The sequence below is a fragment of the Mesorhizobium sp. M0772 genome (assembly GCF_040320135.1).
Taxonomy (GTDB): Bacteria; Pseudomonadota; Alphaproteobacteria; order Rhizobiales; family Rhizobiaceae; genus Mesorhizobium.
Window position 1 is genome coordinate 1 of record NZ_JAMYPB010000019.1, and the last position, 107,776, is coordinate 107,776.

Here is a 107,776-nt window from a genome sequence, read left to right on the forward strand (position 1 = left end):
CCCCCCCCCCCCCCCCCCCCCCCGCCCCTCCCCCCCCCCCTCCGCCCGCCGCCCCCCCCCCCCCCCCCCCCCCCCACACCCCCCCCCGCCCCCACCCCCCCCCCCCCCGCGCGCGGGCGCGCCGCGGGGGTTGGGGGGGGGGGGGCCGCGGGTCCCCGCGCCCCCCCCTTCGTGTATCGGAACTCGGCATCGCGCCAGCGGCGGCGCCCGCGCGAGGGCGGCCTGCCCAGGCTGCCACACGCAACAATGACGAGGTCCAGATGACGGCAAAGCCCCTCTATCGACGTGTCCTGCTGAAAGCGTCGGGCGAAGCGTTGATGGGCGAGCAGCATTTCGGCATCGATGTCTCGGTGGTCGACCGAATCGCCGCCGACATCGCCGAAGCCCGCGCACTTGGCATCGAGGTCGGCGTCGTCATTGGCGGCGGCAATATCTTTCGCGGCGTGGCGGTGGCATCCAAGGGCGGCGACCGCGTCACCGGCGACCACATGGGCATGCTGGCCACCGTCATCAACTCGCTGGCGCTGCGCACCTCGCTGAACAAGATCGGCGTCGATGCCGTCGTGCTGTCGGCCATCGCCATGCCCGAACTTTGCGAGAGTTTTTCCCAGCGCCAGGCCACCGCCTATATGAACCAGGGCAAGGTCGTCATTTTCGCCGGCGGCACCGGCAATCCGTTCTTCACCACCGATTCGGCCGCGGCCTTGCGCGCCGCCGAGATCGGCGCCGACGCGTTGTTCAAGGGCACCCAGGTCGACGGCGTCTATTCGGCCGATCCCAAGAAGGATCCGAATGCGACCCGCTTCGAGCGCATCAGCCATGCCGAAGTCATCAACAAGGGCCTTTCGATCATGGATACCGCCGCAATTGCACTTGCGCGCGAAAACAACATCCCGATAATCGTCTATTCGATCCACGAAAAAGGTGGTTTCGGCGATATTCTGCGGGGCGGCGGCCGTTGCACGATCGTCGCCGACGAATAATCCGGAGTATACTCTCCTAAAAAGGGATCAGTTTTCGAAAGAGGGTCCGGATATAGGCCCTAAGCAGTGAACCCGGATCAAACGGGTCGAGGAGACTAAGATGAGTGGTGAGTTCGACGACCTCAAGCGGCGCATGGATGGCGCGATCGCCGCCTTCAAGCACGATCTGGCTTCGCTGCGCACCGGCCGTGCCTCCAGCAATCTGCTCGACGCCATCCAGGTCCAGGCCTACGGCACCACCATGCCCATCAACCAGGTGGCGAACGTGTCGGTGCCGGAGCCGCGCATGATCTCGGTTTCGGTATGGGACAAGTCGATGGTCGGCGCGGTCGACCGTGCCATCAGAGAATCCAATCTCGGCTTCAATCCGATCGTCGACGGCACCAATCTCAGAATTCCGCTGCCCGAGCTCAACGAGCAGCGCCGCAAGGAACTGGTCAAGATTTCGCATGGCTACGCCGAGAACGCCCGCGTTGCGGTGCGCCATGTCCGTCGCGACGGCATGGACTTCTTGAAGAAGGCGGAAAAGGACGGCGACATCAGCGAGGACGACCAGCGCAAGCGCTCCGACCAGGTCCAGAAGCTGACCGACGAAACGATCAGCACCATCGATCACCTGCTTTCCGATAAGGAAGCTGAAATCATGCAGGTCTAGGGTCGGCCCGCACCGGCCCGAAAGCGAGACAATGGCAACGCCCGCGCATGTCGCGATCATCATGGATGGAAACGGACGCTGGGCCAAGGCGCGCGGCATGCCGCGGCTTGCCGGCCATCGCGCCGGCGTCGAAGCGCTGCGCAAGACGGTGCGCGCCGCGCCCGGTCTCGGCATTTCCTTCTTGACCGTCTACGCCTTTTCGTCGGAAAACTGGTCGCGGCCCAAGGCCGAAGTCAGCGACCTGATGGGGCTTTTGAAACTGTTCATCCGCCGCGATCTGGCCGAACTGCACCAGAACGGCGTGCGCGTCAGGATCATCGGTGACAGGGCGGGGCTGCAGCCGGACATCAGGGGCCTGCTGGAAGAGGCCGAATCGCTGACTGCGCGCAATGAATCGCTGACCTTGGTCATCGCCTTCAACTATGGCGGGCGCGACGAGATCGTGCGCACGTCACGCAAGCTCGCAGCCGCAGTGGCGCGCGGCGAGATCGACGCAGAGGCGATCACGGCAGACACTTTTGCCGGCGCCCTCGACACCGCAGGCATTCCCGATCCGGAGCTGGTCATCCGCACCAGCGGCGAGCTTCGGCTGTCGAACTTCCTTCTGTGGCAGGCAGCCTACAGCGAACTGGTTTTTCTGCCTTGCTACTGGCCTGACTTCAGCCGCGAACACCTGGCCGACGCATTGCGCGATTTTGCTGGCCGCGAGCGCCGTTTTGGCGGGCTTGCCGCTCAAGATGTCGCTGCCTCGTGATCGGCGGCGGGATGAACAATCTTCAGCTTCGCATCGTCTCGGCGCTGGTGCTGGCCGCAATAGCGCTTGGCCTGACCTGGTTGGGAGGGCTGTGGTTCCGCCTGCTTTGCGCCGGGATATCGGCGGTCATCTTCTATGAATGGGCGCGCATGTCGCGCCCCTTGGCCGGTGCGACCCTCGGCTTCATTCCCGAAGCGCTGCTTCTGGTTTTCGTCGTCGCCCTGGTTGCAGGCGTGCCGGCATCGTGGCTTCTGTCTCTTGTCCTGGCCATGGTTGTGGTCGCTGCTATCGGCGCCCGTATGCGTGGAGCGGCGCAATGGGATGCAGCCGGTCTTGCCTACGCGGCTTTGTCCGGCTTATCGCTGGCGCTGCTGCGCGGCGGCGACCATCCCGGCCTGGTCGCAATCCTGTTTCTGTTCGCCGTGGTCTGGGCGACCGACATCTTTGCCTATTTCGTCGGCCGCTCCGTCGGTGGGCCCAAGCTCGCGCCATCGATATCCCCCGGCAAGACGCAGAGCGGCGCGCTTGGCGGCGCTGTCGGCGGCGTGGCCGCCGGCGTGCTTCTGGCTGCCGCCACCGGGGCCGGCAATCTTGGCGTCCTCGCCTTGGTTGCGCTGGTGCTGTCGATTGTTGCCCAGGCTGGTGATCTCTTCGAATCCTGGGTCAAGCGCCGCCACGGCCGCAAGGATTCAAGCGCGTTGATACCCGGTCATGGCGGTGTCATGGACAGGGTGGACGGGCTTGTCGCGGCGGCTTTTGCCCTATACGTGATCGGCTGGATTTCGGCGGGCGCCGATCATCCGGCGCACGGGCTGTTTCCGGCTTGAGTGATATTTCACGGCGAAGAAATGGCGCACGCCACGGATTCGCCTGGATTGATGTCACAGTCGCGGCGACACCTTTCGCCGCGGGTGAATTTGAGGGCATGACTTGAACGAAATTCTTCACGCGTTTTTCAGCACGGAAGGCTTTGTCCTCGGCACGCTGGTGCCGTTTCTGTTCGTGCTGACCGTGGTCGTCTTCATTCACGAAATGGGCCATTACCTGGTCGGCCGCTGGTGCGGCATTGGCGTGAAGGCCTTTTCGATCGGCTTCGGCCCCGAACTTCTCGGCTTCAACGACAGCCACGGCACGCGCTGGAAGCTCTGCGCCATACCGCTCGGCGGTTATGTCAAATTCGTCGGCGACATGAGCGCCACGTCGAGCCAGCCGAGTTCGGAAGATCTGGAAACGCTGACTGACGCTGAACGCAAGGTCGCCTTCCACACGCAACCCATCTGGAAACGCGCCGCCACGGTGGTGGCCGGACCGCTGTTCAACTTCCTTTTGACCATTGCCGTCTTTGCCGTGCTGTTTTCCCTCTACGGCCGCCCTGTGTTTGAGCCGATGGTGGCGGCGGTCACCGCCGGCAGTCCAGCCGAAAGGGCCGGCATTTTGCCAGGCGACCGATTCGTCGCCGTCGACGGCAGCAAGGTTGAGACCTTTGCCGACGTCCAACGCCTGGTCTCAGGCCGCGGCGGCGACGCCATCACCTTCACCATGTTGCGCGACGGCAAGGAGGTCACCGTCGTCGCGACGCCGGAGCCGATGGAGCAGCTGGACGCACTGGGCAACAAGGTCAAGGTGGCCGTCATCGGCGTCGTCAACAACAAGGATGTCGGCCAGCCCAGGCTGATCACCTACAGCCCTGTCGGAGCAGTCGGCGCCGCGGTCGAGGAGACGGGGCACGTCATTCAGCGCACCGGCCAGTTCCTGCAGCGATTCGTTGTCGGCCGCGAAGACAAATGCCAGCTGGGCGGCCCCATCAAGATCGCCAAGATGTCGGGGCAGGCGGCAAAGCTTGGCTTCCTGTGGCTGGTGCAACTCGTCGCCGGACTGTCGGTCGGGATCGGAATTCTGAACCTTTTGCCGATTCCCCCCCTCGACGGCGGCCACCTCCTGTTCTACGCACTCGAAGCCGTTTTCCGGCGTCCGGTATCGGAGCGGATGATGGAAATGGGATACCGGGCCGGCCTCTTTCTGGTGCTGGGATTTATGGGCTTCGTCTTCTGGAACGATCTGTTTGGGTGCTGAAATCATGAAGAAATTTGGCTTCAGCACCGGCAATGTTGAGACGCCGTTTACCATGCACGGGGGTATGCGTGACGCGAAAGCCACGCATCAGGGTTAAGTAATTACAAATTAACCTGAAGCCTTGCGTGTAGGGAAAATCCGGTTAATACGGTAGGAGAAATTACCGCACGTCCGGTTTTCTCGCCGTGGGGACTTCGAGAAAAGGTACAAAAGCCCGATGAAGGCAGCATCCAAATTTTTGAGCGCCGCGTCCGCGGTGGCTATGTCCGCCGCTCTGGTTGTACCAGGTGCGCTCGCCGTGCAGTTCGTTGCCACATCTGCGGCGCAAGCAGCCGTTGTCTCGAGAGTCGAGGTCAACGGCAACCAGCGCGTAGACGCCGACACCATCCGCAACTACATCACGATCAAGCCGGGCAAGGCGTTTTCCAGCGCCGATATCGACGATGCGGTCAAGGCACTGTTTGGTACCGGGCTGTTCTCGGACGTTCAGATCAATCAGGTCGGTTCGACGCTGGTGGTCAAGGTTGCCGAATATCAGGTCGTGAACCAGGTTCTGTTCCAGGGCAACAAGAAGCTCAAGGACAATGCGCTGGCAATCGCCGTGCAGTTGAAGCCGCGCGGAACGTTCTCGCAGGCAACGCTGGACTCCGATGTCGAGGCGGTGAAAGCTGCCTACAAGCGAATTGGCCGCGACGATGCCGCCGTGACGACGCAGATCATGGACCTCGGCGACAACCGCGTGAACGTGGTCTTCAACATCAACGAAGGCGGCCGCACCAAGATCGCCGCAGTCAATTTCGTCGGCAACAGCGCCTATTCGAGTCGCCGCCTGTCCGACGTCATCGCCACCAAGCGCTCAAGCTTCCTGTCCTTCGTGCTGCGTGACGACGTCTATGACGAGGACAAGCTTCGCGCCGACCAGGAATCGCTTCGCCGCTTCTATTACAATCACGGCTATGCCGACTTCCAGGTGGTCTCAGCCGTCGGCGAGCTCGATGACACGACCAACCAGTACACCGTTACCATCACCGTCCAGGAAGGCGACCGCTATACGTTCGGCGACGTCAGCGTCGAGAGCACCATTCCCGAAGTCGATTCGAAGGCGCTGGAATCGGTGGTTCAGACCCACAAGGGCGACGTCTACAACGCCAAGGATGTCGAGGACACCATCATCGCGCTGACCGAAAAGGTCGCGGGTTCGGGCTATGCCTTCGCCCAGGTGACGCCGCGCGGCGATCGCAACTTCGAGAACCACACCATTTCGGTCGTCTATACGATCGACCAGGGCACCAAGGCCTATATCGAGCGCATCGAAATCCGCGGCAACGACCGCACGCGCGACTATGTCATTCGTCGTGAGTTCGATGTCAGTGAAGGCGACGCCTTCAACCAGGTACTCATCCAGCGCGCGAAGAAGCGGCTGGAAAAGCTGGATTACTTTGAGAAAGTCGACGTTTCGACTGTCCCGGGTTCTGAGCCAGACCAGGTCGTGCTCGTGGTCGACGTGGTCGAGAAATCGACCGGCGAGTTCTCGGTCGGCGCAGGATATTCGACCGGTGGTGACACTGCCGGTCCGTCCGTCGAAGGTTCGGTCGCGGAGCGCAACTTCCTCGGTCGCGGCCAGTACATCAAGGTTTCGGCGGGTGGCGGCAAGAATTCGCGCGACTACAGCCTGTCTTTCACCGAACCCTATTTCCTCGGGCGCCGTATCGCCGCCGGCTTCGACATCTTCCAGCAGACCCGGAATTACAGCAAATATGACAGCGAGACGCTGGGCGCGACAGTTCGGTTCGGTCTGCCGATCACCGACAACATCTCGACCCAGCTGGCGTACAATATCGCCCAGGAGAAATACAAGCTCGACGACGGTTGCGATGACAATCCTACCGACCCGGGCGATCCGAACAACCTGCCTGGCGACGGGACCCCGGACGCCGACTGCAAGATATCTCCGGCGATCGTCGAGGGAATTAATGAAAGCCCGTGGATCAAGTCGTCGGTCAGCCTTGGGCTGGTCTACAACACCATCGACGACATGAAGAGCCCGCATGAAGGCATCTACGCCACCACGACTGTGGAAGTGGCCGGCCTTGGTGGCGATGCCAAATTCGTCAAGGTTACCGGTCGTGGGACTGTCTACCAGACCCTGTCGGAACAGTTGGATCTGGTCGGCCTGATCTCCGGCGGTGCTGGCCATATTGCGGGCTATGGCGATAATGGCCTGCGTATCTTCGATCAGTTCCAGAGCAGCGACCGCATGATCCGCGGCTTCGAGTATGGCGGCATTGGCCCTGCGGATCCTTTAACGGGTGACCACCTCGGCGGCACCACCTATTTCAATGCTTCGGCGGAAGCTCAGTTCCCGATACCAGTCATTCCGGAAAGCTTTGGTGTGCGTGGGGCCGTGTTTGCTGATGCCGCAACGCTGTATGGCAGCAAGATTGACTCCGTCGCTCAAGTTTCAACTGATCTAGAGTTGCGCGCGTCGGTTGGTGTCGGCTTGCTGTGGTCATCGCCCTTCGGCCCGATCCGCATCGACTACGCGATGCCCGTCAAGAAGGAAAAGACCGACGACGTGCAGGAATTCAACTTCGGCATGTCGAGCCGCTTCTGATCTTGCGGTAACGATGCTTCCGGGCCGTTGGGGTCCGGAAGAGAATTGATCCGACCTAGCTGGATATTGCTTCTGGAATGACCGATCCGGTGTTCTTCGCGCCATCACGCCGGTATACGGCCGGCGAAGTCGCGAATCTGACCGGCGCATCGCTTGTCGATTCCGATCTTGCCCACATATCGATCGATGCGTTGGCGCCAGCCAACGAAGGCGGCGAGGGTGCGCTCGTCTTCGTCGACGGCAAGCGCAATTTCGCGCTGATGCAGTCGCTGAAAGCGGCGGCCGTGTTTTGTCCCGCCGAGTTCGCCGGCAAGGCGCCGGCCGGCATTGCGGTTCTGGTGCATCCGCGCCCGCAGCAGGCCTTCGCCATGATCGGCCGGCTGCTGTTCCCGACAGCGGCTACGCCGGGACCGATGACCAGCGAAACCGGGGTCTCGCCGCAAGCTCATGTCGATACCACGGCGCATATCGAGGCAGGCGCGATCATCGAGGCCGGAGCCGTCGTCGGCCCGCGTGCTTCCATCGGCAGCGGAACGGTCATTGCCCCCCACGCCGTTATCGGTCCGTCATGCCAGATCGGCCGCGACGGCTATATCGGACCAGGTGTCAGCGTCCAGTACGCGCTGATCGGCAACCGCGTCATCATTCATGGCGGCGCCAGGATCGGCCAGGACGGCTTCGGCTTTGTCGGCGGCGCCAAAGGCCCTGAGCGTGTGCCGCAGGTCGGCCGCGTCATCATTCAGGACGATGTCGAAATCGGCTCGAACACGACCGTCGATCGCGGCGCCATGTCGGATACGGTCATCGGTCAGGGGACCAAGATCGACAATCTGGTGCAGATCGCCCATAACGTTCGCATCGGCCGCAATTGCATTATTGCCGGGCTCTCTGGTATTTCCGGCTCCGTCACCGTCGGCGACGGTGTCACCATGGGCGGCGGCGTTGGCCTTGCCGATCATTTGACCATCGGATCAGGGGCCAAGCTTGCTGCAAGAAGCGGGTTCATGAGCAACGTGCCGGCGGGCGAGATCTGGGGAGGCTATCCGGCGCAGCCGATGGCGGAAGCCATGCGCGAGATCGCCATGCTGAGGAAGCTCGCCAGGACGCGCAAGCAGGGCGAAGGGGGAAGTAGCTGAGATGGTGCCGGCGACGCTCGAAGCGGTCGATATATTGGGGTTGATGAAGCTTTTGCCGCATCGCTATCCCTTCCTGATGATCGACCGCATCATCGAAATCGACGGCAATGATTCTGCCATCGGCATCAAGAACGTGACCATCAATGAGCCGCATTTTCAGGGCCATTTCCCGGACCAGCCGGTGATGCCGGGCGTGCTCATCGTCGAGGCCATGGCGCAGACCGCCGGCGCGATCTGCATCCGTAACCTCAACACGGAAAAGCCGTCGCTGGTCTATTTCCTGACCATCGACAACGCGAAATTCCGCAAACCGGTCGTCCCAGGCGACCAGTTGAAGATCCACGTCAAGAAAATCAAGATGCGCGGCAACCTGCTCAAATTCGCCTGCGAGGCCATGGTGGAGGGCACAAAGGCCGCCGAAGCCGAGATCTCGGCAATGATGGTTACCGGCTGACGGTTCGAAATGCTCATGAAAATACAGACTTCAATCCACCCCTCGGCCGTCATCGAGGCCGGCGCGCAGATCGGCGAAGGCGCCTTCATAGGACCTTTCTGCTATGTCGGCGCTGACGCCGTGATCGGTGACCGCGTCGAACTGGTCAGCCATGTCTCGGTGCTGGGCGCGACAACCATTGGCGCCGCGACCAAGGTCTATCCAATGGCGACACTGGGCGGACCGCCGCAGAACACCAAGCACAAGGGCGGCCGCACCACTTTGGTCATCGGCCAGAACTGCACGATCCGCGAAGGCGTGACCATGCATCTCGGCACCGATTCCAGCCGCGGCGAGACGACCGTCGGCGACAACGGCAATTTCCTTGCCTATGCCCACATCGCTCACGATTGCGTCGTGGGCAAAAACGCCACCTTCGCCAATGGCGCGACCCTGGGCGGCCATTGCGAGGTCGGTGACAGCGTTTATATCGGCGGCCTCAGCGCCGTTCATCAGTTCGTGCGTGTTGGTGACAACGCCTTTCTCGGCGGCTGCTCGGCTTTTGTCGGCGATGTCATTCCCTACGCCATTGCGGTGGGCAATCGCGCCAGCCTGCGTGGACTCAACATCATCGGCCTGAAGCGCGCCGGGTTGCCGCGCGCCGAAATCTACCTGCTGCGCAAGGCTTACAAGACCATCTTCGACCGCTCCCGCACTGTCGGCGAGAACATCGAATTCGCCAAGGCCGAGTTTGCGTCGTCGCCGACGGCCATGAAAATCATCGATTTCATCACCAGTCGCGGCAAGCGGCATTTTGCCGTCCCGTCGCTTAAGGGTGGCGGCGACGATGCCGATGACGAAGGCTGAGGCCACTTCAACGGGCCTCGATCTTGCGCCGGACGCCAGGGTCGGCATCATTGCCGGCGGCGGTAGCTTGCCGGTCGAAGTTGCCGCCGGCCTGGCGGAGGCCGGACATCCGCCCGTCATCATCCTGGTCGAAGGTCAGGCCGACCGTCAGTCCGACCTCACAATCTATGAGCATGAAAGCCTTGCGCTGGAAGACATCGGCTCGCTGGTTGCGTTGCTGAGGCGCCGGCGGATCACCCATCTTGTGCTTGCCGGCGAGATCAGGCGCAGGCCGCGGTTGGTCGACATGCGTCCGAACCTTGGGCTACTGGCACTTATACCCTCGCTCGCCATGGCGCTTGCCCGCGGCGATGACGGGCTGTTGAAGATATTGACCCGCGGCCTGGAGGCACGGGGCGTCAAGGTTGTCGGTGCGCATGAAGTCGTGCCCCGGCTCGTCGCGGCCGAAGGGCCGCTGACCAAAGCAGTGCCGCGAAAGTCCGACTGGCGCGATATCGAGGCGGCACACGCGGCGGCAAAGGCCATCGGCGCGCTCGACATTGGTCAGGCGGCAATTGCCATCGGTGGCCGCACTGTTGCCCTGGAAGGCGTCGAGGGCACCCACGGACTGCTCGAGCGGACGCAGCAGTTGCGCGGCCATGGCAGGCTGGCCGGCAAGACGCGCGGTGTCCTGGTCAAATGCGCCAAGCCTGGCCAGGAATTGCGTGCCGATCTGCCATCTATTGGCCCCCAGACCGTCGAGGCGGCGCATGCCGCGGGGCTCGCCGGCATTGCCGTCGAAGCCGGCCGTTCGCTCATCCTCGAAGGCCCCGCCGTTCTCGCGCGCGCCAATGCGCTCGGCCTGTTCGTGTTCGGCCTGCCGGCTGCGGAGTCTGTCCATGGCAACTGAGAAGCCGCTGAAGATTGCCATCGTCGCCGGCGAAGAATCCGGCGACCTGCTGGGCGCCGACATCGTGCAGGCGCTGAAGCGCATGACCGGGCGCGAGGTGCAACTCGTCGGCACTGGCGGGCGGCATCTGCAGGCGCTCGGACTGGCGCCGCTGTTCGACGGCGCCGAGATCGCGCTGATGGGGCTCAGCGCCATCCTGCGTGACCTGCCGCGCCTGATGCGGCGGATCAGCCAGACGGCAAGTGCTGTCGCCGCCGAAAAACCCGACTGTCTGATCACCATCGACAGCCCCGATTTCTCGCTGCGCGTCGCCAAAAAGGTCCGCGCCGCCGATCCGTCGATCCCGATCGTCCATTATGTCTGCCCGAGCGTCTGGGCGTGGCGGCCGGGTAGGGCGGCCGCGATGAAGCCCTATGTCGACCACATACTGTGCATCCTGCCTTTCGAGGTAAAGGAGCTCAGCCGTCTCGGCGGCCCGCCCGGCACTTACGTCGGACATCGCCTCACGCATGATCCAGGCGTGCTGGGCGCGGCCAGGGCGCAAGCCCAGCCACGCGATCTCTCGGCCGATCACGTCAAGACGCTGCTCGTCCTGCCAGGGTCGCGGCGCGGCGAGGTGAGCCGGCTCATCGGTCCGTTCGGCGAGACGGTGTCGGCGCTGCGCGCGCGCGGCCACCGGCTGCGGCTGTTGCTGCCGACGGTGCCGCATGTCGCCGAACTGGTCAAAACGTCGGTGGCGCGCTGGGATCAGGAGCCGGAAGTCATCCTCGATCCCGAGCGCAAGTGGCAGGCCTTCGGCAAGGCCGATGCGGCGCTGATCGCGTCAGGAACGGTGTCGCTGGAACTGGCGTTGTCGGGTGTACCGATGATCTCTTGCTACAAGTTCGATCCGATCATGCTGATGGCGCAGAGCCTGATCACGGTGTGGAGCGCTGCTTTGCCCAACCTTATTGCCGACCGGCCGGTCGTGCCGGAAAGCTACAACCAGTATGTGCGGCCGCACTATCTGGCGCGGCAGCTCGAGGCACTGTTTTCAGACACCGCCTACCGCGCCTGGCAAAAGGACGGCTTTGGCGAGGTTGCCAGACGCATGGCCACCGACAGGCCCTCCGGCCACATCGCCGCCGATGTCGTTCTTCGCCACATCGGGAGAGCGAATAGGCCTTAGTGAATAGTGAATAGTGAATAGTGAATAGGATTAACGCGCTCTCGCCTATAATCAAGCTGCTACTTACTACCTGCTATTCACTACTTACCATTCACCATTCACTCTCTTTCACCTTTTCGCAATCGGCACGTAGTCGCGTTCCGGCGCGCCGGTGTAGAGCTGGCGCGGACGGCCGATCTTCTGGTGCGGGTCCTCGATCATTTCCTTCCACTGCGCGATCCAGCCGACGGTGCGCGCGACCGCGAACAGCACGGTGAACATGGTGGTGGGGAAGCCCAGCGCCTTCAGCGTGATGCCGGAATAGAAATCGACGTTCGGATAGAGCTTCTTTTCGATGAAGTAGGAATCGGTCAGCGCGATCTTTTCCAGCTCCATGGCGATGTCGAGCAGCGGATCGTCCTTGATGCCGAGTTCGCCCAGCACTTCATGCGCCGTCTTCTGCATGATTTTCGCACGAGGATCGTAGTTCTTGTAGACGCGATGGCCAAAGCCCATCAGCCGGAACGGATCGTTCTTGTCCTTGGCGCGGGCGATGAATTCCGGGATGTGGTCGACATGGCCGATCTCGCCCAGCATGTTGAGCGCCGCCTCATTGGCGCCGCCATGCGCCGGGCCCCACAGGCAGGCGATGCCGGCGGCGATGCAGGCGAACGGATTGGCGCCCGACGAGCCTGCAAGCCGCACGGTCGAGGTCGAGGCGTTCTGTTCGTGGTCGGCATGCAGGATGAAGATGCGCTCCATGGCGCGCGCCAGCACCGGATTGATCTTGTATTCCTCGCACGGCACCGCAAAGCACATATGCAGGAAGTTGGCGGCGAAGTTCAGCTCGTTCTTCGGGTAAATGAAGGGCTGGCCGATATGGTATTTGTAGGCCATGGCCGCAATCGTCGGCATCTTGGCGATCAGCCGCATCGAGGCGACCATGCGCTGATACGGATCCGAAATATCGGTGGAGTCGTGATAGAAGGCCGACAGCGCGCCGACCACGCCGCACATCACAGCCATCGGATGCGCGTCGCGGCGGAAGCCGGTGAAGAAGCGCGACATCTGCTCGTGCACCATGGTGTGGCGCGTCACCCGGTAGTCGAAATCGTCCTTCTGTGCCTTGGTCGGCAGTTCGCCGTAGAGCAGGAGGTAGCAGACTTCGAGGAAGTCGCCATGCTCGGCCAGCTGGTCGATGGGATAGCCGCGGTGAAGCAGGATGCCGGCATCGCCGTCGATGAAGGTTATCGCCGACTCGCAGCTCGCCGTCGAAGTGAAGCCAGGATCGTAGGTGAAGGCGCCGGTGGTGTTGTAAAGCGCACCGATGTCGATGACGTCGGGCCCGACCGACCCGCTTCGCACCTTGAATTCATGCGTCTTGCCGGCCAGTTCGAGCGTGGCAGTCGACGGGTGCGTCGTCTTGCTGCCGGTTTCCAGTCTTGTCGCAGCTTCGCTCATTCTCAAACTCCTTCATGTTCCTCATGCCGGCAAGGCAAGTCCTGCAAACGACACGTCGAAATCACCGGAATGCGCGAACTCGCCACCGCATTTTGGGAGGTGCGTGCCTGATTGGGCCAAGGCCTAATGTTGCACTGCGAAACCCGCCTTTCAATGCCAATCTTTTTGGGCCAGCTCGCTCCTAATCGATTTGATCCGCAATCCGCGCCAGGCTTTCCTCGCGGCCAAGCACGGCAAGCACGTCGAACACGCCGGGCGAGGTGCTACGGCCGGTAAGGGCCGCCCGGAGCGGTTGGGCCACGGCGCCGAGCTTGTGGCCGCCGGCCGCTGCGAACTCGCGCACCGCGGCCTCAGCCGCGGCAGCCGACCAATCGCCCGAAACAGTCTGCAAAGCGGCATGTGCGCCGCGCAGGATCGCGCGCGCGTCGGCACTGAGCAGTGCTGCCGCCTTCTCGTCGATCGGCAGCGGCCGCTCGACGAACAGAAAGGCCGCGCCATCGGCCAGTTCCACCAGCGTCTTGGCGCGCTCTTTCAGGCCCGGCAAGGCAGCCAGCAGCTGCGCCTTCCTGGCGTCGTCGAGACGGGCGGCGATAGCCGGTCCGCTTTCCAGGTATGGCAGAGTGGCGACGAAAATGTCGAACAGCTCGGCATCGGCCATCTTGCGCATATGCGCGCCGTTGATCGACTCGAGCTTGGCGAAGTCGAAGCGCGCCGCACCCTTGTTGACATCGCCGATGTCGAACCACGAAATCATGTCCTTGATCGACATGATCTCGTCGTCGCCATGGCTCCAGCCGAGCCTTGCCAGATAGTTGAGCAGTGCCTCGGGCAGATAGCCCATGGCGCGATAAGCCGCGACACCGAGTGCGCCGTGCCGCTTCGACAGCTTGGCGCCGTCGGCGCCGTGGATCAGCGGGATATGCGACATCGACGGGACGTCCCAGCGCATGGCGTTGTAGATCACCGTCTGGCGCGCGGCGTTGGTCAGATGGTCGTCGCCACGGATGATGTGGGTGACGCCCATGTCATGGTCGTCGACGACGACGGCATGCATGTAGGTCGGATTGCCGTCCGAGCGCAGAATGATGAAATCGTCGAGGTCCTTGTTGGGGAAGCGCACCTCGCCCTGCACACGGTCGTGCACCACGGTTTCGCCCTCGGTCGGCGCCTTGATGCGGATGGCGCCCTTGACGCCGGGAGGCGCCTCCGAGGGGGCACGATCGCGCCACTGGCCGTTGTAGCGCGGCGGCAGACCCTTGGCGCGTGCGGCCTCGCGCATCGCCTCGAGCTCGGCAGGCGTCTCGTAGCTGTAATAGGCCTTGCCCAGGCGCACCAGCTCCTCGGCCACCTCACGGTGGCGCGGCGCGCGCTCGAACTGCGATATGGCCTCACCGTCCCAGGAAAGGCCGAGCCAGGTCAGCCCATCCAGAATGGCCTGTGTCGCCGCCTCGTTGAAGCGTTCGCGGTCGGTGTCCTCGATGCGCAGCACCATCGTGCCGCCGGTGTGCTTGGCGTACAGCCAGTTGAACAGCGCCGTGCGCGCGCCGCCGATATGCAGATAGCCGGTGGGCGAGGGGGCAAAACGGGTGACGACCGTGTCGGACATGGAACTCTCGGAACCTTGGAAAGCGGAGCGTGATCGCGCGGACTTTCGCGCTTTGCGCGTTCATGTAGCATAGGGGGTCTGGGGCGCAAGGGGCAGACCCGATGGCTGGACGTGGCCGGGGCACGTCGGCAATTATCGGTTGCGTCAACTGGCGCTGGAGCCTTGTAGCACAAAATCTGTTCGCACCCTCCGCGCAACCTCGTTTGGCAGCAGCGTCATGTCTGGGTTTCATTCGGCTGCAGCGTCCGTCACAGTGCCTGGAACATCGCTGCGACGGTGGTAGCCCCTCTGACGAGCGGACATTTCTTCACGGATGCGGCACTGCCCGACTACAACGCCGCCGTGACAGCGTTGGCTTGGTCACGCATATTGACCTTTCTGCAATCATTATCGTGAACACCGCAACTGTGTGCAGGCCGGTCTCGCCACGAAGGAGGCATGATTGAAAGAAGGACTACCGATGACCGAAAACGCCGACCATACCGAGGGTGATCCGTTCTACCATGGTACCCGGGCGGATTTGAAACCCGGGGATCTGCTGAGCGTCGGCCACCCTTCCAATTTCAGAGGTAAACCACTGTCATGGATCTATTTCACCCAGACACTGGAAGCCGCCATCTGGGGAGCAGAGCTTGCAACGGGTGACGGTCGTCAAAGGATTTACATCGTAAAGCCGACGGGGTTTTTTATGGATGACCCTAACCTGACCGACAAAAAATTTCCCGGTAATCCGACGAAATCCTACCGCTCCCGTGATCCGTTGCTCATCCTGGGGGAGCTCGCTGAATGGCAGGGTCATACACCCGAACAATTGAAGGCAATGCACGATGGGCTTGCTCGCCTGAGGGCGGAGGGCCGGGATATGATTGAGGATTGAGCGTCCTTGGCGAGTGATGGTCAATTCCGGCGCGGTGGACGCGACCGCACGGACTTTCGCGCTTTGCGCGTTCATGTAGCATAGGAGGTCTGGGGCGCAAGGGGCAGACCCGATGGCTGGACGTGGCCGGGGCACGAAGGAAGGCGAAGGCGCCGAGGCAAGCGTCAGCGAACGCTCGCTGTTTGCCGATAGTCCCTATGCCGAGCCGCTGCCCCTCGCGCTGCCTGAGCCGCATCCCGGCGTCGCGCCTGCGCTGCCCGGTCACGCGTTGCCGGCGCAAGTCACAGCGCCCGGATCTATCGCCCGTCTGCGCAGACGGCTTCGCCGTCCGTCATGGCCCGCGCTCCGCCGCAGCCTTGCCGTGGCCGCCAACACGGAGCTCGACCGGGGCGTCGCCTTCCTGCTGGTGCCGGTTTTCCTGGCGGCCGGCGTCATCATTTATTTCTCGCTGGCCGGCGAGCCCGGCTTTGCGCAGCCAATCGCCATTGTGGTGCTGGCGACATGTTGCGCTGTCGCCACGCGACCTCGGCCGAGGACGCATCTGTTCTGCATGGCCGCGATGCTGTGCGCGCTCGGCGTCGTCGCCGCCAAAGTCGAGACCTGGCGCGCCGGAACGCAGATGCTCGGCTCCGAGATCCAGACACGGCTGACCGGCCGCGTCGTCAGTCTCGAACAGATGGAAAGCGGCCGCATCAGGCTGACGCTCGATGTGGTTTCGACCGCTTACCCCGAGCTGCGCTACGCCCCGGAGCGGGTCAGGCTCTCGGCGCGGACCGTTCCCGCCGATATGACCGCCGGCTCCCTGATCACCGGCTATGCCAGGCTGTTGCCGCCGACCGGTCCGGTGCGGCCGGAGAGCTACGATTTCTCCTTCGACAGCTATTTCACCGGTATCGGCGGCAGCGGCTTCTTTCTCGGCAATCCGAAAACCATTGCTACGCAGGGACCGCCGCCGCTGACCGCGCGGCTCTCCTCGGCAATCGAGAACGCGCGCGAAAACATTGCCGACCATATCAGGGGCAAAATCGGCGGCGCCGAAGGCGAGATTGCCGCGGCGTTGATTGTCGGGGTGCGCGCCGGCATCCCGGACGAGGTCAACGAAGCGATGCGGCGCACCGGCATCTACCACATCATCTCCATCTCCGGCCTGCACATGGCGCTGGTTGCCGGCACCATCATGGCGTTGCTGCGTGGCGCCTTTGCGCTGTTTCCCGATTTCTCTTCGCGCCGCCCAGTCAAGAAATATGCAGCAGTGGCAGCACTCGTCTCCATCGCCGCCTATCTCGTCATTTCAGGCGTCGTGGTTGCCGCCGAGCGCAGCTTCATCATGCTGGCGGTCATGCTTGTCGCCGTGCTGTTTGATCGCGCCGCACTCACCATGCGCAATCTGGCGATCTCCGCCATTGCCGTCATCCTGGTGTCGCCGCACGAGGTGGTCGGTCCCAGCTTCCAGATGTCGTTTGCCGCCACCGCCGCCCTTGTCGGCGCCTATGCCGGCTGGGCCGATTACCGCGCCGACAAGGTGAGAACGCCGCCGGCAAAGCGCTCCTTCGTCGGCTTCCTGTCGCGAAAATTCGCGCTGGCCATGGGCGGCCTCGCCATGACCTCGATCATTGCCGGCAGTGCAACCTTGCTGTTCGCCATCTGGCATTTTCAGCGTGTGTCGCCGCTCAGCCTGATCGCCAATCTGGCCGTGATGCCGATTGTTTCGTTGATCGTCATGCCTTTTGCCGTGCTCAGCGCACTGGCGATGCCGTTCGGCGCCGACGGGCCGTTCCTCTATGTGATGGGCAAGGGTCTGATGGCGATGATCGCTATATCGGCCTGGATTTCCGAGCGCTCGCCGGTCGACGCCGTCGGGCTGATCTCCATCCGCTCGGTGCTGCTGGTGACGGTCGCCCTCGTCATCGCCACCATGGCCACCACCTGGCTCAGGTTGGCGGCCGTGCCTTTCGCGCTGGCCGGCCTGTTGACGGTGCCGCAGGTGCTTACGCCCGACGTGCTCATATCCGAGGATGCGCATCTGGTGGCCATGCCGATCGGTGGCGGCGAACTCGCCCTCAACCGCGAACGCTCCAACGAATTCACCACGGACAATTGGAAACGGGCGCTGCGGGCCGAAACCATTATCCCACCTGAGATTTTCGAGTCAACAGATACGCGGTTCGATCTCGATCCGCTCGATCTGCCGCCCGGCTCGCCCTTCTATTGCACCGGCGATCTCTGTATCGCCCGGCACCCTTCCGGAGCCATTGTAGCGCTTGCGAAAGACCGCAAGACGGCGCGGCCGGCCTGTGCCTTCGCGAGCCTGATCGTCATCGATGACGCCACCGCCTACAATCCGTGCCGCGACCCGCTGGTGCTGGTCGTGACGAAGAAACAGCTGGCCCGCGACGGCAGCGCCGCCGTCTTCTTCGATCCGCAATCGGCAGCTGCAGCGCCAACCATCCGCTTCGCCGTCGACAAGCCGTATCGCCCCTGGCACGAGCAACGCCGCTTCTCCCGCGAAGCGCGCGGCCTGCCGCCTTACAACCAGCGTGAAAAGTACAAACCCAAGCCGGCTCAGTAGCGCCGGATCAATCCGACAAGCTTGCCCTGCACCTTCACCCTGTCCGGTCCAAAAATGCGGGTCTCGTAGGCCGGGTTGGCGGCTTCCAGGGCGATCGAGGCGCCCTTGCGGCGGAAGCGTTTCAGGGTCGCTTCCTCATCGTCGACCAACGCCACCACGATCTCGCCGGGGCTGGCTGTGTCGGCATTGCGGATGATGACCGTGTCGCCATCGAAAATGCCGGCCTCGATCATCGAATCGCCCTTGACCTCGAGCGCGTAGTGTTCGCCGCCCATGATCATATCGGGCGGCACCGAGATCGAATGGGTCTGATGCTGGATGGCGTCGATCGGCACGCCGGCGGCGATGCGTCCCATAACCGGGATTGAAATCGCGGAAACGGCATCGTCATTGCCGGCCGACATCGAACGCGACGGCGAGCCCGGCTTGATCTGGCGGCCGAGACCGCCTTGGCCCAACGCGCCTTGTCCTTGGCCGCCTTGCCCTTGGCCGGTTTGACCAAGACTGCCCTGAATGACGCTCGGCGAAAACTTCCTCGCCGCATTGAGGCCTGGTGCGATCGAGTCGGGCAGCCGCAGCACTTCCAGCGCGCGCGCCCGGTTCGGCAGCCGGCGAATGAAACCGCGCTCCTCAAGCGCCGTGATCAGGCGGTGGATGCCGGACTTGGAGGCGAGGTCGAGCGCTTCCTTCATCTCGTCGAAGGACGGCGGGATTCCGCTCTCCTTCAGGCGTTCATGGATGAACATCAGAAGCTCATGTTGTTTGCGCGTCAGCATCGCGGCCCCCAAGGGTTCTGAAACCAGAATCAGAAAAAACAAACCCAGAACAAACACTATCTGTTCCAGTTGTGTTCCGCAACCTTTTAAAGTTTAATGAATGTGTTGACGTTTTGTTCAGCGTAACGTTCGGCGCTGCGAGCGCCGCCTGCGCCCAGTTGCCAGCAACGGGGTGAAACGAAGACCAAGTGCCCTGCGTCGTCGGCTACGATCGCCGCTTCCTTTTCGGACGGGGCTGCGCAGCATCCGCGCGGGGTTCTCTCTGGGCATAGACCCGCAGCGTGTAGCCGATGTGAGCGGTCATCAGAGTTTTCGCACGGTCGACGTCGCGATCGAGGGCCGCTTCCATCAGGGCGGTATGGTGTTCGATCGCCACGGCGTCGCGCAGGGCCGCCACGGCCTTCCGGTGTCCGTCCGTGCGGCCGGCGGCGGCGCGCAGCGTCGGGGCCAGACCCAGAAAGCGGTGATGGCGATGCAATTGGTCGGAAATCGTTGCATTGAAGCGCAGCAGCCAGCTGGATGTCGCGGCACTGAGCAGCGCCGCATGGAAGGCATCGTGTTTTTCGTACCACGCGTCGACCGCATCATCCGATGGATCGTCGAGAACAGACCCGCACCGTGAGAGACGATAGTGGGCGGCAACGACCGCGTCTTCCCACTCACGGTCGCCCTTCTCGATCGATTCCACCAGCAGGGGCAGTTCGACCACCAGCCGCGCACGCGCCAAATCCTCGAGCTCCGCCCGAGAGACGGGAGCGACCGCAAACCCGCGGTTGCTGATGGCGGTCACAAGCCGTTCCGCCTCCAGCCGCGACAGCGCCTCGCGCAACGGCGTCCAGCCGATGCCGTAGGTGTTGCGCAGCGTGCTCAGCTTCAACGGCGCGGCAGGCGCCAGCCGGGTCGCAAGAATATCGCGCCTGAGCAGGCGATAGGCCACTTCCGTCTTCGAGGTCTGCTCGTCATCCAGCATCGTGATCCATCAGACATAAACGCTCGGGCGGATCATTATATATCAAAGCCTTTCAATGGGTGAATTATATATAATGTTTGACAGTTCAAGGGCGACCACTCAAGATCGCCGGCATGTTTGGGCGGCAGGCTCCGCCGCGCGCGTTTGTCCATGGAGGGGCGCCGGATCATGAGCACGACACCCGATCTCGCTACAATCGAAGCAATGGATGCCGCCGATCCGCTGCGCTCCATGCGTGAACGCTTTGTCTTGCCGCAAGGCGTGATTTATCTCGACGGCAATTCCCTGGGCGCCGCGTCAGCGGTCGTCTTCAGCGAACTGCAGCAGGCCGCCACGCAGGAATGGGCGCACGACCTCATTCGCGCCTGGAACACCGCCGGCTGGTTCAACATGCCGGTGGAACTCGGAGATCAGCTCGGGCGACTGATCGGCGCGGCTGATGGGCAGACGGTGGTCTGCGACACAACCTCGATCAACATCTACAAGCTGCTGCACGCAGCGCTCGGCATGCGGCCGGATCGGTCGGTCATCGTTGCCGAGGGCGACAGTTTCCCGACCGACCTCTACATGGCCGAAGGCGTCGCCTCGACCCGGCCGGGAACGCGGCTGCGGCTGGAGGGCGTCGACGCGGCCGCAGTCGAGGAGCTGATCGACGACAGCGTTGCCGTCATCCTGGTCAACCACGTCAACTACAAATCCGGCCAGTTGCGCGACATGGCGGCGCTGACGCGCAAGGCACATGACGCCGGCGCGCTGATCATCTGGGATCTCTGCCACACGGCCGGCGCCTTGCCGGTCGAACTTGACCGTGCCAATGCCGATTTCGCCGTCGGCTGCACCTACAAATACCTCAATGGCGGCCCGGGCTCGCCAGCCTTCATCTACGCGGCCGAGCGCCACCATGACGATGCCCACCAGCCGCTCAGCGGCTGGTGGGGCCATGCGCGGCCCTTTGCCTTCGAGCAGGGCTTTGCCGTCGGCAGCGGCATTCGCCGCTTCCTGTGCGGAACGCAGCCGGTGCTGTCGATGCGGGCGCTCAAGGGCGCGCTCGATATCTGGAACGACGTCGATATGGCGGCGGTGCGCAGAAAAAGCATCGCGCTGACCGACCTGTTTATCCAGCTCGTCGAAGCCAGATGCGGCGCCTACCGGCTTGAACTGGAAAGTCCTCGCGACGGCAGCCAGCGCGGCAGCCAGGTGTCGTTCCTCCATCCGCATGGCTATCAGGTGATGCGCGCGCTGATCGAGCGCGGCGTGATCGGCGATTTCCGGGCGCCGTCGACCATCCGTTTCGGCTTCACGCCGCTCTATGTCGGATATGGCGATGTCTGGCAAGCGGTCGAAGTCCTGGAGGATATTCTGCGCACCGGCGCCTGGCAGGACGCCCGCTTCGCGGTGAAGACCGCGGTTACGTGAGAAACCAGAGCAATTTCAGGAAAAGTGTGAAGCGGTTTTCCGTCCGAAATTGCGTCAATCAAAGAGCTAGAGCATTTCGCCGTTTCCGTTAAACGGTGAAATGCTCTAGAGCCGGGTGCGGACCGTCCAGAGCTCCGGAAACAGCACGACCTCCAGCATCTTCTTCAGATAGGAGGCGCCTGAGGTGCCGCCGGTGCCGCGCTTCAAGCCGATGATGCGCTCGACCGTTGTGACGTGGTTGAAGCGCCAGCGGCGGAAGTAATCCTCGAAGTCGACCAGCTTCTCGGCCAGTTCGTAGAGCATCCAGTAGCGCTGCGGGTCGCGGTAGACGGTTTGCCAGGCAGCCAGCACGTCTTCGTTCTCACCGCGCGTCTCGCGCCAGTCCGTGCGCCCGGCATCGGCGCCGATGTCGAAGCCATTGCGCGCCAAAAGCAGAAGCGCCTCGTCGTACAGCGACGGCGTGGCCAGGATCGCTTCCAGCCTGTCCGTAAGATCGCGCCGGTGCTTGTGCGGCCCGAGCATGGCTAGGTTGCGGTTGCCGGCCATGAACTCGATGGCGCGGTACTGCCAGGACTGGAAGCCCGAGGATTGGCCGAGCGCGTCGCGAAACTCGGTGTATTCGCTGGGCGTCATCGTGCGCAGCACGTCCCAGGCATTGTTGAGCTGCTCGAAGATGCGCGCGACACGCGACAGCATCTTGAAGCTCGGTTCGAGGCGGTCGGCGCGGATCGAGCTGATCGCGGCGCGGATCTCGTGGAGGGCCAGTTTCATCCACAATTCGGATGTCTGATGCTGGATGATGAACAGCATCTCGTCATGGGCAGAAGACAGCGGCGCCTGCGCATCGAGCACCTTGTCCAGCTGCAGATAGTCGCTGTAGGACATCCGCTCCTTGAACGACATCTGCGCGCCATCGGACGCCGGATCGTGCGGCTTAATCAATTGATCTTCTCCGCGCGCAACCGGAAGCGCTGGATCTTGCCGGTCTGGGTTTTGGGCAAGGCGTCGATGAACTTCACCGAACGCGGATATTTGTAGGGCGCGATCGTTGCCTTGACGTGGTCCTGCAGGCGTTTGACGGTCAATGCGTCCGGCGAAACACCTTGCACAAGCACGATATGCGCCTCGACGATCTGGCCGCGTTCACCGTCCTCGGCGCCGGTCACCGCGCATTCGGCGACGTCGGGATGCGAGAGCAGCGCCGCTTCGACCTCGGGGCCGGCGATGTTGTAGCCGGCGCTGACGATCATGTCGTCGGAACGCGCGGCGAAGTGGAAGAAGCCATCCTCGTCCTGCGTGAACGTATCGCCGGTGAGATTCCAGCCGTCGCGGACATAGTCCTTTTGCCTGGCATCGGCCATGTAGCGGCAGCCGGTCGGGCCGCGCACCGCCAGCCGGCCAGTAGAGCCGCGCGGCAACTCCCGCATCTCGTCATCGACGATGCGTGCCTGATAGCCGCCGACGGGTTTGCCGGTGGAGGCCGGCTTCATGTCGTCGAAGCGGTTGGAGATGAAGATATGCAGCATCTCGGTGGCGCCGATCCCATCGAGGATCGGCTTGCCGGTCTTCCGCGTCCATTCCTCGAAGACAGGCGCCGGCAGCGTCTCGCCCGCCGAAACCGCGACGCGCAGCGAGGACAGGTCAGCGCCTTCATCCATCGCCTTGAGCATGGCGCGATAGGCTGTCGGCGCGGTGAAGGAAATGGTCGCTTTGTAAGTCTCGATGATGTGGATCATGTTGGGCGGCGTCGCCTGTTCCAGCAGCGTCGCCGCGGCGCCGAAACGCAGCGGGAAGATGGCGAGCCCGCCAAGACCGAAGGTAAAGGCAAGGGGCGGGGAACCGACGAAGATGTCGTCGGGCGTCACCTCCAGGATTTCGCGGGCATAGGCGTCGGCGATGATCAGCAGGTCGCGGTGGAAATGCATCGTCGCCTTCGGCACGCCGGTGGTGCCGGAGGTGAAGCCGAGCAGGGCGACATCGTCGCGGCCGGTGTTGACGGCAGTGAAGGTGACCGGCTTGTCGAGGGCGGCGCGGTCGAGTTCCGCGTCATGGTTGGCCGTGCCGTCGAAGCCAATGACCTGCTTGAGATACGCACTGCCCTTGGCGCAGGCGGTCATCTCGTCCATCAGCCTCGTATCGCAAAGTGCGACCGTGATTTCCGCCTTGTCGACGATCTTGGCGAGTTCGCCGGCACGCAACATCGGCATGGTGTTGACGACCACCGCGCCCACCTTGGTGGCGGCCAGCCAGCAGGCGACCATGGCCGGATTGTTGGACGAGCGGATCAGCACCCGGTTGCCCGGCTTGACACCGTAATTCTCGACCAACGCATGGGCGAGCCTGTTGGTCCAGTCGGACAGTTCCTTGTAGGTGCGGCGGCGGCCATTGCCGATCAGCGCGGTGTGGTCGCCGAAGCCTTTTTCGACCAGCCTGTCGGTCAATTCGACGCCGGCATTTATGTGGTCGGGATAGTCGAAGCCGTCGAGCAAAAACTCCGGCCATTGCTCCGGCGGCGGCAGGTTGTCACGCGTGAATGTGTCGATATGCGCTGATGGCCCAAGCATTTTCGGCTGCCCCTGTCTGCCTCGCGCCCATGGCTGAACAAGGCGCAGGATCGCACCAGTCGAAATTTGTTTCAAGCCTAAAATGTTTTTAGGTCGCAGCATTGACGCCGCCCTGTTCGGCGGCCATTCCTGTCGACTGAACTGAAGCCATCCGGGAGGGATGCAGATGCTCGAACATCGTGTTGCCGATTGGGACAATGCCTACGCCAACGGCGACAACATTGCCGGCAGCAATCGCTGGCCGGCCGCGTGGGACACACCGGCACAGGCTTTTCGCGACACAATGTCGGCGTCCGGTCGGGCCAAGCTCGACATCTCCTATGGCGACAGTCCACGCAACAGGCTCGATCTGTTCCTTCCCGATGTCATGCCCAAAGGGCTCGTCGTCTTCATCCATGGCGGTTACTGGAAGGCGTTCGACAACAAGCCATGGTCGCATCTGGCCAACGGCGCGGTTGCCAATGGCTTTGCCGTGGCAATGCCGACTTACACGCTTTGTCCCGACATACGCATTTCCGGCATCGTCAGGGAAATCGCGGCGGCGATCGGCAAAGCGGCGACGATGGTCGGCGGGCCGGTGATCCTGACCGGGCATTCCGCCGGCGGCCATCTCGCCTCCAGGATGGTGACGACAACGACGCCTCTGGCCGCCGATGTGGCCGGCCGCATACGCAATGTCGTCTCGATCTCCGGGGTTCATGATCTGCGGCCGATCATGCGCACGGGGATGAACGCGACACTGGCCATCGATGAAGCGGAAGCACTGGCCGAAAGCCCGGTTCTGCTGCGCCCCATGCAGGGCGCGCGCATCACCTGCTGGGCCGGCGGCGGCGAGCGGGCGGAGTTCCTGCGCCAGAATGCGCTGCTTGCCAACATCTGGATCGGCCTCGGCGCCACGACCAGCACAGTGGTCGAGCCGGACCGGCATCATTTCAGCATCGTCGACGGGCTTGCCGATCCGACACATCCGCTGACGCGGACATTGCTGGCGTAGTAACAAACAGTTTATCTGTTAGATTTAAAGGCTTAAATGCGCGACCTCAGCGCAACATCAGAACGCTGCAAGCAGCGCCTGCTTCTGCCGCCGGAGCGAAGGGCTCGCGCACGATCAGGCCGTTGGCGTCGGCCAGCATTCTCAGCATCGAGGAATCCTGGATGCCAAACGGCGTCGCCACCAATGCGCCGGCTTCTTCCCGGACCACGGCGCGCACATAGTCTTGCCTTAGATCATTGGCCGGCATCGCGGCGCCAAGCTGAGCCTGGCGGATGTCCTGCCGGTGGGGACGGCCGCCGAGCTGCGCCAATAACGGCTTCAGGAACAATTGCGAGCAGACCAGGCTCGCCACCGGATTGCCGGGCAGGCCGATGCACCTGATATCGCCCAGCCGCCCGAACATCAGCGGCTTGCCCGGGCGCATGGCGAGCTTCCAGAAGTCGAGGTTCATGCCTTCGCCAGTCAGCACGTCATGGACGAGATCATGGTCGCCGACCGAGGCGCCGCCGAGCGTGACGATGACGTCGGCTTTCGCATCGACCGCCTTTTTCACCAGCGCCGCGATCACTTCCTTGCGATCGGCCGCTATACCGAGATCGAGCGCGCGAGCGCCGACCGACTGCGCCACAGCAGCGACGCCATAGGCGTTGGACGAGATGATCTGGTCGGGGCCAGGTTCGCTACCCGGTGGCAGCAATTCGTCGCCGGTGGCGATGATGGCGACCAGCGGCCGTTGCACCACGTTCAACCGGGGATGATTGGCCGACGCCGCCAGCGACAATGCAGCCGGATCGAGCACGCGGCCTTTCTCCAGCAGCACGTCGCCTTGGGCAAAATCCAGTCCAAGGCGGCGGATGTTACGGTTCTTCGCCGTCGGTTCGGTGACCTCGATCCGGCCACCGCCGAGATCGCGGACATTCTCCTGGATGACGATGGTGTCTGCGCCTTCCGGCAGCGGCGCGCCGGTGAAGATGCGCACAGCTTCCGCCTTACCTACAGCGCCGTCAAAGCCTCGCCCTGCAGGCGCCTTGCCGATCACCGAAAGCCTCGCCGGGAGGGTCGCCACATCCCGCGCCCGTGCGGCATAGCCGTCCATGGCAGATGCATTGAAAGGCGGCTGGGTACGCAGCGCCACGACCGGCTCCGCCAGCACCCGGCCGGCCGAATCCGCCAGCGCGACGCTTTCACCGGGCAACGCCACAGCGCCGTCGAGTAGGCGTTGAAGCGCCTCGGCGACCGGAACCAGCGCCATTTACGAACCCGCCTTGTAGTCGCCGGACTTGCCGCCGGTCTTTTCCACCAGCTTTATACCGGAAATCACCATGGCGCGGTCGACCGCCTTGGCCATGTCGTAAATGGTCAGGCACGCGACAGATGCCGCGGTCAGCGCCTCCATCTCGACCCCGGTCTTGCCGGTGACGCGGGCGAGCGCGGTGACCCTGAGGCCGGGCAGCGTGGTGTCCGGTTCGATGTCGACCGACACCTTGGTCAAAAGCAGCGGATGGCAGAGTGGGATCAGCTCATGCGTTTTCTTGGCAGCCATGATGCCGGCAATGCGCGCGGTACCCAGCACATCGCCCTTCTTGGCGTCGCCGTCGAGGATCATCTTCAGGGTTTCGGCCCGCATCGAGACAAAGCCCTCGGCGACCGCCGTGCGCGTCGTCTCCGCCTTCTCGCCGACATCGACCATGTTGGCCTCGCCCTTGGCGCCGAGATGGGTGAGGGCGGCTGCCATCCTCAGATGGCCTCTGCTTTCGCCTTGCCTGTCAAAAGCAGCCGCGTTGCCGCAGCGACATCCTCTTGCCGCATCAGGCTCTCGCCGACGAGGAAGGTGCTGATGCCGGTCTTTTGCATCCTGAAGCAATCGTCGTGGGTGAAAATTCCGCTCTCGCTGACCAGCAATCGGCCGCCCGGCACCATCGATGCCAGCCGTTCCGAGGTCTCGAGGCTGGTCTCGAATGTTCTGAGATTGCGGTTGTTGATGCCGATCAGCTGCGACGAGAGTTTTACCGCGCGCTGCGTCTCGGCCTCGTCATGCACCTCGATCAGCGCGTCCATGCCGAGTTCGAACGCGGTCGCTTCCAATTCGCTCGCCAAGGCATCATCGACGCTGGCCATGATGATCAGGATGGCATCGGCGCCCCATGCGCGAGCCTCGTAGACCTGGTAAGGGTCGAACAGGAAATCCTTGCGCAGCGCGGGCAGGGACACTGCCTTCCGTGCATTGGTGAGAAATTCCGGCGCGCCCTGGAAGGATGGCGCATCGGTCAGCACCGAAAGACAGGCGGCACCGCCTTTCTCATAGGCCTGCGCCAGTGCGGGCGGGTCGAAATCGGCACGGATCAAGCCTTTGGATGGGCTTGCCTTTTTGATCTCGGCGATCAGGCCGAAGCTGCCCGATCTGCGCTTCGCCTCAAGCGCCCTCAGAAAGCCACGCGGTGCGTCGGCATCCCTGGCTCGCGCCTTGATCTCGGCCAACGGTATCCGCGCCTTCGCCGCCGCGATCTCGTCGCGTTTGTAGGCCTCGATCTTGCGCAGAATGTCAGCCACGGCTCATCCGTTCGAAATCTCGACCAGCCTGTCGAGCACGCCCAGCGCCCGGCCGCTGTCGATGGCCTGTGTGGCCGCGGCCATGCCGTCGGCAAGCGTCGTCGCCTTGCCGGCCACCACCATGCCGGCGCCGGCGTTCATCAGCACCGTATCGCGATAGGCCCCGGCAGCACCTCTCAGCATGTCGCGCAACGCCGTGGCATTGTAGGCGGCGTCGCCGCCGCGCAACTCGTCCTTGGTGTGGCGCTGCAGGCCGACGGCTTCCGGGGTGAGCGTGAAATGGCGGATCTCGCCGCCGGCCAGTTCCGCCACCTGCGTTTCGCCGGTGGTGGTGATTTCGTCATAGCCGTCGCCATGGACCACCCAGGCATGCTCGGTGCCCAACGCCTTCAATGTCTCGGCCACCGGCACGATCCATTCCGGCAGGAACACGCCGACCATCTGCCTGCTGACGCCGGCCGGATTGGACAGCGGTCCGAGCAGGTTGAAGATGGTACGCGTGCCGAGCTCGACGCGGGTCGGGCCGACATGCTTCATCGCCGGGTGGTGCGCAGGTGCGAACATGAAGCCGACGCCGGCCTCCTGGATGCAGCGGCCGATTACCTCTGGCGGGATATCGATCTTGACGCCGAGCGCGACCAGCACATCGGCAGCGCCCGTCAGCGACGACAGGCCGCGATTGCCGTGCTTGGCGACCGGCACGCCGCAGCCGGCAATGACGAAGGCCGAAGCGGTCGAGATGTTGACTGAATGCGAATTGTCGCCGCCGGTGCCGACGATGTCGATGGCGCCCTCAGGAGCTTCGACGCGCAGCATCTTGGCACGCATGGTGGCGACGGCGCCGGAAATCTCGCTCACGGTCTCCCCGCGCACGCGCAACGCCATCAGGAAGCCGCCGATCTGGCCCGGCGTCGCGTCGCCAGACATGATGATGTCGAAAGCTTCGCGCGCTTCCTCGAAGGTAAGCCCGGTTCCCGTGGCGACCTTGGCGATATGGGTCTTCAGGGCGCTCATTGGGCCAAGACGTTCATTGGGCTAAGGCCATTCATTGGGCGAGGGCTTGGGCAACGGCGGCCTGGTCGACGCTGACGGCGTACTGCGTCTGCAACTGCGCCACCAGCTGGTCGAGCAGATCGTCGGACATGCCTTGCGTGAAGGATTTTTGCGCATCGTCGGGTACCGAGCTGGCGTCGGCTCCGGCCGGCTCGAACACTTCGGCGACCTTGAACAGGATCTGGCCGTCGCCGGTGGGCGAGGGGATCAGCCCGGTGCCGCCTTCGCCGACGCCGAACATCGCAGCAGCACCCTCCTTGCCGAAATCGACATCGTCGGCCTCGCGCTTCACGCCGCGCTTGGTCTGCTTTTCAAGCTTCAGTTCGCCGGCGATGACGTCGAGTGTGGTGCCAGCCTTGAGGCGCTTGTCGAGTTCGTCTGCTTTCGCGGTCAGCCGCTTGGTCGTTTCCTCTGTCGTCCAGTCCGCCACCACGCGCTGGCGGACTTCGTCCAGCGTGCGGTCGCGAGCCGGCGTGATCGATGTCAGTTCATAGAACACGAAGCCGTTGTTAGGCGTGGTCAGGGCTTGATTCTCGGTGTTGGGCTCGGCCTCGAACACCGCCTTGATGAGGTCCGGCGATGCCGGCAGGTCCTTGATGATGGTGCCGTCCGGCTTGAGGCCGGTGCGGTCTATGGCCTCGACGGTAACGTCCTTGAGCTTGAGTTTGGCGGCGGCTTCGGCCAGCGTGCTGCCGGCGGCGCGGGTGTCTTCGTAATTGTCGTGCACGTCGAGCAGGATGCGGCTTGCTTCGCCAAGCGCCAGATCCTTGCGGATCTGGTCTGACACTTCCGCCAGCGGCTTCACCGTTTCCGGTTTGATCTCGGTAACGCGCAAAAGCACCGGACCGAACGCGCCCTGGACGACCGGGCTGACTTCGTTGACGGCAAGCGCGAATGCGGCATCGGCGACCGCCTTGTCGGTGATCTTATCCTTGGAGAGCGTGCCGAGCAGCGTGTCGGCCGGGGTCTTGCCCTGCGCGGTGACGATCTTGTCGAAAGTGGCGCCCGTCTTCAGCGAATCGGATGCCGCCTTGGCGGCGTCCGCGGAAGGAAACACCAGCTGTTCGATGGTGCGCATTTCCGGCGTGGTGTAGCGGCCCTTGTTCTTGTTGTAGTCGTCGCTGACCTGCTGGTCCGTTACGGCGCTGACATCCATGAGGTCTTCGGGCTCGAGCCGGACATAGGAGAATTTGCGGTATTCTGGCGCCGCGTAGGTTTTCTTGTTGGCCTCGAAATAAGCCTGAAGCACGCTGTCGGATGGCGCCTCGATGGGCTCCACCAACGCCTTTGGCAAGATCAGATAGTCGATGGTGCGGTCTTCGCCGCGATAGAGCGCAACTGCCTTGAAGAAGGTATCCGGAGCCTTGAGCCCGTCCGAAACCGCTTCGACGATCTGCTGGCGCACCGCCACCTGAGCCCGGTTCTTCAGATAATCCTCCGGCCGCATTCCCAGTTCGCGCAGGCGGGATTCGAACAGCCGGCGGTCGAACTGGCCATTCGGGCCCTGGAAGGCGGGTTCCTGCCGCGTCAGTTCGGCCAGCCTGTCCTTGGAGAAGCCAAGCCCGAGCTTGCGCGCCTGTTCGTCGAGGACGGCGCCGGACACCAACTGAGCCAGCACCTGGTTGTCGATGCCATAGGCCTTGGCCTGGTCGCGGCTGATGCGCTGGCCGATCTGCTGTTGCAGCATGGCGATCTGGCGATCGTAGGCTAGGCGGTACTCGGTGATCGACACGGTGGTGCTGCCGGCGGTGATCACCGCATGATGGCCGGCCAGGAAGCCGCCCGTCATCCGCGTGGTGACGCCCCAGGCAAGGAAACTCAACACCAGCAGCGACAGCAGGGCTTTCGCGACCCAGGTCCCTGCCGCGCTTCTTAATATACCAAGCATTGTTACTTCCGATTTTTGCGCAGTTTTGCGTGCGCCCGAGTCTGAAACAAGCGCAATAGCGCCCTTCCGGCTCACTGTCGATTGCTTTGTGGCCTGATTTTGATAGGGAGGGCGAGACCCCAATGTCGCCCGGAGAACCAGATCCCCATGACGCCAGGAATTCGACCGCTCGTTGCCGGCAACTGGAAAATGAACGGCACCAGCGCTTCGCTGAACGAGCTCAGGATGATCGGCAACGGCTTCATGAGCGGGCTCGACGCCGAGACCGAAGCATTGGTCTGCGTACCGGCGACCTTGCTGTCGCGCGCCGTCGAAATCCTGTCGCGCACGCCGGTGCGGGCTGGTGGCGAGGACTGCCACATCAAGGAAAGCGGCGCCTTCACCGGCTGTGTCTCAGCCGAGATGCTGAAGGATGCGGGCGCCAGCCACGTCATTGTCGGCCATTCCGAGTGCCGCGAACAGCGCAGCGAGGACGATGCCATCGTCCTCGCCAAGGCCTCGGCGGCGTGGCGGGCAGGGCTCGTCGCCATTATCTGCATCGGCGAGACCAAGGCGGAGCGCGAAGCGGGCACAGCACTCGACGTGTTGTCGCGGCAGGTCGCCGGCTCGGTGCCACCGAGCGCAACGCCCGCCAACACCGTTATCGCCTACGAGCCGGTATGGGCTATCGGCACCGGCCTGACGCCGACCGCCGAAGACGTGGCGGAGGCGCACGCACATATCCGCCAAAAACTGGCGGAAGCGCTCGGCGCAGTCGTGGCCGGCAAGATGCGCATTCTCTATGGCGGCTCGGTCAAGGCGTCCAACGCAGTCGAACTGCTGGGCGTCAAAAACGTCGATGGCGCGCTGGTTGGCGGCGCCAGCCTGAAGGCGTCCGACTTTCTCGCCATCGCCGAGGCATACCAGAATATCGCATAGGCCCCGGAATTTCGTTGCCGACTAGTTCGGTCATAGACTTATGAACGCAGCAGTTCGGCGGAAATCGTTGCAAAGGGCGCATTGCTTCCCATATTCCGGCCACGGGCTTGGAAATGCCGTTAAAGCATTGTATGGAGCCGCCTCCAAATCACCGGCCCTGATCGCCAGGGAGCGGCAGGGCTTGCCAGGATAAAATATGGAAACCGTACTGATCGTCATCCATCTCATGGTCGTGCTCGCCCTTGTCGGCGTGGTGCTGCTGCAACGCTCCGAAGGCGGTGGTCTCGGCATTGGCGGCGGTTCCGGTTTCATGACCGCGCGTGGCGCCGCCAATGCGCTGACGCGGGCGACGGCGATCCTGGCCGCCGCCTTCTTCGTGACGTCGCTGACACTCTCGATCGTTGCCCGCTATGGCGAAAAACCGATCGACATTCTCGACCGCGTGCCGGCCGACAGCGGCAACGGCGTGCTCAATCAGTTGCCCGGCACGACGGCGCCGACGCCGCCTTCGGGCAACACCGCACCGGCCGCGCCCGCGGCCAACGGCGCCGCCACGCCGCCCGCCACCACGGCCCCGGCGACGGCTCCATCTCCGGCGACGCCACCTGCAACCGATTCGGCTGCGCCGCCGGCTACCAATGGCGTTACCTTGCCGGTCACGCCGCAGGTTCCGAACCAGTAGTCGGTAGGGTCGGATGCCGCGATCTGTTGTTGTTTCAACACAGTCGCGGCAAATGGCACACGATCACGAAGATTCGACCGCACCCCGTGCTTGAGGCCCGTACGCCACTTCGATTATAGATTGCCGGCGGCACTTTCTGCGCCCTTGGGGGGCGCCGGGCGACGCCGTGGGCAACAAGCATTGAACGATCGGATCTTCGCCATGCAGCTTCGCAGCTTCATTTTCATGGGGTTTTGTGCCGTATTCGGCATGAGCTCCGCGGCCTTCGCCGGCACTCCGGCAATGACCTCACCGCAGGCGGTTGGCAAAACCGCTGTCATCAACGTCGCCGCCAAGAGCGATGCGACGCAGCTGAAGCTTCTCAAGAAGAAGAAAAACCCGAGCCCGGATGATCTGGCTCAGATCAGCAAGCTCGAAGACAAGATCGCCGCCGACAGGGATCTCGCCCGCGTCAAGGCGCTCGAGGCCCGCAAGCTGGCGATGCGCGATGCGGCGAAAGCCAGGGCCGATGCCCAGCGCCAGGCGTTCCTGGCAAGCAAGGGCAAGCCGGTCGTGGTTGCCGACGCCAAGCCAGGCAAGAAGACCACCAAGATCATCGCTCCGGTTGACCCGATCGCGCCGATCGAGCCGATCGAATCGGCTGAACCGCTTCCGGCCGAAGCGATGAATATCGCGCTGACCGGCAACAATGGCGAATTGCGCAGCGAGGCCCCGGGCCAGAAGCCGACGAGTGGCGGACTGTTCGCCGGCCTGTTCGGCGGCACGTCCTCTGCCTCGTCGATTGCCTATCTCCCCGAAACGCGCGCGCTCGACCAGGCTCTCGCCAAGCGGCAAGCCAAGAAGCAGTTCAAGGTGAAGCCGGAATTCGTGCCGCAGGACGTCGAATTCAGCGGCTATGAGCCGGGTACGATCGTCATCGATACCAGCGCGCGCCGCCTCTACCTCGTCGAATCGGCTTTCACCGCCCGCCGCTATGCGATCGCGGTCGGCCGCGAAGGCCTGCAGTTCAAGGGCAAGGTTGCCGTTGGCGACAAGCAGGAATGGCCGCGCTGGATCCCGACGCTCGACATGCAGAAGCGCGAACCCAAGCATTACGGCCAGTACAAGGACGGCATGCCCGGCGGCGGCCAGAACCCGCTCGGCGCCCGCGCCATCTATCTCTACGACGGCAAGAAGGACACGCATCTGCGCATCCACGGCACCATCGCGCCGCAGTCGATCGGAACCAGCGCTTCCAATGGCTGCTTCCGCATGATCAACGAGCACGTCATGGACCTCTACAGCCGCGTCAGGGTCGGCACCAAGGTCGTCATCATCTGACGCTTTCACAAACCTGCCGAAAGGGCCGGCTTTTGCCGGCCCTTTTGTTTTGACCAAAACACCAGTCTCGAACCTCGGGACTATCGCGCCTTCTCTGGAAAAAGCCTCAGCGGCGGTTTTTTCTCTGGCGGAATCAATTCGGCCGCGTTAAGCGATGACTCCCATGGCGCGATATGTATTCATCACAGGCGGCGTGGTTTCCTCACTTGGAAAAGGCATCGCTGCAGCGGCCCTTGGGGCTCTCTTGCAGGCGCGAGGCTATCGCGCACGCATCAAAAAGCTCGATCCCTATCTCAATGTCGATCCCGGAACGATGTCGCCTTACCAGCATGGCGAGGTTTTCGTCACCGATGACGGCGCCGAGACCGATCTCGATCTTGGCCATTACGAGCGCTTCACCGGCCGCTCGGCCAACCAGCAGGACAACATCACCACCGGCCGCATCTACAAGAACATCATCGAGCGCGAACGGCGCGGCGACTATCTCGGTGCCACCGTGCAGGTCATTCCGCATGTCACCGATGAGATCAAGAATTTCGTGCTCGACGGCAATGACGACTATGATTTCGTGCTGTGCGAAATCGGCGGCACGGTTGGCGATATCGAGGCGATGCCGTTTCTCGAGGCGATCCGCCAGCTCGGCAACGATCTGCCGCGCAACAACGCCGTCTATGTCCACCTGACCTTGATGCCTTACATCCCCACGGCCGGCGAGCTGAAGACCAAGCCGACCCAGCATTCGGTCAAGGAACTGCGCGGCATCGGCATCGCGCCCGATATCCTGCTGGTCCGCGCCGACCGCGCCATCCCCAAGGAAGAGCGCAGAAAACTGTCGCTGTTCTGCAATGTGCGCGAAAGTGCCGTCATCCAGGCGCTCGACGTGCCCCACATCTATGACGTGCCGATGGCTTACCACAAGGAAGGGCTCGATTCGGAAGTGCTGGCCGCCTTCGGTATCGATCCGGCGCCGAAGCCGCGCATGGAGCCCTGGCAGGCCGTGTCCAACCGCATCCACAATCCGGAAGGCGAGGTAACGATCGCCATTGTCGGCAAATACACCGGCCTCAAGGATGCCTACAAATCGCTGATCGAGGCTTTGTCGCATGGCGGCATGGCCAACCGCGTCAAGGTCAAGCTCGACTGGATCGAGAGCGAGATTTTCGAGAAGGAAGACCCGACGCCGTGGCTGGAAAAGGTGCATGGCATCCTGGTGCCCGGCGGCTTCGGCGAGCGCGGCTCGGAAGGCAAGATCCTGGCGGCGAAATTCGCCCGCGAGCGCAAGGTGCCGTATTTCGGCATCTGCTTCGGTATGCAGATGGCCTGCATCGAGGCAGCGCGCTCGCTGGCCGGCGTCGAACACGCCTCGTCGACCGAATTCGGTCCGACCGACGAGCCGGTCGTCGGCCTGATGACCGAATGGCTGAAAGGCAACATGCTGGAGAAGCGCCGCGAAACGGGCGATCTCGGCGGCACCATGCGGCTTGGCGCCTATCAGGCTGAACTCGCCAAGGGTTCGAAGATCGCCGACATCTATGGCGACACCCAGATTTCCGAGCGCCATCGCCACCGCTACGAGGTCAATATCGACTACAAGGAGCGGCTGGAAGATTGCGGCCTGGTGTTTGCCGGCATGTCGCCCGACGGCGTGCTGCCGGAAACGGTCGAATACCCCGACCATCCCTGGTTCATCGGCGTCCAGTACCATCCGGAGCTGAAGAGCCGGCCGCTTGAGCCGCATCCCCTGTTCGCCAGCTTCATCTCGGCCGCGGTGGACCAGTCGCGACTGGTCTAGGGCCACGGTGAGGTTTCGCAGCTGATGCAGACCTATGTTGCGCTGCTCTACAGCATTATCCTCGGCGAAGGCCGCCGGGTCGTCATGGCCGACCTCAAGGCGATGGCTGAACAGCTTGGGCTGAAGAACCCGCGCACCCTGGTGGCGACCGGCAATCTGGTCTTCGAGACACGGGCGACTGGCATCGCCAAGCTGGAACAGCGGCTGGAAACGGCCTTCGAAAAAACCTTCGGCCGCAATGTCGTCATCATCGTGCGCACTGCCGAGGATTGGCTGAAACTTGCCGCCGGCAACCCATTCCCGGCCGACTCTGCCGAGGCAGGCGATCAGGTGGCTGTGCGGGTGATGCGCAAGCCAGCGCCAGCGGATGGTGTGGCCGCGCTCCAGGCCTATGCCGCCGAGGACGAGAAGGTGGCTTCGGTCGACGGCGACATCTGGGTCGTCTTTTCGCGCGAGCGGCCAAGCTCGCGGCTGCTCGCTGCCATGAACCACAAGCGCATGGGCATCGGCACCGCACGCAACTGGAACACGGTGCGGAGGTTGGCTGAGATGGTAGGGAGTAGGGAGTAGGGAGTAGGGAATAGGGAGTAGGGAGTAGGGAGTAGGGAGTAGGGAGTAGGGAGTAGGGGTTATACTATCCCCTACTGACTACTGACTACTGACTACTGACTACTCCCTACTCCCTATCTCTCATTTCACGCCTTCGCCGTCCTGGCCCCTGCGCCAAGGGCGGCGGTGCGAAGGACGTAGTAGATGACCCCTGCAATGCCGACGCCGAAAAACCAGCCATAAACGCCCCACCATGCCGGCAGCAGGTTCGTGAAGTTCGGCAGGACCGAGGAGAAGATGGCGCCGATGCCGGCGGCTATGAAGGCGTTGACGTGCCAGCCGCCCTGGAAGCGGAACTCGCCATCTTCGCGGTACAGTGCCTCGACGTCGACCTCGCCCTTCCGGATCAGATAGTAGTCGACCATCATCACCCCGAAGATCGGCCCCATCGTCGCGCCGATGACGTTGACGAAAGACGCGGCACTGCCTTCCCACGGCGCGAAGGGATAAAGCACCAGCGCGATCACGGCCGCGATATAGCCGCCCTTCTTGAAGTCGATCTGCCGGGGAAAGACATTGGAGAAGTCGAAGGCCGGCGAGACGAAGTTTGCCACCACATTGATGCCGAGCGTTGCCACGGCAAAAGTCAGGGCTGCAAGCGCTGCCAGGAACCAGCTGTCGAATTTCGCCGAGATCTGGTCGGGATGCAGAAGTACTTCGCCATAGACGTCGAAGGCAGCGATGGTGGTCACGCCGGCGACCAGCGAGAACAGGATGAGATTGATCGGCAGGCCCCAGATGTTGCCCTTGCGCAGCGATTCCTTGTCTGGGGCATAGCGGGCGAAATCGCAGAAATTGAGATAGAGCGCCGAGAAATAGGTGACCCAGATCGCGGCCACCGCAAACAGCGACGTCCAGGAGCCAGGGGTTCCGGGTACGCCGGCATCCTTTGTCTTGTCGAGCAGCACATCCATCGGGATGTCGCTGGTAAAGGCAAATCTCCCGGATTTTACACAGAGATAGATCGCCAGGATCAACATCATCACCCACACCGCCGGTCCGGCCCAATCCTGGAAGCGGCGCACCGTTTCCATGCCGTTCTGGATGATCAGCAATTGCAGTGCCCAGATGACCACAAAACAGATCACTTCCAGACCCGTATGGCCGAGGAAATGCGTGTTGGCGTTGAAATCGGCGAACCATTGCGAGCGGATCAGCAACGCCACGATCGCGCCCGATGCCGCTGCCGTCTGCGCGCCGTACCAGAAGCAGGCGACGATGGCGCGCACCAGGGCCGGAATGTTGGCGCCCCAGATGCCGAAGGACGCGCGCGCCAGCACGGGGTAGGGCACGCCGGTCTTCACGCCGGCATAGCCGACCATGTTCATCAGCGCGTAGATGATCAGCGAACCGATGCCGATGGCGATGATGAAATTGACGAAGCCGCCGCAAAACAGGAACAGGCTTGCGGCGAGATAATAGCCCCAGAGGCTGTGGACGTCCGACGTCCAGACGTTGAAGATCGAGAACGGCCCCCAGTTTCGGACTTTGGCCGGAGCCAGATCCTCATTGTATAGATCAGGTGATGCGCCTTGTATGGTCACTGCGATGTCCTCCCCTTGATGCCGCACGCGCCCTCACGCGTCGACTGCGCAGGTTATGCCTGACGCAGGGGAACCGGCAAGCAATCCATTTGCCGGCTTTGGCCTTAAAGATATTCAATGAGAACAGCGCTTATCGATCGGCTTTTGGCGAAGGTCGGCGCAATCGCGGCGATCTTGATTCGACCCGCAGACGGCAGGGATCAGGACGCTTTGCGGTTGAGGGCCGGTGATGCGTCGAAATTGGCGGCAAGCCAAGCTATCGCGCAGGTGACATCATCGAGCCTGTAGTGGGCCACGGTCGGCCCACGCGGCTTGACCCGGATCGAGATGCCGCCGGCCTCGTTGATCGCCTCGAAACCGTTTTCGTCGGCGGTGTCGTCGCCGAGAAAGACCGGCCGGCGTCCGGCAAAGGGCGGGATTGCCATGAAACGCCGCACGGCAGCGCCCTTGGCCGCTTCGAGCGGCATGAGTTCGACGCCGGCATTGCCCGGGATAACCCGATAGCCCTGGGGAAGCTCGGTCAAAGCCTGTTCGACAAGATGCGTTGCCCTGGCCAGCAGATGCGGCGCCGCACGCGTATGGATGGCGAGGATCGGACCCTTGCGCTCGATATGAACAAGGCCGTCATCCAGTTCGGCCTCGATGGCGTCGGCAAGGGCAGCTATATCGGCGGGAGCATCCGCGGTAACGACCGGGCCGTCCGGCGTCAGCCGGTGTTCCAGCCCATAGAGACCGGCAACACGCAGCTTCAACGGATGAAACAGGCGGTCGGCGCCTTCGACCGAGCGGCCGGTGATAAAGGCGACAGCGCCGTCCAGCCGTTTGTCGACGACGCCGAGGAGGTTGCGCAGTTCGTCGCTTACGGACACGGCGTCGGGGTGCGCCGCGTGCTCCAGCAACGTGCCGTCGATATCGAGGAAAAGCGCCCATTGTCCTTCCGGCAGGTCGGGTGCGGTTGGCAGGCCCGGTGCTTTTGACAGGCTATTCATGACGCCACCTTCCGCATGCGGTCGAACAGCGAGACGATGTTGGTGTCGGTGTTTGCGGGCCGCTCGGCGACACTTGTCGCTCTTTCGAGGTCGCCGCGTTTGCGCAGGCGCGCCGCATCGAGCAGCATGCTGCCGGCCCAGCGAAAGACATTGTTGTCGCGCACTATTTCGCGCATCGGGCGCATGCGCTCGCGTTGTTCGTCCGGTGACATGGTTAGCGCCTGCAGCAGCACCTGGCTCATCATCGCCGCGTCGTAAGGATTGACGATCAGTGCTTCCAGCAGTTCGCGCGACGCGCCGGCAAACGTGCTGAGCAACAGCACGCCCTGTTCGTCGTCCCGCGCGGCGACGAATTCCTTGGCTACGAGGTTCATGCCGTCATGCAGGCTGGTGACCATGCAGATGTCGGCGGCGCGATAGATCTCATAGACCTGTTGCTGCGAATGGTGCTCAGCCACCATGACCACGGGCTTGTAGCCGTCATGACCGTAGCGCTGGTTGAGCTCGTTGGCATAACGCAGGCATTCATCGTGCAATTGCTGGTACGCCGGCAGCGTGCCGCGGCTTGGGGCAGCAATCTGCAGGAACACTACCTTGCCGATCCACTCGGGGTGGCGCGTAAACAATTCGTCCAGCGCATGGAAGCGGTCGAGGATGCCCTTGGTGTAGTCCAGGCGCTCGACGCCGACGCACAGCTTGACGTCCGCCGACAGGCCGAACCGCTCACGCAGGCGGGCGCGGCTTTCCTCGACCGGTGGCAGTTTGGCCAGGAGTTCGGCCGGCCATTCGATGGAGATGGGATAGGCGTGCACCAGTGTCGTCCGCCCGCCATACGAGATCGCGGCGTCGGCGCGCTCGATGCGGCTTTCCAGGAACCGGTCTACGCTTTCAGTGAAATTATTGGCATGAAACTGGGTGTGAAAGCCGATGATCGAGCTCCCGAGCAGTCCATCAAGAACGCGTTCGCGCCATGGGCAGATGCTGAACACTTCGGAGTTCGGCCACGGGATGTGCCAGAAGGTGATGATGATCGCCTCCGGCAGGCGCTCGCGGATCATGCGCGGCAGGAGCGCGAAATGGTAATCCTGAACCAGCACGATCGGCCGCTCATTGCGCGCCTCGGCAACCACCATATCGGCGAATTTGCGGTTGACGGCCTCATAGGCCTCCCAGTCCGAGGCACGGAAGACCGGCCGGGTGAAGGCGATATGGCAGAGCGGCCAAAGCCCTTCATTGGCAAAGCCGAGATAGTAGCCCTGATATTCGTCGTCGCTCAGCCACACGCGGCGCAGCGTATAGGACGGATTGTCCGGCGGCACCTGAACCCGATCGTTGCTATCGACCGTCAGACGATCCGCCGTTCCGCCGCCATAGGCGATCCAGGTGCCGCTGCAGGCGCGGGTGATAGGCTCAAGCGCCGACACCAGGCCGCTGGCCGGCACCAGAAGCTCGACGCCGTCGTCCTTGATGTTGTGGATATAGGGTTCCCGGTTCGAGACGACGATGACCTGCGCGTCCGGCAGGTCGTCGGCAAGTATCTTGCGCAAGGTGTCGGGCGACCAGTTCACCAGCGCCGCGTCGGGAGATTGTCCGTTCTTCTCGAACTCCCGCAAGACCTTGCGCGTCGCTTCCGATGCGACGTCCTCGCCGGCAGTCGGTGCAACCGTCAAGCTATGGCTACGACGTTGCCTGGAGATCGATAACAGAACGGCTAGAATCGAAAGGCCAAGGCTTGCAAGGATCAAGACCCAGAGCAGGGCCATGCCATAATCAGTCATTCCAATTCCAACTCAATTTTGGCCGTCAGGGCCTTTTTCTTCATGGTTCGATTTTGAGTGTTCGCAGCCGACGATCGCCCGTGAGAACCTGTGTTTTTTGCAACGCACAAACCCTGGGATCGGTTCCCGTTGAAAGCCGTTCCGATCATGTCCGCACGATCAGCGGAACCAGCCCCTCATGGCGGTCGGCGAGAAAGGCGACGACGCGGTCGCCGACGCGCTGAAAGGTAAGATCGACCCTCTTTTCGGCGACACCCAGATGCCTGAGCGTCAGCGTATCGATGCCGATCGGCAAACGGGGTCGAGTGACGTGGATTTCGCCGTTCCAGCCGTCGATTTCCAGACCGAGGCACGCCTGCATCAGCATGAAGGCCGAGCCTGCCGACCAGGCTTGCGGCAGGCAGGCGACGGGGTAGGCGATCGGTGCTTCACCCGGCGAGCGGGTAAAGCCGCAGAACAGTTCCGGCAGCCGCATGTTGAAATGCACGGCGGATTCGAACGTGCCGCTCATCAGCCGCACCACGCTGTCACGCTCGCCGAACCGCGCCAGGCCGGCGCCGCACATCGCCGTGTCATGCGGCCAGATGGAACCATTGTGGTACGACATCGGGTTGAACAGCACAGCATCGTCGGAAAGCGTTCGCACCCCCCAGCCGGAGTGGAAGGAAGCCGAAAGCAACTGGTCGGCGACCATCTTAGCCCGCGCCGGTTCGGGCAGGCCGACATAGAGCAGGTGTCCGGCATTCGACGTGCGCACCTTGCACGGCTCTCCGGCGCCGTCGATCGCCAGCGCATAGAAGCCGAGATCGTCCAGCCAGAAATCACGCTCGACGGCGATCCGCATCTCTTCGGCGCGATTTTCCCAGTGCTCGGCCTGCGCGAACTCGCCCCGGCGGCGGGCGAGAGCGGCAAGGCCCCTGAAGGCGGCGAAGACATAACCCTGCACTTCGACCAGCGCGATCGGCCCCTTGGGAATGCGGCCGTCGGCGTGGAAGACCGAGTCGAAGCTGTCCTTCCAGCCCTGGTTCGCAAGGCCGGATTCGGCAGCGCGCTGATAGGTGACGAAGCCGGTTGCGCGGCTCGCCTCTTCCGTCCACTTGGCGGCGGCGCAGAGAGACGGCCACAGGCTGGCGATGAAGTCCATGTCGCCGGTGCGCTCGGCATAGGCGCAAGCGAGGTGGATGTAGAGCGGCGTGGTATCGACGCCGCCATAGTAGCGGCCGAAGGGTAGCTCCTGCAGCGCCACCATCTCGCCCTTGCGTGTCTCGTGCATGATCTTGCCGGGCTGCGAGTCGCTGAAAGGCGATGTCTCGGTCGCCTGGTGCTGGGCGAGGAAGGCAAGCACGCCGCGCGCCAGGCCGGGGTTGAGCCATAGCATCTGCAGCGCCGAGATGACGCCGTCACGGCCGAAGGCCGTCGAAAACCAGGGGATGCCGGCATAGGGGTAAGGCCCGGTCGACAGCTCGGTGGTCAGCAAGGCGACATCGGCGCGAGCGCGTTCGACCCAATCGTTGAAGACGCGGCCCGAACTGTGCACCGTCGCGCCATGGCGGCGCTTGGCCCGCATGCCGAAACGGGCGCGCGCCGCGGCCGCCCGGAAGCGGTCGCGGTCGGGCGTTTCGGTCAGTTCCGCGCCGACCTCGACGTAAAGCATCTTGCTGCTGCGCTTGGTCACTGCGATGAGGAAATCCGCGCGCTCGGCGCTCAGCTGGTCCGGCGGCTGCGAGAACGAGATCGCAGACACCCGCGCCAGCCCGTCCAGTCCGTCATAGCGCAGCAGCACCGAGGCAGGCTCGATCTCCGCTGCATGCGCCATTCCGCGCTTCGGCCGGGTCGAACCGCGGACCTCGAACATGTCCCGGAAATCGGCGGCAAAATGCAGCGAGACGCGGATTGCCGAATGCTCCTGGCTGTAGTTGGAAAGGGTGATGCGCTCGAACAGCCGGTCCTGCCACAACAGCCTGACGCGCTCGATATGGATGGCGCCCTGCGGGATGTCGCGGCCACCGACGCTTTGCATCGGCAAATTGGTCATATTGCTGGTGAACAGCACATTGTCCTGGCTGAGCGAGGCGCCGAGCAGCGATGTCTGCCGGCCGCCGACGGTGAGCCTGAACTCCGACAGCACCCGGGTGTCGTCACGGAAGAAACCGTCGCCCGCGCCCCTGATATCGCCGTAGGCATCGGCCACGGCAAAACAGTCGCCTTGCTTCAGGGCAAACAGCCGGTGCGGCTCGCGCGGCGCGGTTTCGTCCAGGGAGGCAAGGGCCACGGCAGGGTCGAGCTTGCGCTCGTCAAGTTCGGTCATCAGTCACAAATCTCTGTTTCGGGCTCGGAACGTCCGCCGTCGTTCACGACGCTTTCGATTCAGCCGGGGCGCCGATGAGACGCGCATAGGCAGTGAGATAGTCGCGCGCCATCCTGTTGGCGGAGAACCGACTTTCGAAGACGGCGCGCACCTTTCGCCGGTCGAGCTGCAGCAAGGCCGGCACTGCGGCGACCGCGGCATGGAGAGAATCGACGACAAATCCGGTGACGCCATGGTCGATGACTTCCGGCAACGCACCGCAGTTCCAGCCGATGGTTGGCGTACCGCACGCCATCGCCTCGATCGCGGCAAGGCCGAACGGCTCGGGCCAGTCTATCGGAAACAGGAGACCAGCGGCATTGCCGAGGAATTCAGTCTTCTCACCCTCGGCGATCTCGCCGACATAGTCGATGCGGTTGCCATCGATCAAGGGCTCGATCGTCTCATGGAAATAGGCGCGATCATCGTCGCCGATCTTGGCCGCCAGCTTGAGCTTCATGCCCGACCGCAAGGCGATGTCGATGGCCCGGTCCGGCCGCTTGTCGCGCGAAAGCCGGCCGAGAAAGGCAAGGTATGGTTCGCCCGCCGCCGTCTCGAAGGTCGGCTGATAGAGACCCGTCGGCAGCCCGTGATGGATGGTGGCCAGCCAATTGGCATTCGCAAGCCCGGTCTTCTGGCTGTGTGAGATCGAGACCAGCGGAAAGCGCGGAAAGCGCTCATAGGCTGGCGCCAGATCGACATAATCGAGCCGGCCATGAGGCGTCGTCACCGTCTTGTCCGGCATGGTCTCGAAGAACGAGAAATGCAGGAAATGGCTGAGATGAAAATGAATGATATCAAAGTCGTGGGCTCGGTTCCTCACATCGGCAAGCATCGCAAGATGCGCCGCCGTGTCCGATTTCAGCGGACGCGGATCGAGGCGCAGCGCGCGTTCGCGTCCTGGTATCAGTCTGGCCGACGTCCGGCTGTCGCCGCTGGCGAACAGCGTCACCTCATGGCCGAGTTCGACCAGCCCTTCGGTCAGATAGGAAACGATGCGCTCGGTGCCGCCATAGAGAAGGGGCGGCACCGATTCGTGCAAAGGGGCGACATGGGCTATCCGCATGGTTTGAACGTGTCCCTCAAGGCAATCACGAGAGCGAAATGCATCAGCCGGCCTAACGTTCCGGACAAAAGCGGGCGTCGGCAACCCAAGCCCACCGGCGCAGATTTTTTTGCAATAAGCGGAACAAACGCGCCATCCGCGAATTTAGTAGGGTTGGTTCGCGCTGCGGCCGACCAGGGAGAGAACAAAATGGACCGCTTGCATTTCTTTACGCCCGTGCGCATTGCGCGCGGGCAGGGACACCCCGTCGAGGAAGTCGATAGCGTTGCCGAAGCGATGGTCTTTTTGCAGAAATGGCCATTGGGACGGCGTGGGCCTGTGTATCAGTGCGCCGTGAATTGCTGCTCCGCGGCCCTGTCGGGCAGAATGTCGGCCGAAGCAGCCAGGAAGGCGTTTACGGGCTTTGCCCGCATCACCCGGCTGCTCGATGATGACATGGCCCTGCCGATGGGCGGCGAAAGCATGGCGGAAGTCCACGCGCTGAGGCGCTAGGCGCCGGTCCAGCCATTTGGCTATTGAACACCCGGGCTTTGGCGGCGCGGGCATCATCTTTTCCGCACCGGAGTATTCCGGCGCGGCCCTTCACCTCATGGGCCACACTGTGCTTTCATGCGGCGTTTCGCATGACCGGTGGGTGACGACCATCCACAGGCGGCCCGAACGTGGAGGGGTAGACAATGCCGAGACTGATCCTGGGAACACTCGGCGCTATCGTCATCGCCCTCATCTGGGCGGTCCTTGCCAGTTTGATGGGCGCGCCATCGATCGTGATCACGGTCGGCGCGGTCGCCATTGGGGCCGGCGTCTACACCTACGTCGACCGACGCTCGACTTGACGCGTCCCCGGTCTGCCGCGCGCTCGACCAATTGCACGCCGGTGTTTGACGCGCGCGGCAGTCGCGGCGGGCATTCTTCAAGGATGGGTTGCTGGCCGCATTGAGAGCAAAGGCGCAGACCGGGCGCCACACGTCGGACTGGGCTCACCCAGAACTTGGGAGAGATCGTCAAAGATCTTTCAATCCGGCCAATGTAGATCGAAACGGCGAATCTGTGGATTTCCGGTGGAACATCGTCGCCTCGAAACACTTCGGGCGTTGCACTGCCCCATCAGTGCACGTTCCCTTGTTCTGTTGGAACTGGCCGGCTGCCGAAAGGTGGCCGGCTTTTTTGTATATAAGCGGAACCTGAAATTACGGGGCTTGTTCTGGATGCGGCAGCGAGCCCCTCGCTGCTGGTCGAGGGCCGTAACCCTTGGCCGGGCCCGCATCGCTCCGCCAGTGGTGCGGGCCCACGGCCTCCGGTTTTTCCGGGCGTCTCGACTCGCCGATCCTTACCCTGGTCCGGCTAATGCATGTCACTCAAAAAATGGCTCGGTTGTGAGACAACGACATGCACACGCGGCGCGCTTTAGCACAATCATTCACAAAGCCGTGGGTTCAACTGTTGCTACCCTTCTTGGCTGGATTGTGCGAATGATGACTGTCCTTTTCGCCGCCACCCCCTGAAACTCGGCTTTTGGATCGACGGTCTTCATCCGCCGGGGGTTTGTTGACCTGCAGGGGTTTTCTGGCGTTCTCGTGCGATGCGCCTGGCCCGCCCTGCCGGATCGTGTTCGGGTGTTTCTTCGATGTGGACATGATCACCGATCCTGCTGACGGCCCTGATGAGTGGTGTTGACCTTGGTGTTGGCTTGCTGCCCTTGGCGCTCCGGATCCGGCGCTCCGTGAGTGCCGTGCTGGGCATCATCGTGGCTAATCTGTCGCCCTTCTCCTCGACCCTTCTGGCTCTGGTTCTCAGGCGGCACGGGCGGCATTTTGCTCGACATCTGCATCTCCTTGGGTTGGTCTCGTGACTCCAAACCGTGATCGTGGGGGGAAGTTCCGTCTGCTTCATCAGCACCTGTGCTTTTCGGTGCCGACGGTGACTCCCAACAGCGGCCCGCGTTGCTGGTCGAGGACAGGCAATCTCTGGGCGGGCCGCGTCGCCCGCCAGTGGTGCGGGCCTGCAATATAAATCCTAAGCTAGTTTATTGCGAGCTTCCGGCGACTTGCGTAGCCGGCCACAGTGGCTTTCAGGAGAGCAGCGTGTTGTATCCGGTCGATTTGGAGCGACCGAAATACAGTGCTTGACCACGTTGCTGACATGATCGGTGACGAGCGCGGTGTCGCGCCTGGATCGCGGCAGCAGCCTCTGGTCCGATCTGCCCGCAGCTGGTGGCAGCTAAAACGACGTCAAAAGACCTAAGTCTCTTTGATCGCCCTCGCTGCTCGCACGAGCGATGACCAGTCAGCTCCCATGGCTGCGACAAGGTCTCGAGCATCTTCGTCTGATATTCCGGTACGGTCTACGAGCTTCCGTGCCAGCAATTCGAATGCCAATTCTATGATCGTCATAGCTCAGCCCTTACGAGAGTGCCCGTGATGATAGCTTGCAAATGGGTCTTCCGCATTTGCACATGTTAAGCGACCATCACGAATGTCTCATGTACCGCAGAATGTCTGCAGGACGCGCTCATCCGGGCGTGGCGGCTCAGCATAGCGTTCCATTCCCGGCTGCTCATCGAAGGGACGGCTGACGACCGCCAGGATCTCCTCGAACGGTGTGAAGTCGCCCCCCAACGCCGCCTGGATCATCGCCTCGATGCGATGATTGCGGGGGATGAATTTGGGATTGACCGATTGCATGGCTGCCCGGCGCGTGGCCGTGTCGGCGGCCTCGCTTGCGATGCGCTGGCGCCACCGCGCCGACCAGGCATCGAATGCACCTGGATCCTTAAACAACTGCCGCGCCGTGCCTTGGCCGTCCGCAGCGTCGAGGTCATCGCCCAGGCGCCGGAAGCCGAGCGTAAAGTCCGCTTCGCCGCGAGCCAGCACATCCAGAAAGTCGGCAGCGAGCTGCAAGTCGCCTTCCGCTTCGGTCAGCAGTCCGAGTTTTGTGCGGAAGCCGCGCTGCAACACAGCCTCATAGGAGGCCTGGAACGACCTCAGCACCTCTTCCGCTTCAGAGACTGCTTCATTCTCGTCCGTGCTCATGAGCGGCAGCAGGGTCTCGGCAAAGCGCGCAAGGTTCCATGTGGCGACACGAGGCTGGTTGGCATAGGCATAGCGGCCGGCGCGGTCTATCGAACTGAACACCGCGCTGGGGTCATAGGCGTCCATAAAGGCGCATGGGCCATAGTCGATCGTCTCGCCCGAGATCGACATATTGTCGGTGTTCATGACGCCATGGATGAAGCCGACCAGCATCCAGCGCGCCACCAGGTCCGCCTGTGCGGCGACAACGGCCTCCAGCAAAGCCCGGTACGGCCGTGCTTCCCCCGCCAGCTGTGGGAAGTGACGCTGAATGGCATAGTCGGCCAGTATCTTGAGCGCCTCGGTGTCGTGGCGCGCGGCGAAATATTGGAACGTGCCGATCCTGATATGGCTTGCCGCCACCCGTGTCAGGACGGCGCCGGGCAGCCGGACCTCGCGATAGACCGGGTCGCCGGTGAGCACCGCCGCAAGGCTTCGCGTCGTCGGAATGCCGAGCGCCGCCATCGCTTCGCTGACGACATATTCGCGCAGGACAGGGCCGAGTGCGGCGCGGCCGTCACCGTTGCGCGAGAACCGCGTTGGTCCCGATCCCTTCAGCTGGATGTCACGGCGAATGCCGTTGACGTCCACCACTTCGCCAAGAAGCAGAGCGCGCCCGTCGCCAAGCTGAGGCACGAAGTTTCCGAACTGGTGGCCCGCATAAGCCAGGGCGATTGCCTGCAAGCCTTCCGGAAATCTGTTGCCGGCAAGCATCGCCACTCCATCCGGGCTGGTAAGCTGGTCGGCATCGAGCCCGAGTTCCTCCGCGAGGGGCCGGTTGAACCGGATCAGCCGCGGTTCGGATACCGGCTTCGGATCTGTTTGCGAGAAGAAGCGCTCCGGCAATTGCCCATAGCTGTTGCTCAGGGCGGGAAGCCCCGTCTGAATGACCGGGGGTTGTTCAGCAGTCGCAGGTGACGTCATGACAAGCTGTCTCTGAAGAGGAGGGTTCAACAGCTCCCGTTTCGAGGAGCCTGTGTTCATTTGAGCATATAGGGACGCAACGCCGCTGGTGCCATCCGGATCCCATCAGGCCGGCACCGGATACAAGCTGGGAACCACCCGCCTCGATTTTCGAGGTTCAGGCTGCCGTGGGACGACGGGCCGTGGCGGAATCCAGAGATGACCCCCGCATCGCCACTGTCTCCGAACTGAGCACCCGGCAATCTAGTCAGTGCGGGCGGGCAATGCCGGGGCGGCGTCTGCCTTGGGTGGCAGCGGCTCTCTCGGGGCCGCTCCCGGCGACGATGTTAAACCCGGTTCGACTCGTTCCTCGGCGATGAGTCGGGCGCCACGCTCATAGGTCAGGTAGCGCCAGAGCCACTGGATCGAGACCTGAACGCGGTGCTGAAAACCGACGAGCAGATAAACATGGATGAGCGCCCAGGCAGACCAGGCGAACCAGCCTTTCAGTTTCAGCCTGCCCGATTCGAACACGGCAGCGTGGCGGCCGACAATGGCCGTGTTGCCTCGATTGCTGAAGACAAAAGCGGGCAGCGTGTCGCCAGCATCTATCCGGCGTGCCAGTGCCTTGCCGAGGTACTCGCCCTGCTGCTTGGCGACTTGGGCAAGACCCGGCAATGGCTGGCCGTTCCCATCGAGGACCAGTGCGACGTCGCCAAGCGCGAAGACATCGGGATGGCCGACGACCTGCAGGTCGGATTCGACCTTCACCCGACCGCCGCGGTCGAGCCCGACACCAAGCTGGGCGACCAGCGGAGAAGCCGCCACCCCGGCGGCCCAGAGCGTCAAGGCCACCGGGATCACCTGGCCGCCGACGGTGATCTGATGCGCTTCGATCGCCTCGACCCGGTTGCCGAGCGCGACCTCGACGCCCAGGCTTTCAAGGCGCAGACGTGCATATCTGGAAAGCTCCGGGGCGAATCCGGCGAGCAGACGCTCGCCGGCTTCTACCAGTATGATCCTTGTCTTCTCGGGCCGGATGTTGCGGAAGTCGCGCGCCAGTGTGTGCCGGCTGAGTTCGGCGATCGAGCCCGCCAGTTCGACACCGGTCGGGCCGCCGCCGATAATGGCGATCGTCATCAGCCGGGATTGCTCGACTGGATCGGTGGTCCGTTCCGCGTGCTCGAACGATAGCAGCAGCCGTGACCGGATCGTGCGCGCGTCCTCGATGGTCTTCAAACCGGGACAAACCCGAGCCCAGCTCTCCTGGCCGAAATAGAATGGCTGCGAACCAGTGGCCAAGACCAGGATGTCGTAGGGGACCGTGGTCCCATCGGCCAGCACCAGTATCCTGGCCTCGGTGCCGATCTCGGTGACATCGCCGAAGAGGACCTGAACCGAGGGATAGCGGCCCAGGATCTTGCGGATGGGCTCGGCGATATCAGGCGCCGACAAGGCGGCGGTTGCAACCTGATAGAGCAAGGGCTGGAACAGGTGGTGATTGTGGCGGTCGATGATCGTCACCCCGATTTCCGCCTTGCCGAGCGCCTTGGCAACCTCCAGACCGGCAAAGCCTCCGCCGACCACGACGATGCGCGGTGTCAGGCTCCGGCCGTGGCTGCTCTCGCTGGCGAATCGCATGCTTGATACTCCCCTATCCCTGTCCGGAAGTCATAGCCTGGCAGGAGTGCCTCGCTGCTGGCTGGAGCTACTGCTCATTCCGGCGGCATCGGTCCAGGCGAGGCATCCGGCAATGACAGGCGTCGTGCTGACCACAAGGGCGCCGCGCGCGTGAAGGGCTACCAACCCGCGCCATGAGACGCGGTCGACCGTCCAGATGGTGCCGCTGGCGTCGACCCATTTGAGATGGGCGTCGGCGACTTCAACGGCCCGCATCATCGCCGCCGGTTCCATCCCGGCCCGAAAGACGATGATGGAATTGGCGGCGCCGTTGAAGAACGGGCCGGCGCCGGCTGCCATTCCCGCAAGCAGGACGATGCTGGTAAGCGCTGCCGAAGCACCGCGTGCCGGTCCGCCGCGGTTGGGCAGCACCAGCACCAACACAAGCGGCACGATGCCGAAGATGACCAGCCACGCAATATCCCAGGCGAGCGGCAAGTCGCTGTTCATCTTGATCCGGTGCAGACCCAGCAGCCAGTGAAACACGACGGCATCGACGACATGCCAGACGCCGAACCCGGCGAAGGCGAGCCGCAGGATCCCCGTGGTGGTCCCGGGCCGCGCGCCGGCCGCCCTCGCGGCCACCAGCAGCACCGTGCCGGCGACGGCGAGCACATACATGAAAAGATGGAAGAGGCCGTCGGCCATGATCTGGAAGCGCAGGTCGGAACCCGCCGGATCGGCGACGCCCGAGAGAAGATGATGCCATTGCAGGATCTGATGCAGGACGATGCCGTCGAAGAAACCGCCGAGCGCGAAGCCGAGCAGCAGCCAGCCGGCTCGCGTTCTCGGGTCGAGTGTCGCGGTGATCGCGTCCATGTCAGGACCACCGGCTCCAGGCCGGGGCGTTCAGTTGCCTGGGCACCGACATGTCCGGCGGCGTGGGGTCATGGAGACCATGACGCGCCTCGAGCCAGAAGGCGGATATCAGCCCACCAACCACCGTCGTCAGAACCAGGGTCGCAGCAATTATCGCCAGCATGGACGTCGATCCTCAGCCGCGCAGGGTCGGCCGCGCGGAACCTAACAGCGGCTTCCGTGGAATGTTCCTGGCTGTCGGTTCGGTGGAGGGAACAATCAAGTTCCAGCACGGTTCGATGCTGGCGACGGACGGCTCAAGCGGAGAAGGTCATGAACGAATATACGGCGGCAGATCCGGGCGGTCTCGACAGCCATCAGCCGAGCGGCATCACCCGATGGCTGTTTTCGACCAACCACAAGGACATCGGCACACTCTATCTGGTCTTCGCTTTCATCGCGGGGGTGATCGGCATGCTCTTGTCGGTGAGCATGCGAATCGAGCTGCAGCAACCCGGGATCCAGTTTTTCCCCGGACTGGCGTCGATGATCTACGGTTACCAGGGCGACGCGGCGATCGACGCCGGCAAGCAGCTATACAACGTCTTCACGACGGCCCACGCGCTGATCATGATCTTCTACACTGTGATGCCCGCCCTGATCGGCGGCTTCGCCAACTGGATGGTTCCGATCATGATCGGCGCCCCCGACATGGCCTTCCCGCGCATGAACAACATATCGTTCTGGCTGCTGCCGCCGGCATTGATGTTGCTTTTATTGTCGATCTTCATGCCCAGCGTCCCCGGCGGCTATGGCCCTGGGACCGGCTGGTTCCTGTACCCGCCGCTGTCGACCTCCGGCCACCCCGGTCCCGCCGTGGATCTGGTCATCCTGTCTCTGCACATTGCGGGCGCCTCCTCGATCCTGGGAGCCATCAACTTCATCACCACCATCTTCAACATGCGCGCGCCGGGGATGACCCTGCACAAGATGCCCCTGTTCGTGTGGTCGATCCTCATCACCGCCTTCCTGCTGCTGCTGGCTCTGCCGGTGCTGGCCGGCGCCATCACCATGCTCCTGACCGATCGCAATTTCGGAACCACGTTCTTCGCGCCGGACGGCGGAGGCGACCCGCTGCTGTACCAGCATCTCTTCTGGTTCTTCGGCCACCCGGAAGTCTACATCATGATCCTGCCGGCGTTCGGCATCGTCAGCCAGGTGATCTCGACCTTCTCGCGAAAGCCGATCTTCGGGTATCTCGGGATGGTGTACGCAATCGTGGCGATCGGGGTGATCGGCTTCGTCGTCTGGGCCCACCATATGTACACCAGCGGGATAGGCCTCGACACGCAGCGCTACTTCACCTTCGCCACGATGGTGATAGCAGTGCCGACCGGGATTAAAGTGTTCTCGTGGATTGCAACCATGTGGGGCGGTTCGGTCAGCCTGCGGACGCCGATGCTCTGGGCCCTCGGCTTCATATTCCTGTTCACCGTAGGCGGGGTGACGGGCGTTCAACTCGCAAATGCCGGCCTCGACCGTGAACTGCACGACACATACTTCGTCGTCGCGCATTTCCACTACATACTTTCACTGGGAGCGATCTTCGGCATCTTCGCGGGCTGGTATTACTGGTTTCCGAAAATGACGGGATATCTCTACAATCCGCTTCTGGCTGGGGTCCATTTCTGGACGACCTTCGTCGGCGTGAACCTCGTCTTCTTCCCCCATCACTTCCTTGGATTGGCTGGCATGCCGCGTCGCTATGTCGACTATCCCGACGCATTCGCCGGCTGGAACATGGTGTCCTCTTATGGATCGTACCTGTCGGCCGCGAGTGTCGTGATTTTCCTCTTCGGCATCTTGGAAGCTTTCTACCGGCGAAGAGCCGCCGGCATGAACCCGTGGGGGCCAGGAGCTACCACATTGGAGTGGGAGCTGACCTCTCCACCCCCTTTCCATCAATGGGACAGGCTGCCGCAAATCAGATGAGGCCGGGTTGTCGAACTCCTTTGCGCAAGCCCAGCCCGGTTCCCCGCTGAGGCGAACTTCAGCCTGCCGGTGGCAGACGCTGGCTGCAGCAGGGAACCGGATCGCTATCTGAAGCTGATTAACAGCACAGCGAACAAGCTTGCGAGCGCGACTGACCAGCAGAACAACCAATTGGCGATCAGAAGAAGCGATTTGAGCACCGTGGCATGGCAGTAATCTTCGATGATCGATTGCATTCCAAGCCGCATGTGAACGCAGCTTACGAGAATGAAGCCAATAAGGGCTGGCGCGACATAGATCGATCCTACGACGCTGAGGACGGCGTCTCGAGGCTCACCGACCAGCATTATAACGACCGCGACGATGTAAATGACAAGGATCAACAGGGCAGCAGATGTCAGCCGCTCCAGCATGAACGTTTCGGTTCCGTGTTTCGCCGATCCAAGGCCCCGCACTCGAGCTAGCGGAGTTCTGATTGAGGGTCTGTCAGCCATGGCGTTCCCCAAAATTACTTGGTTGCCTTGCGCGCAACTCAAGCTGTTGCTGTTTCGATGCCCGGGCTGCCGGTGCCGACGGATAGTGGGCAAGCACGGTCTCCAGTCGAGCAAGGCGGGCTTTGTGGGCGTCCAGTTCGTATCCTGAACGCCATCCAATTTGCCTGGGTCTGCCATCTCTGCATAGCTCGCTTTCAAGCAGCGAGATACGAAGGCGGACCGCGTCGATCTCCTTGACGAGCGCGGCCTTCACCGATTTTCGACTCTGCATGGCTGTAGCTCCGGTGCAAGGATGGTTCCAAACCTGACGCGTCTGGAAATGTTCCCGGGTGCCGAAGGCGTGCTGAAGATTAATGCCTCAGTGCTGGACCCGCACAATGGGTCGCCATGAGCAAAGCCGGGCACTAGCTCAACGGCCGCGATGTGCCCGGCGAATGCTTGTGAAAACGAGCGAATGCCTGGCCCGCCTCGTCCCGAGAGATAAGTAGCCCTCAGAACAGCGACCGCACTTGGCCGAGATGACCAGAGGGTGTTCTTGGCGCAACATATGTTAACGGCCACTTTTGTTTCTCTCTCCTGCAAAAATATTTGGGCTGAAAGGCCGGGAACTAACCGATCCTCCGGATGTTGCGGAGTTAGTCAGGAGAAACGGACTATGTCGGACAAAGAAATTCATCGGGGCGCCTCGCGTTTTCGCCCTATCCGCGTCGTGGACGCCCGCGTGTTTCGCGGGCCGCACCTCTATAGTATGACGCCAATGGTCCAGATTCGGATCGACCTCGGAGCCCTTGAGGCGTTCCCGACAGACAAACTGCCCGGGTTTTCCGAACAAATCGTCCGACTGTTGCCCGGCCTTGCGGGCCATGGCTGCAGCTATGGCGCCGCCGGCGGCTTCGTCCGCCGCATGCAGGAAGGAACCTGGCTCGGCCACGTCGTCGAGCATGTCGCCCTGGAACTGCAGAGCATGCTCGGTCACCGGGTGACACGAGGAAAGACACGGTCGGTCAAAGGCAGTCCCGGCACTTATAACGTCATGTTCGCCTACAAGGATGAGCTTGTCGGGCTGCTCGCCGGACGCGTCGCGCTCGAACTGGTGGACAGCCTGCTGCCGGCCAATCTGCATGGTGTCGAGGGGCTCGGCGACATTGCGGAAACGCAGGGGCCATTCGAGTTCGCAGCCAGGCTGCAGCAGCTCAAGCGTCTGGCCGCCGAGCGTGCCTTGGGGCCTACGACTGCTTCCTTGGTGCGCGAGGCCGAGAGGCGGGGCATACCCGCCGCGCGGATCGACGACAGCAGCCTCGTGCTGTTTGGTCACGGAAAGCATCAGAAGCGGATCCGCGCCAGTTGCAGCGACCTCACTTCCGAGATTGCGACCGAGATCGCCTCGGACAAGGACCTGACCAAATTCCTGCTGCAACAGGCCGGCCTGCCGGTGCCACGCGGGGAGCTGGTGCGATCGGCGCAGGACGCAGTCGCGGCGGCAGCACGGCTGGGCTACCCCGTGGTCACCAAACCACTCGATGGCAATCATGGAAGCGGCGTCAACATCGGTCTGGCAACAGAAGACGAGGTCCGCTGGGGCTTCGAACAGGCGCGAGAACACAGCCGTAGCGTTATAGTCGAGCAGCATTTCGTCGGCTCGGACCACAGGATCCTGGTGATCGGCGGAAAGGTGGTGGCGCTCGCCGAGAGGGTTCCGGCCCATGTGGTCGGCGATGGCCGGAGTTCTGTCGCCGAGCTCGTCGAGGAGACGAACCGCGACCCACGAAGGGGAGAGGGCCATTCCTCGGTATTGACCCGCATCGAGATCGACGAATGTGTCGAGCATTTCCTGTCAAAATCGCAGCTCACCCTGGCGAGCGTTCCAGCGCCGGGTCAAATGGTGCTCTTGCGGCCCACCGCCAATCTCTCCACCGGTGGGACCGCGATCGACCGAACGGAAGAAATCCATCCCGAAAACGCGCTGATCGCCAGGCGGGCGGCACAGATCGTCGGCCTCGACATTGCCGGGATCGACTTCGTCTGTCCCGACATCTCACGGCCGGTGAGCGAAACCGGCGGCGGCATCATAGAGGTGAATGCCGGTCCTGGCTTTCGCATGCATCTCGAACCCTCGTCGGGGCGCGCCCGCAACGTCGCACGGCCCGTGCTCGATCTTCTCTTCAAAGGCGGCAAGGACGGCCGGATTCCGATCTTCGCGATCACGGGAACCAACGGCAAGTCGACCACTGCCCGGATGCTGGCGCACATCCTGCAGGCGAATGGGGCAACCGTCGGGCTCACCTCCACCACCGGCGTCTACTTGAACGGCGAGCGGATCATGACAGGGGACTGCTCCGGTCCGCAGAGCGCCAGGATCGTGCTGCGCGAGCCGGGTGTCGATGTCGCGGTGCTGGAATGTGCGCGCGGCGGCATCCTGCGCGAAGGGCTTGCCTTCGATGCATGCGATGTTGGCGCGGTTCTGAACGTCCACGGCGATCATCTCGGGCTGAGGGGCATCGACACGATCGAGGACCTGGCGGAGGTGAAATCGGTCGTGGTCGAGTCCGTCCGCCGCGGGGGATGGAGCATTCTCAATGCCGACGACGTCCATACGTCCGCAATGTCGCGAGATGCCGGCGGCAGGATCTGCTACTTCTCGCTGGCGAGCAGGAGCGAGTGGCCCGATTTCTTGCGCAGCCACCTGGCGGAAGGCGGCCGCGCCGTGACGCGGGAGCCCAGCAGCGACGGCTGGGACATTTTCATCCACGAGGATGGGGAATCGATGTTCCTGATGAGCGTCGACGAAATTCCCGCGACCTTCGAGGGTTCTGCCGAATTCAACGTTGCCAACAGCCTGGCAGCCGTCGCCATGGCGCATTGCCACGACGTTCCGGCGGCAACGATCCGGGCGGCGCTGGCCGAGTTTGGCACCTCGTTCGAGCAATCTCCCGGTCGCCTCAACGTCTTCGACGGGCATGGTTTCCGCACCATCGTCGACTATGCGCACAATCCGGAGGGGCTGAAGGCGCTCGGAAAGCTCGTTTCCCACATGAGGCGCGGCTATCAGCGCACGATCGGCCTGGTCGCCATACCGGGCGACCGCCGCGATTGCGACATCCGCGAGATGGGCGCGATCGCTTCGCGGATATTCGACGTCATCGTCTTCAAGGAGGATGAGCAGGAGCTGCGCGGCCGAGCCCCCGGAGCGATCGCCGGCTTGCTGCGGGAAGGTGCCTTGAACGCCGGCTGCGCCCCAGGCCGCATACACGCCGTCTGTCCCGAGAAGGAGGCCGTCGACGTGTGTCTCCGGCTTGCTCGGGAGAACGACCTTGTCGTGCTCACCGTCGACGACGTTGAAGTCGTGTGGCGGCAGGTAACCGGCTTCGGAGGCGCGACGCCTTCGAGGGGAGGGCCCGATCAGACCCATATTCGCCATCTGAGGGCTGGCTGATGTGGTCGCTGATCCTGCACGGCGGCGCCAAGGAGATCGATCCGCAAGAGGAGGAGGCGCATCGCAACGGATGCATCGAGGCACTCGAGGCAGGTCGGGCCGTCCTGGCCGGCGGCGGAACGGCGGTCGATGCCGTGGAAGCGGCCGGTCGCATCCTCGAGGCGGACCCGACGTTCAATGCGGGATATGGAAGTGCCCTCAATTCGGACGGCGAGGTCGAGATGTGCGCTGGCCTGATGGAGGGCAGGGACTTCAATGTAGGTGCCGTCGCAGTGATCAAGGGCGTGCGCCATCCAATCAGTGTCGCGAAGGCCATGCTGCATGAGGAGCCGATCCTGCTGGCGTCGGAGGGGGCCCGGCGTTTCGCCGCCGACAAGCAGCTGGAGCTTTGCGATCCGGCGGATTTGATCACGCCGCAGCAGCGCGACGCCTCCAGCAAGTCGGAGGCGAAGGATACGATCGGTGTGGTTGCCCTGGATCAGTACGGGGACATCGCCGTCGGCACTTCGACCGGCGGACTGGACGGCAGTGCTCCGGGTCGTGTGGGGGATTCTCCGCAACCCGGTTGCGGCTACTATGCCGACAACCAATTGGGAGCCGTCGCCTTCTCGGGAGACGGTGAGCATATTGCGCGAAAGGCTCTCGCGGCCCGTGTCATGCAGGCACTCTCGGCGCGGCAGGCATTGTCCTCGGGGCAGGCTGAAGGCGGCCTGGAGCAGGTGCTGTATCCCGCGCTCAAGGAAGTCGAGGCGATCGGCGGCGAAGCCGGAGCCATCGTGCTTACCGCGACCGGCGTGTCTGGATGGGCGCATAACAGCAGGGAGTTCGCAGTCGCATTCATGACCAGCGAGGACAACCACCCACACGTTTTCCTGCGCAAGAAAGACGTGGACAAATGACCGACAAGAAGAAAAAACGATCCTCGAACGGTAAAGCCGGAACGCTCGTCATCATCGGCGGCCACGAGGACCATGATGGCGATCGTGTCATCTTGAAGGAGGTGGCGAGCCTGGTTCCGAACGGCCGCCTGGTGCTTGCCACCATCGCGTCTCATGAGCCGGATGGCTATCTCGAGAAGTATCAGAGGTCCTTCGGTGAGCTGGGCATCAAGGATGTCATCGAGCTCTACGTCAACGACCGCCTCGAGGCAGCTCATGAAAAGAAAATAAGTGCGCTCGCAGACGTGAGTGCGGTGTTCTTCTCCGGGGGCGACCAGCTCCGGATCACCAGCCAGATCGGCGACACGCCCATCGACGAGCGGGTGCACGAAATCTATGAAGCCGGAGGCGTCATTGCCGGCACCTCCGCGGGCGCGTCGGTCATGAGCGACACAATGATGGTGAAGGGGCCGAACGCAGCGTCCTTTCGGATCGGCCACATTCGCATGGCGCCGGGACTGGGCCTGCTGCCGAACGTCATTATCGACCAGCACTTTGCGGAACGTGGCCGCATTGGGCGGCTCATCGGGGCGGTGTCGCAGAACCCGCGCGTCCTCGGCATCGGCATTGATGAAGACACCGCGATCGTGGTGAAGGGCGAGATGTTCAAGGTCATTGGCAGCGGCGCTGTCTATCTGGTCGACGCAGCCGGCGTGACCCATTCCAACATCGCGGAAGGTGAGCCTGATGCCGCCCTTTCGATTCATGATCTGAGGGTTCACGTGCTGAGCTCAGGCGATGCGTTCGATCTCGCGCTGCGACGGCCGGTGGGGCTTCCGTAAGACTTCGCCGCACTCAAGTTGATGGTGTGGCGCGGTCCGCGTGCCGGGCCCTCGAGCAGTGCCGATCCACGCGCGAAAACCGCTATCCGTGAGGCTGTTCTCCCATTTGAAGCCGCCACCAGGATGGTCGCATTGTTGCGAACACGGCAGGATTACAGACGGCCTCTCGTCGGCTCGAATCCCGCAAAGCTGAAGACCTTCGCTCACCCGGCGTTCTGCCGAGCTAGCCCCGGCGGCGACTTGCCTGAATGGCAGCAAAGGTTACCGGACGAAACCCCCATGCGTCGACGCCGACATCATGCTGGCGCGTCATCGGCTTCAGACGACCGTGCGAATGACCGTGCAGGTTTACCGATCTCTTGCCGATCTGGTTCCAGGTGCGAAAAGGATAGTGACACAGAACCAGCAAGCGGCCCTCGACAAGAAGCTCCATGTAGTGGTGCACGCTCGCCCAGGCCGGGTCGCCAATGGTGGCAGCGCCATCATTGTTGCCAATTATCAGGTGCTTGGACCCGTTAAGAGACGACAGCAGTGAAGAGACGGTCTCGGCTGGACCCTTGGCGAAATCGCCGAGGTGCCAGACCTCGTCGTTCGGGCCAACCGTTTCGTTCCAAAACGCAACCAGCGCCTGGTCATGCTCGACCAACGAGGCGAAGGGACGCCGGTCGAGGCGCAGAATGCGCGGATCGTTGAAATGCGTATCGGAAGTGAAGAAGATCATGCGCCGCGGCCGGCTGCGATGCGCGATTGGCGGTCACCTCTAACGGCCGGAGCGCTCTTCGGCTTCATCGTCGATCCCGATCGGGGCTTCCCTGAGCATCTTGAGTGCCTCTTCCTTCGTAAGGCCGCACTTGCGCGCGAAGTAGAGCGCCTCGATCGCCTTTTCGCGATCCGCCGTAGATTTTGCGTGCTGTTTGGGCTTTTTGCCCATCGTTCTCTGCCACCTTCCGAGGCCACCAAACCATCACAGTGCCGCGTTGTTCCCGTGCATGGGCTGACCTGCCGGACTGCGCGAATGCCGATGTCGCCGACACCGCGCGAGCCCCCGGACAGCGCGTATATCAGCCGGCTCGCGACAACGGTGGAGCGACTCCAACCCCGACAGCGTGAATTCAAACGAAAGCCCGCGCCGTGGGAGGGGCCGGCGCGGGCGATCGGGCTACCGATCTTGCAGCGCGGGGGTCGACCGCTGCATGGCTCGAACTGTGCAAGCGAGCATTTGTTCCGGGCCGCATGCAAAGCATCGGCGTTTCATTGCAATTCTGGGGGACACAACCAGCATTTCGCTTCAGTCCGCCGCCGATGTGGGAGGATGAATACCGCCTTGCGCTAATTCGTCCGCCCTGGACACGAAACCAACCGCGCATTGAGCGCGTAGCTTCGGCGATTTAAAAACACCTGCACTGGAATATTTCCGGGCGCATGGAACATCTCCGGCCGCTGATGTTTAGGCCGGAATGACGATGATCTCTGTTCTTACAATGATTTACTCTCTCGCCATCTTTATCGGCGCGAAGCGGCGCAACCTCTTGGTGAATGCGAAACTCGATAGAGTTTTGCGCAATATGGCTGGCGCAGAACTGAATCAACGTGGCCAGTAAACCGCAACACCGCCGGTTCCAGTTCACAGCCAGTGTCCTCGCGGCCGCTACCTCGGTTCGGGTGGCAAGCGGCTCGGCAGGACTGCAAGGGCCGCCCCCTCTGGGCTGGCTGGTGCGTGGTCGATCCGATTTCGTCGATGAGGGCGGAGCACGATGCTCCCGCAGTGCGCCGTGCTGGCTCGAATTGCGGGGCCGCGTCCACGATCCGCTCACGGGGCACGCACCTTTAGGTCCGGCCCACGCGAGTGGCTTCGGAGGACCTATCCATGAACGATGATGATCCTATAAATTCGCTCGCCAATGCAATTCGTCATCGCAGCGCAATTTTGTTTGTGGGGGCGGGGGTATCGATCAGCGTCGGACTTCCGTCTTGGGAGAAGCTCATCGAGCGAATGGCAAAGGAGCTCGGCGTCGACGATGAATTTTCCACGCGACGCGATCGTTTTCAGACCTTGGCCGAATACTATCGGATCAAGCATGGCAGCATCGGACCACTTCGCAGTTGGATGGACAGAAACTGGTCTGTCGCCAAGGAACGGATCGAGAAATCGGAATTGCACCGTCTCATCGTGACGCTCGATTTTCCCGTCATCTATACGACGAACTATGACCGGAACCTGGAACTCGCTTTTGAAATCCACGGTCGAGAGTACGTGAAAGTGGCCAACGCACGGCACGTTGCGCAGGCCCGTCGAGGCATAACGCACATCGTGAAATTTCACGGCGACTTTGACGAGGACTCTTCCCTTGTCCTCACCGAAACCGACTATCTTGACCGCCTGTCCTTCAATTCTCCCCTTGATGTCCGCTTTCGCTCCGACGCTCTCGGCAGCACGATCCTGTTCATTGGCTATAGCCTCTCCGATCCAAACATCCGGCTGCTGTTGCACCGGCTTTGGCAAACCTGGCACCGGTCTGGATATGAGAAAGATCGTCCCCCTTCGTTCATCTTCATGCCCAGCCGCAACCCTGTGGAGGAGGCCGTGCTTGGGCGCTGGGGTATTTCGGTGCTCGTTGGCGCAGGTGATGATCCTGAAGCCGGTCTGACGGATTTCCTCAGGCGTTTGGTGGAAGCGGTCGCGGTGACCTGAGGCGCGCTCCCCAGTGGACCGTGGTTGGGTTTTCGCAGGTGCGCGGTGACCGACGAACCGGGCGGTGGCCGACAGGCGCCAGATCGGCGACTGTTGGAGCCACGACTTCCACAATCAATCCCGCAGCGATCATCTTGGCGTGAAGTCGATCTCCGGCGTCAATTGCCGGCAATATGCACAAACCAGGTCAATCGTCGTTTGCACATCATCCAAGCAAACAACTTCGGACGGGGTATGCATGTAACGCAAAGGCACGGAGAGCACCCCACTTGCGACGCCGCCGCGGTTCTGCTGCATGACACGCGCGTCGGTAGGGCTTGAGCTGCCCACCGCCTGAAACTGATAAGGCAGGCCCTCTTTCTCGGCCACCGACTTCAGCAGATTGAACACCACCGGGTTGGTGTTCGCGCCTTGAGTGATTGCCGGCCCTTTCCCAAGGTCCAGTTTGCCCTGATCCTCGGCGCGAGCGCGCGGATAGTCCATCGCCACGCCCATATCGATTGCGAGGCCGGTTCGAGGCGCGATATTGAACGCCGAGGTCATCGCGCCTCGGGAACCGATTTCCTCTTGAACCGTACCCAGGATATAGAGCCCCACGCCGGGGTGAACGCCTCCCTCCTCAGAGAGGCAGCGCAGCACCTCGGCGCCGATGAGGAGGCCGACCTTGTTGTCGAACGCTCGTCCGACAGCAAGGTTGCCCTGGAGCGCTGCAAACTCGCCATGGATAGTCACCGCGCTGCCGACCTCTACGACCTTCAACGCTTCCTCTCGCGAACTCGCGCCGATATCGATCCACAGTTCCATCAGCGAGGGTGTTTGAGACGTGTCAGAGGCTTTGAAGGTCTGGATTGCTTTGCGACCCACGACCCCCAGGATCGGCTCTTTGCCGTGCACCCAGACACGCTGGCCGATTTCAGTGGCAACGTCCGTTCCACCTATGGTGCTGAAGAACAGAAAACCGTCATCGTCGATGTAGTGGACGATGAAGCCGACCTCATCCATGTGCCCGGCATACATGAAGCGCATAGACGCCTCAGGATTGATGATCGCTGTGACATTGCCCATGACGTCCGTCGTCAACCTGTGGGCATACGGACGAACATACTCGCGGAAAAGCTCCGCTACAGGTTGCTCAAAGCCGCTCGGCGACGGGGTCGCCACAATTTTCTTCAAGAACTTGAGTGATTCATCGCGCATGAAGCTGACTTTCACAGTTCATGGGTGGAGGGCCATTCGAGCATGGTCATACTCGTCGGGCTTCGCGCCAATTTTGGCCTTCTTCGGTGCGATCGCCCGCGAATTGGTCAGCCCAAGGCAGGTTGTGGAGCCAGGCTTCGCGCCGGGGGGTCCAAAGCTCGTATGCCGGGAGAAGGTCGTTTGGCGCATCATCGAGAGTGCCGATCATGATCTCGGCTTCGTCGTCGCGGAGGTTCACCACGCGCGACCCGCATGCCGGACAAAAACCTCTGCCGTTGAATGCAACAAGCTCGCCCTTGCACTGGTAAGCCGACCGCGGCCACACGGCAAAGGCACTGTAGGTGCTGCCGCTGGTTCTCTTGCAATCCTGGCAATGACACAAGCCAACGCGCAACGGCGCGCCGGTGACAACATACCTCACAGACCCGCAAAGACAGCCGCCGGTCCGCTCTATCTTTTCAACCTTGCCGTTCATGGTCGCCGGAGCCATGAGTGAGGGAAGCGTGTTGGACTCGGCTCTGCCGTTTGCATCCGAGGCGTCAAGTTAATCGGCAATGTCTTCAACAAGGCCCAACTCCAAAGCTCTGGCTGCCATCAGGTAGCAGTTGGTCAAGGCATGGTCGCGCAGCTCTTCCAGCGATGTTCGAGAACCTTGGACGAGATCGGCGAACCCTTCATTCTCGAGTCGCTCTGCCGTTTCCAACAGCGCAAGTTGTTCGCGAACGATCTGAAGACAGCTTCGAATTGGTCCATTCAGAACCAAGTCTTTCTCAAGCCTTCTTTCATGAATCAGCAGGACTGCTTGCGGGCAAAGGAACCTGCAGGCTTTCGGGAAAGCGGCAAGGACCGTTACCCCGGCAGAGTAAACCGTATTCTTGCCAATGATGTAGCCGTTGCGGCCCGAGTGTTTCAGAAAAAGCTTGAACTCTAGAGCTAGACGTCGCGCGCCGTCGGCGTCGCCTCCGGGCGTGTCGATTTCAACGTAGAGATCGTCTTCCCCGGAACGCACGGCTTTCAAATCGTCCAAGGCTTTGGTGACGACAGTGTCATCAATCAAGCCGTGTATACGCAAGTTTGGATCGAACAAAAGCCGGTGAAGGTCTGGAGCGGGCGGCGGGGAGACGGTGTGTTCGGCTGACTGGGGCAACAGATCCATATAGACATCCTCACTATGGGGGCCGAACTTAGTTGGTACCCTTTTGTTCCCTTGAGGGAGTTCGAGCGGCGGTGATCACGACCGCGTCTCTCTGCGGCTGTTGAGCTCCCTCTTGCATTGCAGATCGTTTTCGCACCAGGCCCGGTAGAGGCACCTCAGCCGCTGGGTTGGCTCCATGGGCATATCGGGCATTTGCCGGAGCTGACGCAGTCGCTTTGCTGACTTCTGCCACGTCCGGGACCAGTCCTGTGGACGGTTGAACTCGACGGCCTCAATGGTTCCCGGCTGCTGCCTTCCGGACCCCCGCGGTCGGGCTGTTTTTCCTGGCCGTGCCATTTTTCCGGGGGGCTGAAACAAACAGCTTTGTTGGCAGTTCTAGCGTCCGGAGCACCGGCTCCGCGCGGCGCGGCCGAGCGGCCGGGGCTGTCCGGCAGGAGGTCCAGCAATGTCTCACGATATGCAAAGACGATTTGCAACGCGCTTGATCGCGGTTGCGCTGATGCTCTCGGCCAGTGGCGTGGCGCCTGTCCTGGCCCAGGATACCCCGACCGACTTCACGGCGATCATTCAGCAGAAATTGCCGGCCGTGGTCGCGATCACGACCCGGGAGGTTGTCCAGGAACAGACGACGGCGGGCGACTTTACAAGTCCGTTCGACGGCCAGGGCCTCGGACCCGTTCAGCCACAGGTGAGGGAGGCGCTTGGCTCCGGATTTGTGATCAGTCCCGACGGCTACATCGTCACCAACAACCATGTCGTTGCCGATGCGACAGAGATCCATGTCGTATTTTCCGACAAGGAAACGGCGCCGGCGCAATTGGTCGGCCGTGACCCCGCCACCGATATAGCGGTGCTGAAGGTCGACCCGCGGCCCAACATGACCACGACCAAATGGGGTGACTCGGATGCAATGCAGCCGGGCGCATGGACAATCGCGATCGGCAGTCCCTTCGGACTCGGAGGGACAGTCACTGTCGGCGTTCTGTCGGCCCGCTCGCGAGACATTCAAGCCGGGCCGTACGACGATTTTCTCCAGACGGACGCGTCGATCAATCGAGGCAACTCGGGCGGTCCGCTGTTCAACGCACGTGGCGAGGTGATCGGCGTCAACACCGCCATTGTCTCGCCGTCGGGCGGCAGCATCGGGATCGGATTTGCGGTGCCATCGCGCACCGCCCAGAGCATCGCCGACCAGTTGATTAGAACCGGCCGGATCGAGCGTGGCTTCATCGGGGTCCGCCTGCAGGACATCACGCCGTCGCTGGCTGAGGCCCTCGGGATGAAGGATGACAAGGGCGCGCTGGTTGCTTCGGTCGAGCCCGGCAGCCCGGCGGAGAAAGCCGGCTTGAAGCCGGGTGACGTGATCACCCGGTTCAACGGCAAGGGCATTGAGGGTGTCCATGACCTCACGCTTGCGACGGCTAGCCAGAAGCCTGGCAGCAAGGCCACTCTGACACGGAGTAACGGCGGCAAGGACCAGGAGATCGCGCTTGTCATCGGTGAGCGCAAGGATGCGGAGGTGAAGACCGGCGCTGTTCCCGACAAGAGGTCGGCGGCCGAAGGCCTCGGCCTATCGCTCAGCCAGATTCCGGATCAGGCGCGTCAGCAGCTCGGCATCAAATCAGGAACGACCGGCGTCTTCGTCGTGGAAGTGGTTCCCGATGGCCTTGCCGCCCGGAGCGGATTGCAGCCGGGCGATGTCATCATATCGGCCAACAATCGCCGCGTGACGGAGCCTTCGGACATCGTCGAGGAGTGGGCGAACTCTCGCCGGCAGAGCAAGCCCATCCTGTTTCGGCTGGAAAGGCAGGGGCAGTCCGTGTTCGTGGCGGTCGCCGGGAAATGACCGTCTCCAGGACGACCATGTGACTGCACCACGATCCGCTTGCGGATCCCGCTCCAAGGGTGTCGGACCCCAGGTGCACCGGGGAAGCATCGCCGCAGAAAGTCTGCGGGATGCGCTCATTGGGCCGGGTGCGCAACGCGCACTGATTCTGCAGCGCCAGAGCTCTTTTGAGCTCATCGTGCTCGAAGGCGCTCGCCATCCTCAGGCAGTTTCGCGCCTTGCCGTAAGCCGTGCCTGGAGAAGGACGACGACGAGCAAAAACAGCCCGCGGATCACCGACTGCCAGTAGGCTGACAGCGAAATCCAACCCATGCCGTTTTCGAAGTTCAGGACGTTGAAAAGGATCCCGAGCAACAGCACGCCGGCCAGCGTGGTCAACACCGAGCCCGAGCCGCCGGTCAGCAGCGTCCCGCCCACGACCACGGCTGCGATGGCAAACAGCTCCCAGCCGACGCCCTCGATCGGCTGGCCTGCGCCGAACTGAGAAGCGAGGACGACGCCGGCGAGCCCGGCCAGGCACCCGCTTGCGACATAGACGAGAAATTTGACGCGGTCAGTGCGCAGCCCCATCAGCCGCGAGGCATCCTCGCCACCGCCGATGGCCAGCACCGTCCGTCCCGTGCTGGTGTAGTTCAGGACCACTGAGCCGACGGCATAGGCAACCAGGGCGATGACTGCCGGAATCGGGAAAATCCAGAAATTCCCTTGGCCGATGGCGGTGAAGCCCGAATCATAAGACACCGAAACGGTCTGGTTGCCGGCCAGAAGCAGCGCCGAGCCGCTTGCGGCCAGCATGGTGGCAAGCGTGGCGATGAATGGCATCAGGTTTCCGCGCGTAACCAGGAGCGCGTTGATCAGCCCGGCTGCCAGGCCCGCGCCAACGCCCGCTGCAAGGCCTGCTACGATGCCGTGCGGGCTCGCCAGGGCGGAAGCGACGCTGCCCAAGGCGGCGACGGAGCCGACGGACAGGTCTATGCCGCCGGTCATGATCACGAAGCACATGCCGAGCGCGACGAGCGCGAACATCGAGTTGTAGCGCAGAACGCTCATCACGTTGAAGAGGCCGAGGAAGCGGTCGTAGCGCAGGAATCCGAACAGGACGAGGGCTGCAAGCGCGATGACGACACCGTAGGTGCCGATGATGCGAACCAGTCTGGCGCTGTTCATGAATTACACCCGGTGTTGCTGCTGCAGCCAGACGGCGAATGCGATGATGCCGGCCTTGACGACGAGCGCAGCGGCGTCGGGCACGCCATTGGCAAGCAGCGTGTAGCGCACCAACTGGATGGTCAGTGCGCCCAGCAGGGTGCCGATGATTGTGGCCTTTCCACCACTCAACAACGTGCCGCCCACCGCGACCGCCGCGATGGCGTCGAGTTCCATGCCCAGCCCCACGAGATTGGCGTCGCTGGAGGAGTTGATCGCAATGACGACGAGACCGGCTAGCCCCGCGCACAGGCCGCTGATCGCATAGACGGCGAGCTTGATCCTCGATACGGCGATGCCGGCCAGTTCAGAGGCCTTTTCATTGCCGCCGACAGCCAGGATGCTTCGCCCGAACACCGTGCGGTGAAGGGCCCAAGCGGCCGCCGCAACCAGCACGGCCATGATGATGACCTGCGCGGGAATGCCGAGCGGGCGGGCAAGTCCGATCCACTGGAATTGCGGCACGCGGAAGGTCTGCAGATTGCCGTTGGTCATAACCTGCGCGATCCCGCGCCCGGCGATGAACAGCACGAGCGTTGCGACGATCGGTTGGATGCGGAAGCGCGAGACCAACCAGCCGTTGAACAACCCGAACAGGCCGGCGACGAGGATCGAGGCAACCATCGCGACGGCTACCGCCAGATAGATGTTTCCGACCGGGAAGATCGTGCCCATGAAGATCATCGGCGCCAATGCGCCGGAGATCGCCATCAGCGAACCAACCGACAGGTCGATGCCGCCGGTGGCGATCACCAGGGTCATCCCCACCGCGACGATCACAATCGTGCAGACCTGGGTCAGGTTGACGTTGAGTGTCTGCAGCGTCGCGAAATTGCGCGTATAGGCAAGGTTGAAGACGACCAGCAGCACAAGCGCGATCACCGTGCCGTAGCGCGCCAGGAAACCGAACACATCAAAGCGGCGGTTTCCAGCGTCGTTGGCTGCGGATGGTGTGGCCAGATCGCTCACGCTGCCTCCTTCGCCGCGCCGCCATGCGCCATCGCCGCGAGCACGTCCTCCTCGTTGGCTGCCTGGCCTTCCAGTTCGGCCACCCTCACTCCTTCGCGCAGCACGAATATGCGGTCGGCTCCTTCCATCACTTCCTCGAGTTCCGAGGAGATCATCAGCACGCCGAGCCCGCCATCGGCAAGCTTGCGGATGAGGCGCTGGATCTCGGCCTTGGCCCCGACATCGATGCCGCGCGTCGGCTCATCGAGAATGAGCAGCTTCGGGTTCATTGCCAGCCAGCGGGCAAGCAGCACCTTTTGCTGGTTCCCGCCCGACAACTCGCGGACCTTCTGGTTAGGCCCCGAGCATTTGATGTCGAGTTCACGAATGAAGCGCTCGACGATCTCCTTCTGCCGGGCCTCGTTCAGGATGCCATTGCGGCTGATTTTCGGCAGCAGTGCCAGTGTTATGTTCTCCGCGACGGTCATTTCCGGCACGATGCCCTCGGCCTTGCGGTCCTCGGTGCAGAAGCCCATCCCTGCGGCGATGGCATCAGCGGCACGTGCGGGATGGTAGGACGCGCCTTCCATCGTCATCTCGCCTGCGCTCCGGCGGTCGGCGCCGAATACGAGGCGGGCTGTTTCGGTGCGGCCGGCGCCGAGCAAGCCGGCAAAGCCGGCGATCTCGCCGCGGCGCAGGTCGAAGCTCACGTCACGCACCAACTGGCCGGCCGCCAGCCCTTGCGCGGTAAACAGCACATCACCGATCCTCGACCGATCGCGTTCGCCGAACGCGGTCGCATGGCCTTCGACGGCTGCGACGTCGCGGCCGAGCATGGCCGCGACCAGCTCCAGCTTGCCGATGTCGCTCATCGCCGCGCTTCGCACCGTGCGGCCGTCACGCATGATCGTGACCCGGTCGCAGACCTCGTACAACTCGTCGAGCTTGTGGCTGACGAACAGAACGGAGACGCCGTCGGCCTTGAGCTGACGGATAACGCTGAACAAGACCGAGACTTCACGCTCGTCCAGCGAGGAGGTCGGCTCATCCATGATCACGAGGCGGGCGGAAAAGCCGATGGCGCGGGCGATCGCCACCATCTGCTGCGTGGCGGTGTTGAAATCGCTGAGCGGGCGGCGCACGTCGATGCCGATCGAGAAGCGGCTGAGCAGGCGCTCGGCTTCCGCATGCATCGCGCTCCAGTCGAGCAGGCCGCGGCGGCGCTTCTCGCGTCCAAGGCAGATGTTCTCGGTCACCGAGCGCAGCGGTACGAGATTGATCTCCTGGTAGATGGTGCTGATGCCGCTGACCTGCGCCTGATGCGGAGACCCAACTTCGAACGGCTTCCGTTCGAACAGCACCTGCCCCGCATCCCGGCGGTAATAGCCGGTGAGCACCTTGATAAGTGTCGATTTGCCCGCACCGTTCTGGCCGATGAGTGCGTGGATCTCGCCCGGAAGAACCTGGAGCGAGGCATCGGCCAGGGCAGGGATGCCGGCAAAACGCTTCTGGATGTCACGCATGTCCAGGAGCAGCGCGGCTTGGTCCGGCTGAGCGGTCATCGTCAAACTCCCAAACCCTACCCGCCGAAGCGGGTAGGGCAACTGGAAAGAAAGTGGATATCAGAACGCAATATCGAAGTCTTTCTTCGCGTTCGTGGCGTCGAAGAAGGCATCCTCGTTCTTGATGAACGGCGGGATCTTCTTGCCGGCCGCATAGTCGGCCATCGTAGCGAAGGCCTTCGGCCCGAACAGCGGGCTGCAAGCGCAGATAGCGCCGATCTTGCCGTCAATGATCGCCTGGACGCCTTCCTTCTCGCCGTCGATCGACAAGATCAGCACATCCTTGCCCGGGGTCTTGCCGGCTGCTTCCAGAGCGGCGATGGCGCCCAGCGCCATCTCATCATTATGCGCGTAGATGATATCCGCATCAGGGTGCGCCTGAAGCAGCGTCTCGGCGACCTGCCGGCCCTTGTCACGGGCGAAGTCGCCGGACTGCGACGCCAGGATGGTGAACTGCGAGTGCTTGGCGATGAAATCGTCGAAGCCTTTCTTGCGGTCGGTAGCGGCCGAGGCTCCGGTCGTGCCTTCCAGCTCGATGATCTTCGACTTGCCATTGGCGTTCTTGACCAGCCATTCGCCGACGCGGGTCGCCTCCTCGATGAAATCCGAACCGATGAAGCAGACATAATCCTCGCCCGGCTTGGCCATGGTGTGATCAACGTCGCGGTCGACCAGAAACACCGGTATGCCGGCATCGCGCGCGGCAAGAATGACCGGCACCAGGGGCTTGTCTTCGCGGGGCGGCAGGAAGATTGCGTCGACGCCCTGCGCGATCATCGAGTTCACGTCGGAGGCCTGCTTGGCCGACGAACCCGCGGCATCCGTGTAGACCAGCTGATGGCCAAGCTTGGCGGCTTCGTCCTGCATGCTCTTGGTCTCGGCAAGACGCCACGGATTGTTGCTTTCCGTCTGGGCGAAACCGACCTTGTACTTGTCCTTCTTGGCGAGCGGCGGGAGCGCCGCGAAGGCGCGTGAGCCGAGTGTCAGCGCGACCGCGCCGGCGGCGGAGCCAACCAGTAGTTTTCGACGGGTAATGATCATGCTCTTTCCTCCTTTATTGTCGCTTTCAGCGACTGTGTAATTTCCTCACGATATCGGCCCAGACGGCGTCGGCGATGACGCCGTCGGGAAGCTGGATGAGGCGCTATGCCGCCTCCAAAATAAAGTCGGCGCAGCGGTCGCCCAGCATCATGGCGGGCGCCGCCGTATTGCCGGCATTGATGTTGGGGCAGGCCGACATGTCGGCAACCCGCAGATTGTCTATTCCGCGCACGCGCAGCGCCGCGTCCAGCACCGCCATCCGGTCGCTGTCCGAGCCCATCCGGCATGTCCCGGCCGGATGGTAGTTGGTCTTCACAAAGCGCTTGCAATGCTTTGTCATGGCTTCGTCGCTGAGATCATCCTGGCCTGGCACGGCAATGGCCTTGACCCGATCGGCGAGCGGCTTGGTCTGAAAAGCCTGCAGGAAATAACGCTGGCCGCAGATCATTTCCCTCATGTCGTCGGGATGTTTAAGGAGGTTCGGCGAAACGATCGGCATGTCCTTCGGATCCGCCGAACGCAGCCTTACGAAACCGCGCGACTTTGGCTTCACCACCACTGTCGTCACGGTAAGCCCATAGGTGTTCTCGACCAAGGTCAGGATATCGCGGTCCAGATAGACGTGCGGCACGCAGAAGGCCTGGATCGTCGGTTCGCCCTCGGGATCGGCCGGATTGACGAAGGCTCCGGCCTCCACCCCCGCTGACAGGATCGTGCCGGTGCCGAAGAGCTTGAAATGCAGGCCGTTCCTGATCATCCTCCAGCCTTGGCCCTGCCTGAAATAGCCGTATGGGCCGTTTGCGGTGGCGATGATCGGCACCTCCGGATGGTCGATCAGGTTTTCGCCGACCCCGGGCAGGTCGGCGACGCAGGAAATGCCGTGCCCGGCAAGCGCCTCGGCGGGGCCGATGCCGGACAGCATGAGCAGTTTCGGCGAGACGAGGGCACCGGACGAGACGATCACGTCGGCATCTGCATGGACGGTATGCTCGGCGCCCGACGCATCCGAATAGACGACGCCGGTGACCCGACCGTTTTCGATCAGCAGCCGGCTGACTGTGCAATTGAGTTTCAGCGTCAGCTTGGGATCATTCGTCAGCGGCTCGATGAAGGCATAGGCGGCGCTGCTTCGCTTTCCCTGCCGGTTCATGAACTGGTAGAAGCCGACCCCGCGCTGCGACGGTCCGTTGAAGTCATGGTTGTACGGCAATCCAAGGCCTTGGACGGCCTGGACGAACCAACGGGAAACATCATCGATGTGGCCTGGATCCGAGACCAGCAGCGGACCTTCGCTTCCATGCAGTTCGCCGCCGAGGCGGTTGTTTCCCTCCATGCCGGTGAAATGCGGCAGCACCGCCTGCCAGTTCCAGCGTACGCCGGCATTGTTGCCGCGCAGCAGCTCGTCCCACTCCTCATAATCGGCCGAGCGGCCTCGCATGTAGACCTGGGCGTTGACCGAGGTGCCGCCGCCCAGCACGTTGCCTTGCGAGATTTCATGGACGCGCCCGTCGAGATGGGCCTGCGGCTCGGTGCGGTGATAGCGCATGAATTTCGAGCCGTTGATCATCTTGAAGATGCCGGGCGGCATGTCGAGCAAGGGGTGATGATGGGAATGGCCGGCCTCCAGCAGCAGGGTTCGCCGTCCGGCTTTGACAAGCCTTGCCGCCGCGACGCAGCCGGCTGCTCCGCCGCCCACCACGATATGGTCGTAGGACTGCGTCATGCTTCCGGCGCCTCACGGCTTTCGAATGTACCGCGGACATACTCCCAGGCCGCCGAGAGGTGGTTGAGCAGCGCCCGCTCGGCGCCGTCAGGATCTCGCTCAATGATGGCCGTGCAGATTTCACGATGGCTGAGGAAATTCACGCGGTTGCGCTCGGGCGACCGTGGCATGCGCATCCAATGCGGCGACAGCCAGGCGGTAAATGCCTTGTGCACGACAGGCAGCACCGGGTTGCGCGCGATATCATAGAGCGCTGCGTGGAACGCCACGTCCGTCGCATAGAATTTCTCGGAATCCGGGATCGCCGCCTCGTTCATCGCCAGCGCCGCCCTCAGGGCTGCGATGTCATCCTTGCGGGCATGGATGGCGGCGTTGCGCGCCAGCGACGCCTCGAGGAAGACGCGCATGTCGTAGAGGTTCTTCACGCCCGCCTGGTCGCTCAGCAGATGTCCTACGATGCCGTCGAGGGCGCCGAGCGCGGCATCCAGGCCAGGCCGGCGCGCCACGGGCCGGAACCGCGGACGCGCTTCCACCAGGCCGCGGCTGGCCAGGCGCGCAATCGCCTCACGCACAACGCCCCGGCCTACACCATACTCGATCATCAGTTCGCGCTCGGCCGGCAGGTAGCTGCCGTCGCCAAGCCTTCCGGACGTGATGTCGGCCTCTATGCCGGCCACCATCGCGTCGGCCGCGCGGGCGGCGAGAATAGCCGCGGGCATCTCAGGACGCTCTTCCGTATCCAGCAAGCCTTTTTCCTCCCAGATGGTCCTGTTATTAGAAGGTAAATCGGACCAAAGCACAAGCGGATTGATGCTTTTGTAGGACCAAAAATGACTGATTGGCTTCAGAATCGCTGAAAGATGAGCCACATTGTTGCCAGTCAGCGCTGCCGGTGCAATTATGGTCCGATGAAAAAGCCTGAATGGAGCGCAGCATGAGCCGCACCGAAATCAAGGAAGCCGAGACCCGGCTGTTCCGGGTCCCACTGCGTGAGGTGATGACCGATGCCAAGCACGGCGCGCACACGCATTTCGAGCTGGTCACCGTCACGCTGAGGCTTGCCGACGGCACCGAGGGCACAGGCTACACCTACACCGGCGGCAGGGGCGGCTATGCGATCAAGGCAATGATCGATCACGACCTCGCGCCGTTCCTCAAGGCACGCGACGCAACGCAAATCGACACGATCTACGACGGCATGCTCTGGCACATCCACTATGTCGGGCGCGGCGGCATCGCTTCTTTCGCGATCTCGGCGATCGACATCGCATTATGGGACCTCAAGGGCCGGCGTAGCGGCCTGCCGCTTTGGCAGATGGCGGGCGGGGCCGGGAAGAGCGCCAAGGCCTATCGCGGCGGCATCGACCTAAACTTTACCCTCGATCAGCTTTTGGCCAGCATCGATTCCTATCTCAATGCCGGCTTCACCGGGGTGAAGATCAAGGTCGGCAAGGACGACCTGGCCGAGGATGTGGCCCGGGTGAAGGCAGTCCGCGAGCGCATCGGCCCTCATGTCACCTTTATGGTTGACGCCAACTACGCGCTCGACGTCCCGCGAGCGATCGAGGCAGCGAGAGCATTCGCCGCCTACGATCTGCTGTGGTTTGAGGAGCCCATCATACCCGACGACTATGAGGGTTACGCCAGCATTGCCAAGGCGACCGGAATGCCCCTGGCAATGGGAGAAAACCTGCATGTCATCGAGGAGTTCGAGCATGCCTTCGCTTGGTCGAATCTCGCCTACATCCAACCCGACGCCTCCAACTGCGGCGGGGTCACCGGCTGGCTGCGCGTGGCAGCGCTCTCACGCAAGGCTGGCATTCCGGTCTGCAGTCACGGGATGCAGGAACTTCATGTCAGTCTCGTTGCAGGTCAGACAAATGCCGGCTGGGTGGAGGCGCATAGTTTCGATATTGACCTTTACACCACCGAGCCGCTTAGGCTTCAGGATGGTTTGGCGATAGCACCCGACGAGCCTGGAGTGGGCGTTGTCTTCGATTGGCGCAAATTGGCGGATTTTCGCCAATAGCGCCCCCTGAACGGCGGCACGGCCGCATGCATTTTGTCCAGATCCTGCTTCCTCGTTCCGGCAACGCGGAGAGCGCTTCGCCGAGGAAGACTTCGACCGTCTGAAGAACGAACTCGCCGCCGCCGCAGCCAGCGGGCATACCACTTATCGGATGCCACACTTACATTTGTAATTGCAGCGACGCTTCACCGGCTTTAACTCACGCGATCATAGCAGCGACACGACAAATGCAGGCGGCCGCCCGAAAACGGGCAGAAGCTGCAAGCATTGGGTGCGCCTGCAGGGAGGCGGCGATGGTTGCAACGCGTACGGACACTGCACATCCGGTTATGGAGGACTTCATTCTATCACGGCACCGCTCACCGGTCCGCGAAGTTGGATTTTACGAGGCTATGAGTCAAACCCGACAAGCGATCGCCACATCGCGCGAGGTGCTGAGGCGCTTTCGCGAACGTCAGGGCGACGACACTCCTCGAGCAAAGAATACAGACCGTGGTCCTGTCGCCGTGTCAGCCTTCGATGCCGACATCATACGCGCTGCATGCCGAGATCTGATCGCGGAGATGAACGTGCCCGAGTGTCAATGGCGCGAGCTGGCGCGAAGTCTGGTGCGCGAATTCGTGGCCTGCGAGCAGACCGAAGCCGGTTTGGTGGATTGGATCGTCCGCCGGCCAGCGATGACGGAGACGGACGAGGCCGGCTGACCGGAGCCAACTGGCGGGGCGGCGAATGAGCCAGGAGTCAGTCGACCGCAATTAGCGCGAGCAAACAGGTCTCCCGGCGGACTTGTTGCGCGGGAACTGCGGTGATCCGAGGATCGGAAATTTTGGCGAGCGGCTTGGACACATCTGATCCTCCTCGTCTGTAGCGTCGCGCTCGTGTTCGCATTTGAAGCATGTAGCGAGGACTGGCCGATGGCGTGACCTTTGGTTGAGTGGAGACGAATGCGTCCAGCCTACTGTCCAAGGCACGGCGACGGCCATGTCGCGTTGCTCCCGGCCTTCGCACACAAGGGCCAGGCCGGATGCCAACCAGGCTGCATTAGGCCAGTGGGAACAATTTGCGCGGGCCGAGCTTGGGCTAGCGTCGTACAGAGGTGCAAGTATGCAAGATAATTTTGACCGAGCTTCATCCGTCGCGGAGGTTGCGGAATCCTTCGTGAGATCCCGGAGGCCGTTCTCTGTCGTATCGACTCGGGATGCGGTCACGATTGTCAGGAAACAGGCAGCTTTTTGCGAGCATACGGATGGCGAGCTTGCGGAGTTGGTGGCGGCAATTGCGGTCAGGCATGGTCGATTGGTCGCGTTCGATCTTGATCTCGACGACACAGGCTTGGAGATCGGTCGCGCAGCATAGCCAACGCCTCCGCAATGAGATAGCCACCGTCAACCGGCAGAATTGCCCCAGTGATGAACCCCGCGAGCGGAGAACACAAGAACAAGGCGGGGCCGGTCAGGTCGCCCGGCGTACCCCAGCGACCCATCGGAGTGCGTTTCATCAATTCCGCGTTGCGAACTGGATCGGCCCGTGGCGCGGCGGTCATGGCGGTCTCGATCCAGCCAGGCGCCAATGCGTTTACGCGGATGCCATCCCCGGCATAGGCGATGGCGAGCGACTTGGTAAGTTGCACGATGGCGCCCTTGGATGCGGCGTAAGCCGGGGCATGAGCCGCGCCGAAAAACGCGAACATCGAGGCGATGTTGACGATGGCGCCCCCGTTCGAGAGTGCCCCTCGGAACGCGCTCGCACTCCGCATGGAGCCGGTGAGATTGATATCGACCACCGTTTCGAAACCCTGGACAGTGAATTCGGCGGCGCGCAGGTTTACCCCTGCGCAATTTACGAGCGCTGCAACGGATGTGAACTGACTGGAATATCCTTCGACCGCAGTCATGTCCCGGACGTCGAGTACTGAATACGAGACGGCGGTGCCGTAGGCACGAGCGGCCGCTACCTCGGCGGCCGTGGCCCCAGTCGCGTGGACGATTGCTCCGGCCTCGGCGAACGCCATGGCGATGCCGTTTCCGATGCCTGTCGTGCCTCCGGTAATGACGACGGTCTTGCCCGCGAAGAAGGGCATCGCCCATATGGAACCGGTCACCAAAATCTCCTCGTTTCGCCTCTGTGGCGGAGCGCGAACTTACCGCAGCGGAAGACAAACGGGCGGATGTCTACCGCACGAATTGATCGACGAAATCGTCCCCGAGACCCACGCTCGCATAGTGGCTTCTGCACATGTCGATCTTGGTGAAAACGTCCTCGAAACCAATCTGCTTGTTATCCTTGTCCAGGTAAACCATGCAGCCGGAGATGTTGAAGAAGGTGATCATCTCGGGCACGTCGCTTGGGACCGTGAGCGTGTGGATTTCACCGGGCGGCTCGAAAACGTAAGATCCGGTCTCTGCCACCCAGTCGTGTTCAAGGTAGTGCCAACGCCCCTTGATCACATAGCCATGCACGGGGGCCGGATGCAGATGACGGCTTAATATCCCGGCCCGGCGTACGCGGAGCAGATTGCACCACTGGCCTTGCATTGTGTTGAGCATAAGTGGTCGGAACCACACGCCCTTAGCCTGTGGGACCCAGACACGCTCGTCTTCGGGGACGGCAGCGATCGCGATCTCTTTCGGTGCCAGGGGATGGGCGGAGCCGTTGAAGGATTGATACATAGGAACCTCTGTCGCCAATTCATTGGAGCGTCCATATCAGCGCGATCCTAACAACTGTGCCGAGTTCTGCCGAGGCGCAATCGGGCGCACACGCATTGGGAAAGTTGTCGGCGCGCGCCCCGCCCGCTGCCGCGACCGCAAGCGGGAAGGGTTTCGGGATGGTCCGTTGGGCGTCGAAGACGATCAGTGGGTTCCTTCTTGCCTCATCACGCGGCTATCCGGGAGTGCACCGGGCTGGTCCTGGTCTGGAAGCCCCGGTTTCGGACTTCCAAGGCCAGCAAGGCGAGTTCGACCTCGTCCAATCGCGACGGGCGTGCATTTTCCGGCATGCCTTCGGCGGTGGCCAGGTCGATCAGGTACTCGTTCCAGGCCCAGTTCTTGAGCACAGCGCGTTTCTCGTCGGGTGAAAGGACGGGATCATCCACCACCTGCATCGGAGAGGCGTAGAATGTCTCGGGCTCCGAAAGCGCCGTCTGTATGTGCGCTGCCTGTGCACCGGCGCCATAGCCGTGACTTGCCTGGAGCCAAGCCAACTGCAGCCGCTGCCAAACCAGGTCGGAAAAGGCCTGTTTCTCCTCCGATACATGTTGTCTCCTGATCTTGGCCGGGGAAGCAGGAGGTGCCGCCTGCACCACGTAATTGAGGCCTTGACGCTCGGCATAACGGATCGCCGCTTCCAGCGTCGGAAAGTTCAGTTCAACCTGGGTCAGGGTGTCTCGGCCACCGGTATAGCCCATCAGCGGCTCGATGAACGGGGCTGTGCGGCGTTCGAAGACCAATCGCCAGTCCTTGCGGGGCTTTGCCGAGGTCATAGCCGAGCGGCAGGGCTGGTAGATCCGCGCCGTTGCGCCGTCCGGAAACACTGACCGTCCCATTGACAAAGCCGGCCCGTCTAGACGAGGCCGATTGTCATTGTCCGGCCGGACGGACGTCTTGGTTAGGTTTCTGTTGTCGCTGCTTTGAACTGTCTCCATTGCCTGTCCCTCCCGTTATGAAGGGTCGCACGGGCAGCGGCCGTAAGGGCCGCTACCCATACTGCATCCGTCAGTTCTTCCCGTTGATTGCGATCCGCTTGGCCTTCGCCTGCGCCCGCTCGGTCTTGGGCAACGTCACGGTCAGCACCCCGTTGTTGAAGGCGGCGTTGACCTTGTCTTCTTCAACCTCGTAGCCGAGCGGAATGAGGCGCTCGAAGCGACCGTAGAAGCGCTCGGAGAACTGCCGGTCTTTGTCCTCGGTCTCGGAACGCTTCTCGCCTTTAAGCTTGAGCGCCCCATTTTCCAGCAGGACTTCTATGTCGCTCTCGTCCAGGCCAGGTATTTCCGCCGTGACGCGGACTTCCTTGTCCGTGTCGGAGATTTCGACATTCGGCCAACTGGCGGCGAAAGAGGGACCGAACGCCGGCAGTCTGGCGCCAAAGCTGCGGAAGGCGTCATCGAACAGCCGGTTTACCTCCCGGTGGAGGGAGACGAAGGGGCCTCGATCTCCATCAGGGAAGAGACTGGGCGCCGAGTTTCCGTTGCCCCGGCCCCATGGGATCAAGTCACGTACGCTCATTGTCTTTCTCCTTTCGTAGGTCTCTGAGCCGGGCGGGACGCCCGGCTCAAGCGAAAGCCTTCATGGTGGATTGCTCAGGCGGCCAGCTTGTCGGTCTCGACCTTGGGAGCCTCGATCTTCGGCATGGGAGCCCCGCTGGAGATTTCGATCTTGCGCGGTTTCATCTCCTCGGGAACCTCGCGCTTGAGATCGATGCTCAGCAGCCCGTTCTCAAGGCTGGCGCCCTCGACTTTGACATGATCGGCCAGTTCGAACCGACGCTCGAAAGCGCGCCCGTTGATGCCGCGGTAGAGATACGGGCCGTTCTCATCGCCGGATTGCGACCCGCTCACAACCAGCATGTTGGGCTGGTAGGTGACGGTCAGCTGGTCCTGCGGGAAACCGGCGACCGCCATCGTGATGCGATACTGATCATCATCAACCTTGGCGATATCGTAGGGCGGCCAGTTGTCGAACGAGGCCACACGACTCGCACTTTCAAGCATGTCGACCATGCGGTCGAAGCCGATGCTGGACCGGTATAGAGGGGTAAAATCGAGGTTTGTCTCCATAGCCACATCCTCCTTTGAGCAACATGGACAACAGAAGGCGCCAAGAGCCTTGCCGCCTCCTGGTGTTGCCGGCCCCATTAGGCTGCCGGCGACCATCAATTTAGAATCGCGACTTACACCTTCAAGAGCAAGAATAGGAAAATTTTCATCGGCAATCTGGGCGAACGCACCAATGCCACCCCTTCCGCCGGCGGGGTCACTCGCCGACGGGTCCATGGTGCAAGAACAACTACGTCGCCCTTAAATCCGATCGACGAATGGTACGAACGCGGCCACTGCCGCGCTGTCACTGCAGTCAGGACCGGCACGCTCATCCGATTGATCCAACTGTTGCAACGCATCCATGATCGTGTCGAAGCTGACCGGTTCACCCGCTCCCGGCAGCATGCGAAGCGCTGGCACGGATTCTACGGCGCAGGCATCCGACGCCCATGACGAAAGAATGGCGCGCTTCTCCTGAGCGTCCAGGGCAACGTCGGCCAAAACGTCGTGGGGCTGTTTGAAATGCCGCGCCGGATGCAGCAAGCGGTCCAGAAAAACGTCGGGGGCCACGGGTTCAATCGATGCAAAATAGGTCGAAATGGGTCCTTCCATGGATGGTCCTCGGCTTCAGACAATCTCATGCGTTTTTGAGTCTGGCGGCTCTCGCCATTCCCGCCGGCGAAATTTTGGAACGTCTCAAGCAAGTTTCAATGGCTCGGCACGGGTCACATTGCCGTCGTCAACGCCTTGGAACCATTTTATCGGGCCGGTCAAACAATCGGCGAGAATCTCAATTCTGGCGTCGGGCGAACTCGAAGGCCGAATCCGGCAGGAGAAACAGTCATGTCTTACCCTCTCCAGGACCTTGTGCATTGGCTTGATCACTGAGCCCTGATGCTCTCGACCGGCCGCCTTGTTCCGGCCATCGCACAGGAAATTCCGAACGACTTCAGCGCAATCGTGTGTCAGAGACTGCCAGCGGCTGTCGCGATCACGACCAGGCAGATCATCCAGGATCAAACGACGCTCAACGACTTCCCCAGGTGATGTTGATACCGAGAGTCATCGTCCGGCACCCTGGGCGGCTCGACCACGACCGGAGCGAACGAGCCGTTCGCGATCGAGGGTGGCGGAGCATAGCGAGGGCTGCGGCCTTGGAGCGGCGAGGGGACTTGCCTACATCGCACATGTCGTCGATATGAAGGTCGATGAGTTCGCCGAAGGCTTCAGGCGCGCTAACAGGGCTTCGGCGTCTCACTGCGATCGACTTGGCGTCGGTGCCCTGGCGCCGCGCAACGTCGCGTTGCAGGAAGGTCTCGCTGACGCAGCGTGTGCGGTAGGTTCTAAGGTTCTGATGTTAAACAGATGCTGAAAAATCAAGAGCATAGAGTGGCCGTGGCCCCGATGATGATGGGGAAGATAGATTAATAAAATGAGATATTTATGAGGGTTCGTGTGCAAATACCGCACACGCAAGTTCCGCTTCTCTTCTTTTTTCGTTCCTACGAGGGAGCTGCCGAAAGGCGTTTTCGGACCCTCTTTTGCCGACGATACTATCCGCTCCAATGCGAATGCTCAGCAGGATGTCCGTCAACCTGATTGTTGTCTGCGGCGTCCAGTTTGCGTCGTTTGCGTCGTCCAGTTTGCCTGGGGTTCCTGGAAGCTTTTCGAACTTTCTGCGTCGCGGGTCAGCCCGAATTGCGCTTGCTTATGGACTCGTTAAGCCTGTGGTCGGGAGGCTCGGACCGCACCGGCCCATGATATCGCGTCGGCGGCGCCGCACCTATTAGATCGCTTATGGCTGGCTGCTGCTCAACAGGGCGAACGTCTACGACGTCCGCCTTCCGCATGAGCCAGGCAGGACACAGTTCCTTCAGTACCGATTGAGATAGTCGACCATGCAAAGGCAACGCGCGTTGCCGCCTGCCGGTTCCGCCGCCGACTTCGCGCTCACATACCGAGCGTTTGAGTGCTTCCGACAGGTCGAGCCGCCTCAGCGAACAACTCAGCCGCTGCTTGCACCTTATCGGCAGCCTCTTCGACCCGATCGAAGCGCGTCAACACACGACATTGGAGCATCGACAACCGCGCCGCATGGTAAAGCTCCCTGCGCTTGTGACCGTCCAAGTCCAATGGTTGAAACCGCATCGTCATGGCGAATCCCTCCGGTGCCCGGCTCTCGTCGAAGGCCGGGCCGTTAGGCTGCGATCAATAGTCGGTGTCATAATCGCCGTTGTCGTCCTGCTGAATGACGACGTGACGGCGGTGATGCATCGGACGGTTGATCGATCCGGTGACCACAAAGTCGCTGGACCGGTGATGATGCCGGCGCCAGGCGCGCTCGCCATTGTCGTAAAATGCCTGCTCGCCATGATGGCGGCGATGGAGACGGTGTCCGTTCCGATAGATGACCACACGGTCGTTATTGTTGTCGTCCCAATAATGGCGGTGGTGATGTCGCTGGGTCTAGACGACGATGCCTTCTTCTGCGGACGCGACCGCAGGCGCAGCCAAGCAAAGCGCCAATGCGCCAAGGATGATGGTCTTCATTTCGAGTTCTCCAAAAACCTAAAACGCCCTTCGGTAAGGAAACTTTGCTCAACGACTTTGGTTCCGGCATCGATCGAGACGTGCCCATGAGCACCGTGCGCAAACTCGCTGCGATCAGACGCCAACTCGAGCAAATAGCGGCGCTCGTCGCTGAGATCGAAACGGAGTTCGAGGATCGGAGTTCTGGAGATTGGGTCGAGACGGCGGTTGCCGCCGAGGCTCTCGGCCAGAAGATCGGAAAGGTTTCGGCCGGTCCGTCGGCGGCAAATGGAAAGCCGACGTAGCGGCTATGCGGGAATGTTTTCGGCAAACGTGACAAACGCGACGGGACGCATCGCATTTCCGATGGACATAATGGCAACGAACATCGCTGCCAAGATATCTCGCCCTCGAAAACGGCCAGCGCCGCTTACTTCAGATCAGCACTGAAGCTCCCGAGACCGACCTCGGAATTCGTCGCCACGAAGGCGGGAACCTCTATGTCTCCGTCAATGGCGGCGGCACCGAGGCGTCCGTGGCGTCGGGTAATACCATCAACGATTTGACGACGCGCAAGATGTGCCTCGGCAAATCGGTTGGCGGCTATCTCGACGGCAACATTTTTTGAGGTTGCAACGTTCTCGACGGTGCCGAGCGCACCCGATAGGGCCACCGTCATTGCCGATTTCATGGCCCACATCGGTGCAGTCTGTGGCTGCGGCAACCTTCTGGCCTTGATGTGCAACCAATCGCGCCGCGCGAGTTTATGAGTTTGAAGCCTGCGACTAGACCCACGCTGCGTTCAATCTAGGCAGTGTACAGCCCTTGTGTGCCACGTTGTCCCAGATGTAGAACACGGCGACAGCGGCAAGGATCAACAGAACCAATCGCATGATCTGCGCCTCGGTAACGTGGTTTGCCCACGGCGCCTTAAGCTAGTTGAAGGTTTCGGCCCGAGTCCGCGCGCATCCTCAACACCAGCAGGCGCGTCGCTGCGAATGGCGTCAAAACAATAAGCGCCATGGTGGTATTGACTAAGAGCGACAGCAAACAGATCGAGCTTTGGGCGTAGCAAACGGATTCCATGACGTTCCCCTTTTCCATCGTTACTGGTGGCCTCCGTGCGGCAAGAATGATCCTGGTTCACGAGAAATACAAGCAGTTGCTAATACGTTGATATTTCCCCTAGGGTTGGGGCAACGATGCGAAATCGACGCCGGTCAGTTGTTTGGATAGCGATTGCCCTTGTCCTGGCGGCGTTGGCGATCACGGCGGCGATCATTGGCTTTCAGAATGTACGGCGCGCGTCACCGATCATGGTCTCGGCTGTCTCGTCCTTTAATACTGGGGGGCTCGTCCCTGGCCCCACGGTTAAGGCGCCCTCGAAAAACCTTGGTGCTGTTGCTAGCGGTCAGGATATCTGGCTCGAAATCTCATGAAGCTTTTCGGGGAGTTGCGGACGCTGGATACCGTAACTGTCGGCGACCTTCGGGCAAGGCGCCTGGCGCGCAGTCATGATGTGCCCTCAAGCGCCAATTCCGAGATCTGGTTCATATCAGCCGGCAGCGGCGACATATTGGAAAACACAACGTCGACCAACATTGGGTTCACTCTTGGTGGCGGCAACCCGTCTGTCACGGCGCAGACTTACAGAGTGGTTGGAGCTTCTGAGATACCTGCCGCGACAGCTGCAAAAAGGCGACAGGCTTCCATCACCATTCCAGCCGATGGCATCGCTTTTATCTCGCTCATCGCTTCCGGCACCACCTCCGGCTCCCTGAGCAATGTCACCGAAGATTTTAGTGCCCTTTGTGAAAGGATTTCCTTGGCATCCATGCATCAACAAGTTCGACCTCCGCTGAATCAGAGACTGCTACGTTTTCGGGAAACTCAACGGCAGATTTTGCTGCTGTCGCACTTCAGCCGGCCGCAGCGAGATAGCTAACCAGCCGCGCCATTCCAAAGCCAACGCCTAGGCCGACAGCGAGGCCAAGGAACAGCTTGGCGGGAAGATCGAGGGCAAAGCGCGGACTGGGCGCCACACGTCTGAGCGGGGCTCTCTGAGGGCGTTGGCGATATCATCAAACACCGTTTCCATGGAATGATTCTAGATCGGAACTCCGGAAATGTGAATCCCCTGTTTGTTCCACTGTCGCCCCATTGGGCAACCTGCACGGTTCGCCCGAAACGTGCAGGCAGCAAAGGTGGCTTCGCACCACTCTGAAGCCACTCGACTTCAGCGACGCTAGTGCCGTCTCTGCAAAGGTCGCGCAATTGTCCGAAGGATCATTGTTTTCATAGAGCGTGGCTTGATAGGCTGCTGCTATGCCTTCAAAAATGGCGGTTAGAACTTGGTCGCGGCCTCTGGCGGCGTCAGCGGCCGGTTCAACAGTCATCTTTGGTGTTTCTGGGTGTTTGCCTTCCATGGGGAACTCGAGGAGCGCCGACACCAGCCATTCGGCGCTGTCCCTGTCCAGGGTCCCGCAAGACTCGGCCGGGCTCGCATCACCTCGCCGGGCGGTGCGAGCCCACAATCGCGGGCCATCTGGTCCGCTGCTTCAGCTTGGGCTTCATCAGAATGAAGGGCGACATGGTTCATCCGAATGTAGAAATTTGCGTTGGGGGGAGGTGAGAATGAGGCTACCAGGAAATGTGTTGGCTGGGAGAACGCCCAGGTGCAGTGCGGTCCGCGAAAGCGATCAATGAGGTTGAATGCACAGAACGTGCCGCCAAGACAGCCAGGTTGAAATCGCTACGCTTGGCTCAGATCTTGCCAGAGGCCGACCCGCACTTTTCGTTCAACGAGGAACTCGACTGCTCGGTACTTGTCGCCGTGCTGGCTCGGGAACCGCATAATGATCCAAAGCGGCCCGAATCCCATTCTTTCCGGCGGCTGCCCCTGCGACGAGGCCTTTGATCTCCTCAAGCAGTCGCCGTTAGGCTTTGTCAACAATCGGCTTTTTTCGCAGTGGCGACCTCCACATGGCTCTCAACAACGCGCACGTGCTCGGCGTCGACAGTCACCAGTGGCCGGAGGCTGACGGTTACCTTGTCGCCGTCGATGCGCGTGACCGGGCCGACTGATTCCATATGCTGGCCGATCACGGCCTTCGAAGTCGAATCGACAACCGAATGCGGAAGTCATAGGAGGGAATCGTCACGCTTATGCGATCGGGTGTCACCCGGCCGCGGGCGGGTGCAGTGTCAAGGATGAGAGGTTGCTAACAAATGAGCGTCCGTGGCCTGAGGTTTCTCGATAAGTGGGTAGCCAAACAACTGCCCATTGTGGCGCGGGGAGACCCCATCTCGGTTGGCGACTTGAAAGACCAGTTGATGACAGCTGCCGAGAAGGCCGGGATTCCTGCCGACGAGATCAACGGCGAGCTTGAAAGCGTCTTCGAATTGATTATCGAAGTGAATCGTCGTGTCGCCGAAAGGGTGGACTTAGCCTGAGGCTTCCCCGACGTGCCGGTCATGTCCTACATGCCGGACTGCCTGACAAGGGGCTCGCTTACCTAACCGGCCAGCGCCACGCCAATGCCATCTCAGAGCAAATGTAGATCGACACCGCGAATCCTTGAATCCCGGTTTGTTCTGGTCATGGCTTCTGCGCCGGTCCGGTCACACAGCGCTGGTGCGTTCACCCCTCCGGCTGGGCAGGGTCCGGTTCTTGGTGCCGCTCTCGTTGATTTTCGAGGAACAGCTTGGCGAGTTCGCCCCACTCAGGATGATCCGTGGTTTTATGCTCTTCTACGAACTCGAGGAAAGCCTTGCGCAAAGCGTCAAGGTCGAAAACCCCAAGATGCTCGCCCATACCGTCGTCCATGCCCGCGCCTCTCAACGGTATTAGCTTGTCCTCTCGTTTGAGCCTTCAAGAGGGATTCCCTGAGTTTCGGCTTGGGAGCGCCTACATGGTTAATTGCGTGATCGCTAATATGATTATATCTTAGGCAGAGCGGGGGCTGTATCTTCCCGCGCGGTGGCCGGTGCGGCCCCCACACCAAAGACTGCAGCGGCCATTTCTATGGATGGGTAGCGCTAACCGATGCGACATCATGCTGCAGCGATATTTTAGAATCAGCTAATTGCGCAATCGCTAAATTAATGAAATGCGTTAGGAATGTATTTTCCACAGTTTCTGGTCGGCATGTCTGCCACTGCGATCATTGTGGCGATCTGGACCTACATCGAAGCCGGTTCAATTTGGACCGCGCTCGGCTGTGCGGTCCTTGCGCTGATCGTTCTGCAAGTCGGGTACGCCGGGCTGGTCGTTTGCTTGATATACTGGCGCTCATCGGAAGCGGCTGACTCGACTAGTCGAATTTCGGTCGCGGCTCAAGAGAACGTCGACGGCATCTCATAGCCCGCGACCGTCTCGGCACGGTCACGTGGCCCTGGGGCAGCAGTTTTGCCTCGCAGTGCCGCCAGCAAGTGGGCCTACAACGTGTTTGCGGTGACAGACACCTACCCCGAGCTTAGGGTTGAAAAGCCTTATCATTGATCCAGACGCGGAACTGGAGGACGGGTGCGTTGTGGTCGCCATGTTTGGAGGCGGTCATCCGCAAACCATGACCTGGCGCAACAATCACGGGCGAGGCTGTGGGGGCCGCTTTGCCGCCAAGGGAAGTCTGCACGAGACGTTCCTTCTCGATTGCCTGGTGTGCGGACGAGGGCCATCTTCTTGCATTCGCATCCTCGGCCGGGTGTTCGGCGACCGGCGGCGCTTCCCGCGATACAGAACCTGGAAAGATCCAAGTTTAATTCTCGATTAATTTGGCTCGCTGCCTCACGGTGGCGGGCTTTTTTGTTGCTCAGCTCCAACGTCTCGACGCCAGGCTGCGGAACGCAAACGTCGTGATGTCGTCACGGGAAATCCCAATGTCGCTGAGCATGTCGTCTGGTGACTTGCTCAACTCGTCCGTTGCCTTCAACAGCGCCTTCTATCGGCTCGATGACGGACCCAATCGGCAAGGGGACCAACTGCGACAAGAGGAAGATTCACAAGCATAGGAAGGTTCACAAGCATCGTACCACTCCCTTTACCGCTGCAGGAAACTGTACGTAGCCTACGCCGATACGTCGATGCGTCTGTGACAAACCTCACAGATCGATCCGAACGGGCAAAAACTGCCCGGATGCCTGACGGTGGCGGGCTTTTTATATATTAGCAATGCATAAAATTCGAGAAGGTTCATGGCATGGTTGTTAGCAAACTCGCTGCTATCGTGCGACGCAGGGCTCGGTGGATGGTGTGCTGGAATGCGCGGGGCTGGATGGATCAGGGGTCTGATGGAAGCTGACGCTCGCGATCTGCGGAGCGAGATCAGTCGGCTCCAAATAGACTTGATCGCTGCCGCCAACTCTCAGGGCAAATCCAGGCTGCATGACGTCGCGCACACACTGCGATGCCAGAAGGCGCGGCTGGAACGTCTGGAGGAGTGCCTCGCTTCAATGACGTCGAATGTCCGGCCAGAGGCATCCGCAACCCCGCCCCATGAAGGCCGGCCGTAAAAGGCAGCTCATCATTTCCAAAAGAGAACCCGCTGCCTCACGGTGGCGGGCTTTTTATTGCTCAGCCCCTTGCCGGCGTGGAATAGCTAGCCCGTTGCGCATCAGAGGAAATTCTCAATACCGCCATAGCCCGTTACTCGGCTGACGATGTGGAATACGATCGAGCAGATCGCCGCGATTGAGATCGGCACGCCGAACGGCACAACACCCTTGCGATCGAGATGCTCGGCGTAAAGGCGAAAGGCACCGGCAGGCAGCATGAAGGGGTTCTTCACGATCAAGGCCGTGCCCAGGGCGAAAACCAGCAGCAGCAGGGAAAACACGACGAGATCGGTTCCGCCGATAACGAACGGAATGACTGCCATCAGCTTGACATCGCCGGCGCCGACCTTGCGCAAGGCCCAGAACGGGAAGAGCGCAAGAAATAGCACGAGGCCGGCTAGCGCGCTCAGGCCCATGTCCCACCACGATCCCAAGAGAATCGACAGGAACTGCAGCGATCCCAGCCCGATGCACAAAAGCAGCACCACATCACGATTGGAAATTTTCTGGGTCGTGAAGTCCAGCCATGCAATCCTCGCGAGAAGCGGGAGGGCGAGCGCCTTTAGCAGCAGCGACGCGGCAAGCAGCATGTTGGGGCTCTACCGCTCGATGTTCTGCACGCTGGACGACAGGAGCTTCAGATTGTTGACCACGGTCGGGTCGTTGGGCGCCAGTTCGTAGGCCTTGAGGAAATTCGCGCGTGCGTCCTGCAGCTTGCCGCGCAGCAAATAGGAATAGCCGACATTGTTGTAATATTCAGGCGTCGCCCCAACCAGCCTGAAGGCGCGGCCATAGGCCCGGTCGGCGAGGTCGAAACGATGAATTCGGTCGCAGGAGGCGGCCAGTCCCATCCAGGCGCCACCATCATTGGGGGCCAGTTGCGTCGCCTTGAAGAACAAGGCACCGGCATTGCCGTAATTTTCCGCGCGGAACTGGTTCTTGGCCTCGGCGACGGCCTGGTCCGAAGCGTAATATTCGACATCACCGACCGTCTTCAGTCCGTCGAACGCATCGCCGAAGGACGTGACATCACCTTTCGATGGTTCGTTGGTGCGAACGACACCATCGGTGCCGTCAGCCCCGTTCGTCTGGCAGCCAGCAAGCATGACGGCCAGCAAACTGGCGGCCGTTGCAAGGCGCATTGGCCTTCTCATCTTCTCTCCCGAGAGTCTCAGACTCTATTTAGAACCAAAGCATATACGACTTTAGAAGAAAACGCCCCTCATGCGAATGATCACAGGCAATAGGATGACCATGAGCACAACGGGAAAGACACAGAGTCCCAACGGGACCATCATTTTGACCGGCAAGGAATTGGCGCGTTCCTCGGCGCGAAAGATCCGCGCGCTTCGCATCTCGTCGCTATAAACTCGCAAAGCTTCGGTCAGGCTGGTGCCAAGTTCCTCTGACTGCCTGAAAAGCACAGCCAAAGTCCGCGCCTCATCAAGTCCCAGGCGGTCGGCGAGTTCACGCAGCGCATCCCGCATCGGCTTGCCGGCGCGCATTTGCAAATTCATGATCGAAAGCTGAATACCCAGCCATTTATGGGTACCGGCCAGTTCTTGGCTGACGCGCTCGACAGCCGCCTCCAAACTCATGCCGGCGTCGGCGCAGGTGATCATCATGTCCATGAAGTCGGGAAAGCCGCGTTGGTAAACCTGCTTTTGCCCCCTCTCGAAGCGATCCAGCATAACGCTTGGAATCACCAGGCAGGCGAGACCGAACAGAGCGGATCCGATGAAAGCTAGGAAACTCGGCAAGGTGGGCGGCAGGACCCGAGACAAAATCGCGTAGCAAGCCAGGAAGCCAAAACACACCACGCCAAGTCGCGACAACGTATAGAGCAGCGGCGAACTGGCTTTATAGAAACCAGCACGGAAAAGCTTGGCTTCCAATGCATTCGGCTCTCCGCGCGCTTTCTCGACAGAGCGGAAATAGGCTTCGATCGGACGCTGGGCAGCGATCCTCGCGAGCTTCTCCTGTCCCAGCAAAGACCGGCGGTCAGCAATGCCTTCGGCAATAAGGCTCTGCGCCACCAGCTTTCGCGTCTGCAGCGCCGGAAGAAAGATGAGCGCTCCAAAAAGGAACAGGGCCACCGCGGTCAAAAACACCGCAATGGAGATCAAAAAACTCAGGTCCTGCATGTTCGCGAACAAATCTGTGCTTCGCCCCGTTAGATATCGAAGTTGACCATTCGATACATCATGTAGTCGCCCAACAGCGCCCAGCCCGCTGAAATTGTCATCGCCGGCAACATAAGCGGATTGTTCCAGACGGTGCCATAGTAGGAGGGCGCGGTGACCTGAAGCGCCAGGAACATCACCACGGGAAACAAGGATATGATCCAGGCCGACATTCGGCCTTCCGCCGTAAGCGCTTTGATCTTCAAGCGCAGTTTTTGCCGTTCACGCAGGACCGACGCAAGATTTCCCAGAATTTCGGTGAGATTGCCGCCGGTCTTGGATTGGATAGAGAGTGAGACCGACAGCAAATGCAAACCTTCGAAGCCGACCCGCTCCGACAACTTCCGTACCGCCTGCTCAAGGCTGAGACCGAAAGTGATCTCGTCGGACACGATGCCGAATTCGGTTCCGAGCGGGTCGGGCATCTCACGTGCAACCAAGCTGATTGCCACCGATGCCGGATGACCGGCCCTCAGCGACCGTACGATCATGTCAAGAGCGTCAGGAAGTTGCTGGGCGAATTTGCGGATTCGCCTGTTGCGCGCTCGCCGTAGAACCAGCAAGGGCAGCACGAAGCCGATGACGAAAAAGGCCACAATCCCCAGAACCACCGGCAGGGCGGTCAGTAACCAGAGGAGAAGCCCTGCAACCGCTCCCGCTAACAGAAAGATTGTTGCGAAGAGGATTGGATTCCCCGTGGTACCCGACTGCGTATAAAGCCTGTTTAAGCCTACTGCTCCGAAAAGGTAGTCGCCGGTGTTGGTCAGGCCTCGCTCGAGCAAAAGACCTTGCAGTGTCTGTTCTGCCGGCCCCTCCTCTTCGAGCCGCTTTAGTCGGCGATTGATAACTCCGACCCTTGCATACCGCGCGGAATACGACACGTAGAGAGACTCGACCGCTAGGATCACCGAGGCGGCTGCCAATACGTAGACGAAATAAAGCAGGGTCTGTCCGGTCAGCATCACAGCGCAACCTGCGGATTGAATGCATCCTTAGCGAAATGATGTCCCAGCGTAGCCGCTTCCGTGGCAAAGCGCGGTCGGACACCCGTTGCCCGAAAATCTCCGATGATGGTGCCGTCGGCTGCGACGTCACGCCGGACAAAATGATAGATTTCCTGGAGCTGGACGACATTGCCTTCCATGCCGGTCAGTTCGGATACGGAGACAACCCGCCTGCCGCCATCGGAAAGACGCTGCGTCTGCACGATGATGTCGATGGCGGATGCGATCTGCGCCCGGATGGCATCATGGGTCATCGGCATTCCGGCCATGCCGACCATCTGTTCCAGGCGCGATATCGCATCACGCGGCGTGTTTGCATGGATGGTGGTCATCGACCCCTCATGGCCGGTGTTCATGGCCTGCAGCATGTCAAAGGCTTCTTCGCCACGCACCTCGCCGACGATGATGCGGTCGGGTCGCATGCGCAGTGCATTCTTGAGCAGCTCGCGCTGGCGAACCTCACCCTTGCCCTCGGTATTGGGTGGGCGCGTCTCCAGCCGGCCGACATGCGGCTGCTGCAATTGCAGTTCAGCTGCATCCTCAATGGTGATCAAGCGCTCCTTCGAAGGGATGTAGCTGGACAACGCGTTGAGCAAGGTCGTCTTGCCGCTGCCGGTGCCGCCCGAAACCAGGATGGATTTGCGCGACTGCACGGCGATCCGGAGCAAGTCGATCATGGGGGGACGGATCGAGTTGAATGCCATCAGGCGTTCGAGCGAGTAGGGATTTTTTGAGAACTTTCGAATCGAGACCAGCGGGCCATCCACCGAGATCGGCCGCACCGCGATGTTGACGCGCGACCCGTCTGCCAGGCGGGCGTCGACCATCGGCGCGGATTCATCGACACGGCGGCCGATCGCCGAAACGATCTTGTTGATGATGCGCAGCAGATGCGCCTCGTCACGAAAACGAATCGGAGTTTCCTCGATCACGCCGCGCCGCTCAATGAAGACTCGGTTGTGCGTGTTGATCAGGATATCAGCGATGGAGTCGTCCTTGAGCAGCGGTTCGATTGGCCCCAGGCCAAGCATCTCGTCGGCGGTGTCGCTGGTCAATTGATCAAGTTCACGTGCATTCAGCGGCACGTTTCGAATGCGGACAAATTCCCGCACGATCGGCCTGATTTCGTTGAGGATCTCGTCCTTGGTTGCCGTTTCGAGCGCGGCCAGATTGAAGCGGTCGATCAGATGGCGGTGGATCTCGACCTTGAGCGTCAGGAAATCGTCGCCATGTTGTTCAAAGTCTGGCGCCGGGATCGGTGTCGCATTTGACACCGCCACAGCGATCAGTGGCGGCGCTTCTGCCCGCGGCTCATTTGGTCCTTTGATAAAGCGGCCCAACATCGCTCAAGCCCCCCCTGAAATTCCCCAGGATCAGAAACTAAGCGTTAACCAAGAGAGGCACAAGCGTCGAGCGAGGCGGTGGACGCTTATTACTTACAACATAGTTAAAGCCGGTGCGCAAAAAAATCGATTTTGTTGCAACGCTGCGCTCGGCCGCCATCACGAACCACCCCCGACTATTCGACATCACGGAATATTTCACATCGCAACGAACGCATACAAGTGGGAGATGGTCGTAAGCCACTAGATATAAATGAATATGCTGATTCGCTAAATTGACTCGCTTTTCGCCGTAGATGCGGTCACATGGTGAATGAAAGGTTCACGGTGCTTGGAAAAAAGCCAAATCAAGCTCTCGCTAGAGTTAAATTGGCCCCGGAACTCAATATTCAGGTATTTGAAGGCCAACAAACAGTTAATCGGTTTGACTTTGCTTTTTCGTACGACCTAGGCTCCGGGTGATGCCGGGATGCATGAGTATGGATTTCATCCTTGGCCCGTCTCTTGGCAACAATGTAGCGGACGCCGAAACCGCCATCAGTCCGCGGGAAAACAGCCGGCGCAGATGTGATTGTACGCCGCCGCCTCAGAGATCGACGCCACATATCATTAACCGGGGACCGCTAATGTATCCGCGAACGGGGGCGTCCAATGTTCGATAGGCAGATAGTCCTGATAGTCCTTGCAGGCGCGATTATCGGATCGTCGGCGGTCGGCATTGAACGCTATGTGACAACACCGGCCAAGTCGCAGGCTGTCACCTATGACCCACCACCGCTTCCAATGATCAAGAAGAAGCCAGTCCGAAAATGGAAATGGCGCCTGACTTAGCGGAACACTCCGCAATCCGTCCCCGCCTCGCCCCATCTGCCAAACTGGCATGCATTGCCCTGCTGTATGCCGCAGTCGCGGCATGCCTCTTCCCGCGATCGTACCTTTCGGCTTTCGGCGACACTCGCCTGGTACTCTACTACTTGCTTCTGCCGCCGATGATGCTTGTTGGGCTAGCTGTCGCCGGAATGATCAACAGGCCCAAATCTCCTCTCAGCTTCGTACGCGAGAAGCTGGTTTCGCGCGGCATCGGGGCCATCTCGACCATCGCTATCTTCATGGTATGCGTCGCGGCCTTCACGGCCTACAAGCACGACCTGTCCGGCATGGTCACTTTCTTTGCCGATCCATGGCTTGCCGGGGTCGACGCGGCCATTCATTTTGGCGATTCCTGGCGATGGACTCGATCGGTGCCGGTCCCCGCTCCGATCGATAGGGTGCTCTACATACTCTATTCCCAGTTCTGGATCATACAGGTTGCAATGGTTGTCCTGCTTGCGGCCTGGCTGGAGCGGCCCGACGCACGTCAAAGATATTTCGTCGCGTTGATGACCATGGCCATCGTGCTGGGTCTCTGCCTCCGAGTTTTAGGTTCGTCGGCTGGGCCTATCTTCTATGACCGGATTTTTGCTGGATCGCGCTTCGTCGATCTGATGTCAGCGTTGAAAGACAGCAACGCCGGCCCAGATACCCTGAAAATCAGCGACTATCTCTACGCTTCCTACACGACCAATCGAGCCGTGGTCGGCAGCGGCATATCGGCAATGCCGAGCTTTCATGTGGCAATCGTCACCTTGAATGCCCTGTTCCTTTGGAGCCTCAACCGTTGGGTTGGCGCCGCGGCGTGGGCATACGCCGCCGTGATCATGTTCGGGTCCGTCTATTTCGGCTGGCACTACGCCGTCGACGGCTATGTCTCGATTTTGGCCACCTTGCTGATATGGCGCCTGGCAGGCCATGTTCGTTCAGCTGGTCCCGACGCGCGACGTCTCAAAGCCGAGCCAGCAAGCCCATATCGATAGAACTAAGGGGGTAGGCCGCAGGACACAATGGCGCATCCCGTTACTTTGCCGAAATTAAAGAGCCAGACCAAAAAAAATCGTTTTATTTTGAAACTCTGCATGTGCAAGCAGACGCCGGCCTCAACTCACGAAACATTTCCCATCGTGACAAGCGCTGTGGCGCCGAATGAGTGCCATAAGCCCTTAGATATAAAGGATTATGCATCTTAGCTAATATAAGGGCCCGTTTACCCGGGGTGTGGCATAATTGTGAACGAATGGTTAAAGCGGCTTGAAAAATTAATCGAATCAAGCTCTTGTCCGAATTGAAGCCGCTCAGATTCAGATATTGGAAGGTAAACGAATTGTTAATCTGTTTGACTCTGCTTTTTCGCGGGACCTACGATTGAGGTGACGGGGGATGCTTGGGTATGGGGTTCATCCTTGGCTCTGTCTCGTCGGGTTCAACTCCAAAGGGGAGAAATTGACATGAAGAAGCTCATGACGATGGCCCGGCAGTTCCGCGACGACGACAACGGCGCTGCTATGGTCGAATATTCCATCCTGGTCGGCATTATCGCCACCGCGTCTATTCTGATCATCGTCGGCATCGGTTTGTGGGTGACCGGACGTTTCACCGCTCTCTGCGTTGGTCTGAATGCTGGACCTGGCAGTTGCGCCGTGGGTGGCTCGGGTAGCTGATCACTCGCGCTATCCTCAGGCCCGGACAGGGGGTCCGGGCCTGAGATTTAGCCGCCGGACAAGGCGGCTGAGCAACAAGCCTTCCTGGGGTTGGGGTCATGCGCGCAAATACAATCATAATGATCATTCTCGCCGGCGTGTTCGGCGTGCTGGCGGTTGTGCTCGCCAACATCTGGCTGGCCAACCAGCGCAGTGCCATTGCAAAGACAGGCGATGTCCCTCGCGATACGGTCGTCGTGGCGTCAGTGGCGCTGAAGTTTGGTGACACACTGTCCGCCGACAAATTGCGCGAGGTCGCGTGGCCGACGGGCGCGGTTCCGACTGGCGCCTTCAAGACAACAAAGGACCTGCTGGACGGAGAAGGTTCGAAGCAGGCGCTGCAGGCGATCGGCGTCAACGAACCAATTCTCGCCACCAAGATCACCGGCCCCGGCCAGCGCGCCACGCTTTCGGCAGTGCTCGGCGAAGGCATGAAAGCCGTTTCCATCAGGGTCAACGACGTGCTTGGCGTTGCCGGATTCGTCTTCCCCGGCGACCGTGTCGATGTCTTGCTGACACGCACGGTGCGCAATGCCGACGGTGTGGACCAGAGTTTTGTCGACGTATTGTTGCAGAGCATGAAGGTGCTCGCCGTCGACCAGGTCGCCGATGAGAGCAAGGACAGCCCCACGGTCGTCAAAGCCGTAACGCTTGAAGTCAGCACCAAGGATGCACAGAAGCTTACCTTGGCCGCCGGCGCCGGGCAATTGTCACTGGCGTTGCGCCAAGCAGCCGCGAGCAAGGGCGAGACGACCGAACGCGTCACGGTATCGGACCTGACTGCCGAAACGCCGGCAGACGTCGCAGCCAGGCAGGCCGAACTCGACAGGAAGGCCGCAGCCGATGCCGCGGCCGCCGCGGACCGTAAGCGCGCGGACGACAAGATTGCCGGGTTGGCACAGGCCGTGGAGAGAGTCGGAAGCCAGCTCGACCAGTTGAGCAAGGTCAAGCCGGTCGTCGCGGCGGCCCCGCAGGAGGTCGCCAAGGAAGTGGTCAAGTATGTTCAGCCGGAGCCGCCAAAGCTGGCGACGGTCGGGGTCTTTCGGGGTGTGAAGCTCGAATCCTATGAAGTGCCGCGACAGAGATAACAATGCGCGGCGCATTGGAGCTGCTATCGGCAGCAGTGGGGAGATACGGATGCAAGGGTTTCGGGTAAGGATAGTGGCGGCCGCGCTGTCCTGTTTGGCTGCGCTGCTGACCTCCAGCCTTGGGGCTGAAGCAGCCGACCGTTACATCGACGTATCGAACCCCAGCGTCCATCGCATCTTCCTGCCGATGTCACAGTCGGTGACGCTCCAGGTGAGCGCCAATCTGGGCGATATCGTCGTCGGCGACGAGAAGATCGCCGATGCTCAGCCGATGACCGATCGCACGCTCTATGTCATCGGCAAGGGCGCCGGCACCACCACGGTCAATCTCTTCTCCCCTGAGAAGCGCTCACTCGGCGTCATCCAGATCGAAGTCGGCGTTGACGTCAGCGACATGGCGCAAGCGATCCGGCAGGTGGCGCCTCGGGCGCGCATCGAGATCGGTTCGATCAACGGCAAGGTCAGGCTCGGCGGCCATGTCAAGGACGGCGCCACGCTGGCATCCATCATGGAAGTGGCGCAGCAATATGGTCCCGACGCCATCATCAATTCCGTCATTGTGGATGATAGCCAGCAGGTCAATCTCGAGGTCCGCGTGCTGGAAGCCAAGCGCAATGCCGGAAGGGATCTTGGCGTGTCGATCAAAAGCACGAATGGCAGCGGCACAACCCGTACAGGAACGGGCATCGCCGCCGCCGACAAAGATAACGTAGTGCTTGGCCCGGGCGGTCTGCTCAGCGGTCTACTGTCGACCAGCAATCCCTTCGCAGCGTTGATCACCCGCGTCATTGACAGCAACATCAAGGTCGACCTGATCATTGAAGCGCTTGAGGCCAAGGGGGTTGTGCGCACGCTGGCTGAACCCAATCTCACCACCTTGTCCGGTGAGCCAGCCAGCTTCAACGCCGGCGGCGAAGTGCCTATCCGTGTCGTCGGGAATGATGGCCAGATAACCATCACGTACAAGCAATTCGGCGTTAATTTACTGTTCACGCCGGTCGTACTCGACGACGGCAAGATCCATATGAAGCTGGCGCCGGAAGTGAGTGACCTCACGGGTTTCACCACCGCCGGCGACCCGATCTTCACCAACCGCAAGCTCGATACCGTCGTCGAACTGCGCGATGGCCAGAGCTTCGCGGTCGGCGGGCTGCTGTCGAGCAAGACCATCAAGCTGCAAAACCAGGTGCCGTGGCTCGGCCAGGTTCCGGTCATCGGGACGCTGTTCCGCAATTCGAGCAACCAGAAGGAAGAGACCGAACTGGTCGTCATCGTCACGCCGCATGTCGTGCGGCCGGTGAAGCCCGGCGAACAGCTGGCGACGCCGTTCGACAAGACACGGCCGGCCAACGATCCGGAGTTCTTCGTGCTCGGCCAGCTTGAGGTGAACAAGGATATGATCCGAAAATACGAAACGGGCGACGGAGTGACCGGCCCCTATGGCCACATGCTGGACTTCAAATCGAAGGACAAGATGCTCTATGTCAAGAAATAGCGTCGTGATCCTCATTCTGTGCGCCGGTGCACTATCGGGCTGCGCCGCCGACTATCTGAACCACTACGACTCGGTGACCCTGGCCGCCGGCGATACGCAGAAATACAATTCGCTGCTGCAGACGGTCGATCCGTTCAATCCGAACGCGAAGAACACACATATCGAAGGTGACGGCACGCGGGGTGCGCTTGTTGCGCGCAACTACAAATTTCCGCCGCCACCGCCGCCACCGCCAGCGATTACGGTGAATGTCGGCACGCCGACCACGAACTAAACAGAAGGATGCGGTTTTATACGCGCCAGACGAACGAGGGGTTCTGGGGCCAGGGGAGCTAAGAGTAACGCCATGTTGCGAATTGTTCGCGCGTTCTGGCACGATCAGAGGGGTATAGCACTCATCCTGGTCAGCATCATGTTGCCGGCGATCGTCGGCTTCTCGCTGTTGGTGATCGACGCGAGCCGGGTCAACAATCTCCACAATGATCTGCAGAAGGCGGCTGACGCCTTTTCGTTGGCTGGGGCCGCAGAGCTCGATGGCCTGCCTGGTTCCTGGGCAAGAGCCGAGCGCGCCATGGCGACGCTGGTCGACAATGAAAGCAATTTCTCGAATTCGGGCCGGTTCACCCTGACCTCCGGGCAACCGGGAGGAGCGCTCAGATGCAACAATTCAGGGAACATCTCCTGGTGTTTCCTGAAGGCAATCCCCGCCGCCGACGGTACGAAGATAACGACGGTCAACCAGGCAACTTATCTTGCCAATTCCGATCCTGCCATTGGCGAAGATGAGACCAAATTCATTCAAGTCACGGTCGCACCGACCGGCTTCAGCGCCTTTTTCCCGGTCTCGTTCCTGTCGAGTTCGGCGAGCGGTTCATTCAGTGTCGGTGCAGTTTCCGTCGCGGGCTTCACGTCGGGTGTTTGCGAGTACACGCCCGTTTTCATGTGCAATCCGTATGAGGATACAAGCATCACCGGCGGCGTCACGCTGGAGCAGGCAGCGCAAACCAGGCAATACCGTCGTCGCCAGATCAAGCTGCGCGGAGACGGGTCTTACTTTCCAGGCAATTTCGCTTTCCTGGCTTCGCCTTTCGGCAACGGCGCCAGTCAGCTCGAAAGGATGCTAGCCGACTCCAAGCCACAGAATTGTTATTCGCGCGATGGCGTCGACACGGAACCGGGACAGAATTCCGGTCCGGTGAAAGATGGCATCAACTCGCGCTTCGGCATCGACGCGTCATCGTTCTCGGACGGGCCTGGGGTCAATGTGCGCAAGGGTGCCATAAACTGGGATCAATTTGTCAAGGACAACAAGGTCGACTACCAAACAGACCCGACCAAAGGCATCGGGCTGGAGCGCGACTCGTGTCAGATCGCCGGCAACTGCACCTTGATGGGTGGCCGCATGGGCGCCGGCGACTGGAACTTCGCGCGCTACTGGGCCGCCAATCATCCGACACGCACCGTGCCGGCGGCTTTGTCCGGCACTGGCGCCGATCTCCCGACGCGGTATGAAGTGTATCGCTACGAGATCGACAACAACGTCGTTTCGGACGCGTCCGTTGGCGGCGAAAAAGGCACGCCTCCTGCCGGGGCCGGCACCCCGATCTCAATCCCCGACCGCCGGTTGCTTTATGGCGCAATCCTGGACTGCAATGCGCTCAAGGCGTCGGGCATGAATTTCAGCGGCCGCCAGACGGGCATTCCGGCCAGGAGATTTGCCAGCTTCTTTATCACAGAGCCGATCATCGACGGTAAGGATATCATGGTGGAACTCGTCGACATCACAGGCAGGGGCGGTAGCGGTACGCTCGACAACTACCTGCGCGACGAAGCCCAGCTTTACCGGTGATGGCGATGATCAGCCTCCTGTTCCGTCACCTCGACAGATTTCGACGCGACCGGCGTGGTACCGCACTTGTCGAAATGGCATTGATCGCGCCGGTGCTGCTGCTTCTGTCGGCGGGCGTGTTCGAATTCGGCAACCTGATCCATGACAAACTGCTGATGGAGGCAGGACTTTCGGACGCAGCCCGCTTCGGCGCGCGCTGCAACAGCAAGATGTACACCGATGCTGGGCTTGCGGCGATCAACTGCGCCGACATCGCTGCCAACATAGCGGTCTTCGGCAATGCGGGAGGCACAGGCAACCCGCGCATCAGTGGCTGGCAGAAATCTGGGGGCGCATCCAACAACGCGACGGTGACAATTGCTGCTATCGCTGACTGTCATGACGCCGTCGTTGCCGGCGTCACCGAATACCGCTCCACTGTTGCGCAGGTCTGCATCGTCAGGGCTACAGCATCCTATCCCTATAGCGACATCGGTATGCTGTCGCTGTTTGGCCTCGGCCCGATCACTTTGGGAGGATTTCACGAGGAGCGGTTGATCCGGTTCTGAAGATGATCAGGCGTTTTGCAAAATCGGAGGACGGCGCGGCGGCGGTGGAAATGGCCATCGTTTCGACGCTGTTGTTTACGCTGACGCTGGGCTTCGTGGATTTCGGCTATGCGCTCTACCAATGGAATGCTGCAACCAAAGCGGTCCAAATTGGTGCACGACTGGCATCGATCTCCGATCCCGTCGTAACCAATCTGACCGCTGCCGCACCCACCACGACGCCAGGCGCGCCGGTTATCGCCGGCGCGTATGGCCCCTTCGTCTGCAAATACACCGGAACCACGGGCGCTTGCAGCAACGGCGGCACGTTCAACGCCACCGATTTCAGCCGCATATTCCGGGGCGACACGGCTGTCACCAACAACGACGACTGTCCGGACATCACGGCAGCCCAGCGGGCCACCATGCGGCTAGGCATGTGCCATTTCTTCCCCGGCCTGCTGCGCAGCAATGTCGTCATCACATATGCCGCCACTGGCCTCGGCTACCAGACACGGCTGGGCGGCCCGGTCCCGACGATCACCGTCAGCCTGCAGAACATGACCTACCAGTTCTTCTTCCTGGGCGGGCTGATGACACGGTTCACCTCCCTCACCATGCCCTCCATGCTGAGCACGGTCACGGGCGAAGACATGAAGGTCTCGTATCCATGAACGCCATCAACACCAAGGTTACACCGACCAAGCGAAAGCAGGTGGCGCTGTTCTCGTCGGATCCGAATTTCAAGCGCGATGTGGCGACGCGACTCGATGCGCTGGCGATCTACGACGTCAGGGTTTCCGAGACGAGCGACTTCCTTAGGGGGCCGCCCGCGGATACGCGCCCCGGCATCGTCATCCTCGACCTCGGCAATGGCGAGTTGCTCGGCAGGCCGGGCATCGTCGAGGCGCGCGCCCTTTGGGCAACCGTGCCGCTGATCGCGGTCTCAGACGAGCTGTCGTCGGAGCAGACGCGTGTGCTGGTGCGCATGAACGCTTCGGACTGGCTGCACAAGCCGCTCGACGGCAAGGAACTGCTGAACGCGGTGACCTTCCACGACACCGGCAACCAGGGAACCAAAAGCCGCATCATCACCTTCATCAGCGCCAGCGGCGGCGCCGGCGCGACGACGCTCGCTCTCTCGGCGGCCGAGTTCCTGTCATCGAAGTCGAAAGAGCGGGCGGCTTCCACTTGTCTGGTCGACCTAGATTTCCAGAGCGCCAATTGCGGCGCCTATCTCAACCAGTTCAACCAGTTCGACCTCGGCGGCATCATCGGCCAGCCGGAGAGGCTCGACGTCGAGCTGATGGATGTCATCAAGCTCTCGCGCCCGTCCGGGCTGACGCTCTATTCCTTCGAGAGGCCGCAATTGCCTTTCGAACCGCAGGGCAGTGATTTTGTCTTCCGGCTGCTGGACCTCGTCGCCTACCGGTTTGACGACATCGTCATCGACCTGCCGAACATCGAGACGCCTTGGCACAATTCCGTGCTGTCGACGAGCGATGAGATCTTCATCGTCTTCGAACTCAACGTCGCCTCGCTGCGGCAAGGCAAACGGCTCTACAAGAAGATCCGTGAGTTGCGTGGTAATGCTGTCAGCATCACGCTGGTGGCCAACAAGCACAAGCGCAAATGGTTCGGCAACCACTTTTCGCGCAGCGAGCTGGAAAAGATCTTCAAGGCGCCGCACATCAAGTCGGTCGCGCTGGACAATGCGCTCCTCACCGATGCGTTGAACCGTGCTATCCTGCCTGCCGAGGTGGATGGGCGTGCGCGCTTCAACAAGGACCTGAAGCGGATGTTCAAAGAGCGGCTCGATGACGCTGCTGCCAAATAGGTATCGGATCGTCCTTGGGTTGGTCTGCGCCATCGGCATGGCGCTGGCGATGTCGGTCCAGGACTCCGCCAGCGCGCGATCGGCACTTTCGGATCGGCCGCCGCTGCCGGCAATGGGCCCCAGCCTGCGCAAGACCGTCGCCTTTGAAACCACGGAACAACCCGGAACGATCATTATCCGCAAGGGCGAGAAAGCGCTTTACCTGGTGACCCGACAGGGCCAGGCGCTTCGCTATCAGATCAGCGTCGGACGCGACGGATTTGGCTGGACCGGGGTCGTCAAGGTGGGGGCGAAGACCGAATGGCCGGAATGGCGCCCACCCCGCGAAATGCGCGCCCGCCAGCCGGACCTGCCGCAAATGGTGCCTGCCGGTCCCTACAACCCACTCGGCGCCAGGGCGCTCTATCTGCTTCGGGACGGGCGTGACACGCTCTATCGGATACACGGAACCAACGATCCCAAGGGTGTTGGCTTCGACGGAACATCGGGGTGTTTTCGCCTTACCAACACCGATGTGATCGATCTCTTCAAGCGCGTCGCGATCGGCGCAAAGGTGGTGGTTCAATGACGATGATCAGCGAACCGGACATGCCGGCAATCGAGATTGGGACAGCAACCCACATTGGAGAGCAAGCTGCCGTTGTGAAACCGAGCGACAGAAGCATTGTCAGCGCTGTCATCATCGGCACGTCCCTGCTCACCTTCGTGAACATAATAGCCGCAGTCTATCTCTACCGCGGCATCAGCGATGTGCGCTTTCTGGAAGGGCGCCTGGAACAACTCGGGACGTTCGAACAACGAATCGGCAGCCGGTTGGATACGGTCAACAACGGTTTTCAGAGCCGATTTGAAAAACTGGACACTCAACTGCAGAGCAGCTTTGGCGAAATCAACCGGAGCATAGCCCGGCTGGAACGGAACCAGCCTATTGTCCATGACGAAATCACGTCGAGCGCAGCGGAACCTTCCGTCGACACGACCAGCAGCATGGCGGAGGCGCCTGCTGTTCTCGATGGTGAAGACGCGACCGAGCCCAGCGTCGTCGATACACCGCGTCCGCCCAAAAGGAGGATTGCAGCTGCAGCCCCCGCCCCAAGCTCCAACTACCAGCGCATAGAGCAGGCCGACGGCAAGGTTTACTACCGAAAGATCAACTAGCGCTGGAAAAAGGTGGGCTATCCTAGAGATCTCGCTGCAGAGCAACGAGCCTAGCGGCCAGCGCTTCGGCCCGCTGTCGGGTTTCGCTGAGGAAGATGACATGGCAGTAGGCGCATGCCGTCACGCCCAGAAACAGCACAAGGCTGTTCTTCAAGGTGAAATCGACCGTTAGTTGGAACGGAAGGCCGCCGGGTACCGTGAAAGAGGCGATCGTGCTGGCTGTTTCGGAATGGCTGGTGACAGCGATCATCAACCCGGCGAAAAGCAGGGCGACGTGGTTGGCAAGGAAGAAGAACGCGGCCGACCTTCTTGTGCGGCACGCCATCCAGCAAACCATCGACGCGGCGGCCAGCATCAAGGCATCAAGGACCATCGACGACCCGAGATAAAGATCGACCTGTTGCCAGAACATCGTCGACAGCGGCCTTAGTTCAAGCCAGATCCGCCACATTGCGGGACTGGCCGGATGTGCTCCCAGCAAGAAAGTCGCCATGCGCTCCCCTGCCAAGATCAGCAGGATCAGAGCTGGGAAGGCAAAGAGCATTATCGACTTGCGCTTCATGTCACCCTCGACAAACTGGCAACAAGATAGCTTGCAGAGATTGAGCGAGGCTTAACGGACCGTTGCTGGTGCTGCGGCAGCGCAGCCAGCGGCGCAAGCCAGCTGCATATCAGAAAGCGCCATGCGCCATTAGTTGTTTTGGGTGAGCACGAGCGTCACCACCTTCGGCTCGACTCGTTGCAGACATCGTTCCGGAATATTGGGCCACATCGCCTTGGCGCATCCCTCTTCGCCTGGCGCCGGCGCCAGCGAGAGTTCTGAGCTACGGGCTTCCTCGGCGGTCGACAGGAACACCTGTGTAGCCAGCGCGGTCGCCATGGATACCTGGACGAGGATAAGGGCGTAAGCGCAACTTCTGATCATCCGTTCGAAACGCTGAATTCGCGAGCTGGTTCCAATGGCCTGCCCACCGGGTAACCACGATCGCGATTTTTGCGCTTCAGTGCCTTAGCAGTCATCGAATTCTTAGATAGCAAACCTTCGTCCATGTCCCAGCTCCTCGCCCAGACCGCGGAAACGGACGCGGTGGTTGTGGGCTCAACGTAGGTCTTGCCATTGCTGATCAGCGTGATTGCGCGGCAGACGACCGGTTCGATCTTCCGCGCGTGGCGCAAGGACGATGTGGACGCGAGCCGCCTCCAAGTGCCGCTCAAGATTATCGAGATTCTGGACGATGGTGACATCGAGGAGATCGCGCCGCGCATCTCCCAGTCGGCCAACAATCAGAACAAGGTCGACATGGCCGACTTCTCGTCCAATCATCCTTCCACCGACGGATGCAGGAGCTTTCGGGTCGATCTGGGCGCGCCCGGCGGGCGGTATGCAACGTCAGTCACGCTGGTTCTACGAACGTGCGCGCGGTAGCGACGAAAGCTTCCTGCGCGGGCGTTTGACTGCGGCGTCGGCGCTGGCGCACCGGAGAAGTCTGCTGTTCGGGCTTCGTGCCGGCCGCTGCTCGCGCCAACTGTGGGTAAGTTCGCCGTCCCATCCGCTCGTCACGCCCTTCAGCATCGAACGCCTGGCTACCCTTCTCAGTCCATAATCGTTGGGCTTGCTCGCCTTCGGGGCTCTGGACCTTCGCGGTCATCCAGAGCATCGCGCCGTAGTTGGCAGCGCGATCGTAGTTGGTCAGATCAACGATGCCTGCCTTGACGAGGAGGCCGATCGGACGAACATACACGAACAAACATATTAATTTGTGTTGCAGCCATGTTGCAGGCACAGCAAGGAATGGGCCGAGACATGCCCGGAAAGAAAGGATTTAAGCGACAGAGAGCCGGAAAGTTCGTGCAACATGGAACTAGCCCAACCGTTATCGCCAGAAATCGAAATAAGCTCCCGGACGGGTTGGGCGGCCTTGGAGATGGCGCAGACCATCGAATCAGATGGGTCTCGCCACCTAGCTTGGACCGCGATCCGCAAATTGAAAAAACGCGAATATGTTGGGCGCGAAGCTCGTTACTTCTGGCGAAACGCGGAGTGGAACGACACAGCCAGCGGGCCTAAAATGTAGTCCAGTGCGGTGCGTTCCTCGGTGACGATCATGACTGACGCCGGCATGCCCGGATAAAGCGCAATCTGTGGGGCCGCGGCCAATTCCGCGGGATCGACCGCTACGTCGGCAAGATAGTAGGGAAGCCCGGTCTTGCTGTCGGTGACGCGATCCGCCGAAATGCGGGTGACCCGTCCATGAATGACCGGTATCGAACGCTGCTTGTAGGACGTGAAGCGGACCTCGGCCGTCATGTCGGCGCGCAGGCTGGATATGTCCTCGACCTTCACCTGCGCCTGAACGATCAACGAATTCCTAGTCGGCACGATGTCCAGGATGGTCTGGCCGGGGGCGACGATCGCGCCGGTCGAGAAAACGGTGAGATTCATCACCTGGCCGTCATAGGGCACCCGCACTTCGGCGCGGTCGACCGTGGCTTGCGCGGCGAACATTTTCGGTACCAGGTCGGCGAGGTTGGACTGGGCGTCGATCAGCATGGTAGAGAGTTTTGCGCGGCGCTCGTTGGTAAGCTGCGCAATCTGGCTTTCAAGCTCGGCCTTACTCTGGCGGTTTCCGGCTATATCGCCGAGAGTCTGGTCGATCAGGCCCTGCAGGTCGGAGGCGGAGCGGTCGAGCTCCAGGACACGCGTGCGCGTTGTCAGGCCGGCCTTCAGCAACTTGTTGAGGCCTGCCTTTTCGTCAATTGTCGACTTGAGCTGCGCACGAAAAGATTCGACGCGCGCCTGCTTTCCATCGATCTGCTCGTCGAGTTCGGCTATCCGTTTCTGCAGGATCTGCTTGGCACCGGCCATCGAGGCGCGCTGGCTCCCGAGGTCGGCAATTTGGTTGGCCATCGCGTCCTGCAGATAGGCCTGGTGCTCAGCGGTGATGTCCTTCGGAAAGGCGACTGCCTCATGGCCGTCGAGCTCCGCGCGAATGCGGGCATCGGTAGCGCGCAACAACGCATATTGCTGCGAATAGAGGTTGAATTCGGAACGGGCGTGCGTGTCGTCGAGCACCACCAGCACATCGCCTGCCTTGACGATGTCGCCATCCTTGACGCGGATCTCCTTCACCGTGCCGCCGTCGAAATGCTGTACGCTCTTTCGATTGCCTTCCACCTTGACGATGGCGTCGGCGAGCACGGCGCCGTTAAGCGGGGCAAAAGCCGCCCAGCCGCCGAAGATGCCGAAGAAGGCAATGATGATCAGCAGGCCGACACAGGCCGGCACCCGGATCGAATCCGGGGCCAGGATACCGGTTTCGCCGGACAGGTTCCGGTAGGTGAGGGCGCCGTCGCTCATCGATCTCTCCGGCCACAGCTCATTGGGTTGCCACCGCCATTGGAGCCGCGCGCTGGTGGAGCAGCGCCACGATCTCGTTTCTCATGCCGAAGGCCTCGACGGCGCCATCGCGCAACAGAAGGATCTTGTCGACATTGGCCAAGGTCGAAGGCCGGTGCGAGACGATGATAACTGTGCTGCCGCGGCGCTTGAGCTCGATCGCGCACTCGCTCAGCGCGCGGTCGCCATCGGCGTCGAGATTGGAGCTCGGCTCGTCGAGAATGATCAGGTTCGGCGTCCCGAATACCGCACGAGCAAGAGCAATCCGCTGCCGATATCCTCCCGACAGCACTGCGCCGCCTTCGCCGATCTGGGTCTCGTAGCCCTGCGGCAGCCGAATGATCATCTCGTGCACGCCGGCGAGCCGCGCGGCGGCTATCACCTCCTGGTCGACATTGGTCTTGAAGCGGCCGATGTTGGCGGCGACCGTATCGGCGAAGAGTTCGATATCCTGCGGCAGGTAGCCGATGTGGTCGCCGAGCGCGTCGTGCCCCCACTGCGACAGGTCGGCCCCGTCCAGCCTGACGGTGCCGCGGCTGGGTTGCATGACGCCCGCGAGATGACGCGCCAGCGTCGACTTGCCGGCGCCGGAAGGGCCGACGATTCCCAGCGCCTCGCCTGCGTCCAGTCGGAATGATACGTCGCGGAGAAGCACTTTCTGCTGGCTGGCAATTGCAAAGCTGACCTGCTCGACCGAAACCTTGCCGGTGGGCTTCGGCAGGTTGAAAGATCTTTCGTTGAGCGCCCCCCCGTCGACCAGCTTCTCGACCCTTGCCAACGCCGCCCGGGCCAGGATCAGGCTGCGCCAAAGGCCGACGATCTGCTCGACCGGCTGTAGCCCCCGGCCCAGCAAGAGGCTCGCCGCAAACATGGTGCCGCCGGTGATCTGCCGCTCGATCACCAGATAGGCGCCGAGGCCGAGGATCAGCGACTGCATGGCGAGCCGCAGGAACCGGATCAGGCCGGACATGAGGGCGGCGCGATCGCTTGCCTCCGCTTGGCGCCGCAGCGCCAAGTTACGGTCGCGCCCCCAGCGGCGGATGAGACCGTCGATCATCCCCATGGCGCGAACGACTTCCGAGTTTCTGAGGCTCATTTCGGTAAAGTTGTAGTTGGTCGTCGCCAGGTCGTTGGCCTGCTTCAGCGGCGAACGCACGAGATACTCGTTGAGCACGGCCATGGCGATCAAGAGCAGCGAGCAGCCCAGCGCGAAGAAGCCGAGCCACGGATGCAGCAGGAAGATGATGCCGATGTAGATGGGTGACCATGGCAGGTCGAACAGGGCATGGATGCCGCTGCCGGTGATCACCTGCCTGAACGTGTCGAAATCGCGGATCGGCTGGCTTTGCGAGGAGCCCGGCGATGGGGTCTCCACCGACGCGGCGAGGACTTTTGCCGACAGCAACCGGTCGAGCCGCGCGCTGGCACGCGTCAGGATGGAGGCGCGCACCAGATCGAGGCCGGCCAATGAAAGGAAGGCCGCCAGCAACACCAGGGTGAGCATCACCAGCGTGGTTTCGCTGCCGCTGGTGACGACCCGGTCGTAGATCTGCAGCATGTAAAGCGGGGACGCGAGGTAGAGCAGATTGATCGCCAGGCTGAATGCCGCCGCAACGAGAAAATAGCGGCGGCAGGCCCGGAGCGCGTCCTTCACGATCTTAGATTTGTTGTCGAGACTCAAATATCCAGCGGAAAACCGCCCCCCTGTCCACGCCCGGAACCGACACTACTCCTGATCGTCCAATCGGCCACGTGGTTCCCTTCCTATTCTTGCCGTAAACCTTAATTCGTAAGCTGAATCAGGAGCCCGCAACATGAGGAGAGCCGCGCCTATCCGTGCGGCTCTCCTTTTGGTTCACATCACAAAGTCGCTCACTTGCACCACCGTCCTGCCGGTGCCGTCGTCGGCAAGTGTGAAGCTGTGGGCATCGTAGACGCCGAGCAGGTGGAGCGTGGCGTTGTGCGTGCCGTCCGTGACGGTCAACGTTCCTCCGGCGCCGTCGAGGTCCGCCTGATAGGCAGCGGACGTTCCGGTGCCGAACAGGATGTCTTCGAGGTTCACCTTGTCGTCACTGGTGATGCCGGCGATGCTTCCGCTGAAATCGAAGGAATCGTCCAGCTGCAATGTGCCGGCGGCATCCGCCGCGAACGTGACGTCGGTTGAAGAGGCCGCACCGAACTCAAGCTTCGACAGATCGCCGATCGTGGCATCGCCGTCGCCAGTGACCTGGCCGTTAATGGCAATATTGCCGCCATTGGCCCAGATCATGCCGGAATTCGCCAGCCCGCCGGTGATCGTAAGGCCGCCGGAGCCGGTTGCCTCCAGCGTTCCCGAATTGACGACGACGCTGCCTCCGGTGTCGATGACCAGCGCGTTCGAGCCGGTGGCGATGATGGTGCCGCTGTTGTCGAGGCTGAGCATCCCGCCGCCCAATTGGCCGGCGCCCGAGATCGTGTTGTCGACATTGACCAGAGTGACGTCCGGCCCTGTGCCGGAGATGACGTTGGCGGCGCTGTCGGAGAGCAGGATCTGCCCGCCACCCTGCAGGGTCACGCCATGCTGGATGATCTGCAGCAGCGTATCGCCGCCGACGGAGTCGAGCGAGATGAGGCCGCTGTTGTTGATCGCGCCGCTCAGTGGCAGCAGAGCGCCGTCGCCGATCGTCATGGTGCCTGAATTGTTGACCACCGGCGTCTGGTCGAAGACGAAATTGCCGTCCGTGAGCGCGCTCGAATGCACGCTATCAAGCATGATCGACTGGCCGTCGCCAAGCGTGATCACCGCATTGCCATTGGCATCGTCGGCCATATGCGCCTGGACATCGGCGAAGCTCGCAAAGCCGGAATAGCCGATCAGGTCGATCTTGTCCGCGGCCGCATCGAAACTGTGCACTGTGTCGTCGCCGATTGGCTGCGAGAAGACAAAGAGATCGTTGCCGCTCGAGCCGGTCAGCACGTCGTCGCCGGACCAGGCGAAGATCGGCGAGCCCGGCGCGTAGGCCTCGACATTGTCGGAGACCGACATGCTTCCCGTCGTGCCGTCGGCGTTGATCCAGCTCATCGAGACGTCGAGCACCGCCGCGCCGGTGAAATCGGCAGGCGTGGTGACCGTCAACCCGTGCAGGTCGTTGGTCTGAACCGTCCAGCTCCCGTTGGCGTTGTGGGTTGCACCGTCGATGGTCCATCCCGAAGGCACGTCCTTCACCGTGACGGTGATGAGCGCACCCTCATGCGATGGATCGGTGAGGGCGAGATTGATTGGCTCGCCGGAGGTGCCGGCGGGAGCTGCATGCGTCATCGAGAACGTGTTCCCGGCTGGATCCGTAGCAGTCACCGTCAACGTGTGGTTTTGGAGCTGCGCCCCATTTGCGATATCTGTAAAGGTCCAAATGGAACCGTTCTTGACTATCGAAGCCCAGGTGAGCGGTGTTCCGGCATCGGTAATGGTAAAGCTAGAGACCGCGTCGGAAACGCCTGTCACAACAATCCTTTTGCTCGATCCGCCGGATGTCTCGTAAGTCCAAACCGTAAATGTAGGGTTCTCCCTGTCGATCGCAACGGTGTCGGAGCCCGCACTACCGGTGTTGCCGGCGGTGTCGGTGTAGCTGCCGGCCGTCACCGAGACCGAGCCCTGGCCGGCGAAGCCGTCGTCGGCCGTGAAGGTGGCGGTGAA

The 107,776-nt window shown here is 61.6% G+C and carries 100 protein-coding genes and 1 pseudogene; 47 read left to right on the forward strand and 54 right to left on the reverse strand.

Annotated elements, in window-relative coordinates:
- Positions 1–260 precede the first annotated feature (260 nt).
- The 11 genes from pyrH (at position 261) to lpxB (ending at position 11,572) form a co-directional block, all read left to right on the forward strand.
- Positions 261–983, forward strand: a complete 723-nt coding sequence (pyrH, locus tag NKI06_RS14915; protein ID WP_023671026.1) for a UMP kinase — start codon at positions 261–263, stop codon at positions 981–983.
- A gap of 100 nt (positions 984–1,083) precedes the next feature.
- Positions 1,084–1,638: a ribosome recycling factor gene (gene frr / locus NKI06_RS14920; RefSeq protein WP_023671027.1), complete on the forward strand. Its 555-nt coding sequence runs from the start codon at positions 1,084–1,086 to the stop codon at positions 1,636–1,638.
- A gap of 31 nt (positions 1,639–1,669) precedes the next feature.
- Entirely contained in the window at positions 1,670–2,392 is a 723-nt protein-coding gene (locus NKI06_RS14925) for an isoprenyl transferase (RefSeq protein ID WP_031196581.1), read from the forward strand.
- An 11-nt stretch (positions 2,393–2,403) separates the two neighbouring features.
- Positions 2,404–3,219, forward strand: a complete 816-nt coding sequence (locus tag NKI06_RS14930; protein WP_352985990.1) for a phosphatidate cytidylyltransferase — start codon at positions 2,404–2,406, stop codon at positions 3,217–3,219.
- A 103-nt stretch (positions 3,220–3,322) separates the two neighbouring features.
- On the forward strand, positions 3,323–4,465 hold the full coding sequence (gene rseP, locus NKI06_RS14935) for an RIP metalloprotease RseP (RefSeq protein WP_023688578.1): 1,143 nt from the start codon (positions 3,323–3,325) through the stop codon (positions 4,463–4,465).
- A 217-nt stretch (positions 4,466–4,682) separates the two neighbouring features.
- A complete protein-coding gene (gene bamA, locus NKI06_RS14940; RefSeq protein WP_352985992.1) occupies positions 4,683–7,079 on the forward strand; it encodes an outer membrane protein assembly factor BamA in 2,397 nt (798 codons plus the stop codon).
- Between the two features lie 77 nt (positions 7,080–7,156).
- Complete coding sequence (gene lpxD / locus NKI06_RS14945) at positions 7,157–8,215, forward strand: UDP-3-O-(3-hydroxymyristoyl)glucosamine N-acyltransferase (protein ID WP_023671032.1); 1,059 nt, start codon at positions 7,157–7,159, stop codon at positions 8,213–8,215.
- 1 nt (position 8,216) lies between these two features.
- On the forward strand, positions 8,217–8,669 hold the full coding sequence (fabZ, locus tag NKI06_RS14950) for a 3-hydroxyacyl-ACP dehydratase FabZ (protein WP_023684696.1): 453 nt from the start codon (positions 8,217–8,219) through the stop codon (positions 8,667–8,669).
- A 15-nt stretch (positions 8,670–8,684) separates the two neighbouring features.
- Positions 8,685–9,515 (forward strand): acyl-ACP--UDP-N-acetylglucosamine O-acyltransferase, encoded by an 831-nt coding sequence (lpxA, locus tag NKI06_RS14955; RefSeq protein WP_352985994.1) that lies wholly within the window; start codon positions 8,685–8,687, stop codon positions 9,513–9,515.
- Positions 9,502–10,404, forward strand: coding sequence for an LpxI family protein (locus NKI06_RS14960; RefSeq protein WP_352985995.1), 903 nt, complete (start codon positions 9,502–9,504; stop codon positions 10,402–10,404). Before lpxA ends, NKI06_RS14960 begins: the two co-directional genes overlap by 14 nt.
- Complete coding sequence (gene lpxB / locus NKI06_RS14965; protein ID WP_352985997.1) at positions 10,394–11,572, forward strand: lipid-A-disaccharide synthase; 1,179 nt, start codon at positions 10,394–10,396, stop codon at positions 11,570–11,572. The genes NKI06_RS14960 and lpxB overlap by 11 nt, the downstream gene beginning before the upstream one ends.
- Positions 11,573–11,680: 108 nt before the next feature.
- Here lpxB and gltA read toward each other — a convergent pair whose 3' ends face one another.
- Both gltA and gltX read right to left on the reverse strand, forming a co-directional pair.
- Positions 11,681–13,012: a citrate synthase gene (gltA, locus tag NKI06_RS14970; RefSeq protein WP_023671037.1), complete on the reverse strand. Its 1,332-nt coding sequence runs from the start codon at positions 13,010–13,012 to the stop codon at positions 11,681–11,683.
- A 181-nt stretch (positions 13,013–13,193) separates the two neighbouring features.
- Positions 13,194–14,618: a glutamate--tRNA ligase gene (gene gltX, locus NKI06_RS14975; protein WP_352985999.1), complete on the reverse strand. Its 1,425-nt coding sequence runs from the start codon at positions 14,616–14,618 to the stop codon at positions 13,194–13,196.
- Positions 14,619–15,078: 460 nt separating this feature from the next.
- Here gltX and arr point away from each other — a divergent pair, with 460 nt between their 5' ends.
- Together arr and NKI06_RS14985 are read left to right on the forward strand one after the other, a co-directional pair.
- Complete coding sequence (arr, locus tag NKI06_RS14980) at positions 15,079–15,495, forward strand: NAD(+)--rifampin ADP-ribosyltransferase (RefSeq protein WP_352986002.1); 417 nt, start codon at positions 15,079–15,081, stop codon at positions 15,493–15,495.
- A gap of 112 nt (positions 15,496–15,607) precedes the next feature.
- On the forward strand, positions 15,608–18,064 hold the full coding sequence (locus tag NKI06_RS14985) for a ComEC/Rec2 family competence protein (protein WP_352986004.1): 2,457 nt from the start codon (positions 15,608–15,610) through the stop codon (positions 18,062–18,064).
- Here the strand turns inward: NKI06_RS14985 and lexA are convergent.
- Together lexA and NKI06_RS14995 are read right to left on the reverse strand one after the other, a co-directional pair.
- Positions 18,058–18,840, reverse strand: coding sequence for a transcriptional repressor LexA (lexA, locus tag NKI06_RS14990; RefSeq protein ID WP_023684703.1), 783 nt, complete (start codon positions 18,838–18,840; stop codon positions 18,058–18,060). The genes NKI06_RS14985 and lexA overlap by 7 nt on opposite strands.
- Positions 18,841–19,045: 205 nt before the next feature.
- Positions 19,046–19,810 carry a GntR family transcriptional regulator gene (locus tag NKI06_RS14995; protein WP_352811754.1) on the reverse strand — a complete coding sequence of 255 codons (765 nt, stop codon included), beginning with the start codon at positions 19,808–19,810 and terminating at the stop codon, positions 19,046–19,048.
- 168 nt (positions 19,811–19,978) lie between these two features.
- Here NKI06_RS14995 and kynU point away from each other — a divergent pair, with 168 nt between their 5' ends.
- Positions 19,979–21,226 carry a kynureninase gene (gene kynU, locus NKI06_RS15000; protein ID WP_352811756.1) on the forward strand — a complete coding sequence of 416 codons (1,248 nt, stop codon included), beginning with the start codon at positions 19,979–19,981 and terminating at the stop codon, positions 21,224–21,226.
- A 105-nt stretch (positions 21,227–21,331) separates the two neighbouring features.
- Here kynU and kynA read toward each other — a convergent pair whose 3' ends face one another.
- Positions 21,332–22,168, reverse strand: a complete 837-nt coding sequence (gene kynA, locus NKI06_RS15005; RefSeq protein ID WP_352811759.1) for a tryptophan 2,3-dioxygenase — start codon at positions 22,166–22,168, stop codon at positions 21,332–21,334.
- The gene (locus NKI06_RS15010; protein ID WP_352986006.1) at positions 22,165–23,790 is read right to left on the reverse strand and encodes an AMP-binding protein; all 1,626 of its coding nucleotides are present in this window, start codon (positions 23,788–23,790) and stop codon (positions 22,165–22,167) included. The genes kynA and NKI06_RS15010 overlap by 4 nt, the downstream gene beginning before the upstream one ends.
- Before the next feature lie 166 nt (positions 23,791–23,956).
- Between NKI06_RS15010 and NKI06_RS15015 the strand changes: the two genes are divergently transcribed.
- On the forward strand, positions 23,957–24,784 hold the full coding sequence (locus NKI06_RS15015; RefSeq protein WP_352840309.1) for a hormone-sensitive lipase: 828 nt from the start codon (positions 23,957–23,959) through the stop codon (positions 24,782–24,784).
- 46 nt (positions 24,785–24,830) lie between these two features.
- Here the strand turns inward: NKI06_RS15015 and NKI06_RS15020 are convergent, their stop codons facing one another.
- Genes NKI06_RS15020 through NKI06_RS15040 form a run of 5 tightly spaced genes read right to left on the reverse strand, consistent with a single transcriptional unit; the run spans position 24,831 to position 30,275 of the window.
- Complete coding sequence (locus NKI06_RS15020; protein ID WP_352986009.1) at positions 24,831–26,036, reverse strand: molybdopterin molybdotransferase MoeA; 1,206 nt, start codon at positions 26,034–26,036, stop codon at positions 24,831–24,833.
- Positions 26,037–26,519, reverse strand: coding sequence for a cyclic pyranopterin monophosphate synthase MoaC (moaC, locus tag NKI06_RS15025; protein WP_023684710.1), 483 nt, complete (start codon positions 26,517–26,519; stop codon positions 26,037–26,039). It abuts the gene before it with no gap.
- A 2-nt stretch (positions 26,520–26,521) separates the two neighbouring features.
- On the reverse strand, positions 26,522–27,334 hold the full coding sequence (trpC, locus tag NKI06_RS15030) for an indole-3-glycerol phosphate synthase TrpC (protein ID WP_027049444.1): 813 nt from the start codon (positions 27,332–27,334) through the stop codon (positions 26,522–26,524).
- 3 nt (positions 27,335–27,337) lie between these two features.
- A complete protein-coding gene (trpD, locus tag NKI06_RS15035) occupies positions 27,338–28,348 on the reverse strand; it encodes an anthranilate phosphoribosyltransferase (RefSeq protein WP_023712346.1) in 1,011 nt (336 codons plus the stop codon).
- Positions 28,349–28,379: 31 nt separating this feature from the next.
- Entirely contained in the window at positions 28,380–30,275 is a 1,896-nt protein-coding gene (locus NKI06_RS15040; protein WP_352986011.1) for a peptidylprolyl isomerase, read from the reverse strand.
- A gap of 147 nt (positions 30,276–30,422) precedes the next feature.
- Between NKI06_RS15040 and tpiA the strand changes: the two genes are divergently transcribed.
- From tpiA to NKI06_RS15065, 5 genes are all read left to right on the forward strand, one after another.
- Positions 30,423–31,193: a triose-phosphate isomerase gene (gene tpiA / locus NKI06_RS15045; RefSeq protein ID WP_023819952.1), complete on the forward strand. Its 771-nt coding sequence runs from the start codon at positions 30,423–30,425 to the stop codon at positions 31,191–31,193.
- Between the two features lie 196 nt (positions 31,194–31,389).
- The gene (secG, locus tag NKI06_RS15050) at positions 31,390–31,875 is read left to right on the forward strand and encodes a preprotein translocase subunit SecG (RefSeq protein WP_352652936.1); all 486 of its coding nucleotides are present in this window, start codon (positions 31,390–31,392) and stop codon (positions 31,873–31,875) included.
- Between the two features lie 201 nt (positions 31,876–32,076).
- Entirely contained in the window at positions 32,077–33,195 is a 1,119-nt protein-coding gene (locus tag NKI06_RS15055; RefSeq protein WP_027049440.1) for a L,D-transpeptidase, read from the forward strand.
- 154 nt (positions 33,196–33,349) lie between these two features.
- Positions 33,350–34,987 (forward strand): CTP synthase, encoded by a 1,638-nt coding sequence (gene pyrG, locus NKI06_RS15060; RefSeq protein ID WP_081725397.1) that lies wholly within the window; start codon positions 33,350–33,352, stop codon positions 34,985–34,987.
- A 24-nt stretch (positions 34,988–35,011) separates the two neighbouring features.
- Positions 35,012–35,557: a DUF1697 domain-containing protein gene (locus tag NKI06_RS15065; RefSeq protein ID WP_023743360.1), complete on the forward strand. Its 546-nt coding sequence runs from the start codon at positions 35,012–35,014 to the stop codon at positions 35,555–35,557.
- A 125-nt stretch (positions 35,558–35,682) separates the two neighbouring features.
- Here NKI06_RS15065 and NKI06_RS15070 read toward each other — a convergent pair whose 3' ends face one another.
- From NKI06_RS15070 to NKI06_RS15090, 5 genes are all read right to left on the reverse strand, one after another.
- Positions 35,683–37,140 carry an NCS1 family nucleobase:cation symporter-1 gene (locus tag NKI06_RS15070; protein ID WP_352986014.1) on the reverse strand — a complete coding sequence of 486 codons (1,458 nt, stop codon included), beginning with the start codon at positions 37,138–37,140 and terminating at the stop codon, positions 35,683–35,685.
- A gap of 200 nt (positions 37,141–37,340) precedes the next feature.
- On the reverse strand, positions 37,341–38,129 hold the full coding sequence (gene otsB, locus NKI06_RS15075; RefSeq protein WP_031244133.1) for a trehalose-phosphatase: 789 nt from the start codon (positions 38,127–38,129) through the stop codon (positions 37,341–37,343).
- Positions 38,126–39,907, reverse strand: coding sequence for an alpha,alpha-trehalose-phosphate synthase (UDP-forming) (locus NKI06_RS15080; RefSeq protein WP_023682445.1), 1,782 nt, complete (start codon positions 39,905–39,907; stop codon positions 38,126–38,128). Before NKI06_RS15080 ends, otsB begins: the two co-directional genes overlap by 4 nt.
- A gap of 145 nt (positions 39,908–40,052) precedes the next feature.
- Positions 40,053–42,215 (reverse strand): amylo-alpha-1,6-glucosidase, encoded by a 2,163-nt coding sequence (locus NKI06_RS15085; protein WP_023682446.1) that lies wholly within the window; start codon positions 42,213–42,215, stop codon positions 40,053–40,055.
- Positions 42,216–42,258: 43 nt separating this feature from the next.
- Positions 42,259–43,320, reverse strand: a complete 1,062-nt coding sequence (locus NKI06_RS15090; protein ID WP_023830061.1) for a glycosyltransferase family 4 protein — start codon at positions 43,318–43,320, stop codon at positions 42,259–42,261.
- 189 nt (positions 43,321–43,509) lie between these two features.
- On the opposite strand from NKI06_RS15090, the gene NKI06_RS15095 reads away from it, so the two are divergent.
- Positions 43,510–43,812 (forward strand): DUF982 domain-containing protein, encoded by a 303-nt coding sequence (locus NKI06_RS15095; RefSeq protein ID WP_023688551.1) that lies wholly within the window; start codon positions 43,510–43,512, stop codon positions 43,810–43,812.
- Positions 43,813–43,997: 185 nt separating this feature from the next.
- Positions 43,998–44,156: a hypothetical protein gene (locus tag NKI06_RS15100; RefSeq protein WP_352513694.1), complete on the forward strand. Its 159-nt coding sequence runs from the start codon at positions 43,998–44,000 to the stop codon at positions 44,154–44,156.
- A 600-nt stretch (positions 44,157–44,756) separates the two neighbouring features.
- Here NKI06_RS15100 and NKI06_RS15105 read toward each other — a convergent pair.
- The 5 genes from NKI06_RS15105 to NKI06_RS15125 all read right to left on the reverse strand — a co-directional run bounded on the left by NKI06_RS15105 (position 44,757) and on the right by NKI06_RS15125 (position 49,793).
- Positions 44,757–44,957 (reverse strand): hypothetical protein, encoded by a 201-nt coding sequence (locus NKI06_RS15105; protein ID WP_081725396.1) that lies wholly within the window; start codon positions 44,955–44,957, stop codon positions 44,757–44,759.
- A 2-nt stretch (positions 44,958–44,959) separates the two neighbouring features.
- A complete protein-coding gene (locus NKI06_RS15110) occupies positions 44,960–45,145 on the reverse strand; it encodes a hypothetical protein (protein WP_023682450.1) in 186 nt (61 codons plus the stop codon).
- Between the two features lie 655 nt (positions 45,146–45,800).
- Positions 45,801–47,315: a protein adenylyltransferase SelO gene (locus NKI06_RS15115; RefSeq protein WP_352986017.1), complete on the reverse strand. Its 1,515-nt coding sequence runs from the start codon at positions 47,313–47,315 to the stop codon at positions 45,801–45,803.
- 243 nt (positions 47,316–47,558) lie between these two features.
- Entirely contained in the window at positions 47,559–48,935 is a 1,377-nt protein-coding gene (locus tag NKI06_RS15120) for an NAD(P)/FAD-dependent oxidoreductase (protein ID WP_352986019.1), read from the reverse strand.
- Between the two features lie 30 nt (positions 48,936–48,965).
- Positions 48,966–49,793, reverse strand: coding sequence for a DUF2243 domain-containing protein (locus tag NKI06_RS15125; RefSeq protein ID WP_352986021.1), 828 nt, complete (start codon positions 49,791–49,793; stop codon positions 48,966–48,968).
- Between the two features lie 312 nt (positions 49,794–50,105).
- Here NKI06_RS15125 and ctaD point away from each other — a divergent pair, with 312 nt between their 5' ends.
- Positions 50,106–51,764: a cytochrome c oxidase subunit I gene (gene ctaD, locus NKI06_RS15130; protein WP_352986022.1), complete on the forward strand. Its 1,659-nt coding sequence runs from the start codon at positions 50,106–50,108 to the stop codon at positions 51,762–51,764.
- Positions 51,765–51,868: 104 nt separating this feature from the next.
- On the opposite strand, the gene sdhD is transcribed toward ctaD, so the two are convergent.
- Together sdhD and NKI06_RS15140 are read right to left on the reverse strand one after the other, a co-directional pair.
- The gene (sdhD, locus tag NKI06_RS15135) at positions 51,869–52,258 is read right to left on the reverse strand and encodes a succinate dehydrogenase, hydrophobic membrane anchor protein (protein ID WP_031356152.1); all 390 of its coding nucleotides are present in this window, start codon (positions 52,256–52,258) and stop codon (positions 51,869–51,871) included.
- A complete protein-coding gene (locus NKI06_RS15140) occupies positions 52,251–52,529 on the reverse strand; it encodes a hypothetical protein (RefSeq protein ID WP_352986024.1) in 279 nt (92 codons plus the stop codon). Before NKI06_RS15140 ends, sdhD begins: the two co-directional genes overlap by 8 nt.
- 276 nt (positions 52,530–52,805) lie before the next feature.
- On the opposite strand from NKI06_RS15140, the gene cphA reads away from it, so the two are divergent.
- Genes cphA through NKI06_RS15155 form a run of 3 tightly spaced genes read left to right on the forward strand, consistent with a single transcriptional unit; the run spans position 52,806 to position 57,411 of the window.
- Positions 52,806–55,691 (forward strand): cyanophycin synthetase, encoded by a 2,886-nt coding sequence (gene cphA, locus NKI06_RS15145; RefSeq protein WP_352986025.1) that lies wholly within the window; start codon positions 52,806–52,808, stop codon positions 55,689–55,691.
- Positions 55,691–56,590: an isoaspartyl peptidase/L-asparaginase family protein gene (locus NKI06_RS15150; protein ID WP_023825538.1), complete on the forward strand. Its 900-nt coding sequence runs from the start codon at positions 55,691–55,693 to the stop codon at positions 56,588–56,590. Before cphA ends, NKI06_RS15150 begins: the two co-directional genes overlap by 1 nt.
- Positions 56,587–57,411, forward strand: a complete 825-nt coding sequence (locus NKI06_RS15155; RefSeq protein WP_023710470.1) for a cyanophycinase — start codon at positions 56,587–56,589, stop codon at positions 57,409–57,411. The genes NKI06_RS15150 and NKI06_RS15155 overlap by 4 nt, the downstream gene beginning before the upstream one ends.
- Positions 57,412–57,634: 223 nt before the next feature.
- Here NKI06_RS15155 and NKI06_RS15160 read toward each other — a convergent pair whose 3' ends face one another.
- Both NKI06_RS15160 and NKI06_RS15165 read right to left on the reverse strand, forming a co-directional pair.
- Positions 57,635–58,132 carry a metallophosphoesterase gene (locus NKI06_RS15160; RefSeq protein WP_352741621.1) on the reverse strand — a complete coding sequence of 166 codons (498 nt, stop codon included), beginning with the start codon at positions 58,130–58,132 and terminating at the stop codon, positions 57,635–57,637.
- A 39-nt stretch (positions 58,133–58,171) separates the two neighbouring features.
- Complete coding sequence (locus NKI06_RS15165; RefSeq protein WP_352543580.1) at positions 58,172–58,342, reverse strand: hypothetical protein; 171 nt, start codon at positions 58,340–58,342, stop codon at positions 58,172–58,174.
- A gap of 936 nt (positions 58,343–59,278) precedes the next feature.
- On the opposite strand from NKI06_RS15165, the gene NKI06_RS15170 reads away from it, so the two are divergent.
- The gene (locus NKI06_RS15170) at positions 59,279–60,103 is read left to right on the forward strand and encodes an SIR2 family NAD-dependent protein deacylase (RefSeq protein ID WP_023682459.1); all 825 of its coding nucleotides are present in this window, start codon (positions 59,279–59,281) and stop codon (positions 60,101–60,103) included.
- A 129-nt stretch (positions 60,104–60,232) separates the two neighbouring features.
- On the opposite strand, the gene NKI06_RS15175 is transcribed toward NKI06_RS15170, so the two are convergent.
- From NKI06_RS15175 to NKI06_RS15185, 3 genes are all read right to left on the reverse strand, one after another.
- A complete protein-coding gene (locus NKI06_RS15175; protein ID WP_023682460.1) occupies positions 60,233–61,300 on the reverse strand; it encodes a M42 family metallopeptidase in 1,068 nt (355 codons plus the stop codon).
- A gap of 46 nt (positions 61,301–61,346) precedes the next feature.
- On the reverse strand, positions 61,347–61,775 hold the full coding sequence (locus NKI06_RS15180) for a GFA family protein (protein WP_050485925.1): 429 nt from the start codon (positions 61,773–61,775) through the stop codon (positions 61,347–61,349).
- A 69-nt stretch (positions 61,776–61,844) separates the two neighbouring features.
- Positions 61,845–62,456, reverse strand: a complete 612-nt coding sequence (locus NKI06_RS15185) for an ATP-dependent Clp protease proteolytic subunit (RefSeq protein ID WP_023682462.1) — start codon at positions 62,454–62,456, stop codon at positions 61,845–61,847.
- 481 nt (positions 62,457–62,937) lie between these two features.
- On the opposite strand from NKI06_RS15185, the gene NKI06_RS15190 reads away from it, so the two are divergent.
- Complete coding sequence (locus NKI06_RS15190; RefSeq protein ID WP_352862417.1) at positions 62,938–64,302, forward strand: Do family serine endopeptidase; 1,365 nt, start codon at positions 62,938–62,940, stop codon at positions 64,300–64,302.
- Positions 64,303–64,503: 201 nt separating this feature from the next.
- On the opposite strand, the gene NKI06_RS15195 is transcribed toward NKI06_RS15190, so the two are convergent.
- The 6 genes from NKI06_RS15195 to NKI06_RS15220 form a co-directional block, all read right to left on the reverse strand.
- On the reverse strand, positions 64,504–65,469 hold the full coding sequence (locus tag NKI06_RS15195) for an ABC transporter permease (protein WP_023672667.1): 966 nt from the start codon (positions 65,467–65,469) through the stop codon (positions 64,504–64,506).
- Positions 65,470–65,472: 3 nt separating this feature from the next.
- Complete coding sequence (locus NKI06_RS15200; protein WP_023726632.1) at positions 65,473–66,477, reverse strand: ABC transporter permease; 1,005 nt, start codon at positions 66,475–66,477, stop codon at positions 65,473–65,475.
- Positions 66,474–68,018: a sugar ABC transporter ATP-binding protein gene (locus tag NKI06_RS15205; RefSeq protein WP_023825539.1), complete on the reverse strand. Its 1,545-nt coding sequence runs from the start codon at positions 68,016–68,018 to the stop codon at positions 66,474–66,476. The genes NKI06_RS15200 and NKI06_RS15205 overlap by 4 nt, the downstream gene beginning before the upstream one ends.
- A 60-nt stretch (positions 68,019–68,078) precedes the next feature.
- The gene (locus tag NKI06_RS15210; RefSeq protein ID WP_023672664.1) at positions 68,079–69,059 is read right to left on the reverse strand and encodes an ABC transporter substrate-binding protein; all 981 of its coding nucleotides are present in this window, start codon (positions 69,057–69,059) and stop codon (positions 68,079–68,081) included.
- A 103-nt stretch (positions 69,060–69,162) separates the two neighbouring features.
- Complete coding sequence (locus NKI06_RS15215; protein WP_352986030.1) at positions 69,163–70,782, reverse strand: GMC family oxidoreductase; 1,620 nt, start codon at positions 70,780–70,782, stop codon at positions 69,163–69,165.
- Positions 70,779–71,528, reverse strand: a complete 750-nt coding sequence (locus tag NKI06_RS15220) for an FCD domain-containing protein (protein WP_023748427.1) — start codon at positions 71,526–71,528, stop codon at positions 70,779–70,781. Before NKI06_RS15220 ends, NKI06_RS15215 begins: the two co-directional genes overlap by 4 nt.
- 188 nt (positions 71,529–71,716) lie before the next feature.
- Here NKI06_RS15220 and NKI06_RS15225 point away from each other — a divergent pair, with 188 nt between their 5' ends.
- Entirely contained in the window at positions 71,717–72,811 is a 1,095-nt protein-coding gene (locus NKI06_RS15225) for a mandelate racemase/muconate lactonizing enzyme family protein (RefSeq protein ID WP_352512101.1), read from the forward strand.
- Positions 72,812–73,104: 293 nt separating this feature from the next.
- Positions 73,105–73,515 carry a hypothetical protein gene (locus NKI06_RS15230; protein ID WP_023738748.1) on the forward strand — a complete coding sequence of 137 codons (411 nt, stop codon included), beginning with the start codon at positions 73,105–73,107 and terminating at the stop codon, positions 73,513–73,515.
- A gap of 578 nt (positions 73,516–74,093) precedes the next feature.
- Here the strand turns inward: NKI06_RS15230 and NKI06_RS15235 are convergent.
- The 6 genes from NKI06_RS15235 to NKI06_RS15260 all read right to left on the reverse strand — a co-directional run bounded on the left by NKI06_RS15235 (position 74,094) and on the right by NKI06_RS15260 (position 78,179).
- The gene (locus tag NKI06_RS15235) at positions 74,094–74,912 is read right to left on the reverse strand and encodes an SDR family oxidoreductase (protein ID WP_352986031.1); all 819 of its coding nucleotides are present in this window, start codon (positions 74,910–74,912) and stop codon (positions 74,094–74,096) included.
- 70 nt (positions 74,913–74,982) lie between these two features.
- A complete protein-coding gene (locus NKI06_RS15240; protein ID WP_023752250.1) occupies positions 74,983–75,480 on the reverse strand; it encodes a 2,4'-dihydroxyacetophenone dioxygenase family protein in 498 nt (165 codons plus the stop codon).
- Positions 75,481–75,686: 206 nt separating this feature from the next.
- Positions 75,687–76,454, reverse strand: coding sequence for an NADH dehydrogenase ubiquinone Fe-S protein 4 (locus NKI06_RS15245; RefSeq protein ID WP_352626173.1), 768 nt, complete (start codon positions 76,452–76,454; stop codon positions 75,687–75,689).
- A 70-nt stretch (positions 76,455–76,524) separates the two neighbouring features.
- Positions 76,525–77,034 (reverse strand): Hsp20/alpha crystallin family protein, encoded by a 510-nt coding sequence (locus NKI06_RS15250; protein WP_352986033.1) that lies wholly within the window; start codon positions 77,032–77,034, stop codon positions 76,525–76,527.
- A gap of 74 nt (positions 77,035–77,108) precedes the next feature.
- Positions 77,109–77,585 carry an Hsp20 family protein gene (locus NKI06_RS15255; protein WP_352986062.1) on the reverse strand — a complete coding sequence of 159 codons (477 nt, stop codon included), beginning with the start codon at positions 77,583–77,585 and terminating at the stop codon, positions 77,109–77,111.
- Positions 77,586–77,825: 240 nt separating this feature from the next.
- The gene (locus tag NKI06_RS15260; protein WP_023752255.1) at positions 77,826–78,179 is read right to left on the reverse strand and encodes a hypothetical protein; all 354 of its coding nucleotides are present in this window, start codon (positions 78,177–78,179) and stop codon (positions 77,826–77,828) included.
- 1,404 nt (positions 78,180–79,583) lie between these two features.
- On the opposite strand from NKI06_RS15260, the gene NKI06_RS15265 reads away from it, so the two are divergent.
- Both NKI06_RS15265 and NKI06_RS15270 read left to right on the forward strand, forming a co-directional pair.
- On the forward strand, positions 79,584–80,207 hold the full coding sequence (locus tag NKI06_RS15265) for a hypothetical protein (protein WP_352986034.1): 624 nt from the start codon (positions 79,584–79,586) through the stop codon (positions 80,205–80,207).
- Positions 80,204–80,401: a hypothetical protein gene (locus NKI06_RS15270; protein WP_352741633.1), complete on the forward strand. Its 198-nt coding sequence runs from the start codon at positions 80,204–80,206 to the stop codon at positions 80,399–80,401. The genes NKI06_RS15265 and NKI06_RS15270 overlap by 4 nt, the downstream gene beginning before the upstream one ends.
- A 125-nt stretch (positions 80,402–80,526) precedes the next feature.
- Here NKI06_RS15270 and NKI06_RS15275 read toward each other — a convergent pair whose 3' ends face one another.
- A complete protein-coding gene (locus tag NKI06_RS15275; protein WP_352741634.1) occupies positions 80,527–80,787 on the reverse strand; it encodes a hypothetical protein in 261 nt (86 codons plus the stop codon).
- 744 nt (positions 80,788–81,531) lie between these two features.
- On the opposite strand from NKI06_RS15275, the gene NKI06_RS15280 reads away from it, so the two are divergent.
- The gene (locus NKI06_RS15280; protein WP_352986036.1) at positions 81,532–82,041 is read left to right on the forward strand and encodes a hypothetical protein; all 510 of its coding nucleotides are present in this window, start codon (positions 81,532–81,534) and stop codon (positions 82,039–82,041) included.
- A gap of 136 nt (positions 82,042–82,177) precedes the next feature.
- On the opposite strand, the gene NKI06_RS15285 is transcribed toward NKI06_RS15280, so the two are convergent.
- Complete coding sequence (locus NKI06_RS15285) at positions 82,178–82,522, reverse strand: hypothetical protein (RefSeq protein WP_352986038.1); 345 nt, start codon at positions 82,520–82,522, stop codon at positions 82,178–82,180.
- A gap of 802 nt (positions 82,523–83,324) precedes the next feature.
- Between NKI06_RS15285 and NKI06_RS15290 the strand changes: the two genes are divergently transcribed.
- Positions 83,325–83,549, forward strand: coding sequence for a DUF768 domain-containing protein (locus tag NKI06_RS15290; RefSeq protein WP_023741142.1), 225 nt, complete (start codon positions 83,325–83,327; stop codon positions 83,547–83,549).
- A 187-nt stretch (positions 83,550–83,736) separates the two neighbouring features.
- On the opposite strand, the gene NKI06_RS15295 is transcribed toward NKI06_RS15290, so the two are convergent.
- The gene (locus NKI06_RS15295; protein WP_023833470.1) at positions 83,737–83,922 is read right to left on the reverse strand and encodes a hypothetical protein; all 186 of its coding nucleotides are present in this window, start codon (positions 83,920–83,922) and stop codon (positions 83,737–83,739) included.
- A 294-nt stretch (positions 83,923–84,216) separates the two neighbouring features.
- Here NKI06_RS15295 and NKI06_RS15300 point away from each other — a divergent pair, with 294 nt between their 5' ends.
- Positions 84,217–84,459: an exopolysaccharide production repressor protein gene (locus NKI06_RS15300; RefSeq protein ID WP_023738766.1), complete on the forward strand. Its 243-nt coding sequence runs from the start codon at positions 84,217–84,219 to the stop codon at positions 84,457–84,459.
- 1,249 nt (positions 84,460–85,708) lie between these two features.
- Here NKI06_RS15300 and NKI06_RS15305 read toward each other — a convergent pair.
- From NKI06_RS15305 to NKI06_RS15325, 5 genes are read right to left on the reverse strand one after another with little or no spacing between them, the layout of a single operon-like run.
- A complete protein-coding gene (locus tag NKI06_RS15305) occupies positions 85,709–86,239 on the reverse strand; it encodes an A24 family peptidase (protein WP_023738768.1) in 531 nt (176 codons plus the stop codon).
- A gap of 9 nt (positions 86,240–86,248) precedes the next feature.
- Complete coding sequence (locus NKI06_RS15310; RefSeq protein WP_023738769.1) at positions 86,249–86,803, reverse strand: tetratricopeptide repeat protein; 555 nt, start codon at positions 86,801–86,803, stop codon at positions 86,249–86,251.
- Between the two features lie 51 nt (positions 86,804–86,854).
- Positions 86,855–87,805 (reverse strand): type II secretion system F family protein, encoded by a 951-nt coding sequence (locus tag NKI06_RS15315; RefSeq protein WP_352986041.1) that lies wholly within the window; start codon positions 87,803–87,805, stop codon positions 86,855–86,857.
- 17 nt (positions 87,806–87,822) lie between these two features.
- Positions 87,823–88,794 (reverse strand): type II secretion system F family protein, encoded by a 972-nt coding sequence (locus tag NKI06_RS15320; protein ID WP_023738771.1) that lies wholly within the window; start codon positions 88,792–88,794, stop codon positions 87,823–87,825.
- Positions 88,794–90,179 carry a TadA family conjugal transfer-associated ATPase gene (locus NKI06_RS15325; RefSeq protein ID WP_352657297.1) on the reverse strand — a complete coding sequence of 462 codons (1,386 nt, stop codon included), beginning with the start codon at positions 90,177–90,179 and terminating at the stop codon, positions 88,794–88,796. The genes NKI06_RS15320 and NKI06_RS15325 overlap by 1 nt, the downstream gene beginning before the upstream one ends.
- A gap of 809 nt (positions 90,180–90,988) precedes the next feature.
- On the opposite strand from NKI06_RS15325, the gene NKI06_RS15330 reads away from it, so the two are divergent.
- The 11 genes from NKI06_RS15330 (at position 90,989) to NKI06_RS15380 (ending at position 100,706) form a co-directional block, all read left to right on the forward strand.
- On the forward strand, positions 90,989–92,032 hold the full coding sequence (locus NKI06_RS15330) for a phosphatase PAP2 family protein (protein ID WP_352986043.1): 1,044 nt from the start codon (positions 90,989–90,991) through the stop codon (positions 92,030–92,032).
- Between the two features lie 468 nt (positions 92,033–92,500).
- On the forward strand, positions 92,501–92,713 hold the full coding sequence (locus NKI06_RS15335; RefSeq protein ID WP_023738775.1) for a Flp family type IVb pilin: 213 nt from the start codon (positions 92,501–92,503) through the stop codon (positions 92,711–92,713).
- A gap of 98 nt (positions 92,714–92,811) precedes the next feature.
- A complete protein-coding gene (gene cpaB / locus NKI06_RS15340) occupies positions 92,812–93,840 on the forward strand; it encodes a Flp pilus assembly protein CpaB (RefSeq protein ID WP_352986045.1) in 1,029 nt (342 codons plus the stop codon).
- A 49-nt stretch (positions 93,841–93,889) separates the two neighbouring features.
- On the forward strand, positions 93,890–95,335 hold the full coding sequence (locus NKI06_RS15345; RefSeq protein WP_023738777.1) for a type II and III secretion system protein family protein: 1,446 nt from the start codon (positions 93,890–93,892) through the stop codon (positions 95,333–95,335).
- 4 nt (positions 95,336–95,339) lie between these two features.
- A complete protein-coding gene (locus tag NKI06_RS15350; RefSeq protein WP_352986047.1) occupies positions 95,340–95,609 on the forward strand; it encodes a hypothetical protein in 270 nt (89 codons plus the stop codon).
- A 72-nt stretch (positions 95,610–95,681) separates the two neighbouring features.
- Positions 95,682–97,184, forward strand: a complete 1,503-nt coding sequence (locus NKI06_RS15355) for a pilus assembly protein TadG-related protein (RefSeq protein ID WP_352986049.1) — start codon at positions 95,682–95,684, stop codon at positions 97,182–97,184.
- 5 nt (positions 97,185–97,189) lie between these two features.
- The gene (locus NKI06_RS15360; RefSeq protein ID WP_280790903.1) at positions 97,190–97,732 is read left to right on the forward strand and encodes a TadE/TadG family type IV pilus assembly protein; all 543 of its coding nucleotides are present in this window, start codon (positions 97,190–97,192) and stop codon (positions 97,730–97,732) included.
- 2 nt (positions 97,733–97,734) lie between these two features.
- Positions 97,735–98,385 carry a TadE/TadG family type IV pilus assembly protein gene (locus NKI06_RS15365; RefSeq protein ID WP_023738781.1) on the forward strand — a complete coding sequence of 217 codons (651 nt, stop codon included), beginning with the start codon at positions 97,735–97,737 and terminating at the stop codon, positions 98,383–98,385.
- Positions 98,382–99,548: a CpaE/TadZ family protein gene (locus NKI06_RS15370; protein WP_352986052.1), complete on the forward strand. Its 1,167-nt coding sequence runs from the start codon at positions 98,382–98,384 to the stop codon at positions 99,546–99,548. Before NKI06_RS15365 ends, NKI06_RS15370 begins: the two co-directional genes overlap by 4 nt.
- 37 nt (positions 99,549–99,585) lie before the next feature.
- Positions 99,586–100,116 (forward strand): L,D-transpeptidase, encoded by a 531-nt coding sequence (locus tag NKI06_RS15375; RefSeq protein ID WP_502900594.1) that lies wholly within the window; start codon positions 99,586–99,588, stop codon positions 100,114–100,116.
- The gene (locus tag NKI06_RS15380; protein ID WP_352986056.1) at positions 100,113–100,706 is read left to right on the forward strand and encodes a hypothetical protein; all 594 of its coding nucleotides are present in this window, start codon (positions 100,113–100,115) and stop codon (positions 100,704–100,706) included. The genes NKI06_RS15375 and NKI06_RS15380 overlap by 4 nt, the downstream gene beginning before the upstream one ends.
- Positions 100,707–100,728: 22 nt before the next feature.
- Here NKI06_RS15380 and NKI06_RS15385 read toward each other — a convergent pair whose 3' ends face one another.
- Positions 100,729–101,268, reverse strand: a complete 540-nt coding sequence (locus NKI06_RS15385; protein ID WP_023738785.1) for a hypothetical protein — start codon at positions 101,266–101,268, stop codon at positions 100,729–100,731.
- A 129-nt stretch (positions 101,269–101,397) separates the two neighbouring features.
- Complete coding sequence (locus NKI06_RS15390; RefSeq protein WP_156931615.1) at positions 101,398–101,586, reverse strand: hypothetical protein; 189 nt, start codon at positions 101,584–101,586, stop codon at positions 101,398–101,400.
- Positions 101,587–101,823: 237 nt separating this feature from the next.
- Between NKI06_RS15390 and NKI06_RS15395 the strand changes: the two genes are divergently transcribed.
- On the forward strand, positions 101,824–102,132 hold the full coding sequence (locus NKI06_RS15395) for an AIPR family protein (protein ID WP_023741151.1): 309 nt from the start codon (positions 101,824–101,826) through the stop codon (positions 102,130–102,132).
- On the opposite strand, the gene NKI06_RS15400 is transcribed toward NKI06_RS15395, so the two are convergent.
- The 4 genes and pseudogenes from NKI06_RS15400 to NKI06_RS15415 all read right to left on the reverse strand — a co-directional run.
- Positions 102,101–102,448, reverse strand: coding sequence for a conjugal transfer protein TraD (locus NKI06_RS15400; RefSeq protein ID WP_352841295.1), 348 nt, complete (start codon positions 102,446–102,448; stop codon positions 102,101–102,103). The two genes, NKI06_RS15395 and NKI06_RS15400, sit on opposite strands and share 32 nt — an antisense overlap.
- A gap of 278 nt (positions 102,449–102,726) precedes the next feature.
- Complete coding sequence (locus NKI06_RS15405) at positions 102,727–104,064, reverse strand: HlyD family type I secretion periplasmic adaptor subunit (RefSeq protein ID WP_352986058.1); 1,338 nt, start codon at positions 104,062–104,064, stop codon at positions 102,727–102,729.
- Positions 104,065–104,083: 19 nt separating this feature from the next.
- Positions 104,084–105,757 carry a type I secretion system permease/ATPase gene (locus tag NKI06_RS15410; protein WP_352986060.1) on the reverse strand — a complete coding sequence of 558 codons (1,674 nt, stop codon included), beginning with the start codon at positions 105,755–105,757 and terminating at the stop codon, positions 104,084–104,086.
- A gap of 201 nt (positions 105,758–105,958) precedes the next feature.
- A pseudogene (locus tag NKI06_RS15415) lies at positions 105,959–107,776 on the reverse strand (beta strand repeat-containing protein); the annotation flags it as partial.

Coding starts and splice junctions, on each gene's coding strand:
- pyrH (WP_023671026.1), top strand. CDS start 261: ATGACGGCAAAGCCCCTCTATCGACGTGTCCTGCTGAAAGCGTCGGGC.
- frr (WP_023671027.1), top strand. CDS start 1,084: ATGAGTGGTGAGTTCGACGACCTCAAGCGGCGCATGGATGGCGCGATC.
- NKI06_RS14925 (WP_031196581.1), top strand. CDS start 1,670: ATGGCAACGCCCGCGCATGTCGCGATCATCATGGATGGAAACGGACGC.
- NKI06_RS14930 (WP_352985990.1), top strand. CDS start 2,404: ATGAACAATCTTCAGCTTCGCATCGTCTCGGCGCTGGTGCTGGCCGCA.
- bamA (WP_352985992.1), top strand. CDS start 4,683: ATGAAGGCAGCATCCAAATTTTTGAGCGCCGCGTCCGCGGTGGCTATG.
- lpxD (WP_023671032.1), top strand. CDS start 7,157: ATGACCGATCCGGTGTTCTTCGCGCCATCACGCCGGTATACGGCCGGC.
- fabZ (WP_023684696.1), top strand. CDS start 8,217: ATGGTGCCGGCGACGCTCGAAGCGGTCGATATATTGGGGTTGATGAAG.
- lpxA (WP_352985994.1), top strand. CDS start 8,685: ATGAAAATACAGACTTCAATCCACCCCTCGGCCGTCATCGAGGCCGGC.
- NKI06_RS14960 (WP_352985995.1), top strand. CDS start 9,502: ATGACGAAGGCTGAGGCCACTTCAACGGGCCTCGATCTTGCGCCGGAC.
- lpxB (WP_352985997.1), top strand. CDS start 10,394: ATGGCAACTGAGAAGCCGCTGAAGATTGCCATCGTCGCCGGCGAAGAA.
- gltA (WP_023671037.1), bottom strand. CDS start 13,012: ATGAGCGAAGCTGCGACAAGACTGGAAACCGGCAGCAAGACGACGCAC.
- gltX (WP_352985999.1), bottom strand. CDS start 14,618: ATGTCCGACACGGTCGTCACCCGTTTTGCCCCCTCGCCCACCGGCTAT.
- arr (WP_352986002.1), top strand. CDS start 15,079: ATGACCGAAAACGCCGACCATACCGAGGGTGATCCGTTCTACCATGGT.
- NKI06_RS14985 (WP_352986004.1), top strand. CDS start 15,608: ATGGCTGGACGTGGCCGGGGCACGAAGGAAGGCGAAGGCGCCGAGGCA.
- lexA (WP_023684703.1), bottom strand. CDS start 18,840: ATGCTGACGCGCAAACAACATGAGCTTCTGATGTTCATCCATGAACGC.
- NKI06_RS14995 (WP_352811754.1), bottom strand. CDS start 19,810: ATGCTGGATGACGAGCAGACCTCGAAGACGGAAGTGGCCTATCGCCTG.
- kynU (WP_352811756.1), top strand. CDS start 19,979: ATGAGCACGACACCCGATCTCGCTACAATCGAAGCAATGGATGCCGCC.
- NKI06_RS15010 (WP_352986006.1), bottom strand. CDS start 23,790: ATGCTTGGGCCATCAGCGCATATCGACACATTCACGCGTGACAACCTG.
- NKI06_RS15015 (WP_352840309.1), top strand. CDS start 23,957: ATGCTCGAACATCGTGTTGCCGATTGGGACAATGCCTACGCCAACGGC.
- NKI06_RS15020 (WP_352986009.1), bottom strand. CDS start 26,036: ATGGCGCTGGTTCCGGTCGCCGAGGCGCTTCAACGCCTACTCGACGGC.
- moaC (WP_023684710.1), bottom strand. CDS start 26,519: ATGGCAGCCGCCCTCACCCATCTCGGCGCCAAGGGCGAGGCCAACATG.
- trpD (WP_023712346.1), bottom strand. CDS start 28,348: ATGAGCGCCCTGAAGACCCATATCGCCAAGGTCGCCACGGGAACCGGG.
- NKI06_RS15040 (WP_352986011.1), bottom strand. CDS start 30,275: ATGCTTGGTATATTAAGAAGCGCGGCAGGGACCTGGGTCGCGAAAGCC.
- tpiA (WP_023819952.1), top strand. CDS start 30,423: ATGACGCCAGGAATTCGACCGCTCGTTGCCGGCAACTGGAAAATGAAC.
- secG (WP_352652936.1), top strand. CDS start 31,390: ATGGAAACCGTACTGATCGTCATCCATCTCATGGTCGTGCTCGCCCTT.
- NKI06_RS15055 (WP_027049440.1), top strand. CDS start 32,077: ATGCAGCTTCGCAGCTTCATTTTCATGGGGTTTTGTGCCGTATTCGGC.
- pyrG (WP_081725397.1), top strand. CDS start 33,350: ATGACTCCCATGGCGCGATATGTATTCATCACAGGCGGCGTGGTTTCC.
- NKI06_RS15065 (WP_023743360.1), top strand. CDS start 35,012: ATGCAGACCTATGTTGCGCTGCTCTACAGCATTATCCTCGGCGAAGGC.
- otsB (WP_031244133.1), bottom strand. CDS start 38,129: ATGAATAGCCTGTCAAAAGCACCGGGCCTGCCAACCGCACCCGACCTG.
- NKI06_RS15080 (WP_023682445.1), bottom strand. CDS start 39,907: ATGACTGATTATGGCATGGCCCTGCTCTGGGTCTTGATCCTTGCAAGC.
- NKI06_RS15085 (WP_023682446.1), bottom strand. CDS start 42,215: ATGACCGAACTTGACGAGCGCAAGCTCGACCCTGCCGTGGCCCTTGCC.
- NKI06_RS15090 (WP_023830061.1), bottom strand. CDS start 43,320: ATGCGGATAGCCCATGTCGCCCCTTTGCACGAATCGGTGCCGCCCCTT.
- NKI06_RS15095 (WP_023688551.1), top strand. CDS start 43,510: ATGGACCGCTTGCATTTCTTTACGCCCGTGCGCATTGCGCGCGGGCAG.
- NKI06_RS15100 (WP_352513694.1), top strand. CDS start 43,998: ATGCCGAGACTGATCCTGGGAACACTCGGCGCTATCGTCATCGCCCTC.
- NKI06_RS15105 (WP_081725396.1), bottom strand. CDS start 44,957: ATGTCCACATCGAAGAAACACCCGAACACGATCCGGCAGGGCGGGCCA.
- NKI06_RS15110 (WP_023682450.1), bottom strand. CDS start 45,145: ATGTCGAGCAAAATGCCGCCCGTGCCGCCTGAGAACCAGAGCCAGAAG.
- NKI06_RS15115 (WP_352986017.1), bottom strand. CDS start 47,315: ATGACGTCACCTGCGACTGCTGAACAACCCCCGGTCATTCAGACGGGG.
- NKI06_RS15120 (WP_352986019.1), bottom strand. CDS start 48,935: ATGCGATTCGCCAGCGAGAGCAGCCACGGCCGGAGCCTGACACCGCGC.
- NKI06_RS15125 (WP_352986021.1), bottom strand. CDS start 49,793: ATGGACGCGATCACCGCGACACTCGACCCGAGAACGCGAGCCGGCTGG.
- ctaD (WP_352986022.1), top strand. CDS start 50,106: ATGAACGAATATACGGCGGCAGATCCGGGCGGTCTCGACAGCCATCAG.
- sdhD (WP_031356152.1), bottom strand. CDS start 52,258: ATGGCTGACAGACCCTCAATCAGAACTCCGCTAGCTCGAGTGCGGGGC.
- NKI06_RS15140 (WP_352986024.1), bottom strand. CDS start 52,529: ATGCAGAGTCGAAAATCGGTGAAGGCCGCGCTCGTCAAGGAGATCGAC.
- cphA (WP_352986025.1), top strand. CDS start 52,806: ATGTTAACGGCCACTTTTGTTTCTCTCTCCTGCAAAAATATTTGGGCT.
- NKI06_RS15150 (WP_023825538.1), top strand. CDS start 55,691: ATGTGGTCGCTGATCCTGCACGGCGGCGCCAAGGAGATCGATCCGCAA.
- NKI06_RS15155 (WP_023710470.1), top strand. CDS start 56,587: ATGACCGACAAGAAGAAAAAACGATCCTCGAACGGTAAAGCCGGAACG.
- NKI06_RS15160 (WP_352741621.1), bottom strand. CDS start 58,132: ATGATCTTCTTCACTTCCGATACGCATTTCAACGATCCGCGCATTCTG.
- NKI06_RS15165 (WP_352543580.1), bottom strand. CDS start 58,342: ATGGGCAAAAAGCCCAAACAGCACGCAAAATCTACGGCGGATCGCGAA.
- NKI06_RS15170 (WP_023682459.1), top strand. CDS start 59,279: ATGAACGATGATGATCCTATAAATTCGCTCGCCAATGCAATTCGTCAT.
- NKI06_RS15175 (WP_023682460.1), bottom strand. CDS start 61,300: ATGCGCGATGAATCACTCAAGTTCTTGAAGAAAATTGTGGCGACCCCG.
- NKI06_RS15180 (WP_050485925.1), bottom strand. CDS start 61,775: ATGAACGGCAAGGTTGAAAAGATAGAGCGGACCGGCGGCTGTCTTTGC.
- NKI06_RS15185 (WP_023682462.1), bottom strand. CDS start 62,456: ATGGATCTGTTGCCCCAGTCAGCCGAACACACCGTCTCCCCGCCGCCC.
- NKI06_RS15195 (WP_023672667.1), bottom strand. CDS start 65,469: ATGAACAGCGCCAGACTGGTTCGCATCATCGGCACCTACGGTGTCGTC.
- NKI06_RS15205 (WP_023825539.1), bottom strand. CDS start 68,018: ATGACCGCTCAGCCGGACCAAGCCGCGCTGCTCCTGGACATGCGTGAC.
- NKI06_RS15210 (WP_023672664.1), bottom strand. CDS start 69,059: ATGATCATTACCCGTCGAAAACTACTGGTTGGCTCCGCCGCCGGCGCG.
- NKI06_RS15215 (WP_352986030.1), bottom strand. CDS start 70,782: ATGACGCAGTCCTACGACCATATCGTGGTGGGCGGCGGAGCAGCCGGC.
- NKI06_RS15225 (WP_352512101.1), top strand. CDS start 71,717: ATGAGCCGCACCGAAATCAAGGAAGCCGAGACCCGGCTGTTCCGGGTC.
- NKI06_RS15230 (WP_023738748.1), top strand. CDS start 73,105: ATGGTTGCAACGCGTACGGACACTGCACATCCGGTTATGGAGGACTTC.
- NKI06_RS15240 (WP_023752250.1), bottom strand. CDS start 75,480: ATGTATCAATCCTTCAACGGCTCCGCCCATCCCCTGGCACCGAAAGAG.
- NKI06_RS15245 (WP_352626173.1), bottom strand. CDS start 76,454: ATGGAGACAGTTCAAAGCAGCGACAACAGAAACCTAACCAAGACGTCC.
- NKI06_RS15250 (WP_352986033.1), bottom strand. CDS start 77,034: ATGAGCGTACGTGACTTGATCCCATGGGGCCGGGGCAACGGAAACTCG.
- NKI06_RS15255 (WP_352986062.1), bottom strand. CDS start 77,585: ATGGAGACAAACCTCGATTTTACCCCTCTATACCGGTCCAGCATCGGC.
- NKI06_RS15260 (WP_023752255.1), bottom strand. CDS start 78,179: ATGGAAGGACCCATTTCGACCTATTTTGCATCGATTGAACCCGTGGCC.
- NKI06_RS15270 (WP_352741633.1), top strand. CDS start 80,204: ATGAGCACCGTGCGCAAACTCGCTGCGATCAGACGCCAACTCGAGCAA.
- NKI06_RS15275 (WP_352741634.1), bottom strand. CDS start 80,787: ATGAAATCGGCAATGACGGTGGCCCTATCGGGTGCGCTCGGCACCGTC.
- NKI06_RS15280 (WP_352986036.1), top strand. CDS start 81,532: ATGAAGCTTTTCGGGGAGTTGCGGACGCTGGATACCGTAACTGTCGGC.
- NKI06_RS15285 (WP_352986038.1), bottom strand. CDS start 82,522: ATGGAAGGCAAACACCCAGAAACACCAAAGATGACTGTTGAACCGGCC.
- NKI06_RS15290 (WP_023741142.1), top strand. CDS start 83,325: ATGAGCGTCCGTGGCCTGAGGTTTCTCGATAAGTGGGTAGCCAAACAA.
- NKI06_RS15295 (WP_023833470.1), bottom strand. CDS start 83,922: ATGGACGACGGTATGGGCGAGCATCTTGGGGTTTTCGACCTTGACGCT.
- NKI06_RS15300 (WP_023738766.1), top strand. CDS start 84,217: ATGTATTTTCCACAGTTTCTGGTCGGCATGTCTGCCACTGCGATCATT.
- NKI06_RS15305 (WP_023738768.1), bottom strand. CDS start 86,239: ATGCTGCTTGCCGCGTCGCTGCTGCTAAAGGCGCTCGCCCTCCCGCTT.
- NKI06_RS15310 (WP_023738769.1), bottom strand. CDS start 86,803: ATGAGAAGGCCAATGCGCCTTGCAACGGCCGCCAGTTTGCTGGCCGTC.
- NKI06_RS15320 (WP_023738771.1), bottom strand. CDS start 88,794: ATGCTGACCGGACAGACCCTGCTTTATTTCGTCTACGTATTGGCAGCC.
- NKI06_RS15325 (WP_352657297.1), bottom strand. CDS start 90,179: ATGTTGGGCCGCTTTATCAAAGGACCAAATGAGCCGCGGGCAGAAGCG.
- NKI06_RS15330 (WP_352986043.1), top strand. CDS start 90,989: ATGGAAATGGCGCCTGACTTAGCGGAACACTCCGCAATCCGTCCCCGC.
- NKI06_RS15335 (WP_023738775.1), top strand. CDS start 92,501: ATGAAGAAGCTCATGACGATGGCCCGGCAGTTCCGCGACGACGACAAC.
- cpaB (WP_352986045.1), top strand. CDS start 92,812: ATGCGCGCAAATACAATCATAATGATCATTCTCGCCGGCGTGTTCGGC.
- NKI06_RS15345 (WP_023738777.1), top strand. CDS start 93,890: ATGCAAGGGTTTCGGGTAAGGATAGTGGCGGCCGCGCTGTCCTGTTTG.
- NKI06_RS15355 (WP_352986049.1), top strand. CDS start 95,682: ATGTTGCGAATTGTTCGCGCGTTCTGGCACGATCAGAGGGGTATAGCA.
- NKI06_RS15360 (WP_280790903.1), top strand. CDS start 97,190: ATGATCAGCCTCCTGTTCCGTCACCTCGACAGATTTCGACGCGACCGG.
- NKI06_RS15365 (WP_023738781.1), top strand. CDS start 97,735: ATGATCAGGCGTTTTGCAAAATCGGAGGACGGCGCGGCGGCGGTGGAA.
- NKI06_RS15370 (WP_352986052.1), top strand. CDS start 98,382: ATGAACGCCATCAACACCAAGGTTACACCGACCAAGCGAAAGCAGGTG.
- NKI06_RS15375 (WP_502900594.1), top strand. CDS start 99,586: ATGGCGCTGGCGATGTCGGTCCAGGACTCCGCCAGCGCGCGATCGGCA.
- NKI06_RS15380 (WP_352986056.1), top strand. CDS start 100,113: ATGACGATGATCAGCGAACCGGACATGCCGGCAATCGAGATTGGGACA.
- NKI06_RS15385 (WP_023738785.1), bottom strand. CDS start 101,268: ATGAAGCGCAAGTCGATAATGCTCTTTGCCTTCCCAGCTCTGATCCTG.
- NKI06_RS15390 (WP_156931615.1), bottom strand. CDS start 101,586: ATGGCGACCGCGCTGGCTACACAGGTGTTCCTGTCGACCGCCGAGGAA.
- NKI06_RS15405 (WP_352986058.1), bottom strand. CDS start 104,064: ATGAGCGACGGCGCCCTCACCTACCGGAACCTGTCCGGCGAAACCGGT.